Genomic DNA, 115,343 nt, shown 5'->3' on the forward strand with positions numbered 1-115,343 from the left:
TGGCAGCTAGAATTCTAGCTATAATTAACCATAGTACATTGGGGTAGTCAAGTAACTTGCTTAATAATGGAAAGATGAACTTTGCATGAGCTAAAGAAGAACGAAACCGACTTATGGTTGACCAAGAAAAAAGGTGGTTGCTCTGAAAGAATCTTCTTCTAGATAATTGTTCAATTGAATTTATAATTATACCAATTGAAGCAATTTTTGCAATGGCTAATAAAGTACTGTTTAGATCACTAAATAACATTGCCTTTTAAAATTGATGATTTGAACAAAAAGTCAGTAGTTGTAGCCTGTTCATCAATTGTTATTGAAAGCTCAAAAGTTTCTTCATGAATAACTTTCTCTTGAATTAAATAATTCGCAATAAGTCTAGAAGTCAATTCCGACTTTCTTTTAATCTTCTCATCATTGGTGTCGTTTATCGAAGCCAGAATAATTTGCCAAAGCCCATTTGACTCATGGAATTTAGGGGTCCATAATGGTCCAAAGAAAGATATATGTGGACGTATGTCAAACTTTTTCCATTCTAACCATGTCCCGTCCTGAGTTTTCTCTCTAATGAAGAGTTCTAAGCTTGGTAAGGGCTTAGAAAAAAGAGCCCATTGATTAATCGGGAATAGATAAGAAAAAATATTGAAGAACTTCGCCAAATCCCCATAATGGGCATTCGGAAATAGAATTCTTACTAAACTAAATGTAATCCAGAAAACCAGTATTGATAAAATAAAGGTTTCAATCATAGTTGCTTAGGTCATTTAATGTTGTTGAAACTTAAAATTAACTTATTAGGCTTATTTTTAACTATTCCTTTTATCTGTTTTTTTTAATTTAAGGGTATTTGAATTTTAGTAGAAGTTAGCTGACATCCATTCTTAAGAATTGCCCGAGCTCTTTCTCTTATGCTACCAATGAGAACATCAAACTAATATGCACTTTGGTCGTTCTCAACCTATTTTACGTGTTTGCATAGTCTCCGCTCATGTAGCCTGTGTTGCTTCATAATTTCTTGACACTTCTGTCTTACTTGATTCCATACATAATAGTAATAGACACTGTCTATTATAAAATGGCATAGCTCATTTTGACGAAAGTGGCTAGTGTATGGCTTGTTTAAAATAGCCAAGTTTTCCTACTACGGAATACTCTTGGTGGTCTATTTCACCAGTAACAATTGTGTTTCCTGTTCTGACCCATGCGTGAGACTCTAGCAAATTCATTTTATTTAGTCTAACACCAATATAGGTTGTGTGTGCTATAGATTTTAATCGTAATAACCAATGTGCACAAAGTGCTTGGATTAGGCAACTACTTTCCCAAGGTGTATTGTTGCTAACCCTAATTATTATTGTCTTTAGTCGGTTCACAAAGTTTATTTGATTACTTGATGAATCCAAAGGTGTTTCTTTATCAACTTGTCCAATCCAAGTAATGATTATTCGGAAAGGTATTATTAAAATACAAAGCCTACTAAAACCTAAGGTAATAAGAACAACTGCGTACAGTAATATGTCCTTTTTCCTTATGGAAATAAGTTTATGAAGTGAGATGGGTATCAAGTATTTAAAATTTGTGTTATTTATCTAGGTGTCTACTTTGTTTTAAGATTTATCCTTTTCATGGAAGTAAGGAAAATCTCTTCGGTTTATTGATTTTTGAAGAACCTTTTAAAGACTATCAAAAGTAGTCAAATCTAAATTTTTACCTTATTATTATTTATGAAGAAAACGGGTTTGTTTGCAGAATGTAGTTCTGAGTTGAAATTTTTTATCAGTTTGATAGAGCAACAAGAAAAAAAAAATACTGATGCAAAAATGGAAGGTATCAACTGTGATGACTTTATTAGCTTTTTATCTCGTCATCAGGTTATTAATTATATGTCGATCCTAATGCCAGTATTTAGGCCTAATATATCTGAGGCTGATTATAACAAAGTTTCAAGGTTAGTAGAGGGAGAAGTATTTAGGCAACTTGAGCTAACACACACTCTGGTTAATATAGTCAAATTAATATATAAAAGTCAGATAAACGTACTTTCTTTTAAAGGGCCTGTGCTATCATATGAACTATATGAATCCTATGGGTTAAAGTCATCTATTGACCTTGATTTATTAGTAAAGAAGGAGGATGTGGTAGCGGTTGAGGAATTACTTTTGAGTAGAGGTTATATGCCCGAGAAGCTGAGGCTTGGGAAGATGCCTCGGTTAGTTTGGAGACTTTTTAGGATCTTCAACTACCATGGAGGATATATTAATCTCAAAAAACGGCAAAAGATCGAGTTACATTGGAAATTTTTTGCGTCAGAAAGGGCTTTTCCAAAGAGTACTGAAGAGCAGTTTGAAACGCTAAAGCCTTGTGTGATTGCAGGGGAAACGATTTTTACTTTACCTAAAGAAGATCTTTTTATTTATTTGGCTATACATGGTTCGATACATCTTTGGGTAAGACTTAAGTGGCTACTGGATATAAGAGGGTTGCTTAATAAATATGGAAATGATATGGATTGGAAGTATGTTTTGAGAGAAAGCGACAGGGTAGATATGAGAAGAGCTATACTCCTTGCGGTCTATTTAAGCAATGTTTTTTTTGATACTATAATTCCTGTAGAGATGAAAGGGCAAAGCAATGATAAGAATTTGGAAAAACTAGTAAAGAGGTCTGTTCGGAATATTACAGGAGATTTTAGCCCAGGGAGTAGACTAAAGTATACCCAAGTGATTATGCTTGTTAAGGGCAGACCATTGGAAAACTTAAAAGGGTATACCACACTGTTTTTTTACTATTTTACTAGACCTTTAGTTCTCGGCTACAAGAAGGTTTTTAATTAATAACTCTTAAACTCTATCAAGGGGCGGTTAAACATTGAGAGTTTGTTCTATTATTTGTTTATAAAATAAGCCTTCGGTAGGGCGAGTGATAGAATTAATGCTTGTGGACGAAGCTAACTTTGTGCAGAAATTGAAATGCTCCTTTTGAAGGTCTATAACATCAATCATGAAATGGCGATAAGTATTATTGAGTAGAGCGATAACTTTGTCTACCCCTGTCAAAGACTCTATTTTCAGTTTATGAATCCGCGAGTCGACTGATAGGCAGTAGATTGCTTTTAATGCGGTTTTCTCTGAACAAAATTGATCACCAAGTTGAGCTTCAAATTTATTAACTATTGGTATATGGTTTAGTTTTGATTGATTCTTGTTTCCCACTATTCTTAATGTTTCAGGTGTTATTTTTATAATAGGAAATGATGGGACGACAAGAGGAGGCTGACTTGTTGATAATTCAATTAGAGATACATCATCGGATAAAATTGAATACCCTAAATCGTAACAAGCTGTCGCTATGGTAGACTTTCCAACTCCAGACACTCCAGCAAATATAATTGCTTCTTTGTCTTTTCTTATGGCACAACCATGAATAGCAAACTTGCCTCTCATCAATAGCCAAAGCCCCAATACTCCTTGTAGTAAAATTTGTTTAGTTACTTTGAGATTTAAATCATTTCTAGTTTCAATAAGAATTTGATTGTCCTGCTTAATCCATGCTTTAAGACCCACAGAATAATCCATTAATATGTTAGCTCTATTGCTCCATACCTTCAGTGTTTCATCGTGGTAAGAAAAGTAGCGGGTATTGTTGCCAAGCGAATCGGGTACTGAAAGGGTGTTAATTTCCACTTGTACATCTACTCTTTCTTTACATTGAGAGAGGTCAGGGATCGAAGGGAGTGCTTGGTTGGATTGTACTATGAACCCGTAAATTCTATAATGAAACTTGGTCATTTTGATAAAAAAATCCCTCGAAGTGAGAGCCTAATTAATTTTTATAAAGTTGTTTTCCCACATTTCAATTAAAAAGGAATTGACATGCTCAAAACACTCTTCCTCGCTGACATCATACTTAGCTTGTAATATTTTACATAAGTTTTCAATGCTGAGCTCTTCAGATAAAATATTCCAAATGTCACTAGCTATAGTGTCTAACTGAATATATCGATCAGTTTTTATGTCCATTATAATCACTTCATTGTCTATTATACTAAAAATAATCTCTGGATTTCTAGAGACAAGTTCTGTTTTGCTAATATGGATGCGTTGCATTTTTTTAGACGTTTAGTAAGGTGATTCTCAAAAATATGTAATGCAACTTTAAAGTTTGTTTTAATTCGGATAATGTTTGTTGATGTATTCTACGATTGTCTTCAATAGAAACACTAACAACCACAAAATTCAGATTATTCGGTAAAGTTAAGTAAAATTAGATGTTCACTAAAGTGCTTTTTATTTGAACTGGTTGCTATATGTAAGAAATTACTTAAAAATTGAGGCTTTGAATGAGGGTTTTCTTGAGTTTAAGTAATTCGGTACGGAATGCTTTTAAAGAACTTTATTGGGTATTTTTAAAGTGGCTTATAGCTGCTGAAAGAAACAAGGTAAATTAAACCAATTCATTATCAATCGCGTTGTCAAGGCATTCATGAAAGGATATCGATTTTCAAAATACATTCCGCAAAAAACGGCTGGGCAATCTGCCTTTGACAACCTACTGAATATCTTCTTACAGTTGATTAGTATTACTGGAGGTGATGCTGGTGAGGCACTCAGTTGGTTGACTAATTTGGATAAGCAATACAACATCACCAATGGTAATTATGGCATCGGTGATTTTATTGAAGACTTGAAAGATAAAGGCTATCTGACCGAGCAAAACGGAGATGGTAAGTTTCAGGTGACCGATAAAACGGGGCAGGAAATTAGAAAATCTTCTTTGGAAGAGATTTTCGGAAAGCTGAAAAAATCCGGGAAAGGGCAGCACAAAACTTCCTTTTCAGGAATTGGAGATGAAACGGGCACCGACAGACGCCCTTTCGAATTTGGTGATGCGCTTCAGCAAATTTCCATGACGGATTCTATTCGCAACGCACAAATCAACAACGGTTTCGGAGAGTTTAAGCTGACCGAAAATGATTTGGAGGTCATTGAGACAGAATACAAAACTCAGACCTCAACAGTGCTGATGATTGATATTTCCCATTCCATGATTTTGTATGGGGAAGACAGAATTACTCCGGCTAAAAAAGTGGCCATGGCCTTGGCCGAACTTATCAAAACCAAATACCCAAAAGACACACTTGATGTGATTGTATTTGGGAACGATGCTTGGCAGATTGAAATCAAGGATTTGCCTTACCTGCAAGTTGGGCCTTACCATACCAATACCATTGCTGGGCTAGAACTGGCCATGGATATTTTAAGAAGAAGGAAAAACGCCAACAAACAAATTTTTATGATTACAGACGGGAAACCCACCTGTATAAAAGTTGGAATTAAATATTACAAAAACGCTTTTGGGCTCGATCCAAAGATTTTTAATAAAACACTGAACTTGGCGAGTCAGTGCAAGAGATTACAAATTCCTATTACCACTTTTATGATTGCGTCAGATCCATATCTGAAGGAGTTTGTGAAGGAATTTACCGCAGCCAATAACGGCAATGCCTATTATAGTAGCCTTAAGGGCTTGGGGCACGTTATTTTTGAAGACTTTAAACGCAATCGAAGAAAACGATTTTAACATGAGCTATTACAAATTGACCTCTGATCAATTATTGAAGATAAATACCCTTGGCGCTTTGAAAAAGGCGGGCTATCAAAGTAAGTCTGTAAAGGACGAGCTTCGTGATAACCTCATTAAAAAACTGGTGAACAAAGAACCTACTTTTGAAGGCATTTGGGGTTATGAAGATACCGTAATTCCTGATGTGGAGCGCGCCATTCTTTCTAAGCATAACATGAATTTGTTGGGTTTAAGGGGGCAAGCTAAAACTAGAATTGCCCGCCAAATGACCTTGCTTTTGGATGAGTATGTTCCGGTAATCGAAGGTTCTGAATTGAATGATGATCCGTTGAACCCCATCACTAAATTTGGGCTAGAGAAAGTGCAGGAAATGGGAGATAAAACCCCTGTGACTTGGCTCCATCGCAGCGATCGTTATTCTGAAAAACTGGCTACGCCTGATGTGTCCATTGCGGATTTAATTGGCGATGTGGATCCGATCAAGGCTGCTTCTTTAAAGTTGCCTTATTCAGATGAGCGTGTGATCCATTACGGCATGGTGCCGAGGTCGCATAGAGGCATTTTTGTTATCAATGAATTGCCTGATTTGCAGGCTAGAATTCAGGTGGCGCTTTTCAATATTTTGCAAGAAGGCGATATCCAAATCAGAGGTTTCAAACTGAGACTCCCTTTAGATATTCAATTTGTGTTTACCGCAAACCCTGAAGATTATACGAATCGAGGTAGTATTGTAACTCCGTTGAAAGACCGTATCGATAGCCAGGTTATCACCCATTATCCAAAAACTTTGGAAATAGGAAAACAGATTACGGTGCAAGAGGCAGACATTAAGGAGGCGCAGAAAGAGAAAATTGTCTTGAATGAAATTGCGCAAGATCTTATTGAACAAGTGGCGATTGAAGCCCGAAATAGTGAGTATGTAGATGAGAAAAGTGGGGTTTCGGCACGACTGACGATTTCTGCTTACGAGAATTTATTGAGCGCTGCGGAAAGAAGGGCTTTAATGAATGGTGAAAACCAAACCTACGTTCGTATTTCCGACTTTGTAGGGGTAATTCCTGCCATTACCGGAAAGGTAGAATTAGTATATGAAGGCGAACAAGAAGGGCCTGGAATTGTAGCGCACAACTTGGTGGGCAAGGCCATTCGGACACAGTTTTTAGAATACTTTCCAAACCCAGACGAAAAGAAGAAGGACAAAGGAGAAAAAGCGGAAAACCCTTACAAAGCCATTATTAATTGGTTTGGAGAAGGATATACGATTGACTTACTGAATGACCTTTCAAATGAGGCTTATGAAAAAGCGCTGCTGGCAGTTCCCGGTTTATCGGATTTAGTAAAGAATAAGTACCCTAAAAAATCTAAACATGAACAACTGTTTCTTATGGAGTTTGTGCTTCACGGCTTGGCTGAATACAGCAAACTGAGCAAGGCTGCATTGGATACAGGCACCCGCTTTAAAGACTTACTCAGCAGCATGTTTTCCATTGATGATATGGAAGGCTTTGATGAAGATGAGCTGAGTTAAGCTTTAAGAAAAGATCAAACTAATTATAAAGGCTCTTCGGAGCCTTTTTTGGTGTTTGCCCATTGCAATCCAGTCAATAGAAGAGGTATCCGTTGTTTTCTTGGTATCCTGAGAAGACAAAGCCGCTTGGAAGTCTAAAAAATCCAGTGCACGAATGAGTGCCTCTTCTTTTGAAAGCGGCTTTCGATTATGAGTTGGTTTCTTATCCGCAAAACTGTTGTAAGTCAGTAACTTCGGCATAAATTAAAAGTACAAAAGCTTTTTGACTTGGCTAACTAAAACCTGCCTGAGTAAAAAACAATATAAGAAGCTGCCAGAGCTATCAATATTAACTCAATTAGAATTCTCAATTTTAAGTTTTTTGTAATTAAGCGAATCAGCAACCCTAAGGTCAGCGCGATTGATCCATAGAGAATAATCCCTATCATACCAACAACTCCCCACCCTTCCGCGTACGATAGTTCCGCCCAATTTATAAACAGGTTTATTAGCGCTCCTATCATTGTTATCCAACCCATAATTATAAGGGGTGTTAGATATTGTTTGACTTTTATCATTCAATCACAATATCAAAGCCATTCAACAATGCGAGCACCTCAGGATTAGAGAATTTTGCTTTTTTTAGGCGATTATCATTCGGGTTGAATTGGTAACCATAAGCTTCACGAAAATCGGTTTTGGATAAATTACAGTTCACGAAAGTGCTACCTACCAAATTTGAGCCTTTGAAAATGGCGGCAGATAAATCGGTGTCTATAAAATCACATTCTTTGATTTCACTATTTAAAAAACGGGTAGAAGGAATTTTCAACCCTTTAAAATAGCAATAACTGATTTGGCAATTTTCGAAAGAGAAAGACAGTAGCATTTTGCTGATCGGCTCGAAATCTATCCCGCTAAGTTTACAGCCCTTGAAGCTAATGTCATCCCATTTGGCACTCACCACTTTCACCGCAGTGAGGTTGCAGCTTTCGAAAGTACAGCCCTCAAACGAGCTACTTCTAAAATCTGCACCAGTTAAATCACAGTTAACAAAGTGGCATTCATCATAAAATTCACCATCAAACAAATGACCTTTAAAGTCTTCGTTCTTAAATGTGATTTCGCTGTGTTCTTTCATGGGGATGTTTTCTTTTCTATCGACAACTCAAGTGGATTTAATCGAAGAGAATTGTCTCTCTATTCAACTTGTCTTTTTGGATTAAAAGATGAGAGGCAAAAAAATCAATAAGGAAAGGATCAATCTCATCCTCGTTGTAAGTTTTTTGATCTCTTCGAACCATAACGTAGTTATCCTGCATAAACCTCTTTGAATACTCCCCAACCGTGCTAATATCAAGTACTTTTCCAGTTCTAAAGCTTATATAAAATCCGAGAATGGAAATTAGAATTCCTAATAATCCCATGTTGCCATTGAATGTCAAACTTATGCATGAGCCTATGAAAATTAATAGTAGAATTGAGGTAATAAAATGGGGAGGTCTTAAAATAGAAGTCTTTATACCCATGTAATTTTCTATTTGAATTAAGGTTTGCCTTCGGCTTTTGGTGGGGAAAATGAAATTTAAGTCTGAACTTGGGGTTATTGTATTCTCGTTTATTCCGGTGATTTTTGAAATCGCATCACGAACTTTATAAAAGGCCTGTTGTGAGGTACAACCACTGCCTTTTTCAAGTTTAATCTTATCCTTTATTGAGTCACACAGTTCTCCTAAAGTCCGAATATCTGCGAGTTCATTATCTTCAAAATGAATCTGAAATGATTGCTCGATTCGAATGATTAAATCTTCTAAATCCTCGGGGTCAATATTCATGTTCTCCATATCCGTTCGTTTTTGCTATAAGAAGAAATTGCGTACAGCAAACAAAACCTAACCTATTTACCTTTTCCTCAGCCAAGCGTCTCTTCTGGCTTTTGCCTTGGCGTCCGCGTTGGCGTCCATAGCGGTTGACCAAGCCTGGGCTTCTTCTAAAGTAAGTTTTGAAGTTTTTTCTTCGCCCCAAATTTTGCGGTACTTAATCTCAATAGTATCGCCCGGTTTGTGAGCGGCTATAATTTCGTTGATGTTAGAGTCATCAGTTAAAGTAGTACCTGCAATGTTCAAAATCACATCCTCTGATTCTACACCCGCTTTATAAATGGGCGAACCCACCGTGGCGTTACCCGTCAGTTGCCAGCCTCCTCTTTGCTTGCGTATGTTGCCGCCTATGCTTGTCCGACCTTCCGCTCGGTTAGTGTAGGTCACGCCCATTTTCTTGAACAAACTGGCGTAATCTGGCATTTGACTATCCAAAATGTATTTTCCGAAAAACTCATTGGCAAAGCTTTCTCCGGCATATTCAGCCATTCGGGCCTGTAAGTCGCGAACGGTGTAAGGAATTTCCGTTTTGCCGTGCTTCTGCCAAACGTATTTCATGTAATCATCTAAGTTTTTACCATTGTCCATAGTGCGTAAAGACATATCCAGAGCCAAGCCCAATACCGAACCATAAGTATAGTAAGAAATGAAAATATTGCTCAGGTTCGTGGGGTCAATGGAAGTGGCTGCATCAACAAATGGTGCTTGATAGCTCATTTCAATGGGGTTATGGAAACTTCTGCCCGGTGCGTTGATCACATAACCAACACTTCCGCCCAAACCATTTACATATTGTTCGGCCGAAATGCTTCCAGAACGCGCCTGCATTAAGGCAGTGTAATAACTGGTGAATCCTTCGGCAAACCACAATTCACCCGACATGTTAGCGTCTTCAAAACTGAAAGGCTCTAAAGATTTTGGGCGAATGCGTTCCACATTCCAGTTATGGAAAAACTCATGCGACATGGTGCCCATAGAGGTGGAGCCTAGCGGCCTTTCTACAGGCAATCCGCTCACCACATATGTTGAGTTTCGGTGCTCCATACCATCGCCACTAGCGTTGGGCATATAGCAAGAAAGGAAAGTGTACTGACCGAAATCATAAGTAGCCAATTCGCCAAAAACTGCTTTTTGCTGCATTACTATGCCCATGGTTTCTTCGAAATAAGCATCCACTTCTGCATCGGTTGTGCCGTCTTTATGCAAGGCCAAACGTATGGTTTGTCCATCTACATTTCTTTCTCTGAAATACAAATCGGCAATTTCAGTTGGGCTGTCCATTAAGTAATAAGTGTTGGGGGCGTAGAATGTATTATTGCCTAAATCCTTCAACTGAGTAGCTACTTTCCAGTTTCTGTCTTCCCTCACATTGAATTTTACTTTTACCGGACGTTGGTCTAAACCTCTGGCCCAAGCCAAAGTAGCAGGCATGTTGAGGTGGGCGTGGCTTTCATCAATGCCAGAATAAGTACCTCCAGCGCGATTGGCATAAAGCGTATATTCAAAGTTGACAGTGCCATTATGACCCGCAACATTCCACTGATAAGGGTTTTCTCTGGTGATAGGCAAAACCTTTCCATTGCCATCTGTAGCTTTTACGTTGTACACGTTTTTGGCAAACTCATGTATGGCATAACGGCCAGGAGAACTGCGGCTCATGCGCACTTCCAATACTTTGTTTTCTAAGTTGCTGAACTTGATTTTAATATTGGCCTCGTGGTGCACCGCATTATCAAACGAAAGTTCGTATTCGTTGTAGGTTTGGGCTTGTAGGCTGATGGCCAAGAAAGTGAAAAGTAAGATTGTTAGTTTTTTCATTTTTGAACTTAGTTTATGTTTAGCTCATAGCTAATTTTTGCATTAAAGTTTTCGCTGTATTGATAAACCGTGATTTCCCTTCTATCTTCTCCAATAATCTCTGAACGAATAAGTTTTCCCATGGGGTCAAATTCACTCTTCTCAGTATCGTAGAATTTATAAAGAAACGAACTGCTAATTAGACCATTTTTGAAGTTTTCAACGAACGAAGTGTCGCCATACTCATCTATCACAGTTGTCGCAATAAGTATATTAGCATCGTATTTATTAATCAAATTAATTGTATCTGGTTCTTTTCCTGACTCTATTATAACGTAGTAATCTACATTACCTAATGAATCATAATTGGTATACTGGTTGGTCTGAATCCTGCCAAAACTAGAGTCGTTGGTATAAGAAATCTGTAAATAGGGCCTCCTCTGGTCATCATAAATAATACTGTCTACAAACAAGCTTTCCCCTTTGTCTACAAAGGATAAGTTTTCTTTCTTACTTAATTCTCTTAAGTCATTGTAGGTATAGCTTATTCTTCTATTAAGTGTATCAAATCGATCAAAGATAGACGTGACCTTTTCCTTAGCTCCAATTTTATGAGTTACTCTTTTAATCCTTATTTGCTTTTCAGTCCCAGTATAATATGTTTCTTCTACCAAACTATCATTAGCGTCATACTCAAAATGAATTCTTCTGGCCTCTAGTGTTTCAACCACCTTGTTAGATTCGTAGAGTTGAGTCGTATAAATCTCTTCAGTTACCAATCCTTTATCGTTCCTGATAAACTCAGTTAACTCCACTTTGTATGTGCCGATTGATTTAGCCTCTTCTGGAATACTGGCTTCGTTATTACTTGAGCAACTGAAAAGGACAAATAGAAAAAGAAGGCCTAAATTTCTTAAAAGATTCATCAATGGTAATTATTCTGGACAAACCGCCCGAACATAAATTTCAATAAACTTATTGGTATTTACCAAGGTAAATACTCCAATGGTAGAGCAGGCAATAAGAAAAGAGGAAAATGAGTTTTGAGCCTTTGCACATCTCATAAAAAAACGCCCTACTTCTTAGAAAGCCTTATCATCGATAGTATCAAATGATACTATCACAAAATGCCAAACGATTACTTATAAACCGCCCTTACCTCCACCTCAATAAACATATTTGGGTTGACCAAAGTATAAACGCCAATAGTGGATCGGGCTACTTTGTTGGGGTTTTCTTGGGTTCCGAAGAACTCAGCATAAGCTTTAAACCAGCCATCGAAATCAGGTTTGTTGTCGTTTTCCGGGTCGGGCGCTACGTATACTTTCATGGCTACTACATCTTCTAAACCCAAACCTTCTTCGCCCAAATAATCCGCAATTCGCTTAAGGGTGCTCACGCTTTGTTCATAGGTGTTTCCAAATCGCTCGCGGTCGCCTTCGGGCTTGGTTTCGTCTTTTGGGTTGGCTACAATGCCACTGGCAAAATAGATGCTTTTTCCCGCAGGTACTTTTACTCCTTTTAGAATAGAAGAGCCTTCTCTTTCGAAGCGAACAACCTCCTCTGTGGAGTGCTCATTATCATCATCGTTGTCTTCGGTTTCACAAGAAGGAAGGACAGCTAGAATAATAAAGAGAAGTAAAAGGTGTTTAGCTTTTAGTGTCATTGGTTTAGATTTTAAGTTGAAGATACAAAAGTTAATATATGGTTCGAATTGGAGCCGCCTTAATTCCTATAATCTGACCTTAGGTAAAAAAACACCAGCCAGATCAGGCTTTCTGTATTATCTTAGAAAAAAATATTTATTCTAGAAGAAGGGAGAATGCGAAAGCAGTGAAGCATTGGATAGATATTTGCAGAGCCAAAAAGAGTTTTGATAAGGTGTTGGCTTGGTATTAATTGATCAACGGGAGCGCAAATATTGCTTCTTCCCAAAAAGAAGAGATAATTGGAAAGGAACATAATTGAAGAATTGGGCAGTTTAGCTTTGGCTACTCGCCTGAAAAACTTAAGCGAACGGTTGGCCAAAGATGTGGCCGCTATTTATAAAGAATCCGACTTCGATTTTGAACCCCGTTGGTTTGCTGTGGTGTATGCCCTAAAGAATGGGGAAGAGCTGGCAGTAACAGAGCTGGCAGCCAGTTTACAACAAACCCATCCTGCCGTAAATCAAGTCGCAAATATTTTAGTAAAGAAGAAGTTGGTGATAGAATCGAAAGATGATGCCGACCAAAGAAAGCGCCTTTTAAAGCTGAGTGATTCTGGAATGGAATTGGTAGGTAAAATGGAAGGCCTTTGGCTCAAAATTAAAAAGGCCAACGATCAGCTTTTAATCGATAGCAAGCAAAACTTCCTAGACGATATAAAGACCATAGAATCTGCATTAGATGAAAAATCCATGTATGACAGGGTGAAGTCGCTATTGTAATTCTTACCATATCAATTCGAACCGCTTAAAGCTCATAAAATCTTCTTTATTCTCGGAGTTTTCTGGATGGTTAATGGAAATGTAAAGACCATCTTTTCCAACAAATGAATTGTAGGGAGCCAGCTTTGCGTTTTTCCCGAAGTACGTTTCTCCAACTGGATTCAAGTCCTTATCCAATATTAGAATTGAAAAAGTTTTAGGGAATGACAAAAGCTGAGAGATATTGTCTCCCTCTTGTATTTCAACCGCTGGAAAGCAAAACCTGTAATATACCTCTCGGTATTGATCATAAATAATGTTTCCATAATGAGGTGTCACAATCGGATACATCCCTCTATCCTCTGGCGAACCATCTGTAGGGTAGCGGTCGATGCTTTTCTTAAAATATTTACTTTCTGCTAGTACAGGCGTGAGTTTTGAGTTTGGCGAATCTGAATAATAAACATTATGATCTCCAAAAAATGAATAAACAAACTTAGAGCCAGCGCTCATACTGAAACGGAAATAAGTCTTTTTGTCTCCCCAATATCCCTTCGGGAAAAAATGTGGAAGGGGAGTGGTTTGGCCAGAAGTAAGATCAATAGAATATGCTAAATGTGTAGAGGCCATTTGATCGTCTGAGAGTAAGTATGGATTCCCCATAAAACTAGTTTTCACTATTAGATTGCCGTTTGTTAATGCCGAGTTCGAGGGGAAAGCACTAGGTCTAAACGAGGCTTTGGTATAGCCCAATGGAGGTTCATATTTTAATCCTTCCACTGAACCTTTTAAAATGTTGGAAGTGTAAACTGAATTTTTGTTAGCAGGGAAAATAATGATACTGTCGAATCGAACAATATGAAAGGCTGAGATTTCTCCTACTCCCTTTGGTCCATCAATATCATAAGAGTGTTGGTAAACCAGTTTCTGCTCATTAAGGGAGTAAGCCTGAATTTCATTGGTTTGCTGATTTAGGGAAAACAACAAACCGTCCTCAGAATTATCGTGGTAGGCTAAGAAGCTACTGACATTTGAGGTACTATTATCTATGGGGAAGTTAATAGTTTCACTGGGGACTAAGCTTGCCTCAGGCTTGTCTTTTAGCTTGGAGTTTCCACAGCCGAAGATCAAAAAACTAAAGGCTATAATAGCGAGAGTGTAAAGGCTTTGTTTCGTTTTCATAAGGTGAATCTAATGTAAACTAAATTTGTAGTTTTATGTAAGGTTGAACAAACATTTCTGCTCTAGTATCGTGCAGCCTACTGTTCGTGAACGTTCATTTTTCAATGCTACTCTATCTGAATAATTTTTTAAGGTGTTGTTTAACAGTGGATTATATTGATGAATCGAATTAGGTATGTTTTTTGGTAAGCAGTTACGTATTAACTTAATAAACATGCCAAGAATCGTCATTTCTCTTCTTATAACTTTTTGTTCGGTTTGTTTACAAGCTCAATCATTTAACCGAACGGAAGTGGTTACTCAGCTTGCTCAAATCATGGATCGCAATTATGTATTTCCAGAGAAGGGAAAGGCCATGAGCGACCTGATTTTATCAAAACTGAAAAACGGAGAATACAAAGCCATTGAGTCCCCTGACGATTTAGCCAAACAGCTTGATGCCGATTTAAAGTCGGTGGCCAATGACAAGCATATTCGGGTAAGTTATAACCCTACACGTTTTGAGGCCATTCAGCAAGGTAGCCCGACAGGCGGCAGGCCAGCCCAAGGAAATTACGGCTTTGAAGAGGTAGATATTCTTGAGGGAAACATCGGTTATTTGGACCTAAGAGGTTTTTCTGACATCCGCTTTGCGGAAGAAGTAGCAAAGGCAGCAATGGATAAACTGATTCAGTCCGATGCTATAATCTTCGACCTAAGAAAAAACGGTGGAGGTTCTCCGTCCATGATCAGGTTTATTTCTAGCTACCTTTTTGGTGATAAACCTGTTCACTTAAATACTTTTTATTGGCGGCCGAGCGACAGGTATTCAGAAACCTGGACATCCCCAGACTTAGCGTCTGTTTATAAACCGAATGTGCCGGTTTATGTGCTCACCAGTAGTTACACTTTTTCGGCTGCAGAAGAGTTTACCTACAACTTAAAAAATTTAAAACGTGCCACCATTATTGGGGAAACCACTGGCGGAGGGGCGCATCCAGGTGGACCAATGCTGCTAACAGATGGTTTTATTGTCAATGTGCCTCAAGGCAGAGCCATTAATCCAATTACCAAAACCAACTGGGAAGGAGTGGGGGTGAAACCCAATATTGAAATCAAAGCTGATGCCGCTTTGGATAAGGCATTGGAGCTTATTAAAGCAAAGAATTAGGAAGTCAAGTTTTTAAGTATGATCAAGAACTACATCAAAATCGCATTCAGAAGTCTATTGAAAAGTAAGGCTACTTCTGTTATTAATGTACTAGGCCTTTCAATTGGTATGGCCTGTTGCATTGTTATTTTCTTATTCGTTCAGAATGAAATGTCTTATGACAGATTTCATTCTAAATCAGACAAAATATTTAGGGTGCTCACTATCGACAAGGCACTAGGGGTAAGTAATAGCTTGGTAGGTATTACACTTCCTGTTTTAGGTGCTTCTATGGAAGATAATTTTCCGGAGGTGGTGAATAGAGTAAGAATGCTGCCGCAAGGAAGGCAACTGATTACCTACGAGCAGCAAGGCTTCTATACCGATCATTTTGCTTATGCCGAGCCCTCTATCTTTGAAATGTTTGATTTTAAACTGGTAGACGGAGATGTAGAGAATGCTTTGAAAAACCCCAATACTGTGGTGGTAACTCAGAGTATGGCTCAGAAGACTTTTGGCTCAGATAATCCCATTGGAAAGCGAATTGATATTGGAGGTCAGCCGGGTTTGGAAGTGGTTGCGGTAATGAAAGATGTAACCGAAAACAGCCACCTTAATTTCGATGTGATTGTTTCTATGCAGCAGGCAGATACTACATCGGGCTTTGCGCAATTTCTCAATTCTTGGCGAAGCATCAGTATGGTTACTTATGTGGAGCTGGCCAATCCGGCCAGTGAAGAAAGTGTGGAGGAGAAAATGGAAACCTTGATTAGAGCGAATAATGTAGGAGAAAACTTCAGTGTTACACTACAACCACTAAAGGATGTCCATTTAAAATCGAGCGGAATTCTTTTCGAGAACTACAACTTGAATAAAACTGATGAAGGTTATGTATATACACTAGCAGCAGTTGGGCTTTTTGTAATGTTGATCGCGTCTTTCAACTTTATGAATTTATCTACGGCCAGATCGGCCAATAGGGCGATGGAAGTGGGGGTACGAAAAGTGTTTGGGGCAGTGAAAAAACAGCTCATCAATCAATTTATGGTAGAATCAGTTTTCCTTTGCCTTTTCTCCCTGTTCGTAGCCATAGGTTTAGTCGCAGCTTTAGGCTCTTTTGTCAATCTTCCGTTTAGTAATAACTTGGCCATTCACTTTATTTCTAACCCAGTCTGGGTTGTTGGGGCATTGGTTTTTACTGTAATTCTAGGCTTGTTTTCTGGGAGTTACCCAGCCTTTATGCTGTCTAGTTTCAGTCCAATTAGTATTCTTCGCGGTTCATTTAAAACCAGCGGAAAAGGAGTTTTACTAAGAAAATCCTTGGTGGTTTTTCAGTTTATGGTGTCCATAGTGATGATTATTGGAACTGCCATTGTTTATGACCAACTGCAACTTTTACGCAATGCCGACAAAGGTTTTGATACGGAGCAAATTCTCACTTTAGATGTAAGTCATCCAAGCCTGCAACCTTCCATTCAAGTGCTTAAAAATAAGCTAGAGCAAAACCCTTCCATTTTGGCCACGGCCGGAACCGCCTCTATGCCGGGAAGAACCTTTGGCCGAAGAGGTGTGCGGCCTGAGGGTGCTGCGCCAGATGATACCTGGATTGTTAGTGTGCTTAATTTCGATGAACATTTTGTGGACTTAATGGGAATGGAAATTGCCCAAGGAAGACTTTTCAATCGAGAAATAACTACAGATCAGCAACAGGCAGTAATGATTAATGAGGCCATGGCAAAGCAGCTGGGTTGGGAGAATCCTATTGGTAAAAAACTAACTTTTGGTCAAAACGAGTCTACCATTATTGGCGTAGTGAAGGATTTTCATTTCGCTTCACTTCGCTATCAAATAGAACCGCTGGCTATGTTTTACAGTCCTGATGGAGGAGGTAGTTTAGCCGTTAAATTGAATGCCGCGGATATAAGCAAAACAATGGCTTTTGTGCAATCTACTTGGGACGAAGTGTTTCCAAATAGCCCTTTGGAATATCGTTTTTTTGATGAAGAATTTGGTCAGCAATATCAGTCCGATGAAAAGTTCGGCACCTTAGTTTTTAGCTTTACTTGGCTCGCCATTTTTATTGCTTGCTTGGGTTTGTTTGGCCTTTCGGCTTTTACTGCACAACAAAAAATCAAGGAAATAGGAGTAAGAAAAGTGTTAGGAGCTTCTGTTTTGGGTATTGTTGTATTGCTTTCGAACCAGTTTACTAAGCTTATCATTCTTGCTGTGGTTTTGGCCAGCCCCTTGGCCTACTATATGATGGAATACTGGTTGAGTGATTTCGCCTATCGTGTAGAAATTAACTGGCTTTGGTTTTTAGCATCTGCCATCGTGGCATTGCTTATCGCTTTAGCTACGGTCACCTATCAATCCGTAAAAGCGGCAATGGTTAATCCTGCCAAATCATTGAGGTATGAATGAGTAGAATTTAGCAAACTTTAACATAACGGAGAGTAAGGGTCGTAACCTAAATGCTTAGAATTGGTTTAATTGTTGTTACCCAAAGAATGTGACCATCGGTAAAGACGAAAAGCGCTTATTTTCGTTAGATTTATATCCTTACCTCTATTTGGGTTTTTTGAGTTTGAAAAGCTTACTACGTATTATGAAATTGTTTAAAAAGTTGATTATCATACCTGCTCTCATACTATTGGGCAGCACCAATATTTACGCTTCCGATGCGGCTGATACTACAAAATATTTGCAGCCGAAAGCTGAGCACATCAAGGAAGCCATTATGGTTACGCAAATCCTTGATTATTTCCACTACCGAGATGTTGATTTAAATGACTCATTGTCATCTGTCATCCTTGATAATTTCATTGAATCACTAGATGCGAGTAAAAATTACTTTTTGGCTTCAGATATCAAGTCATTTCAAAAATACCGATTTGCCTTTGATGATGATTTGAAACGAGGAAATTTAGTGCCAGCATTCTACATTTTTAATATTTATAAGAAGCGTGTTGAAGAACGCTTAAAATATGCGTTGGCAGAGTCAAAAAAGAAATTTGATTTTACGAAAAACGAAGAGTTTGTTTTTGATAGAGAGAAGGCTCCGTACCCACAGTCACTTCAAGAGCAAGATGAGCTTTGGAGAAAAGTTGTAAAACATCAGGCTTTAAGTTTAAAGCTTAGCGGTTCTGATGATAAAAAGATTTCTGAAACGCTTGTTACGCGTTATGAGCGTTTCAAAAGCAATGTAGATAAATACAATAGCACAGATGTCTTCGAGATTTTAATGAACTCTGTAACCGAAGCCTTCGATCCACATACCAATTATTTTGGACCAAGAAGTGCCGAAGATTTTCAGCGTGAAAGCTCTAAAGCCATGGAAGGAATTGGAGCAACTTTGCAGCAAGATGATGATTTCACCAAGATTGTTGAGTTGCGCCCTGGTGGTCCGGCTTTCTTAAGTGGCCAAATCGATATTGACGATAGAGTAGTAGGTATAGCTCAAGGAGCCGATGGTGAAATGGTTGATGTTGTAGGCTGGAGGTCTGATGAAGTGGCAGGTCAAATTAGAGGGCCCAAAGGAACCTTGGTTAGAATTGAATTTTTACCTGCCGGTAGACCAATTGGTAGCCAAACCAAAATAGTAAATATTGTTCGAGATAAAATCAAGTACGATGAAGCCAAGGCGAAAAGCCAAGTGGTGCAGTATGAAGAAGGTGGTAAAACATACAACTTAGGTATAATTACCCTTCCCGATTTTTATTTGGATTCAGAAGGTCTTGAAGAAGGTGAAAAGGATTTTAGTAGTGCCACCAGTGACGTTAAAAAGTTAATCACTCAACTGCAAGAAGATGGGGTTGATGGCGTGATGCTTGACCTTAGAAATAATGGTGGAGGCTCTCTGCTTGAGGCCATAAGTTTATCAGGGCTGTTCTTGCCAGGTGGGCCAGTGGTTCAAATCAAATACGCCAACGGGCAAATTGCCAAAGAAGACGATAAAGAGAAAATGTTTTATTCGGGGCCATTGAGCGTAATGACCAACCGTTTTTCAGCTTCGGCTTCTGAGATTTTTGCTGGAGCATTGCAGGATTACAAAAGAGCGGTGATTGTTGGTGAGCAAACTTACGGAAAGGGTACAGTTCAAAACGTAAGAGGTTTGAATGATTTCTTAAGAGAACCGACTACCGATGAATTAGGCTTGATTAAATACACAATTGCCAAGTTCTATAGAGTATCGGGAAGTAGCACTCAACATTTAGGGGTTTCGCCAGATATTAGTCTACCGTCTGCTTTTAGTGCCGAAGAATTTGGCGAAAGTTCTAAGCCAAGTGCCCTACCTTGGGATAAAATTCCAGCAGCAAAGTTTACTCCTCTTGATTATGTAGACAATGATTTGATTGCTCAGCTGAGAAAATCGCATGAGAAAAGGTTAAAGACGGATCAGAGCTTAATTGATTACCAATATGATATTAATGAACTGAACAAAGCAAGAGCGAAAACTACAGTTTCATTAAACTATGAAGTGCGTAAGAAAGAAGCTGCAGACTTTGAAGCTAAAAGAGATGCTAGAGTGAAAATCGGAGACTCATTAAAAGAGCTAGGTTCAAGCAAAGGTGTGAAAAACCATGCTTTAGACGAATTGAAAGATCCTTTCTTAAAAGAGAGTATTATACTTCTGGCAGAACAGATTGCCGCCAAGAGAAGTAAAGGATAAGTAGAATAAACGATTTAAAATAAAAATGGCTGGACTTCAGAAGAGGTCCAGCCATTTTATTTTTCCCCAGATCAAAACCTAATTAGAGATTCGCGATCTGGATATAATTTTATTTAGCGTAGTTAACCGCTCTCATTTCGCGAATCACCGTCACCTTAATTTGTCCTGGGTATTGCATGTCTTTTTCGATTTTCTGCGAAATATCAAACGAAAGCTGACCAGCAGTAGTATCAGAAACCGAATCGGCATCTACTAAAACTCTAAGTTCTCTACCTGCTTGAATTGCGTAACATTTGTTTACACCATCAAAGTCTAGGGCGAGCGCCTCAAGGTCTTTTAATCGTTTGATGTACGATTCCATCACTTCTCTTCTAGCACCTGGGCGAGCTCCTGAAATGGCGTCACAAGCTTGAATAAGTGGAGAGATCATTGAAGTCATTTCGATTTCATCGTGGTGTGCTCCAATTGCATTACAAATTTCAGGATGCTCCTTATATTTTTGAGCCAATTCCATTCCTAATAATGCGTGAGGAATTTCTGGCTCTTCTGGCCATACTTTCCCAATATCATGAAGTAACCCTGCTCTTTTTGCACGCTTGGCGTTTAAGCCTAGCTCTGAAGCCATTGTGGCGCAAAGTCTGGCTACTTCTCTTGAATGTTGAAGTAGGTTTTGGCCATAAGAAGATCTGAATCTCATTCTACCAACTAATTTGATGAGCTCAGGGTGGAGGCCATGAATACCTAAGTCAATCACGGTTCTTTCGCCAATTTCTACAATTTCCTCCTCAATATTTTGTGTGGTTTTGGTAACGACTTCTTCAATCCTCGCTGGGTGAATTCTACCATCGGTAACTAGCCTATGTAATGAAAGTCGAGCGACTTCTCTTCTTACTGGATCGAAGCCAGAAATGATGATGGCTTCAGGCGTATCGTCAACAATGATTTCTACTCCAGTTGCCGCCTCTAGTGCGCGAATGTTCCTTCCTTCCCTACCAATGATTTTACCTTTAACATCATCGCTTTCTATATTGAAAATAGATACACAGTTTTCTACTGCGTGTTCTGTAGCTGTTCTTTGAATAGATTCAATGACAATCTTTTTTGCCTCTTTTGCGCCCGTAAGCTTGGCTTCATCAATAATATCTTTGATGAGTACTGATGCTTTCGATTCTGCTTCAACCTTTAAGGTTTCCATCAATTGTTCGCGGGCTTCGTCAGCTGAAAGTTGGGCTACTTTTTCAAGTGCTTTTACTTTTTCATCTACCTTCTTTTCAAGGTCTTCTTTTCGCTTTCTAACAATTTCTAGCTGTGCTTCTACATTCTCTTTGGTACTATCAACTTCAGCTTCTTTTCGCTTTAATTTTTCTAGTTGCGCATTGAGAGTAGCTTCTTTTTGTTTCAGCTTGTTTTCATTGCTAATGATTTGGTTTTTCTTACGATTAACCTCGTCTTCAAATTCAGATTTTAGCTGTAGGTACTTTTCTTTGGCCTCAAGAATTCTGTCTTTTTTGAGGGTTTCGGCTGTAAGTTCAGCCTCTTTCATTATTAATTTGCCTTTTTCTTCAAGTTCTTGGGCGGCCTTCTTGTTAACTTTTTGTAACAGAAGTCTCCCTATGAACACCCCTATAGCCAACGCTCCGATGGCCGTAATGAGGATTGTAACTGTTTCTCCCATATGTGAATCTATAGGTAGAATTGGAAGTGTATTGAAACGTATTCTAAAGCGATATTTAAGGAATTAGGAGAGGGCGGTTTTAATTATGTTTTCAAGTTGATCTAATTGGTCAGAGGTGGTAGAATCTATTGATGCTACTTCGCTTTCCACTTTCATCTTTGCGATTAAACTATCAAATGCAACCATTGCCAATAGATCTTCTTTATCATCTATGCCAAATTGGTCTCTGTAAGATCGTAATTTCTCATTTATAATCTTGCCTGCATTACGTACCCTTTGCTCCTCTTCAGGTTTAACTTTCATGGGGTACTCTCGGTCCCCAATTTTGATTTTTATTGATAGAATGTCTACCATATGATAATACTACTCACTTAAATGAGCAATACATTTATCTATTTCCTTAATGTACTCGTTTAACTTATGTTTCAACGCTGTAGACTCTTCCTTTTCTACGGTTGTGTTTGATACAATTTTAGTGATTTTATCCTGATTTTGAAAATCAGCAATTTGAGATCGAAGACTAACAATTTGTCCTTTTAGCTCAGTGTTTTGGTTTGCTAACGCTTTGTTCTCTTGCTTCAATGCTTCATGTTTATTCACCAGTTGCTTCAACTGTTGTTGTACATGATCTAAACGTTGAAAAAGCGATAATTCTGCCATTTTATTTTCTTATTACTGCCCCAAGCTCGCGCTCAAAACCTTGCATTAATCGGCTCATACATTTGTCAATCACCTTGTCGGTCAATGTCTTTTCTTGGTCTTGAAGATAGAAACTGATGGCGTAGGCTTTTTTGCCTGCGTCAATTTTATCGCCTTCATAAACATCAAAAACACTAATACGATTGACCAGTGATCGCTCAAGCTTTTCTGCTAACTTCCGAATGTCATCAAAATTTACGGCTTTATCAACAACTAATGATAAGTCTCTTTTTACCTCTGGGTATTTAGAGATGGGCTGGAAGGTAAATTCAGAAGATGATAGCTTTTGAATATAGTCCCAATCGAAATCAGCAAAGAAAACTTCGGTAGATACATCGGCTAACTTGGCAACTTCTGCATTTACCTTTCCAAGCTGCACGATTGGTTTTTTATTGGTAGAAATGCTTAGCCCATAACCGAATAAATCACTGTCAGTTTCTTGGCTTTCGATTTTATGTATACCAAACTTGGCCAATAACTTAAGCACAATGGCCGATAAATCATGGAAGTTAACCTTTCTGCTTGGCGCCAGCCAACTTTCAGGCGCGGAATTTCCTGTTATAAACAATGAAAGCCTAGAACGCTCTACATATTTTTCTTTGATGAAATGATAGGTGGTTCCGAACTCGAAAAGTTTTAGGTCACCGTTCTTACGTTTCACATTTCTATCAATAACCTCAAGGCCATGGAATAAAAGTGTTTGGCGCATTACGTTTAAATCTTCACTTAAATAGTTGAGAATTTTAACGTTTTCATTTTCGTCAATTGCTGCTGTTCCAGTTGAATAGCCATCTTTAGTAAGCGAGTTAGTGACTATTTCATGAAAACCAGCCCCTGCCAATAAACGAGAGGTTTCTTTTTTAATTCCGTCTGCATCTGTAGAAGGAAATTCCGATAGGAAAGTGCTGCTTAAATGGTCATCGATTTCAATATTGTTGTAACCATAAATTCTCAATACTTCTTCCACAATATCAGCTTCGCGCTGAACATCTACACGGTAGGGAGGAACAATGGCGGTAAATCCAGTTTCAGTTTCGTTCTGAATTTGAATATCTAGGCTTTCTAATATTGACTTGATTTTGTCATTACCTATTGCTTTTCCAATCAGTCGGTCAATGTTCGCAAACTTTACGTCTACTTTAAAATTCTCGATAAGTGTTGGGTAGAAGTCGGCAAGAGGTGATGAAATTTCGCCTCCGGCAAGCTCTTTAACAAGCAATGCAGCATATTTCAAAGCGTAAACGGTAATGTTAGGGTCAGTTCCACGCTCATAGCGGAAAGAAGCATCCGTTTTTAATTGATGCTTCTGAGCGCTTTTTCGAATGTAATCGGGAGAGAAATAAGCGCTCTCTAAAAATACATTTTTCGTAGTTTTTTTAACACCTGACTTGATGCCCCCAAATACCCCGGCAATACACATTCCGCCAGCTTCATTACAAATCATCAGGTCTGTATCGGCTAGTTTCCTTTCTTTCTCATCAAGGGTTGTGAATGATGTTCCTTCAGGAAGCGTTTTTACGGTTACTTTGTCGCCAACAATTTCATCTGCATCAAAGGCATGCATTGGCTGACCAAGGCTATGGAGTACAAAGTTGGTAATGTCAACCACGTTGTTCGTAGGCTTAATTCCAATGGCATTTAGTCTAGCCTTTAACCAATCAGGGGAATCAGTTACAGTAACTCCAGTAATGGTAAGGGAAGAATACCTTGGGCATGCTTCGGTATTTTCAACGGTTACCGGAACAACTCTTTTCTCATTATCTACTTTGAAGCTTTCAACTGATGGGAATGTAGCAGGTCTATTTAGTAGAGCTTTTAGGTCTCTGGCCACACCAATGTGTGAAGCACCATCGGCCCGGTTTGGTGTTAAACCAATTTCAAAAACGAAATCAGATTCTAAATTGAAATAATCAGCTGCGGGAGCTCCGTTTGGCAAATCTGTATCGAGTACTAAAATACCATCATGAGATTGGCCAAGGCCTATTTCATCTTCGGCACAAATCATCCCTTCAGAAACTTCTCCTCTAATTTTGGCCTTTTTTATTTGGAATGAATCGCCAGAACTTGGATAAAGAGTAGCGCCAACAGTTGCAACAATTACTTTTTGACCTGCTTTCACATTTGGAGCGCCACAGACAATAGGAGAAAGTTGCTCTTCACCAATGTCAACGGTAGTTACACTTAATTTATCTGCGTTGGGGTGTTTTGCACAAGTGATTACTTCACCTATTACCAAGCCTTTAAGGCCTCCTTTTACAGATTCTACTTCCTCCCAAGTTTCTACTTCTAATCCTGAGCCAGTTAAAAGTGCTGCAATTTCTTCTGCAGATTCAGTGATTTGAATATATTCTTTAAGCCAGTTAAGGGAAATCTTCATGCCGTTATTTTACTTGTTCCACCCAATTTAGGTGAAAGAGCAAAATTAATGATTTAAGCTTTCCAACAATGTGCTTAGTCGTTTTTGTAGAGCTTTTCGCCTGCTTTAATCGGAACTTTCAGCAAGTTTTCGGCAGGAGGGATGGGGCAGCTATATTCTGGGTTGAAATGGCAATAAGGATTATAGGCGGTATTGAAGTCTAAAACCACAGAATTTGTGCCGTTTTCCATCAAATCAATATATCTGCCACCTCCATAAGTTTCATCACCGCTGGTGTCATCTGCAAACATTAAAAACAGCCGGTTTGGGTTAATATCGTCCCAATCTTTGTAGAGCAATAGTCTTTGTGGTTTTCCTTCTAACTCAAACTCGGCATGAGCAAATGGAATGTATTTTTCTTGTTCGCCAGTAGTGGTAGTGATAAAGATTGGTACCTTCTTTTCGATTTCAACTAGTCGTGCCAAGATTTTATAATCTTCGTTTACTGGGTAGTAGTTCAACTTGGTGAAAGTTCTCTTGTCTTCTTCAAGTAAAGGAGAGCTAGAAGCCAGCATACGCTTGTCTTTGTCCTTTCTTTCTGTTTCAATACGTGCGATGTATTCTTTCGAACTTTCCCCGACAGTGAGAAAGTTAAATACGGTTACACCTAAAAGCAAAACGATCAAAATAACGAAAATAGTGCTCCTTTTCATGCTGTAAAGTAAGGTTGAAAAGGCTGAAACTCAAATGGAAAATTGATTTAAGTATGGGTTAAATTAAACTTTCGTCAGCGAAACTGAAATATCCATCATCTGTAAAAATGATATGGTCTAGAACAGGAATTTCTAGCAGATTTCCCGCGTTTTTCAATTTTTCAGTGAGTCGAATATCTGCTTGGCTAGGTTTTAGGTTGCCCGATGGGTGGTTGTGAACCAAGATGATTCCACTGGCCAAATCTTCCAATGCCTTTTTAAAAATTACTTTGGGGTCGGCTACTGTGCCTGAAACTCCGCCTAGGCTAATTACTCTTTTTTGAATTACCTCATTGTTTCTTTTGAGCATAACTACCCAAAACTGTTCAACCGGTTGGTCCATCAGCTCGGGTTTCATCAGCTCGTATACATCTCTTGAATTGGTAATCTTTAATTTCTTATCCGACTCAAATGATTTCCTCCTTCTACCTAATTCTAAGGCGCTCACAATAGAAATGGCTTTTGCTTCACCAATACCTTTGAATTGTTGAAGTTCAGTTACCGACTGTTTGGCTAATGTGTTGAGGTCGTGATTGGAGTGGGCGAGAATTTTTTTAGAGAGGTCTACAGCGCTTAATTCACGTGAGCCAGAGCCGATAAGAATGGCTATTAACTCAGCATCGGACAGGGCTGCCTTGCCTTTTAATAGTAGCTTTTCGCGTGGCCGGTCTTCTTCAGCCCATTTAAGAATATTCAGTCCTTTTTCCATTTATATTAGAATGGGAAGACTGAATATAATAAAAGTTGATGGATATTAAATATTGGACAACAAAAAAAACCGAACCCTGAAGAGTTCGGTTTCAAGTATCGTTAGCAATTAACTCTTAAAGGCTGTTTACCAGCTTGGTTAATTTTGATTTGTTATTGGCAGCTTTGTTCTTGTGGATGATATTGTTCTTTGCTAGTTTATCAACCATTGAAATAACTTTTTTCAATAACTCTTGAGCCTCAGACTTATCTGAAGTATCTCTCAATCTCTTGATGTAAGTACGAGTGGTTTTGTGCTGATAACGGTTTCTCAATCGTTTAGCCTCGTTCGAACGTATTCTTTTTAATGCAGACTTATGATTTGCCATGTATTTATTACTTACAATTTCTCAAATTCGGGACGCAAAGATAGGTCTTAAAATAATATTAACAAATACATGCTGTTAAAATTATTCTGAATAAATAGCTTTGCTTTCACCATTCTATTTACTTGAGGTTTTTTTGAGTTTGAATGTTTCAGTTCCAGATTTGCTGATAAAGCCCTTAGGTCTATCTGCTTCGGGGTCATCAGATAAAAGCATCATGATTTCATTTTTGCCGCTAAACTCGAAAATGCCCTTTATTCGAGAGAACTCTACATTGAACATGGTGAAAACAATGTCGATTTGGTGAGGAACAACATCCATGTTTAATTCATAACTAAGTCCAGCTGGAATATCTTCGATTTCAAAATTTTCACCTCCCATTACTTCATCACCCGAAATTATGGTGATAACATTGTTGTCTTCAAATGTTATCTCTACATCTTCAGCATCCCCCAAACTTGTTCCATTCCAAACACCTGTTATTCTAGGGTTTGTTGAGTTTTCAGGAGCACTATATGGTTTTGTCGTTTCAGTTGTTGGCTCTGGTTCTGCTATTTCTGGCTCTATTTCTGGCTCTATTTCTTGACGCCCTACACTTGTGATGTAATAGTCAGATTCCCAGTGTTTTCTGATTTCCTCCTTAGGAAAGCTCTCTGAGGTTATAAGTTGTTGGGATCTATTGTCGGTGTATTTTGAAAGAACTAATACCCATCGATCGTTTAGGTATTCTAGTTGAGTAATAGAGTAACCCAAGGCTAAGTTTTCTTCAATTTCTTCTGTTGGGAATGTTTCAGAAGTACGCCATCTCTGCAAGGTGATATCATCGGTTTTTGAGCCTACTAGCGCCCACTTTCCTTGACCATAAGCCAATTTAATAATGCTTCTTCCCTCATCCCAATACTCTTTAATTTTATCTTTTGGAAATTCAGTGGTTGTAGACCATTTTTGACCAGAGTGACTGCTGCCCTTAGACATAACCAAGGCCCAAACATCATTACCATAGGTTAACTCCGTAATAGCATATCCAGCATCCCATAATTCTGTTATTTCATCTTTTGGGAAATCTACGCGCGTTCTCCATGACTGTAAACTATAATCTGAGGTTTTGGATGATATAACAGTCCATAAATTGTTATTATAGCTTAGGCTAGATAAATAATAATCGTTGTCCCAATCATCGCTTATTTCTTCTTTAGGAAATTCAGTCCTTGTTTTCCATTTCTGAGCTGTAATGTTGCTACCATAGGTCATTACTAAATGATACTGGCCAAAACTTATGTTCGCAGTCAATACCAATATGGTTACAATGAGTATTAGAGATGAATTCTTACGCATTTCTTTTTATTGGGGAAGCCTAAATTTATTTATTCAAAACTGAAATTCCATATTTTATTGTCTGCAATGAATGCTGAATTAGGTTTAATTCTGAAAATCTGTATTAGAATCAGCCTTGATGAGTCTAGAAGTAATGTTCAGTTTACTGAAGAAAGCCTATTAGCTTAGCTCCTTTTGTAGGTATAAAACTTTGGCATGGAAATGGGAAGAGAGCTATAAATGCATTAATAAAATGGTCGACCCTTGTTGAAAATTTAAATATCAAGGTTATGAAAAGAGTAATACTGTTTGTAGGAATAATGGTGGTTGGGCTTTTTGCCGAAGGAGAGATACAGGCTCAGAGGCGAAGTAATGAAAGCCGTAACAACCGAGATAAGGGTAGAGTTGAAAAGCGTGATGACAATCGTGGCAGAAACGATAACCGCAAAAAAGTATACAGTTCTAGAGCAAAAAAGAATGGAAGAACTGAAACCGTTGTAAAGAAAGTGGTAGTCAGAAATAATGGTTATCGTTATTCAGATAATAGAAGAGATAATAGATGGAGAAGAGTCGATAATTCATATTATGACTATGACTTTAAAAACGGAAGGCGAAATGTGGTTTACAGAAATGCCGCACCTAGCAGCAGACATATATGGGTAAATGGTTATTGGGAATACAACAGAAGGCTCAGAAGAGATGTTTGGGTGCCAGGCCATTGGGCAGTTAGACGCGACTATCATAGATGGCAAGAAGGCCGCTACAGTGTTATAGGTGGTGTTCGAGTTTGGGTGCCTGGTGTGTGGATCAGGGTTTTCTAAAATTAGACATTGATAAATGAAAAGAGGCGCCATTGGCGCCTCTTACATTATACGTGAACATGTCTTTCTGCGTGATACGATGATCTGACCAATGCGCCAGATTCTACATATTTAATTCCCCGTTTTAAGCCTTCTTCTTTAAAGAACTCGAATTTATCAGGGTGAACGTATTCAATTACTTCGTGATGCATTTTGGTAGGCTGCAAGTACTGGCCTAAAGTCAAGATGTCTAGCTTTACTTCAGCCAAATCGTCCATTAGTCTGAAAACCTGTTCGTCAGTTTCGCCTAAACCTAACATAGCCCCTGACTTTGAGCGTTTTCCGTATTCCTTAATGCGTTTTAATTCTTCTAAGCTTCTAGCGTATTTGGCCTGTGGACGAACTCTTCTATAAAGTTCTTCAACAGTTTCCATGTTATGCGAAACTACTTCTTGACCTGCATCAATCATTCTATATAATGCATCCCAGTTTCCTTTTACATCAGGAATTAGCGTTTCTATGGTGGTTTCTGGGCTTAGTTTTTTCGTTTCTACTACCGTTTGGTACCAGATTTCAGCACCTCTGTCTTTAAGCTCATCTCGGTTTACCGAAGTAAGGACTGCATGCTTAACTCCCATCAGCTTAATAGCTTCAGCTACTCTTTTAGGCTCCTCGGTGTCATACTCTGGTGGGCGGCCCGTGGCTACTGCACAAAAAGAGCAACTTCTGGTACATACATTACCCAATATCATAAAGGTGGCCGTGCCGGCTCCCCAACATTCACCCATGTTTGGGCAATTGCCACTTTCGCAAATGGTATGAAGTTTATATTGATCAACCAGCTTGCGGACTTTAGCATACTCTTCTCCAATCGGGAGTTTTACACGCAACCAATCCGGTTTTTTTCTTCTGGTTTCTTTTTCTTTGGAAATTACTGGTAGTTCAATCATCCTTTTGTCCTCTGACTAACAATACCACAAAGGTAAGTCAAAGGTTCCAAAATGATATGAAAGTAGCTTATCTTCTTTTGCCAAAATAAACTGCAATAAATGCAGCAGAGTAAATACTCTTTCCTTCGGCCTCAGGAAGAATGTCGATTTTACGAGTAAAGGCCTCTATCACAAAACCTGCCTGAATACCAAAAACCCTATTTTTTGTGGAATTGGTCTCAAAGGTCATTGATGTTTTAAGATGAAGCCCTGGAACAATATTCGATTCAAAAAGCCCTTTTAATGGACTAGAGGTTCCGTTAATGTTATTTACCGAATGTATGTTTGGGTCATACTGTTCTTTTCTACCTCTATAATTTACATAGTACGGGGTTTCTAAGCCAATTGTAGGGCCTGCGGAAGCCATAGCAGAAACTCTTACGCCCTGTTGTGGTGATTTTTGGAAGAGCACTTTTTCTCTTCCGTAATAAGGACGAATAGAAATGAGATAATTAGATTTTCCAATAACGAAACTACTTCCTGTAATTGTGGTTTGTCGCGATTCTCTAGGGTGGCGAGTATTGGCCAACTCAATGCCATAGTGCGCTAAATTTTTCTTGTCAAATGAGTTTGAGTGCCTCCAAAACAAAGAGCTTATGAGGCCACTGTTAGAGGCATGTGAGCCACCAAAAACATTTTCAATTTCATAATTCTCGTCTTCGATCCTCGTGTCAAAGCCAAAGCCCGACTGACTAAAACCAGTGTTACAGATAAATAATAACAAGACGACTGTAAAAACTTTGACACTAATTTGCATACTTGGCGTTGTAGCTCTGTTTGAGATTGCTAAATTAACGAAAAAAAATACTGCTTAGTTTATGATTACTGTGAAATCAAAATATACGGGAAACCTAAGTACCGAAGCCGTTCATGTTAAATCTGGAAACGGTATTGTTACTGATGCACCTGTAGATAATAATGGAAAAGGAGAAGCATTTTCGCCTACTGACCTTGTGGCGGCTGCATTGGGTAGTTGTATGATGACCGTTATGGCCATTGCTGGAGAGCAAAAGGGTTTAAATATGGAAGGAATGAATGTGGAATCGACAAAAATAATGAGCGCGAACCCTCGTAGAATTTCTGAAATTAAAATGGATTTCTTTTGGGAGAATTGTACGTTGTCTGACAAAGACAGGGAGTGGATAAAGAACATTGGTTTGACATGCCCTGTTGCGCTAAGCTTGCGTGAAGACCTAAAACAATCTATCGAGTTTCATTTCTAAGTGGATACTGCATGCTTAGAAATAAAAATGCCTCATTGATTATCAGTGAGGCATTTTTTATGAATTGAAAACCGATTAACTCAGTTTCTTATATTTAATTCTGGTTGGTCCAGTATCTCCCAATCGTTTCTTACGGTTTTCTTCATATTCTGAATATCCACCTTCGAACCAATACACTTGAGAGTTACCTTCGAAAGCTAGAATGTGCGTACAGATTCTATCTAAGAACCACCTATCGTGAGAGATAATTACAGCGCAACCACCAAAGTTATCCAAACCTTCTTCCAATGCTCTTAGTGTATTTACATCAAGGTCGTTGGTAGGTTCATCGAGTAATAAGAGGTTAGCGCCTTGCTTAAGGGTTAGTGCCAAGTGCACTCGGTTTCTCTCTCCACCAGAAAGCTGGCCCACCTTTTTGTTTTGGTCTGTTCCGTTAAAATTGAATTTACTTACGTAGGCCCTAGAGTTCATTTCTTTTCCTCCGAGCGTAATCAATTCATTTCCTCCAGTAATTACTTCCCAAACCGATTTGTTAGGGTCAAGATTGTCGTGCTCTTGGTCAACATAGGCGATGTCTACCGTTGGTCCAACAATAAATTCCCCTTGGTCTGGCGTTTCTTTTCCAGTAATCATGTTGAATAGGGTGGTTTTACCAGCACCATTTGGTCCTATAATTCCAACAATACCGCCTTGAGGAAGTGAGAATTCCAGGTTCTCATATAGAAGCTTATCTCCGAAAGCCTTGGCTACATTATGTGCTTCAATCACTTTCGATCCTAACCTTTCTCCTGGCGGAATGTAAAGCTCCAACTTAGCTTCTTTTTCCTTACCCTCCTGACCTAGTAGTTTGTCATAAGCGCTCAAACGTGCCTTGGCTTTGGCCTGTCTTCCTTTAGGCGACATTCTTACCCACTCCAACTCGCGCTGTAAGGTTTTCTGTCTTTTCGATTCAGTTTTTTCTTCACCAGCTAAACGGGTTTGTTTTTGGTCTAGCCACGAAGAATAATTTCCTTTCCATGGAATGCCTTCGCCTCGGTCGAGTTCAAGAATCCATCCGGCTACGTTATCAAGGAAATAACGGTCGTGAGTAACGGCAATTACGGTTCCTTTATAGCGCTGTAAATATTGCTCAAGCCAATGCACAGATTCAGCATCCAAATGGTTGGTAGGCTCATCGAGTAATAATACATCAGGTTCTTGAATCAATAAGCGGCACAAGGCAACTCTTCTTTTTTCTCCCCCAGAAAGGTTTTTAATTGAAGCATCTGATGGAGGTGTTCTTAATGCATCCATTGCTCTTTCAAGTCTGCTGTCTAAATCCCAAGCGTTGATGTGATCTAGTTTCTCCTGAACTTTTCCTTGCTCTTCAATCAGCTTGTTCATTTTATCTGGATCATCGAGAATTTCAGGGTCAGCGAATTTGGCGTTGATCTCTTCAAACTTGTTCAGTAAATCAACAGTTTCTTTAGCGCCTTCTTCAACTACCTGCTTTACCGTTTTGTTGGGGTCGAGCTGAGGCTCTTGCTCTAGCATTCCCACACTATAACCTGGTGAGAAAACCACTTCGCCTTGGTATTCTGTGTCTACACCAGCAATAATGCGAAGTAGAGAGGATTTACCCGAACCGTTGAGTCCGAGCACACCAATCTTTGCTCCGTAGAAAAACGAGAGGTAGATATTTTTTAAGACTTGCTTTTGTGGGGGGTAAATCTTGTTGACCCCAGCCATTGAAAAAATAATTTTTTCGTCACTCATAGTCTGTATCGTTCTATTTTGGAGCAAATATGCTAAAAATTCTGCTTGGGAATTTCTCTCTTGGGTTATTTAGCTAATTTCGGGCAAAATTCAATCTTAGCGTTTTGGAAGAAAAAGAATACGGGTTTATCAAAGAAGGCAAGGTTTTCAGAAAAGCATTTCTCGATTATACAGATAAAGTGATTGGGGAAGTGAAAGAAACCGAAGAGGCCGCTATGCTTTATTATACGGAGCGATTTGCTTTAGCGCAGGCCAAAGTTAATGAGGTAGAGGGAAAAATTAATTCAACCGAAAACAAGGGTTCCTACCTAATGAAGGTACTTCACCTTAAAGAAACCTTGCATGACTTTGATGCCATTGGCGACTTTGAATCCCTTTATCAAAAATTGAATTTGTTGGAAGAGCAGCTAAATAGCTTTATTCAGCAAAACCGATTAAAGAATCTGGAAATAAAAACGGCACTGTTGGCTGAACTGGAAGAAGCAGTAAAAAGCAGCGAATGGAAATCGGCAACAGCGGAAGTAAAAGAGGTACAGCGCAGATGGATAAAAACTGGCGCAGTTGACGATGCTGAGAAGGAAAGAATAGAAGGGACATTTAAGGCATTACTTGATGGTTTTTTTGAGAGAAGGACTGCTTTTTATGCCGACCTCGAAAAAATGATGAAAGAAAAAGAAGCCAATTATCAGGATTTCTTAGAAGAAGCAAAAAAGATAAAAGAGATTGAAAGCTATTCTGTTTTGGTTGAAAAAATCAGAACGCTTAAAGAAGAATGGAAAGACTTAGGTAGAATCAAAGCTGATGTCCGCACCGATTTTTGGAATCAATTTCAAACGATAATCAAGGGAGCTTTAGCAAAAGCTAAAAAGGAGGGGAAGGCAAAAGGGAACACAGGCAATAAAAAAGAGAATCTAGAGAGTCGTTCTGCATTTTTGAAAGAGTTGGCTGTTTTGAATGAGAGTATTAGCCCAAAAGCCAATGTTAAATCACTTCGAGAGCAATGGAAAAGCTTTGGGCCAGTTGGAAAGGTAGAAATGGAAAAACTTCAGGCTGAGTTTCTGTTTTTGACAGACCAAATTGCTGAAAAGCAGTTCATAGAAAGCTTACTTCATAAGAAAATTAAGGGTAAGCAAAACGAAGCTGATAAAGAAAGACTTAGGCTAAAAATCATTTACGATTTACTCAACCGAGATAAAAATGAACTTTCCACATTTCAAGAGAATTTGGATAAGTTCAACACGAGTTCGGGGCTTGATAGGCTGATTGGCGGCAAGCTTGAACTCCAAGAAAGAAAGGTGAAAGTAAAAGAAGAGATTTTACGACAGGTTAAAGCTGGCGCATAGCTTTAAAAGTCAGGAGGTTGCGATTCTGAAACGACCTTTTTGTTAATAATAAAATAATTAGGCACATAGGTTTGATTTTTAGAGTTTAATTCATTCTTTTGCACGCCATTAAAAAAGATAAGAAATGTATTGGACACTTGAACTAGCTTCTTACTTGGAAGACGCCCCTTGGCCTGCGACTAAAGATGAATTGATTGACTTTTCAATCAGGTCTGGAGCCCCACTTGAGGTGGTTGAAAACCTCCAAGAATTAGAAGACGATGGTCAGCCTTATGAAAGTATCGAAGAGATATGGCCTGACTATCCAACAAAAGACGATTTCTTTTTTAACGAAGATGAATATTGAAAATCAACCCCGGTAATTCGGGGTTTTTTTTGCTTCATACTTTTTAGCCACTTGAAAAATTAGGTAGGCTTTTCCTTCTAGATGATAATCGCTGAGATTACGATTGATAATTCTTATATTTCTAGTCGGTCAGTAAAACCCACATGGGTTCGACCGCACTATTTTTTGAAATAAAAAGAAATTGAATGAATCTAAACCTAAAGTCTAAGGAACAACGAACTTATGATGCCATAGTGGTTGGGTCTGGTGTAAGTGGAGGTTGGGCTGCAAAAGAACTCAGTGAAAAAGGCCTTAAAACTGTTGTAATAGAACGTGGCCGAAAAATTGAACACATTAAGGACTATCACACTGCCAATATGGATACTTGGGATCTTCCCAACCGCGGTAGAACCAATCCAGAAATTATTGAGAAGGATTACCCTAAACAAGATAGGACAGGTTATACTACCAATGTAGCCCATCGTCATTTTTTTGTCAAAGATTCAGAACACCCATACCAAGAAGAAAACACGCGTTTCGACTGGATGAGAGGCTACCACTTGGGTGGGCGGTCTATTACTTGGGGGCGCCAAAGTTACCGCTTGAGCGATATAGATTTTGAAGCCAATATTAAAGATGGCTTTGGGGTAGATTGGCCAGTTCGGTACAAAGACATTAAGCCTTGGTATGATTATGTAGAACGTTATATTGGTGTGAGTGGTGAGAAACGTGGGTTTAAGCAATTGCCTGATGGAGAGTTTCTTCCCCCAATGGAAATGAACTGTGTGGAAAAAGATTTCCAGAAAGCGGTAGAAAGCAAATGGAACAACCGCTGGGTTACAGTAGGCCGAACAGCACATCTTACTGAAGCGCTAAACGTTAATCAGCCCGACCATAAGAACCCAGGAGCTAGGAGCCAATGTTTGATGCGAAACCGCTGTATGCGCGGTTGTCCGTATGGAGGTTATTTTTCTAGCCTTTCGTCTACTTTGCCTGCTGGTGTGGCTTCAGGAAACCTCACTGTAATTACCGATCAAATTGTGAGCGAGGTGATTTATGATGATAAAACCGGAAAAGCCACTGGAGTTAGGGTTATTGACCAAAACACTAAGGAGCAAACAGAATTTTATGCGAAAGTCATTTTTTTATGTGCTTCGGCCATTGCTTCGGCTGCTATTTTAATGCAATCTAAAAGTGAGCGTTTCCCGAACGGGCTGGGTAACGATAGTGGCGAATTAGGGCATAATATTATGGACCACCACCTTGGAGTTGGTGCAAGTGCAACGGTAGAAGGATACGAAGATAAATATTACAAAGGCAGAAGGCCGAATGGGCTTTATATTCCTCGGTTTAGAAATTTGGGAGGAAGTTCTGATGTTAAAAACTTCGTTAGGGGCTATGGGTATCAAGGCAGTGCTTCTCGCCAAGGTTGGGGCAGAAACATTGCTGAAATGAACAATAAAAGAGTTGGAGGAGCAGTAAAAGATGCTTGGATGACGCCAGGAGGCTGGACGATTGGCTTTATGGGTTTTGGCGAAACGCTTCCGCAGCATAAAAACCATATGAGATTAGATTATGAAAACCTCGATGCTTGGGGTTTACCACAAGTGATTTTTGATGCTGGTAATTTTCATGAAAACGAATACGAAATGCGAAAAGACATGGCGGCCTCAGGCGCTGAAATGTTAGAAGCAGCAGGCTTTAAAAATGTAAGCACCTATGACAACGGGCCAAATATGGGCTTGGGGATTCATGAAATGGGAACAGCAAGAATGGGGCACGACCCTAAAACTTCGGTACTGAATAAGTGGAATCAGATTCATGCGTGTAAGAACGTTTTCGTAACGGATGGCTCTTTCATGACCTCATCGGCATGTCATAATCCATCACTAGGCTATATGGCCTTTTCGGCTAGGGCTGCCAATTACGCTGCAGATCAAATTCAAAAAGGAAATTTATAAACCATGGAAAGAAGAGAAGCATTAAAAAACTTAGGATTCGGATCGATGGCTTTGTTTACCTCTACGGTTTTCTTTGGCGCATTGCAGGGTTGTTCTTCTGCCGTTGAGCTAGATTGGAAACCGGTGTACCTAAGCCCCGAAGAGGCAAGCCAATTGGGGAAGATTTGTGAAGGAATTATGCCCAAAACGAGTACACCAGGAGCTATTGAAGCCGGAGTGCCAAGTCATTTGGATTCAGCTTTAGCCAATATTTACAGAAACCGTGAAGCGGAATATTTCAAGAGAGGACTCAATGTTTTTGTGGCTAATTTTAACGCAAATCAGGAGGTGAGTTTTGTTAAGGCAACCACCGAACAAATGACGGAGGCTATTAATAGCTACTTTGACAAGTATGAGGCTGACAAGGATATTCTGAGAAACTACCGCGCTGAATTCAGAAAGGAAGGAGAGAAAGACGATGTTTTTGTTGAAACCTATTTTGTGACCAACGTGGTAGATTCTACTATTTGGAGTTATTTTTCTTCAGAATTAGTAGGGAAAGAAGTGATGGCATATGACCCTATTCCTGGTAAATATGAAGGCTGTATTCCTTACGAACCCGGTCAAAAGGCTTGGTCGAATGTTTAAGAGTTTAATTCCGCTCTTTTAGGGCGGAATTTTTTATTCAATTAAAGCTCAATCACCTCGTTTTGAATCGCCCATTTTACAAGGCCGACTGAGTTTTTAAGCTCTAACTTCAGCATAATATTTCCTCGGTGACTTTCTACGGTGTGGGTGCTGATGGATAGTTCGTCTGCAATTTCTGCAGTGGTTTTTTCTTGGCAGATCAGTTGAATAATCTGGATTTCACGCTTAGTGAGTAAGTCTTTTTTTGAAAAACTGCTCGATGATTTTTTATTATCCGCATCAAAAAAGGTAGACATCAACATAGGATCGAAGAAATTTCTTCCCTGCATTACTTCCGATATAGCTGTTAGAATATTGGCTTTACTCGAATTTTTGAGTAGAAAACCAAAGGCTCCGTTTTTGATCATTCGCTTGGCCAGCCTAGGGTTGTCGTGCATGCTCAAGGCAATTACCCTAATGTTTGGGTAGTTTTTGCTCAGGTATGCCGTGCATTCCAAACCGTCCATTTCAGGCATGTTGATGTCCATCAATATTAAATCAACAGGCTGAGATTCTACTTTAGAAATCACTTCTTTTCCGTTCGATGCCCCTCCTATAAATTCAAGGTGTTCGGTAGTGCTAATGATGGCCTCTAAGCCATCAATAATTACTTGATGATCGTCTGCTACTAAGATTTTAATTTTATCCATGTTGTAACGGAATATTTATTTTGAAGCTTACCCCATTTCCTTCTGTACTATCAAATGTGAGCTTCCCTTTCAAAATGTCAATTCGAGAAGCGATGCTCTTGAGTCCAAGTCCATTCTTAATTTTGGTTTTGTCAAAGCCAACTCCATTGTCTTGGTACTCAATAATATATTCATCTTTGATTTTTTTCATTTCAATTTGAATGCTAGAAGCTTGTGCGTACTTAAGAGTGTTGTTTACTAGCTCTTGAATTACTCGATAAATGAGTACTTCACTAGACTCTTCGAAATCGCCTACTTCATAACTTAACTTTTCTTGAATTTCAATTTGAGATGAAGCCGTTACATTGTCAAAAAGATCGAGCATGGCTTCTTCTAAGCCTAATTTGCTTAAGCTGGCAGGAACCATATTGTGCGAAATTCTGCGTACTTCCGAACAGGCATTATCAATTTGACCTAGTGAATTTTGAAATGCATTTTTGTCTTCTACATTATCTTCAAAGTTACTCAAACGCATTTTTATACTTGTAAGCAGAACACCGATTCCATCATGTAAATCTTTGGCCACACGCTTTCTTTCATTTTCTTCACCCAAAACCATTGCTCTTAAGTTTTCTAACTTTTTGCGTTGAATTGTTCTTGAAAAAAGGAGGTAACTAATAATCAGAAGCATGATTAAAGCGATGGTAATTCCTCCAAAAATTTTAGCCCTTTGTGTTGCCCAAATGGCTGTTTCTTCTGCTTCATCCAGCTGTTTATCGGTTCTGTAATCTTCAGTGATTTTGGCTACTGATTCTGTTCTTTGTTTTGCTAAAAAACCTACTACGGTGTCGTACCGTAATTTTTGATACGCCAAGGCATTTTTATAATCTTCCAGCCCTTCGTATGCTTTAGAAAGCTGTGAGTAGGCGGCCATGTATTTCTGCCAATCTCCGTTTGAAGCTAACAGCTTAATGTTATTTTCCAATAAAGGAATGGCTTCAGAAAATCGTTGCTCATTAATCATGGCTTGAGCAATGGAGTTTGCCGTGTTGATTTGAGAAACTACCTGATTGGTTTGGTCATAAATGGTTTTGGCCTTAAGAAGAAAATATATGGAGCTATCATTTTGCTTCAATATGTTATAGGCCGTGCCCATCATATAGTTTAGGTTTGCCTGAAAATTGATATCGCTTTTCTGGTTTAATAGCGCGAAACTCTTTCTGTAATTATCGACTGCTTCTCTGCTTTTTCCGGTTCTGAATAAGAAGTTTCCCAAAGAGTAGTGAGATTTATAAAGTTCAGAGGCTAGTCTGTTTTCTTCCCTAATTTTTTTAGCCCGATTGATAAAATCGAGTGATTGGTCGTTTTCTCTAAGCGTTAGGTAAACTCCACCAATATTGTCTAAAATATCGGCCTCTAACCTTATATGTTCCGGTTTTCCTTCTAGTATTCTCAATAAGCCAGTATAAATCAAAACAGCACTGTCATACTGGCTAGTAACCGTAAAAAATCTGCCTTTTACTTTTTCGAAATGAATTCTGTCTACTTCAGAAAGCGATGTTTTATCTACCTGTTGTAGAAAGTAAAGTGCAGAATCGGTATTGGTTAGTGTAAATATTTCAGCCAATTCAATGGCTGTACTCGGCTGCTTATTTTGGGTATAATTTTCCTTTAGGCTGTCGGTTTTTTGCGATTGGCCAAAAGAAAGGAAGGGTGTAATCACCATTAAAGCGATTACACCTATGAATATCCTATTTACAAATCTAGACATTAGGCTGTTGGTGGAGGGGGAATGTTAACATCGCACTCTTCTGTAAAGAATTCAGGCGTAAATGCCATTGAAACACCATTAGCCAAAGGTAATCGGTTATCTCTATTGGCTAAGTTGTATTTTACTTTATCCGATTCGCTAATGTTCATCTTAAACTTAAGGGTTTCACGCCCAAGCTTTACGTTGAAGTAATAGGTTGTTCTGATTACGGAATAACCTACTTCTTCCTTAAAATTTGATTTGAAAGTTAGAGTAGAATTAGGTGGCATTTCATCAAAAACATGTCCATTCTCATAGCCATCTTGACTAAATACATCTAGATTTTTGAAGATGTATAAAAAGTGCATTGGAACATAAACTTCACCACCAATTACAGGTCTGTTTGGGGCGAAAATAATAAAAGGCATATGGGTGATAACATCTTTGGGCAAATCCTTGAATGTTTCCATTTCGTAGCCCATTGGAATTTTAGGTATTTTCTCAGCTTTCATGTTGTATGGTTTTGGTTGATTTTCAGTGTTTTAGAGAGTTGTTTTGCCAGAAAATATGCCAGTATGCTTGGTATACTCACCGACTAAAAACATTCTTGAACCCAATATAAACTTCGTCTAGCGGAAAACCACTAGTTTTTTTTTCAGTCTAAAACCTTGATAGAACCGGGCGGTGGTTTGATGTACTTTGAAATACTAAATCAGAGACCATGCACCACCTAGAACTACGATTGGATTTCACGGCCAGGGAATTCGAGATTATTAACCTTTTGGCTGAGGGAAATAGCGCTAAAGAAATTGCTGATGAATTATTTGTGTCGGTTGATACCGTTAAAACTCACAGGAAAAATATTCTGAGGAAATCGGAAGCAAGAAACACCACCGATTTGGTAGTGAGGTGTATTAGAAGGGGAATTATACGATAATAATATTATGACTGAGTCTCAATCGATTTTTACGGGAAAGAAAACCAATACTGCCAATGGATCGAAAGAGTTGCGAAAACAACTTGCCCCGTTCGGAAATATTATAAAGACGGTTAACGCCAATTTTGAACTGTTTTTATTAATAACAGTGCTTGTCTCAATCTTGGTGACTTCAATTTTTTAAGAAAACTATTCTTAGTAGTGTGAGAATAGGGAGCCGAGGTGTTTGACAGGACATCCTCAACCAATCAATCAGAGGGCATTTTCTACCGAAGATGCCCTCACTTTTTTATAGCTCCCTCAGCCAAATATTTCTGAACCTTACAGGGTTTCCGTGGTCTTGCAGAATAATAGCGCCATCGCCATGGGCTGGGTTTTTAGGAAAACCAATGTATTCTGTAGTGCCCAAAAGCCTTTGGTGGTTTTGGATTACGACTCCATTATGGATAACGGTTACATATCCGTCTGCTACTTTTATTCCGTCTTTATTAAATTGTGGGGCTTTATAAATGATGTCATAAACATTCCATTCACCTGGAGCTGCAGTAGCATTTACCAAGGGAATACTTTGCTTGTAAATAGAACCAGCCTGTCCATTCGAATAGGTTTTGCTCACATAACTATCAAGAATTTGAACTTCGTAGCGTTCCTGTAAAAAAACACCAGAATTCCCTCTTCCTTGGCCTTCACCTACTATTTCAGTAGGGGCACTCCACTCTAGGTGTAATTGAATATCACCAAACGTCTTTTTGGTCATAATGTCACCAGCGCCCCTTGCTACTTCCATGTAACCGTTTTCTACTTTCCATCCTGCTGGTTTATCTTCGTTGCGAGATTTCCATGCATTGAGGTTTGAGCCATCAAAAAGCACAATGGCATCGGAAGGGGCACCTCCATTTTTTGCAGGGTTCACTTTTTGAGGAACGGGTTCCCACACTTCTGTGGCTTTTGGGTCGGTGATTTGCGCAGAAGCCGACACTTGTGTCAGTAAAAAGATAATCACTGCAAGGGCATGTGTTCCTACAAATGCTTTGGTAATCCATTTTTGAGAAAAAGCCAAAATAGGATAAGGAGCGTTGGTTTGGGTTCTTTTCATGTTAGTCTAGACCTAATAGTTTTTTAAATTCTTCATTGCTAATTCCAGCATCAGCAAAATCATCAAAGTTTTTTTCTGTGGCTTCAATAATAAATTGATCAATGTATTGAGCACCTTCTCTTGCGCCCTGCTCAGGCGATTTTATGCAGCATTCCCATTCTAATACTGCCCAGCCATCATAGCCGTGTTGAGTTAGTTTTGAGAAAATGCTTTGGAAATCTACTTGTCCATCGCCAATCGAACGGAACCGTCCTGGTCGTTCTCGCCAATCTTGATAACCGCCATAAACTCCCGATTTTCCTGTTGGGTTAAACTCGGCATCTTTTACATGGAACATACCAATGAACTCATGGTAATGGTCGATGTAAGTCAAGTAATCTAATTGCTGAAGCACAAAATGGGAAGGGTCGTAAAGCATTTTAACACGATTGTGTTTGCCAGTAGCCTCATAAAACATTTCGAAGCTAATACCATCATGAAGGTCTTCTCCTGCATGTACTTCATAGCAAAGATCGACTCCGTTTTCATCAAAATGATTTAAGATTGGAAGCCATCGGTTGGCTAATTCAGTAAACCCTTTTTCAATCAAACCTTCTGGGCGTTGTGGCCAATTATAAAAATAGGGCCAAAGCAAAGCGCCTGAAAACGAAGCATGAACTTTTAAGCCCAAATTTTTAGAAGCGACAGCCGCCTTTTTCACTTGATCAATCGCCCAAACATTTCGTTGTTTGGCGTTCATTCCTTTTGGGGCAAAACCCTTAAAAAGTTCTTCGTAAGCAGGGTGAACAGCCACTAATTGTCCTTGCAAGTGGGTAGAGAGTTCACTGACTTCTAAACCATGATTCGCCAAAGTGCCTTTCAGTTCATCGCAATAGGTTTTGCTTTCGGCTGCTTTGTCAAGGTCAATTAAGCGTGCATCCCAAGTAGGAATTTGAACGGCTTTATAACCCAAATCACTCGCCCATTTCGCAATGCTATCTAATGAATTGAAAGGGGCATTATCGTCTGCAAACTGCGCCAAAAAAATGGCGGGTCCTTTAATTGTTTTCATGCTCATCCACTATTTCTGTCCAAATATTTCCGTTTTGGGTAGATTCCAAAACCGCTTCTATAAACTTCATACCTCTTACGCCATCATGAATCGTAGGGAAAGCACCTTTTTGATATGCCTCAGCTCGAATGGCTTTTGCCGCTCCGTTGTAAATATTGGCCATAGAATCGAAAATCCCTTCTGGGTGGCCAGGCGCCATTTTTGTGCTTTCTTTGGCGAAATCACTATTATAAACATGACCCGGTTTGAAAACCTGAACGGGCTTGTCTTCTTGTAAGAAATAAAGAAAGTTCGGGTTTTCTTGTTCCCATTTTAACGCTCCTTTTCTACCATAAACCGCAATTTTGAGGTTGTTTTCTTCTCCCGTAGCAATTTGACTAGCCCTTACCATTCCTCTAACGCCATTTTCAAAACGCAATAAAGCTGTTCCGTCAATATCTAAAGGGTTGTCGTTGTAGAGTGTGCTTAAGTCGGAAAGCACTTTGGTGGTTTTCAAACCTGTAGTGTACTCAATCATGTTAAAGGCATGCACGCCAATATCGCCCATACAGCAACTTTGGCCAGCTTTTTCGGGGTCTAATCGCCAAACGCTTTTGCGCTTTTCTTTATCGTGAATCACAGGGTTGATCCAGCCTTGGTAATATTGCGCATCTACTTTTTGAATGTCGCCAATCATGCCTTCAGCAATCATGGTTTTCATTTGGCGCACCATAGGGTAGCCTGTATAGGTATGCGTTAGGGCAAAAACTGCTTTGTGTTTGTTGACCAACTGCTCTAGCTCAATGGCTTCCGCAGCAGTGTTGGTGACTGGTTTTTCGCAAATAACGTGAAAGCCCGCTTGAATTAATTGCTTGGCCATAGTATAGTGAAGGAAGTTGGGCGTGACAATCACAACCGCTTCAATTCTGTCAGACTTTGGTAAGGCGTTTTCACCCGCAATAAAGTCGTCAATATTTGCATAGCACCTTGACAAATCAAGCCCTAAGGTTTTGGCAAAATCCAGTGACTTATGATGGTCTCTTTCGAAAGCGCCTCCAGCCAGAATGAAATTTTCACCCATAGCAGCCGCTATTCGATGCGTAAGGCCAATAAAAGAGCTACTGCCGCCCCCAATCATGCCTAGTTTGATTTTGTTTTGGTTCATTTTTCTTCGTAGTGTATTTCTTCGTTTTTGAAAGTGGCCGCAAAAATTAAGAATACCAATACGGCAAAGCCTGCTGGTAATAGCCAGATATTCTTCCACTCATGCACATCGCCAACGGTATAGAATTGAGAAATTTGGCCCGCTACCCAAAATCCGATGAGCATACCAACGCCATAAGTAGCCAAGGTAATAAGGCCTTGTGCTGAACTCTTGAATTTCTCTCCTGCTTTTGAATCGGTATAAATTTGACCTGAAACGAAGAAGAAATCGTAGCAAATACCATGTAGTGCAATTCCAGTAATCAGCATGAAAACAAGCTCGTCTGAGTTACCAAAAGCAAACAATACATAGCGTAGCGCCCAAGCTAACATTCCGAAAAGTAAGGTCTTTTTGATGCCGTATTTTTTAAGGAAAATCGGAAGCAAGAGCATAAATAATACTTCTGAAATTTGGCCAATGGTCATTTTTCCAGTTGGGTTACTTACTCCAATTTCGGCCAGAAACGGATTGGCGTTTTGATAGTAGAAGGCCAGTGGAATACAGATAAGAACAGATGAAAAGAAGAATACTGCGAAGTTCTTATTCGTTAAAAGCTTAAGGGCATCTAGCCCGAGAATTTCTTTTAGAGTTATTTTCTCACCTTTTTCTACACGCGGAGGCGTTTTAGGTAATGTAAAACTGAATACTCCCAAAATGGCCGATGCGATTGCCGTCATCAGAAAAGTGTTTTTCAACATACCTTCAGCAATTGCTTCTTGAGAATCCCAAGAAAACACAAAGCTAATTACGAGTCCAGCTAAAACCCACCCAATTGTTCCCCAAACTCTAATTCTAGAGAATTGCTTTGAAGGGTCGGTCATAGTTCTAAAGGCCACTGAGTTTACCAAAGCCAATGTGGGCATATATAACACCATATAACCGAGCACATAAGGATAGAATACTTCGAATTCGGTCGTTTCTGCCATTAAATACATCAATACGGCTCCTGCTAAGTGTAATAGGCCTAGAATTTTTTCCGCATTAAAATACCGGTCTGCTATTAAACCGATAATGAAAGGAGCTATGATTGCCCCCCAAGATTGAGTTGAAAAGGCTTGGGCAATTTGGCCATCTGTGGCATTAATATTATTGCCTAAAAAAGTGCCAAGGGTAACAAACCAGCCGCCCCAAATAAAAAATTGTAGAAACATCATAACGCTGAGGCGTGTGGTGATGCCAGAATTGCTTGTATTCATAGTTGGTAAATTAGATTGAGTAGTACAAGGTATTAATCTTTCGATAAATCTTTAATGCTCACTTTCCTGAATTGAATAGGGTGACTTTCGCTTTGTAGCGCGATATAACCCTTGGTCAGTGGTGTGTCATTTATTTTTGCTTCTGGTTTAAAGCCAGTTACCATTCCATCGCCTACAATGGGCTTTGAGTATTGAATGACCGTGTCGCCTTCCACAATATGCGCAATGTATTCATCCCCCATCACCAGCAAGTCAATGCTAACCCATTGGTCGCCATCAAATGTGGGGCCTTCAATGGTTTGGCAATGTCGGGTAATCAGTTTGCCGCCCATTTCTACATGAGTACCAGGAGTGCAAAGGTTGCCGGTTGGACGAGGGCCGTTGCCTAAGCCGCCTAAAAACTGAGCTTCTAAAGAAATCGGGAAGTCCTGATTCAGGCCCATACTTTCGGCAGATTGAGAGTGCAGCATTACACCGCTGTTTCTGGTGGCCCAACCTTCTCCGCCATTGGCTTGCTCACCAATAAATCGGTATTCGATATGTAATAAATACTTTGAAAATGGCTTTTCATAGAACAGTACGCCATACCGATTATTAAAAGTATCATATTCATCGTAGGCCACGGTAATCATTCCGTCCTCTATTCTAAAAGTATTTCCGAAATTGTCTCCAGCCTCGTAACCTCGGATTTTGGGTGTCCAGCCTGTTAAATCTTTACCGTTGAATAACTCTATCCATTCTTCTTCTTCTTTTTGGCAAGAAGATGCGATGACAATAATGGCGAGTATAAGTGTTAGTTGAAGGTGCTTCACATCGAAAAAATTAAGCCAATAAGTTAATGATTTTCTACACCAATTCAACTGAATATTATGCGTTCAGAATGGCGTTTGCCATAATTAAATCTTCAGCAGTGGTGATTTTGATGTTCTTATAGTCCCCCTCAATCAAATTGATTTTTTCACCCATGTGTTCTAATACTGAGGCATCATCGGTAAATGTGTGGTTTTCTTTTACTTCGAAAGCCTTTTTAATCAGTTGAATCTGAAAAGTTTGAGGGGTTTGAATAAGCTGGAATTGGCTTCTATCGACAACCTTATTGTTTTCACCTTCAATAAATCGAATGGAGTCTTTCAGCGGAACACTGGTTACGGCATTTCCTTTATCTGCGGCTACTTTGAAAGATTCTTTAATGATTTCAGTGGAAACAAAAGGTCGGACACCATCATGAATCGCTACCAAGCCATTACCGTGAATGGCGTTGAGCCCATTTTTTACAGATTGAAATCGGCTATTGCCACCATTTACAATTTGATGCTTAATAGTGAATTTATGCTTTTCGCAAAGCCCTCTCCAAAATGGTATTTGAATTTCGGGCAGAACCAAAATCAACTTTAAACTTGCAAAGGCCGCAATGTAAGCCTCAATGGTGTGCATCAGAATGGGCTTGCCACCAATATCAATAAACTGCTTAGGAATATCAGACTTCATTCGGGTACCACTACCCCCAGCTACTATGATGGCGTATTTTTGCATGAACGAAATTTACGAAAAATCAATCATTATTGGCATTCAGTTATAATCTGAACTAGTAATCAATTTTCGATGAAATTAGTATTCTTTTTAAAGGATTGAATGTCAGTAACTTAAATCCTAATTTGAAATTTCTCGAAAAAAATATTGAGATAAAGGGTGATATTTGGGTGTTTAAATCATTAATAGGTGTAATCAATAGATGTTTTATTTTTAAAAATATCTAAAACACTTTCACCTAATCCTTAATGAAGTTGCTGGATTTGTTCAGTAAGACTATGCATAAATCGCTTTTCTGTAGGAGCAAATGTGTACTTCATTCATTTTGTCAAAAAGAACTCCCTTGTTAGAAGTTTAAATGATTTTTCCGAAAGAAATATTAGAAAACACATCACAGGCCTTTAACTATAAGAACCAAGTAAGGAGTAACGTGATATTTATACTTGCTTCTTTCATCATTATAGCAGGGTTGGGAGCAACTCCTTTTTTGAAAACAGATATTTATGTCTCGGCCAATGGGATTATTAAACCGAATAAGGAAAGAAGAAATCTGGTCGCACCAGTAACTGGTTTTCTTGAAACTTATAACTTAAAGGATAACCAAGAAGTACTAGCGGGTGATACACTATTAAAGTTGGATAACTCAAGAGTAACAGAACAAATTCAGAAGATAGAAGCAGAAAAGCGAATTGTAGAGGACAATTTGGCGGATCTAAACTATTTGATTTTTGCTAAAGAAGTTGACAGGAATAAGTTACAACTTCCCACCAATAGAACTAACTATTTGAAATTTGAGCAGAAATTAAGAGAGTTGGATTTGCGTATGGCTCAGTCGACTACAATTCTCGATCGACAGGAAAGGCTGTTTGATGAAGGAGTTATTTCGATTGCAGAGTATCAAAAAGTGACTTTTGAAAACAATCTGCTTCAAAATGAAAAGGAGTTGTTGATAAAAGACCAGAGGTACTTTTGGGAAAGTGAAAGAAAAAGTGAGACTCAAAAAATATTGGAGTTTGAAAGTTCCGCCACAGCCCTAAAGCGCAACTTGAATGAATATTTCTTATTAGCTCCCATATCGGGCACTCTTTTTAATGTAAAAGGATTTGAAGTCAGTGGTTATATCAATGCAGGGGAAGTTGTCGCAGAAATCTCTCCCTCAACTGACCTCATTGTTGAGACTTATATATCTCCAAGTGATATAGGCTTAATTACGCTTGGGGCTGGCGCAAAGTATCAGATTGATGCCTACAACTATAACAATTGGGGTCTCGCTTCAGGCAATATCATTGAAATTAGCAATGACCTAGAAGTAATTAACAATGCACCTGTTTTTAAAGTGCGCAGCAGCCTTGATCAATCACAACTCAGTTTACGTAATGGCTTTGTAGGGGATTTAAAAAAGGGGCTAACCCTTAGGGCGAGATACCATATAACCGAGAGATCTTTATTTGATCTGCTATATGACAAAGTTGATGACTGGTTGAATCCAGCGCAGAATAATACTCCAAATCAAAATCTTAGTAAAAATGGCCTCTATTAAAGTAAAGCAACATGACATTACGGACTGTGGGGCTGCATGTTTAGCTTCAATAGCGGCACACTATGACAAGGGTTTGCCAATTTCAAAGATTAGGCAAATGGCAGGTACCGATAAGAAAGGTACTAATGTGCTTGGAATGGTTGAGGCAGCTGAAAAGTTGGGATTTGAGGCAAAGGGAGTTAGAGGAGAATTTGATAGTTTGTTTAAAATTCCTTTGCCAACCATTGCTCATGTAATAGTCAAAGAAGTATTGCATCATTTTGTGGTGATTTATAAGGTTGACAAATCTCATATTACCGTGATGGATCCAGGAACGGGGCAACTAGAGAAAAGAACGCACGCTGAATTCAAAAAAGAATGGACAGGAGTATTGGTTCTTTTAATGCCTAATGAAGATACCTTTATAGCATCTAACGAAAAAGTCTCTGTTTATAAAAGAATGTGGTTCCTTTTAAAGCCACATAAATCAGTTCTTTTTCAAGCGTTTATAGGTGCCATAGTCTATACCTTATTGGGGTTATCTACTTCCATTTACATTCAAAAAATCACAGATTTTGTTTTAGTAGACGGTAATACAAACCTGCTCAATCTATTAAGCATTATTATGGTTGTGCTTCTGGTCGCTCAAGTTTTATTGGGCGTTTATAAAGATCTTTTTCTCTTAAGAACAGGACAACAAATTGATGCTAGACTGATACTTGGTTATTATAAACACTTACTCAAGCTACCTCAACAGTTTTTTGATACCATGCGTGTTGGTGAAATAGTATCGAGAATTGGTGATGCGGTTAAAATCAGGGCTTTTATCAATGAAGTGTCTCTTTCGCTGACTGTTAATGTGCTCATTGTTATCTTCTCTTTCGGCCTCATGTTTTCCTATCACTGGAAGTTGGCCATGATTATGCTGGCAATTGTTCCTTTTTACTTGATCATCTATTTTATCACCAATAGGCTGAATAAAAAGGTAGAACGAAAAGTGATGGAAAAAGCGGCTGATTTGGAAAGCCAATTGGTGGAAAGCCTAAATTCAGTGGGTACAATTAAGCGTTTTGGGCTTGAAGGCTTTGCGAATGTTAAAACAGAGACACGTTTTATTGATTTACTCAAAACAGGATATAAGTCTGCTTTGAATGGAATGTTTACCGGGACAAGTACAAGCCTAATCTCCCGAACCTTCACTATAATTTTACTTTGGTCAGGCTCTTACTTTGTTATTGACAGAAGTATTACTCCAGGGGAACTTCTTTCTTTCTACGCCATTATAGGTTATTTCACTGGGCCAGTATCATCGCTAGTAGGGGCAAATAAAACAATACAAAATGCTTTAATAGCGGCAGATAGGCTTTTTGAAATTATGGACTTAGAACGAGAAGAAACGGAAAATAAAGTAAAATTGACTAGGGAGAATATTGGAGATATTAAGTTTTCCAATGTTAATTTCAGGTACGGAACTCGGGTTCAGGTGTTCGAGGATTTCAATTTGTTGTTAAGTAGAGGAGAAATTACTGCTATTGTAGGCGAAAGCGGTTCAGGAAAGTCTACGCTGGCCTCCTTGCTTCAAAACATATATCCATTGAACAGCGGTAGCGTTGTTATTGGACAGTTAAACCTGAAATATATTGACAACGCAAGCTTAAGGGCTTTGGTGGGGGTTGTGCCTCAGAAAATTGATCTGTTTGCTGGAAATGTAATTGAGAATATTGCGGTGGGTCAGTTTGAACCAGACATGGAGCGAATACTTGAGATTTGCGAGTCCATTGGTATTCTTGAGTTTGTGGAGGCCTTGCCTAACGGCTTTCATACCTACTTAGGAGAAAATGGAGCTACTCTTTCTGGAGGGCAAAAACAGAGGATAGCCATTGCTAGGGCGCTTTATCAAAAACCTGAAATTCTTATTTTCGATGAAGCTACCTCCTCATTGGACACAGCTTCCGAAAGTTATATTCAAATGACTATTGAAAGGCTAAGAACAGAGAACAAGACAATTATAATCATTGCACACAGATTAAGTACTGTGGTAAATGCCGATAAGATAATTGTTATGGAAAAAGGGCAGGTAATTGAAGAGGGTTCTCACTTTAAGCTCTTCGAAAAGAAAGGCAAGTATTATGATTTGTGGAGGCAGCAAATGCCAGAAGCTTTTAATAAAATAAGTGCATAAAAATTAGAGTGTTATGACAGGTCTGATTAAAAAATTCGAAATGGTTGAAAGGGTACATCACTTAATTAGAAAGAGGGCCACAGGTACACCGGAGGAACTTGCAGAAAAATTGGGGGTTTCTCAGGCCACCGTTTTTAGAATTATTGAAGGAATGAAATCATTAGATGCTCCAGTGGTTTACGATTTTTCTATACGAAGCTATTATTACGAATATCCAGTTGAATTCAATTATGGTTTTAAATCAGACAAGGATTGGGGTGAAATCAATGGAGGTTTAGTTGTCAGTTCAAATTTTTTTAAAAATAATTTCCGACTCTCATTTTTTGAGAGTGCTATGTTTTAATCTTATAACGGTAATGAAAACGTGCACTAATTAGTTACTGGTAAATAAGTGTTTAACAATTAAATTTTTGAAAATGAAAAATTTAGAAAGATTTGAACCTATGGAACTAGGAGTTCAAGAGATGAGCCAAATTAATGGAGGAGGTTGGGGGTCAGTGTGGAAGGCAGTTAAGTGGTTTGCTGAAGTGTCGGGTCTGGCAGACATGGCTAATGACTTTGTTGATGGCTTGAAGGAAGGGCTGAAAGAATCAGCAGAGGATGATATACGTCCTCTAGGTAATAACTAATATTTATTTTAGTTGAAATTTTTAAAAAAAACAAAACGATGAGAGATTTAAATAAATCGGAGATGAAGTCAATAAATGGCGGGGGCATCCTCAGTTCATTTGGGAAGTTTGTAGGTAAAGTATTGGGCAATATGATGGAAGCCTATGGAGATGCTTATAATAGACACATTGAATATGGAGGATCACATGGCTCAATGAGGGGTTAATATTTAGGCAAGAGTTTTTTAGCTCTTGCCTAAACTGTTTTTTAGGGTTACTTATTTAGAGGGCAAGATGCTGTAAATCAATTATTTATATTTTAATCAAATTTAGAGTTAGAGCCCATAAAAATAAGTGCAGGCTGCTTTAAAAGGGGTTCAGCTTTTTGTTCTGCGATTTAAGTAAGTAATCCTACTGTTTTTTTAAACTAGGTAATAGCATAAACAAAATGATATATAAACTTCAGAAAAATTTAGAAAATAAAAGCTTGGCAAACGTAGTTTTTATCTTTTGTGCTATTCAATTAGTAGTAATTATTTTTCTTTCTGTTGTTGTTTCGAATGTTGATCCTAGCTTAACGGAAATAGATTGGTTAAATGATCTAAGTTTGTTTGATATATTTTTGCTTAGTGTTATAGTAGTTCCGTTAGTTGAGACTTGTATTTTTCAATTCTTCATTATTGAAAGTACTTTTCTTTTTATAGAAAATAGCTCATGGGCTGAGAAAATTGCTTTGATTTTGTCATCCATATTATTTGGTCTTTCTCATTATTACAATATCTACTACATTGTAATAATGATATTCATCGGACTATTCTATTGTTGGATCTACATCTTTATTAGAAATTGGAAGTCAAGAAAAAGCGCTTTTTGGTCATTGACTCTTATCCATGCTACCAATAATCTATTCGCTTTTATTGTAGATGATGTCCTAAAACTTTCTTGATTTTGTAGAATTTAATTTTAAAAATAGTAAAAAAATCAATTCTAAATTATATTTTAATGATTATTTACAGCATAAAAAAATTAGAAAATGACCTTCAGGCTAGAACTTTATCGCAAAAACATGTTTTTATTTACTTTATTGTTCGAGTAGTTTTGATTGGGCTTGGGTCCTTAAATTTTTCTGGAGATGAATTGATAGACCCATGGATGACAAACTTGGCTGTTTTACTTGAGTTAATGATTACAGTTGGTTTTACTTTGCATTTGTTTAATCTCTGTAAGGAGGCCAATCAAGCAGAGAGGTTTTGGGAATATTATTTTAGCATAGGATTTGTTATTGGCGTTAGGCTGTTGGTAATTGGATTAATCTTAATAATACCAGTTTCAGTCTTTATACTGCTTTTAATTCCAGATTTTATGAATGATTTTGGTTATATATTCGAGTTAGGTTTTACGGCAATAGTTCTTTTTGTTTATTATCTCATGTTTATTAATTCTCTTAACCGTGTTTTAGAAGATACTCCCGTTGACTAATGATATGAAAAATAAATTAGTAGCAGAATCTGAGATTCAGTTTTTACTAGGAATGTTAATGGTTCTCGGTGCCGTTATTTTATTTACTGGAGGTTAGAAATTGGGTGTATTATTTATTCAAAGCCTTGGTTAGTTGGCCATGCATGCCGAATAGTCTTTTCTGTTTGGTTTGCTGGTTCAATATCAATATCATATAGCCTTTGAGGGATTTTCATGGGTTTTATTTGACAATGGTTGTTGACTTTGGTGAGAGAACTTGTGAAGTTAGAAAACAGCAGATTAAACTAAACTCGACATATGAAGAAGAAATACTTAATGAAAGTGTTAATCCTTGTTTTGATAACACCAATAGTTTTATTAGGTCGATATTTAAACGAAGTATATCTTCCTAATTATACCGATGAATGGTTAAGTCCGTTGATGGCTGAAGCGACTTCTGAATTTATTAAAGTGATTGCCGTTATTCTGTTGATTCAGTTATTCAGAAAAAGACCAACGGTCAAATCACTCAAATTAGATATTCTTCTAGTTGGGATTTTTTATGGTATTCTTGAGCTGATAAGCTTGTTTTCTACTAGGTGGTTTGGCACGTTCGATATTATGGATATTGTAGCTTATTCACTGGCGACAGGTTTCATGTATTTGGTGGTAAGCATATTCTTTAGGAAAACGAGTAGCTCTAGCGAGGCAGTATTCCCTTAATCCAGTGCTAGTAGTTAGGAGAATAAAGGTTGTGGTTTTGTAATTGAGGTGAAAAGAGGCAAGGTGGTTCTAACGCTTAGTGTTCTGACCGACTTGTCTCTAGGTTATTAATAAGTTTCTGTGATTCGAAGTATTGGTGCTTTGGAGTCTCTTTAAAAAATCAGTATGTCATTTCTGCTAATTCTTTTATTTTTCAGTAGTGCTTTATCGGGCATTTCACCTGTTGTATTTTCTCAAAACTTTGATGACAAGATGGTTTTTGTTGAGGGCAATGATTCCATCAACTCCTTCTACATGGACAAGTATGAGACTACCATGGCTGAATTTCAGCAATTTGTTGAAAGGACAGGGTATAAAACAGTGAGCGAAGTCTTAGACTCAGGTAAAGTTTATAACCCCTATGCTAAAATGGTACAAGGGGTTAACTGGCGTCATGATATTTATGGTAGAAGGATTCCACTAGAAAGGTATGGAGAATTACCTGTAACCAGATTGTCTTTAAAAGATGCTAAAGCCTATGCAGAATGGGCGGGGAAACGAATACCCACTAAAGAAGAATGGCTGTATGCAGCGAAAGGTGGTTCAAAAAGTGAATCATTCAAGTATCCCGGTGGTAATAACGCTCGTCAAGTAGGCTGGTTTGATGGAAATTCTCGTGAGACACTGATGCCGATAGGTCAGAAGATACCGAATGAATTAGGGTTATATGATATGGGCGGAAATGTAACGGAAATGGCGCTCGAACCTGACGGAAGCGGGGTGAATGGACTAGGTGGGGCTTTCTTTTTAGACAAAGATTACTTTGAAATGGAGTTTATTCATAATGGATTTTATACGTCTAAAAAGTTTTTCGACAAATCGGCCTTACCTTTTGCAGGTATTCGTTTGGTTTCAAAGGAGCAGAAATGATTAGATTGAGGTTTGATAAAAATAATACCCTACTTGCCTTAACTACATTGTTGGCTATCATTGGGTGTTCTCCGGAAAAGAATACAGATTATTCTAACAATGCCACATTGATAGCTGTAAATAAAACTCAGTCAGAGCAAATGAGCTTGAGTACTTTGAGTGATTCAATTAGTTACGTGCTGTTGGATACTCCTCAGGAGTTAGCCATTGGGCAGATTGATAGAGTCTTATTAACTCAAAAACGGTTTTTCGTATTAGACCGTGAGATTGCGTCTGCGTTGTTTGTGTTTGATCTGAATGGTAAGCTTATTTTTGATATTCAAGAAGGGATAGGAGGGCCAGGTGAAGTGCTGGAGTTTTCGGATTTTGATGTAAGTGCTCAAGCTCAAGAGTTATATATTTTGGATAATAATAGTAAGGATATCAAAGTGTTTGATTTTGCAGGTGAGCTAATTAACAGAATCAGATTGCCTTTTTTTGCAGCTTCTATTAACGTGCTTGGAAATGATATAGCCGTATTTCGAAACAATCAATACGTTAAAGGAGGTGATGCGAATAATAATCAAGTTGTAGTTTTCTCTAAAGAGGGAGAGATGCTGAGGGCCTTCTTGCCATTGAGCGCAGAAAATGACTACTTATCATTTCACGGTTCATTCCGACCTTTTCAATCCACAGGCAGCAGTTGGATTTTTAGCCAAGCCTTAAACGATACAATCTATGAAATTTCTGGTTCTACCGTTACCTCAAAATATGTAATGGACTTTGGTGATAAGTCCTTGGGTAACATTGAAGGCGGCTTCTTTGGTGTTAATGATTTTCTAAGGTCTGAGCAGAGAATGGAAAGCCAGTATTTGATGGGGGATACCTTCGAGAATGACGATTATCTCATGTCGTTATTTTATGCCGGAAAGACATACAAATATGTTTTTTACGATAAGCTTACACAGAAAACTAGTGTAGTTACTAAAATTGACAATGACTTAGATTATGTGCCTTATTTGCATACTAAGTTTGCCAATAATAGTTTGATGATTGCTGATCTTCCAGCAGAGTTATTATTGTCTCTGAATGAACAAATAGAAGAGCTTACGAAAAAAACTAAAAAGATAAAGGAGCTAATAAGCAATCCTGTTTTTGAAAAGGAAAACCCAATACTCATGTTAGTACATCTTAAAAAATGGGGAAATACTAACGAAGCTGTCTTTAAATAAACTTGCATTATGATCTCAGATAAAAAACTTCGCCAGTTACTTTTAGAGAAAAGGCAGAAGGGCAAATGGCCTTTGCAATTGGTAGTATTTACTCTTGTTTTTGCTTTGGTGTTTGGTGTCGTAGAATATGCTTTCTACGGTTTTACTATGGAAGGTCACACCATTGATGAGTTACTGACAACCATGGGTAAGGGAGCAGTAGTGGCTTTTCTAATGACAATTATTCGCTTTGGCAGAACCAACTACCAGCTTAATAAATATAAAGTTGAGTTGGACGCCTTTGAAAAACAGCAATCAGAAATTGATAAGCTCTTCTAAAACCAAAAAGCCTTCCCTAGTATAATACCAGAGAAGGCTTTTGTCTAAAACCTAAAGTCTACAAAATCAGATAATCAACATGGCATCGCCATAGCTGAAGAATCTATACCCTTCTTTTTGAGCTACTTTGTAGGCGTTCATTGTTTTTTCATACCCTCCAAAAGCGGCTGCCTGCATTAGCAAAGTAGATTCTGGTAAATGGAAGTTTGTAATCAAAGCGTTACAGATTTTAAATTCATATTCAGGAAAAATGAATTTGTCTGTCCAAGCTTCGTTGGCTTTCAATCGGCCACCAGCAGAAACAGACGATTCTAAAGCACGCATAGATGTTGTTCCTACAGAACATACCCTTTTCTTATTGTCTAAAGCCTTGTTTACCGCATCGGCTGTAGATTGAAGGATAGTATAGTTTTCAGAATCCATTTTGTGTTTGGTAAGGTCTTCAACATCAACCTGACGGAAAGTGCCTAAACCAATATGGAGTGTTATTGAAGCAATGTCAACACCTTTAATTTCTAAGCGCTTCATTACTTGTTTTGTAAAGTGCAAGCCTGCTACTGGAGCCGCTACCGCACCTATATTCTTAGCATATATTGTCTGAAAACGCTCTCTGTCTTCAGGTTCTGTTTCTCTCGGAATAGTTCTAGGAAGCGGTGTTTCGCCTAAAGTGTCGATGGTTTTGTAAAACTCTTCATCTGTTCCATCAAAAAGGAAACGAATTGTTCTACCTCTCGAAGTGGTGTTGTCGATTACTTCGGCCACTAATTCGCCCTCGCCAAAATAGAGTTTATTACCTACTCGTATTTTTCTAGCAGGATCTACAAGAACATCCCATAGGTGCATTTCTTGATTAAGCTCTCTAAGCAAGAAAACCTCAATTTTAGCCCCTGTTTTTTCTTTTTGGCCATAAAGACGAGCAGGAAAAACTTTGGTGTCGTTGTTCACCAGCACATCACCTTCGTCAAAATAGTCCACAATATCCTTGAACATCTTGTGCTCAATCTCTCCCGTATCGCGGTGCAAAACCATTAATTTTGATTCGTCTCTGTTTTCGGTAGGATACTTTGCAATCTTATCTTCAGAAAGATCGAATTTAAATGCTGATAACTTCATTCTTTATATACTAGCGTTAATTGCGTTTTTTCAAATAGCTGGCAAAGATAATAATAAATGGCTGAGTGTCATAGGTGAGGACTGTATATAATTACGTAACCGTATATACGACCGAGAAGCAACTAGCTCTTTTTGCTTTTGCTCAAATAGGTCTGGCCATTCAGGCGCACAAATGTCCGATCACTAACAAGAATGATCTTTTTAACCAAAATGCGTTGATAGCTGTTTACTTTTTTCGATTCTTTGCGTTTGTTAAGAAAAACAGAAGTCACTCATTTAAAATAAGCAACACGTGGGAATGTTTTTAAAGCTGCTTGGGGAAAGCATTAGGTTTGCTTGGCAAGTACTGTCGACCAACTTACTTAGAACAATGCTCTCTCTATTGGGGGTCACTATTGGTATCATGCTCATTATTGCGGTGTTTACAGTAGTAGATTCTCTAGAGAAAAATATTAAGGACAGTTTCTCCTTTTTGGGTTCGAATGTAGTGAGTGTAGATAAAATGAGTTTTGTGGAACGTGACCCTAACGTTCCGTTCTATGTCTATTTTAGAAGACCATCAAACACTTATGATGAGTTCGAGTTTTTAAAATCAAATTTAAAGAACGCGAGCCATGTTACCTTTTATGGTACACGAAGTAGCACCATGAAATATAAGAGTAGCAGTATCAATGGGATTAGCATCTTTGGAATTAGCAACGAATACAAGGATGTATATGAAGTTGATATTCTAAATGGACGCTATTTTACTTCTCAGGAGATTGAAGGAGGGCGGAATGTAACTATTATCGGAGATGAAGTGGCAAAATCACTATTCCCTTATGAATCTCCAATTGGTAAGAGCATTACCACTCGCGGTCAGAAATTGGTGGTAATTGGTGTATTGGCCAAGGAAGGGAAAAGCCTTTTGGGTACGCCTAGTAGCGATGAAAGAATTTACATTCCTTATAAAATGTTTACTAAAATGTTTTACGTGGGTAGGTTTGGAGTGAGCCCAACAATTGCTGCGAAGGGTTATGTAGAAGATATTGGCTTAGTTGAACTTCAGAATGAAATGGAGGGAATGCTAAGAAAAGTAAGAGGTTTAAAGCCGAAAGAAGAATCTAATTTTGCGTTAAACAGGCCGGAAGCCATTGCCGATGCTATCGGTCAAGTATTTGATATTGTGGGGTATGCCGGCTGGATTATCGGTGGTTTCTCAATTTTGGTAGGAGGCTTTGGTATTATGAATATTATGTTTGTTTCCGTGCAAGAACGAACCAAAATAATTGGTATTCAGAAGTCATTGGGAGCAAAGAACTATTTTATCCTTTTTCAATTTCTGTTTGAAGCCATTTTCCTCTGTCTGATTGGAGGGGTCACGGGGGTTTTAATTGTCTACCTGCTCACCTTTATTCCAACTGGCGGATTGGAAATTGCTCTAAGCTTTAAAAACATACTGCTTGGCGTAGTGGTGTCGTCTGTTATTGGTGTGGTGTCTGGTATTGTGCCATCTGCTAAAGCAGCTAGATTAGACCCTGTAGAAGCAATGAGGGCTAGTTAACTTCCTGAAAATTGAGATATAAAAAAGGCCGAATTGCAAGATGCAGTTCGGCCTTTTTACTTTTAGTTTTCTGATGTTATTTTTTTGCTGGAGCAGTTTCCTCTATATCTTCACCATTGATTCTGGCTTTAATTTTTCTTTCAAGCTCGTCCATTAACTCCGGATTATCCTCAATTAAGGCTTTAACAGAGTCACGGCCTTGGCCAAGTTTTTCTCCATTATAAGAGAACCAAGAGCCTGCCTTTTTCACAATCTCCATTTCTACGCCTATGTCGATAATCTCACCAGCCTTAGAAATTCCTTGGCCGTACATGATATCGAATTCTACTACCTTAAACGGAGGCGCTACTTTGTTCTTCACTACCTTAACCCTCGTTCTGTTTCCCAGAATATTATCGGCACTTTCTTTAATCTGCCCAATTCTTCTAATATCAAGTCTTACAGAAGCATAGAATTTAAGCGCGTTACCACCCGTAGTCGTTTCTGGGTTTCCAAACATTACTCCAATTTTCTCTCTTAATTGGTTAATGAAAATACAGCAACAGCCTGTTTTGTTAATTGCTCCCGTTAGCTTTCGCAATGCTTGAGACATCAATCTGGCTTGTAGCCCCATTTTGCTATCGCCCATTTCGCCTTCAAGTTCTGCCTTAGGAACCAAAGCGGCCACAGAATCGATAACAATGATATCTATAGCGCCAGAACGAATAAGGTGCTCAGCAATTTCTAAAGCTTGCTCTCCATTGTCTGGCTGCGAAATCAGTAGGTTTTCAGTGTCAATGCCCAGCTTTTCAGCATAAGCTTTGTCAAAGGCATGTTCCGCGTCAATAAAAGCCGCAAGTCCTCCTTTCTTTTGTGCTTCTGCAATGCAGTGCATTGAAAGTGTAGTTTTACCAGACGATTCTGGGCCATATACTTCAACTACTCTACCACGAGGAATTCCTCCAATGCCAAGGGCTATATCTAGCCCCAACGAACCAGTTGAAATAGAAGGTAAATCAACCACTTTTTCATCACTCAGTTTCATTACAGCACCCTTCCCGTATGATTTCTCGAGTTTATCTATGGTTAACTGTAATGCTTTTAATTTTTCAGACTTATCACTCATTATTGATTGGGTATTTTGTTCAGAATAGTTTGTGAAGATAGTGGGAATGCTTTCAATTCACAACCCAACTTTTTAATAAATAAGGCTTATTTTCGTATGATTATTTGGTATGAAGAAGTGGCTAAAAAGGATTGGTTTAGGAGTGATCGCATTGATCATCGTTTTTTGTGTATGGAATTTTCAGTTGATCAGATATGGCTTATTTCAATTGAAAGGCCAATTACATGTAGTAAATAACACTGTTCCGCTCGATGAATTTATTGAAAATCCACAAACCCCTGACTCCCTTAGGCAGAAGGCACTTTTGGTAAATCAAATTAGGTCTTTCGCTTTCGATTCCCTTGGAATCAATTACTCAGAAAACTATACTGAAATATTCGACCAGCAAGGAAAGGCGTCTATGTATGTGGTTACCGCTTGCGCCCCTTACAGTTTCACACCTAAAACATGGAAGTTCCCAATTGTAGGTAGTTTTCCCTATAAGGGCTTTTTCGACCGACAAAAAGCAGTGGACTTGGCCAATGAAATTAAAGCGAAAGATAGTTTAGATGTTGGTGTGAGAACTGCAGGAGGTTGGTCAACCTTGGGCTGGTTTAAAGATCCCATTCTTTCAAACATGTTAAATCGATCGGAAGGTGATTTGGCCAGTTTATTAATTCATGAACTTACACATGGTACTTTGTTCGTGAAAGACTCGGTTACTTTTAATGAAAACTTAGCCTCGTTTATTGGTGATAGAGGTGCAATAATGTATCTCAGCTCAAAATATGGAAAGAACTCTCCTGAGGTAAGTCAATATCAAAGTGAAATTGCAGACGAAGAACTCTTCAAAGCATATATTCTAAAGGCTGCAAAAGCGCTTGACTCTCTTTACACTTCCATGAAAGAGTTGCCGATTTCTGAGAAAAAAGTGCTTAAGAAAAATAAAATTGATCAGATTAGAACCAACTTTGATACACTGGGTTTTAAATCGGAAGTATATAAAGGCTTTTTCGAGACATATGTGCCTAATAACACCTTTTTCATGTCTTATTTAAGGTATAATTCGCAGCAACAAGTGTTGCAAGACGAATTAAATTTGAAGCACAAGGGTGATTTAAAACGTTATCTTGAGTACCTTAAATCAAAGTATCCTTCACTGTAATTAGAGTTTTTGGTATGGCCTTTGTCAAAGAGAGTATAAAATATATAATGAAGCACTTTCTATTAATACTTTTCTTAACCACTTTTTCTTTACAGTTAGCCGCCCAGGGGTATCCCTTGGCTAAAGAAAAGCCCTTTAATTCGGGTGAAGAAATCGAATTAAAAGCAACAGTTGGCTTTATAAAAGCAGCAGAGGCGCAGCTAAAAGTGAGTGACATAATTTATACAATGAAGGGCAGGCCAACTTTCAAAATAGATGTATTTGCGAATACATCGGGTATTTTTGATTTCTTTTCTCCCGTGCGCGATAATTGGGGCACTTACTTCGATACCGCCCGTTTCGTACCGCATCAATTCTACCGCTATATTTCTGAAGGCCGATTCCGTAAAAACGAGATTCTTTATTTCGATCAGAGTGATAAAAAAGTGACCGTTGCTAAGCTTGAGAAAGAGAGCAGGCAGCTCAAAGAAAAAATTGAGCACGATATGACCACTGATGAAATGCAAGACATGGTGAGTGGTTACTATTATTTACGGATGATTGATTTTGATAAAATCAAAGTAGGGGAAATTATTACCATAAACACGTTTTTTGATGACAAGGAAAAACCTTTTAGCATTAAATTTATGGGTAGAGAAGTGGTGAAAACCAAACTAGGAAAAGTAAATGCCTTGATCCTTGTTCCCATAATGAAAAAGGATGGACTGTTTGAAGAAGATAACACTTTGAAGGTTTGGCTGTCGGATGACTATAATAAAATCCCATTAAAGTTTCAGGCCAAAATATTCGTTGGCTATTTAGAAGTAGACGTAAAGAGTGTAAAGAACCTGCGACATCCTTTGTCAATTGTTCAGTAAATCTGCTTTTTTTGAGATTGGGCTCTTTTTTTTTAGATATATTTGCTCATATCGAACTGAGGTAAATACTAATTTTTGAATTATGGGTGCTAAGCAAAACCACCGAGTGCTTGTGGTAGACGATGATCCGGATATCCTTGAACTACTTAAATACAACCTTGTAAAAGAGGGCTACGAAGTAAAAGTAGCTGAAGATGGCAAAAAAGGAGTGCAAATAGCAAAAACATTTCAGCCAGAATTGGTTTTGTTAGACATTATGATGCCCAACCAAGATGGAGTTGAAACTTGTCGACAAATTAGAGAGTTACCAGAAATGGTAAATGCTCATATTACTTTTTTGACAGCTAGGGCAGAGGAGTATTCTGAAGTAGCGGCATTTGATGCAGGCGCTGACGATTACATTACCAAGCCAATTAAGCCTCGTGCTTTAATGAGCCGTATTAGCGCTCATTTTAGAAAGGAGAAAAAAGGGAAGTCTATTCCAAAAGTTTCTATTGGTGATCTTACAATCGATAAAACCAGTTACACAGTAACTATATTAGACAATCAATTTACCCTTCCAAAAAAGGAATTCGAATTGCTCTATTTCCTTGCTCAAAATCCAAACAAAGTTTTCAGTCGTGATGATTTATTGCAGAACATTTGGGGAACCGATGTTTATGTATTGGCCAGAACGGTAGATGTACACATTAGAAAGGTGCGCGAGAAAATTGGAGATGGTTATATCACTACTGTTAAAGGGGTGGGTTATAAGTTTGAATCTAATTAAAAATGCTTTTTAACTCTAAGGCAGTTGCATTGCTTTTGGCTTTCGTTGTGGGGCTTATTACCACAGCGTTTCTGTCTTTAGTTTCCGGAACACCAGTTCAGGCGCTCATTATTGGGGGCCTGATTTCTTTTGCAGCCACCTATATTTTTGCCTACATAACTTTTGAGTTTTTGGTTTTTAGAGAAATCAGTAAAATTTATGAGGTGCTCAATAAAATCCGTAAGAAAAACTTTTCCTTTATTGAAGACGAAGAAGAGCGCAAGTATCTTAATCCGCTAAAAAGAATAAACCAAGAGATTTATACTTATGCTGCGGGTCGTCAGCGCGAAATTGAAGAACTGAAAAAAGTTGAGGCATTTAGAAGAGAATTTTTGGCAGATGTAAGTCACGAACTGAAGACTCCAGTATTTGCTGCCCAAGGTTTTGTTCATACGCTTTTGGATGGCGCCATTGACGACAGCAAAGTAAGAATTAAGTTCTTGAAAAGGGCTGCAAAAAGCCTAGACAGCCTAGATGCGCTGATACACGACCTGCTAACACTCTCTCAAATTGAACTGGGTGAAACTAAAATGCACTTTGAGCATTTCGATATTGTTGAAATGGCCAATGAGGTTTTAGATCAGTTTGAAAACAAAGTAGAAAGGAAGGGCCTGTACATTGGTTTCGATCAAGAATACAACCATCCGATTTTCGTATATGCCGATTCTGAAAAGATTTACCGTGTACTGACCAACTTAGTGTCGAATGCCAATAAATACACAGATGAGGGCGACATAATCCTTGGTTTTACAGTTTCTTCGGGCGGTCATGTAACCGTATCGGTAAAAGATACTGGAATGGGGATTCCACCAGAAGATTTAGGCAGAGTGTTTGAGCGCTTTTTTAGGGTAGAAAAGAGTCGATCTAAAGGAAGAAAAGGCGGTACAGGGTTAGGTTTGGCCATTGTGAAACACATTATGGAAGCCCACAATTCTAAGGTATCGGTGATTAGTACCTTTGGTAAGGGTTCTACATTCAGTTTTAAATTACCTTTGTCGAAAGAAGAAGACTTAGATTCGACAGATGATGACGAATTCGAGTCTGAGGATTAATTCCATTATTCAGACTTTACCCATCCATGAAAATTAAATTTGAAGATTTAATCTGCTACGAAAACGATCATTTTTTGGTAATTAATAAGCCAGCACATATGGCTTCACTTGATGATCGGAATGACCCAAAGAATGTTCAAAAGCTTGCTAAGGACTATTCAGAACACCTTTCTGTTTGCCATAGACTAGATAAAGATACTTCTGGATGCTTGCTGCTGGCCAAAGGTGCAGAAGCATACCGGCATGCTTCTATTCAATTTGAGAAAAGAAACATCAATAAGATTTACCATGCTTTTGTAGATGGACTTACAGAGTTCAGGGAAGAGCGAGTAGCGTTATCTATTTTACCTTTAGATAAAGGAATTGTGGTGATTAATAAAGAAAAGGGAAAGGAAGCGGAAACCTATTTTACCACGCTTGAAAATTTCAAATCAAATTCACTGATTGAGTGTAGGCCTATTACTGGTAGAATGCACCAAATCAGAATACATTTAGCCACCTTGAAGGCGCCAATTATTAATGACGAAATGTATGGTGGAAAGCCGTTGTACCTTTCGCAGCTCAAGAAAAAATTCAACTTAAAAAGGGAAGAGGAAGAAAGGCCAATTATACAGCGTTTCGCGCTTCATGCTTACGCACTCTCTTTCAATAATTTTTCTGAACAAATTACCGTCAAAGCAGATTATCCTAAGGATATGCAGGTGTTATACAAACAGCTGAAGAAATACAGGTAATAGATTATTATGAAATCAGGTTTTTTTGCTTTCCTTCTTTTAGGATTAAGTTTTTCTATTCAACTCCTCGGTCAAACTCAAACAACACTTCAGGGCTACGTTTATTCAGCTAAAGACCAACAGCCTTTAGTTGGGGCAACGGTGAGTTTAGCGGAAACTAGTTTGGGTGCGGTTACGGACGCCAATGGTTTTTTTAAAATAGAAAAAGTACCTACACAAACCTATAAAGTGGAGGCTCGGTTTGTGGGGTTTCAACCTCAGGTTAAATTCAATGTGATTGTCCGTTCTGCTGGTAATGCCGAATTGATTTTTCAACTCGAAGAGATTCAAGATGAATTGGGCGAAGTAGTGGTTACAGCAAGCCCGTTTCCTTCAAGAATAGAAAATCCAAACTCGATTCAGAATTTATCTAGGGAAGAGATAGCTACATACCCTGGTGGTAATAACGATATAGCCAAAGTAGTTCAGTCTTTACCGGGTGTTTCTGGTTCGGTAGGTTTCCGGAACGATATTATTATTAGAGGAGGCGCACCTAGCGAAAACGTCTATTATTTAGATGGGGTTGAGATTCCCAATATCAATCATTTTGCTACCCAAGGTAGTGCTGGCGGACCAGTGGGCTTGCTCAATGTGTCGTTTATAGAAGATGTAACACTGAGTACTAGCTCGTTCTCTGCCAAGTATGACAATGCTCTTTCTGGAGTCTTACAATTCAATCAGCGTAACGGAAACTCGCGAAACAGAAACCTTAATTTTAGACTTGGCGCTAGCGAAGCCGCATTAACTTTTGAAGGGCCATTGGTACTGCCAAAAGAAGATGAGCAAGCGAAAACTACCTTTATTATTTCTGCGAGAAGATCTTACCTGCAATTCCTTTTCAAATTAATAGACCTTCCGTTTTTACCCGATTACTGGGATTACCAATACAAGGTCGATCATAAAATTGATAACAAGAATGAAATATCATTGATAGGCGTTGGTTCCATTGATGATTTCAGCGTAAATATTCCAGATGATATTACTGAAGAACAGCGTGCTACTTTAGATCAAATTGCAATCATCAAACAATGGACTTCAACTTTGGGGTTTAGCTGGAAACACAAGATGAATAATGGTTTTTTAAGAACCACACTAAGCGCAAATGTATTGAACAATGATTTTGTGAGGTATCAAGATAATATCAACGAAACGGGCTTATTGTTCAGTAATAACTCTAGAGAAACCGAACAAAAACTAAGGGTTGAAGCCACCAAGTTTTTAGGGGATTGGTCTTTGTCTTATGGCTTGAACGTTCAAAAGTCGGCTTATGAAAACACTACTTTTGACAACGATAATGGGCTTAGTTTTAACTCTGAGATTGACTTCTTTAAGTATGGACTTTTTGTGCAAGCTGCTAAAGCATTCTTCAACAATAAGTTAGAAGCCTCATTTGGAATTAGAAATGATGCTGATTCGTTTACCGATAATGGCTTTAACAACATCGCCCATCTTTCGCCTCGACTTTCCTTAGCTTATCGTTTGTCAGAAAAAATCACATTGAACGCTGCCACTGGGCGCTATTTTAAAATCCCTCCATATACCATTTTGGGTTTCCAGAATAATGCAGGTGAGTTTGTGAATCAAGATGCTGATTACATTCAAACAGACCATTATGTATTGGGTTTGGAGTATTTACCAAGGCTATCTACCCGATTTACCATTGAAGGGTTCTACAAGCGCTATTCGAATTATCCTGTATCCATCAGAGATGGAGTTTCTTTGGCTAATTTGGGCGGTGACTTTGAGGTGTTTGGGAGTGAAAATATTTCTAGCATCGGGAAGGGACGTGCTTATGGTGCGGAGTTTTTATATCAGCAAAAGCTGAACAAACGATTCTACGGCATTTTGGCTTATACCCTGTTTTGGAGTGAATATACTGACTTGAATGATACGGGTTATCGGCCGGCATTATGGGATAACCGTCATTTATTGACCTTTACTGGTGGTTATAAGCTTAATAACAATTGGGAATTAGGAATCCGAAATCGTTTTTTGGGTAGAGCGCCTTTTGTGCATGTAGATATAGAAGCAACGGAAGATTCATATCCCACTATTATAAACGATTACGATAGGCTTGGCAATGATCGTCTAAGGGCTTACAACTCTTTGGATGTAAGGATTGATAAGAAATGGAATTACAGTAAATGGTCTTTGAATTTGTTTATTGAAGTAACCAATCTGTTGGGAAGTAGATTGCCTCAATCTCCTCAATATGGTCTTGATTTAGACGATAACGGTGAAGTGATAATGCCGCGAAACCTGATTGAAATTCCCGATACCAATAATGGTTCTACAATTCCAACTTTTGGCGTGGTCATAGATTTTTAAACTACTTTATAGGGTTACTTAAATCGAAGGATTAAAAGGGCTTGATTTAAAAAGCATTTCGACTCGACTTATAGCCACTTTTTTATGCTTAACTTTATTTCTGGGTTACTACCGTAAGTAATTAAAAATGGTAGAGCAATTTACTAGCATAGTATGCTATTTGGAATACAGTACGGTTTCATTTTCACACTGCTCCTTCGCCCATCTACATTTGCTTATTTTATTGAGGCTATTTTTTGAAATATTTCTTAGAGCCTAACTCACTGATTTATCAGGAGTAATACGTAATACGATATTTTTTTTTTTAAAATAATTCATTTTCAAGGGTGACTTTTCAGTGTTTAAATCATATATAAGTATAGGGCATGGTCAATGTTCCGCTGTGATCAGGTACTTAAATCCTATTTTTTTATACTCAGAACAACAAAAAGTCTTATGAAAAAGCACCTTTATTTAACCATCTTACTAATTACAGCCATTGGCTTGGGATTACTAGGCTGTTCCGAAGAAGATATCTTCGAGAAAAACGCGCCTCAAGAAATTAACAGTATCATCTCACAGTTTTCTCCAGAAACTTTTAGCAAGGTTGTTTCAAGTGATTATAAAGTGGACTGGAATGTATCAGCTCCACTTGAATACTCCGAAGAACTTGGTTTGGACTACTATGAGTTTGAAATCAATCTTCCTGAAAATCAAGTGTTGGCAACAAATAAACTTTATGACACAAAGCAATCATTACTTGCGGTCAAAAAAGAGAGCGGGCAATTTGATTTCTATGTGGCCAAGTATTTTATGGACCAATGGAAATCAGAAGGAAAATCGGTCAAAGATGTTTCCTTTTCCAGGATGGAGAGCTTTTCAGGGCTTCTCAATGTGTTAGACAATAACAACCAAATGGTCTATGCCAAAAGAATGGACAATGGCAGGGTACTGGGCGTCCCTGTCTGCCTCAACAGTGATTTCAACGATGTTAACATTGAAACTCGAATGGAAGTAGATTGCGAAGAAGTAGCCATTTATCATTATATTGACCGTTACCATATTGAACAAGGGATACCTGTCCGTAAATATTCCGACTTGGTGGGCATATCTTATGAAAGGACTTGCTCTGTCAACTATTATCCAGAATTGAACTTGGAGGGAGGTGTGCCAGGCACATACTATTCCCAAAATGGTGGTGGTTCTTATGCTGGTTGTAATGACCCGCTTCGTGGGTGTTTGTTTAAAATAGAATTGGAACTGGAAGAAGAAATTATTTTAGATCCAACTTTTGTGAACACAAAGGCGGAATGTGTGTATAACAAATTGTTGAACCTTAGTGGAGGTTTCAAAAGCGCAATTCAAAAATTTGACGGGGAGTTTCCAGTTGCTCATTTGAGGTTTTCTGTAAGGAATGACTTAGGGTCGAGTGTAGCAGCAAGAACATACCTGCCAGTTGGAAATACAGATACCCCTGATTACGTGATAACGATTGGGTTTAATAATAATACTTCGCAAGCTGGACTAAATTTTAGGCCAACTTTGTTATCTGCTAAAACAATGGCTCACGAGATAATTCATGCTGAAATGTACCGAAAACTTTTATCTCTAATCAAAAAGGGAAATATTCAGGGCGTGACTCAAACCGAACTTAATCAGCTTATGGCTAATGGGGATTATCCTGGGATATATGATTATTATAGAAGGTATGGAAAAGGATGGCAACATGAACAAATGGCTGCTCATTACGTTCAAACGATAGCGGATATTACAAAAGAGTTTGATAATGCATCACAGCTGGATCAGTTTTATAATGATCTGGCTTGGGAAGGCTTGAAAGGAACTCAGGCTTGGTACAACCTTCTTCCATCAGATACAATTAGAATAACTGATACAGTAAATAATTATATTATAACAAACCACAATGATGTATGTCAATAAGAAGTTATGCCTATTAATTTGGCTTTGTCTTGTAAGTTTAGCGTCCATTGGGCAGACTAAGAAAGTTAACAAGGCAATAAATTTAAGTTTTAAGATCAATGACAATTATAAAACCTCGACCCCACCTGGTTTTGTGGGAGATTCCATTGACTATTTTGAAAAAATAGACATCGGAAATAGAGAAATTACCTTTAGGATTTTTACGGAAGAATTTAAAACGGAGCTCTCAGATAAAGGCGTGGAAACCTTAACATCAATAGATGTCCTAAAGGTTAATTTTCATTCACTCGAACAAATGTTTAAAGATTGGGAAGTGTCTGATAAAGTGTTACGTAGTGACGTATACGAACAAATTTATCTCTATGAGTTTCTTTCAGAGAATAAAATTCGTAGATATAAAGTTTACTGGGCAGGTGGTTATGAAAATTAGTGCATAGCATTAATTTTCAGTAAACTATACTAAGATATGAGGTGATTTGGTTAGAAGAAATTGAATGACAATAAATTGGGAGCCTTATATCAAATCAATTTATTTATAGAGAGAATAAATAAGTGGCTCTATTACTTTAACCCAATAATATAGATTTCAAACTTGGGATTGGTGAGGTTTACTTTTTTTCTTCTAGCAATCTTCATGGTATATCCCGTGAGCATTAGTATGCCTGCTGTTGTTGTAGTGCTGCGGTCAAGAGAGAATTTTTGACCGTCTACAACGGTATGATTGAACAAATCAATGGCCATTAGTCCAATTCCTACGGTAGGTAATAATGTTTCAGATGCGCCTAGAAATTTTGAGCGATTAGATTCAGCACCTCTTACATCAATCTCTGTAATTTGGCTTGTATGAAGAATATTGTTCTCTAAAACTAAAGTGCTGTCTGCAAATTCCGTAATTCGGTCGGTAAAGAATACATCTTGACCCTTCTGTTTATACACAATTTTAGAGCCTACAAAGTACTCGTATTTACGCATCGAACCTTTCTTTCTCACTACAAGGTAGGTTTGAGAAAAGGCTGCCTCAGACAGAAGTAAAAGGCATATTATAAGGAATGGCCATTTTGCTTTCATAGGCCTGCAATTAAAGAAAAAAACTGGTTAAGGAATGTTAAATTAAACCTTTAGCATCCAATTAAATTTATCTTCTGCCTTACCTGTTTTAATTCTATCTAGTTCGAAAAGCACTTTGTTTGAAAACTCTCTTTCTTCGATTGGCCCCAAGTCATAAACTTCATCTTCGAAACCAATGCGGGCTATATGAGCAATAGTAGCAGCAGTACCCACGCCAAAAGCTTCTTGAAGAGTGCCGTTTTTAGCTGCCTCAACCACTTCTTTTACAGAAACTTTGCGCTCTTCCACTTTCATGCCCCAATCACGCGCTAGTGTCAATACACTGTCTCTAGTAATTCCTTTAAGAATAGTGCCGCTGGCTGGCGCAGTAATAATTGTATTGTCAATAATGAACATTACGTTCATGGTACCTGATTCTTCAATGTACTCGTGCGTTTCGGCATCCGTCCAAATCAGCTGATCAAAACCTTGAGCTTTGGCTAGTTTAGCAGGATAAAGGCTGGCCGCATAGTTTCCACCTGCTTTAGCAAAGCCAGTTCCACCAGGCATAGCTCTAGAAAATTTCGTTTCAATTTTTACATTGACAGGGGCGGAATAATAAGCTCCTACCGGGCAAGTAATAATCATAAACTTGAAGGTGTCAGAAGGTCTGATTCCTATATATTCGTCTGTTGCGAAAATGAAAGGACGAATGTATAAAGAAGTGCCAGGTACAGATGGTACCCACTGGCTGTCAAGTTTAATTAACGTTGTTAAAGCTTCCATAAAAAGCTCTTCGGGCAATTCAGGAATACACATTCTTTCTGCAGAAATATTCAACCTTTTGGCATTGGCCTCTGGTCTGAAAAGCAATACTTCACCAGCGTCATTTTTGTAAGCTTTCATGCCTTCAAAAACTGTAATGGCATAGTGCAAAGTGTTGTTTGCCGGGCTTATTGAAATATTTTGGTATGGTACAATCCTGAAGTTTTTCCATTCCCCGTCTCTGTAGTCCGCTTCAAACATATGGTCAGAATAAATCTTCGCAAATGGGATATTGTGAACGTCAAGAGTGCCAATATTTGATTGGTTTACCTTGTTTATCGAAATATCAATTGTATCTATCATGTACCGATGGGTTAAGGGGAAATGAGTTCAAATTTAAGAAACTTCAGGGTTTGAACAAATAAGATCAAACCGTGAAATATTCTAAAAGAAGAGGAGTTAATACTGAGTGAAGAAATAATATTTTGAAATAAAAATTTATTCAGAATATTGTTTTTGCTTACTGTAACTTTTGTTGGTGAGAAGTCTGTGGTTTTAATATTTTCCAAAATGGAAAGCCGACACATTTAAATGGTAAATACTTACTTAATTTTCCTAGGTTCCCACTTTACTTCTTCAATACCAAGCTCTTGTGCCATTTTTCTTCCCAACATAAAAAAGAAATCTGAAAGGCGATTAAGGTACTGAATCACTAAACCGTCCACGGGTGATTCGTCATTTAGGGCAATGCAAATGCGCTCGGTTCTTCGGCATACGCAACGAGCCACATGGGCAAATGAAACGGAGGGATGACCACCTGGAAGAATGAAATTTTTTAACGGCTCAAGATGTTTTTCCATCTCATCCATTTCTTTTTCAAGCAACTCAATGTCTGAAGGAAGAAGATCGGGTTTTACCACTTTGTCTTTTCCTGGTTCTGTGGCCAGTTCGGCTCCAAGAGTGAAAAGTCTATCTTGAATTTCTTTAAGTAGATCCAGTCTCTTTTCATTCACGGGCTGATCTCTTAGTACACCCAAGAAAGAGTTTAGTTCGTCTACCGTTCCGTAAGCTTCGATTCGGAGATGTGCCTTAGAAACACGAGCACCACCCAATAATGAGGTGGTGCCTGAATCTCCTGTTTTTGTATAAATTTTCACAATTCAATTAATGTGTTGCGGCTTCTGCTGCTGCCTTAGCGGCTGCTTCTTTAATAGGATTACCCCTTGTAGGATTTTCGTTGATAGTGTCGGTTTCAACTAAGCCATCTCGCATTCTAATAATTCTGTGAGAATATTGAGCAATATCATCTTCGTGTGTTACCATGATAATGGTGTTGCCTTTGTCGTGTAGGTTGGCAAACAAGTCCATAATGTCATAAGAAGTCTTGGTATCCAAGTTACCTGTTGGCTCATCGGCCAAAAGGATCGAAGGGTTATTTACCAATGCTCTTGCAATTGCAACTCTTTGACGTTGACCCCCTGAAAGTTCGTTAGGTCTGTGATGGGCTCTTTCGGCTAATCCAACACCGTCTAGAGCAGCTAATGCTTTTTCTTCTCTTTCTGCTTTGCTATAGCCAGCATAAATTAAAGGAAGTGCAACGTTTTCTAATGAACTAGCACGTGGTAATAGGTTGAATGTTTGGAAAACGAAACCAATTTCTTTGTTTCGAACTTCTGCCAATTCATTTTCGGTCATGTCACTAACGTCCATTCCGTTCAGAACATAGCGTCCACCAGAAGGTGTATCAAGACAGCCGATCATGTTCATCAAAGTTGATTTACCAGAACCAGACGGCCCCATGAAAGAAACATACTCTCCTTGCTTAATTTCAATGGTTACCGATTTTAGGGCGCGAATAGTTTCGCTTCCCATTTGGTAGATTCTAGATAAATCTGTTGTACTGATTACTGTTTTCATATTCGTATGACGGATGTATGTTCAATAAAGTTTAAATCAAGACTAAAAAAATAATCAAAAGTTTAATCCCGACTCAATATCTGTTGGGAATCAACAAACAAAACAACGCAATCTAGAGCGGCTAACAATATTTATTCCTTGAGCGGATACTCAAATGGATTGAAGGGTTTATTGGCGAGTCATTTTCAGTCGTTTAGGCTTAAAGCTCTTTGCTGAATTTGCTTTTCCTTTTGCTCAAATTGATTTTTAATCCTTTCAAACTCCACTTCCTTTGTAAATGTTGATAGCGTTTCTAAAGCAGATTTACCAAAAAATGGGAGACCTACCTCTAAGGTTTGATAAATGTAGGCTTCATATAAAAGCACACTTCTTTTGTTAACGGAAATGGCTTTTTGAAGTAATTCATAAATTTCTAGGGGAGTGGTAGAATCCATAATTCTAAGTGAGTCAACTGCCTTTAAAGTGCCTTCCTCATTAAAGCTGTTCTCACGGGCTATGTCCAATAAGAGGGCTTTTCTTTCTTCCTGGTTCAAGTTTTCTCTTTCACTCTCATATGTTTTCCATTTTTGCAGAAGGCCAGAAGAGGGTTGATCAACGGTTTTTGCTAGAAAATCTGAATAGGTAGTAGCAATAATATTTCTGTCGAAATTATAGGATTGAGCTTCGCCCAAAAACACGAAGCTGAGTTCATAAGCGCCCTGTTGGTATGCCCAAATGGCTTTCATGTAACTGTAAAGCCCAGTATTTTGGCCATAGGAAGCAATGAGTTCATCCAGTAAATTAAAAGTTTCATTCACTCTACCTGAGTTATAAAGTTGAATTACCTTCCCTAGCATGAGGTAATCCTTTATGGCTATGTTTCTTGGATAGGCAATGTATCTATCGAAAGTCTCGATAAGTTCTTTGTTGCTCGTTTTTGAGTTGAGCGCAGCGTTATACAAATAGTAAAGTTCATCAAGTAGTAAGAAAGAGTCGGTTGGTACTTTTAGCTTTAATTCAGGCTGAATATTTACAGCATTTGCAAACGCTTGTCGATTGGTAAGTGTATGAAGATCTTCAAAATGAGCTGTGCTTTGCAAAACCGAATCAATATCAAGGTTATTCTTGATGGATAAATCTAAAGCCAGAAAATTACTGGTGATTTCGGGAGTAGGTTTGTTTTGATATGCCTTTTCCAACAATAATAAAGCTGTATCCAAATGGCCGAACTCATAATGTGCTATGGCTAGGTTGTTAAGAACTCTTTGGTCATTGAGCCCGTTTTCTATCTCTTTTAAGGAAAGTAATTTATTGAAGAGTTGGTCTTGATCAGAATAAAACCTGCCCAAGCCTAATGCTGGTTTATGGTTTTCACTTCTTAAAATAGCTTCTTTAAATCTTTTAGTGGCTTGAGCAGGATTTCCGTTGGCTTTTTCAATCATGGCCAAGCCATAGTTTGCCCTAACCCCATAGTAATCATAGAATAACGATTGCTTGTAGTATTGTTCAGCCAATAAATCATTTTCCACTTTTTCGGCCAGTGCTCCTAAAGTATTGTATTGGCCTGCTTTGATTTGGTAATAGGGACGATAGTTTAAGTAGAATAATACCCCAATCAGAAAGAAAATAACCCCTAATCTAGCTGTCAATAATGGAGCTCTTTCGCCTCTAAAAAAGGATTTCCAGGCGGGAGCATTTGCCAATAAAGCAGGGGTGAAATTCATGAAGCAATACACATAGTACACCACAGCGAAAGCTAAGTGTGAAGCTACAATTGTCATTTTAATGGCCACTGTCAACGAGTCGTTAGCAGTGATTTCAGCATAGGCTATTACCGCCAATGAGATGGCTGCCAAGGCAGGGTAAAGCAATTTCTTAATCAGTAGAATTGGAATTTGTGATTCTACAACCGCTAGCTTGGTTTGTAAAACAAAATACCCTGAGATTACGGAGATGAAAAGAATTGTATAAGGGTTAATCAGGATTATATTTAATGAAATCTGACCCGTAAGGTTCAAGAATAACAAGGTAAGCACGAGGATATATACAGCGCCAATCACTAAGAAATGGATTAATGCGTTTTTGCCGGAAGGTGCGTTTTGTGTGGCAACCTTAAAGAGGTAGAAAAAGTTGTCTCCAGCCACAAAGAAAATGAACAATGCAGCTAATATAAGCGGAGCAAGTATGCCATAAGAAAACCAAACTAGCGTAGGGCTTGGTACAGGTGAAATAAGAGCGGCTGCAAGGGTAAAACTACTTATAAGAATGAGAGTAGAAATTAGCCTTGTTGCAAAACCAATATTGGTTTTAATGCTTTGGAAATAGTAGCTCAAGAGCAAAAAGCCTCCAATAAAGGCGTATCCGAAGTACTGATTGCCTATGGCCAGCTCGTCTAAGCCAAAGTTAATAGATATAAATACCAAAATGCCTGCGCAGACCAAGTACCAGAAGCGCTCCAAATAGGTAATGGTTACTGTACTAATTACAAAACCAATAAGTGTTAAGGCAAAAAGTAAATATTCAGGCCATTCTAGAAAAAGGTAACGTCCCGTTTTAAATTGCTGCCAAATTAAGATTTGATCAAGCTCAAAACCCATTGGCTTTCCGTTAATCGAAAAGTACTCTAAAAACAGGGGTGATTTAACGTATTCTGTATCGGTAATCCATGGTAAAACCAAGCTATCGCCTATAAAAAAAGTAGAAAGCAGCAGTAATCCGGCAATGGTTACAGTAGCCCAATTAAAAAGGCTAAAATACTTAATAAGAAGGTGGCTCTTTTGATTTTCCAAGGGTGCTATTTTAACACTTTTGGTACTTTGAAAAACTTAGAATCTTTCACCGCAGCATTTTTTAGCGCCTGTTCCTGACTCATACTGATTTCCGCTTTGTCTTTCCTAAAAACGTTTACTTCTTCTGTCATATGAGTTAAGGGTTCAACGCCTTCAGTGTCTAGTTCATCCAGTTTCCCTACCCAAGTTAGTATTTCGCTCATGTCATTCAAAAGCTGAGTTTCTTCCTCGGGCTTAATGTTGAGTCGGGCTAAATGAGCTACTTGGTGTAATGTTTTTTTATCTACCTGCATGGTGTGTCAGTTTCAGTTCTTCATCTATTATCGAACGTACTTTCGCCATTAAATCGTGCACTGCAAAATCATCAGTGCCTGTTGGCCAAATGGGTTTGTGCACTTTAAGCGAAATGGTACCTCTGTGCATGATTAAGGGTTTTTTGTCAGGTAAAAGTAGATGATTGTTGTGAATTGTTACCGGTACAACTGGGATTTGTTCTTCCACAGCAATTTTAAAACTGCCCTCTTTAAAACGAGCCAATTCAGGCGGGTTTTTGCTTAAAATTCCACCTTCGGGAAAAAAGGTGATACTATAATCATTCGCAACGGCTTCCTTACATTTTACCCAGCTTGCATGTCGATCTCTTAAACTATTACGATCTACCAAAATATGTAGCTTGCTGTACATATAGCCCCATAATGGAATTTTTCTCAATGAGCTTTTACCGATAAATTTAAAGTTATGGTTAATAAGCCCCATGGTTGGTATATCCAGAAAAGAGAAGTGGTTGGCACAAAAGATATAGCGTTGCTTTCGGCTCAGTTTTTCTTCGTAAACAATTTTAGACCGGTTTAAAAAGAGAAAGAAGAAGAGTATTCTGGCCCAAACGTGGTTGAGAAAACCAGCAGTTTTTTCCAATGGTTTTACAAAAATAGCCAGCAGAAAAAAGGGTAGTAAGACAATGAAAACCAATGCAAAAATAACTAGGCCGTAAGCAGAATAAATTTTGAGTAGTGTTTTCATCGCGTTTAAGCTGCGAAGATAAAATAAAATGAGTTGCTGCTAAGGTAAATACTGTTAAGATTAAAGGAATGGCTGAGGATTGAATGATGAGAGGCGCATAGAGGTTAATTATCATTCTTTAATTTTTTGAGCGGAGCACTCTTAAGCAAAGATTGCATTTGTGTGATGTCCATTTTATTCAGTTGTATCAATCGATCGCTTTGGGATAAGCCTTGGCTTATAAATACTGCATTCATACTTTCCATATTGCTTAATACCACCAGCTGCTCAATGGTGGCTTCGTCCCTTATGTTTCCTTCCGCAGTTGGGTTTTCGGTTCGCCACTGCTTAGCTGTTTTGCCGAAGAGTGCCATGTTTAAAATATCGGCTTCACTAGCATATACCAAGTTAATTTGGCTTTTTGTTAATTCTGATGGCAGTAGATTTGCCTTTATAGCATCGGTATGAATTACATAATTGACCTTGGCTAAGGTGCGCTGTAAGTTCCAATCAAGCTTTAGTCGGTCGTTTTCATCGGCCTTTAGGCGTTGAAACTCTTTTATTAAGTATATCTTGAATTCTGCAGAAATCCACATTCCAAATTCAAAAGCAATATCTGAATGTGCAAATGAGCCACCATATCTTCCAGCAGTTGCCTTTAAGCCAATTGCATTGGTTTTTTCAACCCATTCTTTTACGCTTAATCTATAGCTATTTAAACCTGCTTTACTTTTAATTATGTCGAATTCGCCATAATTAAAATTGGGGTTGTAAACACTCTCCCAAACGCCTAAAAATTCTATCGTATTTCTGTTTCGTAGCCAGTCGGAAATAAAGTAATCCCCATCCTTGGCTTTTAACATGTCTGTGAGCGAAATGTATTTATGACCATTCTAGTCTAATATATTTATTGCTATCCCCTTTACTTCTAGAGTTCTTTCTTGCTCATCTCTCCTTATTGGTTTTATGAATACCAGTATAAGTTAAATAGACTTCAATTTTAATACAATTCCTGTTCTGAGTTTCTAGAGGTAAATAGAAAGGTGAGGTTTTCGTCAGAGCGAAGTCAAACTAATAACAATCTAGCTTAATCTGCTTTCGGTTTTGGTAAAAGCTTAGGCTTTGATTATTATTCTTTTGGCAAATTTGATCAAGTACTTGCGTCACTCCTTTTTGCATGGTAATGGAGCCGCAAATCATAATTGTACCATTGTCTTTCAACGTTTGGGCAATAAATGGAGCATCTTTTTCTATGAGGCTTTGCACGTAAATTTTATCACAGCAACGGGAGTAGGCAGGCTTGAATGTTGTCAACTGATTGTCGGCCAAGGCGCCTTCAATGGTTTCTTTATAAATGTCGAATGAGTTGCCTGTTCGTCCCCCCCAATACAGATGAATTTCGTGTGCTCTGCCGTTACGGTTGATCATGCCTAAGAAAGGCGCAATACCAGTTCCGTTACTGATCATGATGGTACGCTTCGCCTTTTTAGGGAAATGAAAGGCTTTGTTTTGAAGCAGAAAGCCTTCGAGTGAATCGCCAATTTTTAATTCGTGCAAAAGTGTGGAACATAAACCGAGTTCATGCTTTTTTACACTGAGTAGGAGATTACCGTCTTTTGATTTTCCCAATGAATACAGACGCTCACGAGTACTGTTTTCAGGGTAAATGGCCAGTAAATCTCCCGACTCAAATTTCTTATTTCCTTCTTGCTTTAGCTCTATAAGTGCAGTGTTATCTTCCACATTAGAAGAAATGGCACGGTTGACGACTGTGAATTTCTGTGTCTTTTTTCGGGCAATAAGGTTGTCTGGTTTGGGCAATTCAATGGTTAGCCCTACTTTTTTGCCCCAAGGATTTATCCAGCTACTAAAAGCTTCAAAGGACTGATTGTTGACCGTATGTACTTCCAGCAATTGAGTGCTTAAAGGGTGTTTTCTTAGTAAATCATCAGTATCAAAAGCAAATTTGCAAAACTCTGGGTAGGCCAATGACCCAAAACCCACTACGGAAAAAGTGAAGTCATTTTTTGGTCTAAAATCTTTAATAAAAAGTTTCTTGAATTGAGCAGCATTGCTTGGCGCTTCGCCTTGGCCATAAGTTGCCGTAATCACCACCAAGTGCTCCATTTTCTTGAAATGGCTCAGTTTGTTCATGTCGGTGAGGTAAGAAGTTTGTTTGGCAGCTAGTAGTTGATCGTGCAGTAACTTGGCATACTTGCGCGTGGTTCCTCCTTCGGAACCTACAAGAATTACATACTTACACTGATCTTTGGGATAAGGGTTTTTGATTTTGGCGGCCCTTCTTTTTAGGGTAATGGCAAAGCCAGAATAAATAAAGAATGGCAATGTTAAGCTAGCCAAACCAAGAACAACAGACCATAGAATTGTTCCTTGACCAGTGTGAAGCATCATGGCCAATTCAGAAAACAAGGCCACAAAAGGGTAGGGCTGCTCACTTAACGCTTCACCCGTGAATTGATTCACGATAACTTCTTTTTTCTTCAGCTTTAAGAGGAAGTAATCTTCCACATCATCACTAAACGGAAATTCAATTGACCTGAAATTCTCTAAGGTGTTTTGATTGAAAACTTCGAAGTCGGCTGTGCTAATTTTTGGGCTGGCTTCAATGGCGTCATAATCTACAGCATGACTTATGTTTTCTTCGGGAATAATAGAAAACCTAAGCAGCGATAAGTAAGTACCCGAAAGCGAAATAACGATTAATGGGATAAGCGCCAGCCTACCTAAAATTGTATGATAATCATGGAGAAAACTGGTTTTTACCAGCTTGTTAAAGAACTGTTTAATTCCGCCTTGGCGTCTCAAAATTAAGGCTACACCCGAAGTTGCCATTAAGAAAAGTAGGAAAGAAGCTAGTCCAATAAAGAACCTACCAATGGTGCCTAGAAAGAGAGAGCGATGGAGGCTGGTAGCGAAATTAAAAATGGTTGCCTTCTCCTTTAACTCACCAATTTTTTCTCCGGTAAAAGGGTCGATGTAGAAGTTCTTGCTACCATTTTCACCAATCACAGAGGCTGTGATAAAACCATTTTTATCTGACGAAATGCTGAGCACTTCTTCGTATTTCCCATCTATATTACTGAGCAATTCGGCAATAGTAAGCTCAGAAGCCCCGCTGGGTTGGTAAGGTTGCGCCTTTTCAATTATAGGTTTGAAGGCCAAAATTACCCCGGTAATGGAAGCGATAAGAAGGAATAATGATGAAGATATAGCCAAAACAAGGTGGCTATATCTCCAAAAAGAAATGGTCATAAAGACTTTTGGATATTAATTTGGGATGATACGTACGTAACGGATGTACCCTTTTCCCTCGATTTTACTATTTACGCTTTCTGCATTTAAGCTCAATTCAGCATCGGTGACATGGTATTCCTGATTTTCCACAGCCGACTCAAACCTAATTTTATAGCCTGCATCAATTTTGGTTTCGTCAATCTCGAAAGCCAAAACTTGACGTTCTCCATTACCAATACTTGCGCCAGTAATGCCGTCTAGTTTTTCATTTTTCCCTGAAGAAAAAGCCCACCAGTTTTTAATGTCGCTGTACCATTCGCTATCATCGCCTTGAACGTATAAAGTGCGTTCGTACTCGCCTTCTGGGTTCATTAATGAAATCGCTACATAAGCGTCTTCTCCAGTGTAGTTAATCATTTGAACCAAGCATTTGTATTTCACGCTGCCAATGTCAGAGGTGAAAGCCATAGCTAAAACTGACCCTGCAATCAATAATATCTTTGTTCCGAATTGCTGTATGTTCAACATCTTATTTCGCTTTTAAGAATCCTAAATCCACCTTGTTGTTGGCTAGCTTTTCATTTTCCTGAGCTAAATCAAAAGCTGTTTCTTCAAACTCGGTAGTGCTGCTTTTGTCTGCTCCGATTGAGATTAGGTATTTCAAAATTTCATCGTCAGCAGCTTTCATTGCAGCAAGGTGTAAAACAGTTGCTCCTTCATTGTTTTTTGCGTTGACATCAATTTTCAAAGCATGTACCTTTTTCAATAAATCCAAGTCGTTTTTGTCAATGGCTAAATGGAAAAGTGTGCTTTTATCGCCCTGTTTTTTGCTAAGGTCAAGTCCTTTTGCCTGAAGTGATTTTAATTTTTTGTCAAAGTCAGCACTGTTGTTTTTGCTGTATGCACCAATCAAGTATTGGCCTAAGCTGTTGCCTTTCTCATCGGTTACTTTCACATCAGCACCTTTAGCAAGTAGGTAATCTACCACTTCAGCATTATTGCGCATTACCGCCATTGTCAAAGCTGATTGGCCTTCTTTATTCACATGGTTAATGTCTTTAGTTTTTTCTGCCAAGAAAGTTACCATTTCTAAGCTGTTTCTGCCTGCCGCGTTGATTAAAGGTGTGTTTCCGTTTGAATCCGCATCATTCACGTTCAAACCTTTACTTAAGAAGTAATTGTAAACGTCAAGGTTGGTATTTGATGCAGCGATTCTGTGTAAAGCAGAAACGCCTTCGTTTGTTTTTACTGCGGGGTTTAAGCCTAAGCTTTCAAGGTATTTGAAGTATTCCACCGTGTTTTCTCGGTTACTGCTCGCTATCAAAATGGCGTTTTCGCCTGTCACTTTGTTCTCACCGTATTTTACACCACGATCAACCAATTCTTCCAATAAATCGATGTTTCCGCTACGGGCTGCATAGTTGAACAAGCCGTTTCCATTTTTATCTAGCTCGTTCAGATCAAAACCTCTCAATTGGAAATAATCCAACATGCCATAGTTGGTCAAACGAGGGATAAGAATGTGAAGGATGTTCTTTCCTTCGGCTGTCTTCTGGTTTTTTAAATCCACTCCATTGGCTTCAAAGAAATCATAGATTTCTGGTGACTGCTGGCCGCCCGCAGCTGCAAATTGAGCTACTGTGTAGCCGTGTGAATCTCGGAGGTCTGTTTTTGCGCCTTGCGCCATTAGGTATTCCATTACCTCGATGTTGGCGCGAGAAGCTGCCCAGAAAATGTAGGTTCTTGAATCGTGCGTTCTCTTGTTTACAGAGTTGCCTTGCTCCACCAAGAACTGCACTGTTGAAAGTGGGTTGTTGTTCAGAATAGCATAAGTGGTGGCATCAAAACCACCGCTATTGGCTTGAAGTACGGAGTGACCTTTGGCCATATCAGCTTTAATGGCTTCTATGCTTGGTTTGGCCGCCCAGTATTTCGATTGAATAAATGGATTGTCGCCTTGCGCAGCGGCAAAGTTTAAACTTACCATAAACAGCATGGCTAAGGCAAAGGCTTTTGTTTTATTAAGGATTCTCATGGGGCTATTATATGTTGTAGTAGAAGAAAGCGGGCTTTCTTCTCTCAGTTCTTATTTAGACTTATTACAAATAGAATGCAAATATAGAGTCCAGAGTTTATGAACCAAGGGGGAAATGCAGCATAATTAAAATTTCACTAGTACTAGTGATTGGAGGTGTTGAGTCTTAAGAAATCACTCTCCAAACCACAAGTCCTTCGCTTTCCACATGGCGGGGTTGCGGTTTTCTTTTTTCCAAATTACCGATAGGGTAGTGCGTTGCGGAATGTTCTTCAACTCAATAAACTTTACATTTAAATCAAAGCCATATTGTAATGAAGTGGGTATGATAGCCACACCAAGCCCACGTTCTACCAATTTAAAAATGGTTTGGGCATGCACTGATTTATGCGATACGGTAGGAGTAAAACCTTGATCTTCGCAAATACTCATAATCATATCATAATAAAGCGGACTGTATTCGCTGGAGAAAAGAATGAAATGCTCGTCTGCCAATTGAGCTACATTCTTAAATTGCTTTTCGTTCATAAGGTGTTTTTTGGGCAGTACGATAGAAAAAGTATCTTCTAAAACGGGGTGCATATGAAACTCTTCAGGCACTCTGGAGAGCCGTACAAAACCAAAATCAAGCTCACCCTTTTCCAGTTTTTCTACCTGAACCTTATTCGACATTTCTTCCAAATTCACCTTTACCTCAGGCAATTGGGCATTCATTTTCACCATTAAGTCGGGCACTACGTTCTGCATAGCCGAGCCTATAAATCCGATTCTAATTTCACCTTGCTCGCCTGAATCAATTCGCTTTAACTCCTTTTTAACCCGTGCTAAATGGTTGTTTATAAATAGAGTTTCGTGCATTAAATGTTCGCCAGCAGTGGTTAAGCTTACTTTTCGTTTGGTGCGTTCAAATAACTTCACACCCAAAACTTCTTCCATTTGGCTAATCTGTCTGCTCAAACCGGGCTGAGAGATGAACAGTCTTTCTGCCGCCTTTCTGTAATTAAGTTCTTCGGCTACCGCCATAAAATACTTAAGGTGCCTAAATTCCAACTGATAACTCATAGTTATTAAGTATTGATAAAATTGGTATTTATAATTATTAAAAGTAAGACTTACTTTCGTATTAGAAAACAGGTTTCTCATACGCCCCTAAGGATCTCCTATTTTACATTGCTCTAAACTACTAGCTGTGTAGATTCCTTAGCGGGTTTTTTTGTTTAACACACATCATTCATGGAAAGAGGAATATTTTTATACGGTGAAGAACACTTGACCGTAGGCAAGGCGCTTGCCATTTGTGCTGGAGAAATTGCTGGAGATTTGAGTGTAGAAGCCAGGGCCAAGGTGGTAAAAAGTCAGCAGACCGTTGAAGAAATTGTAGCCAAGGGAAAGGCCGTTTATGGAATCAATACTGGGTTTGGCCCGCTTTGTACCACCCTTATTTCCGAAGAGAAAACAAGGCTGTTGCAAGAAAATATTCTCAAAAGCCACAGTGTGGGCGTTGGCGAATCGGTGCCAGATGACATCTCAAAACTGATGCTCATTCTTAAAATGAATTCCCTAGCACAAGGTTATTCTGGTATTGCCGAAACTACCTTGGATCGCATCAAATGGCATATTGATAATGATATTATTCCAGTAGTGCCTAGTCAAGGTTCTGTAGGAGCTTCTGGAGATTTGGCTCCATTGTCTCACCTCTTCCTTCCCTTAATTGGTTTGGGGGAAGTTATGGAGAACGGAAAAAAGTATGATACACTTAGTGTCTTACACAAGCATGGTTTAGCGCCATTAGAATTGGGTCCAAAAGAAGGCTTGGCACTGATTAATGGCACGCAATTTATTTTGGCCTATGCGGTGAAAGTCGTTGATAGACTTCATAATTGCCTCGACCATGCCGATTTGATTGGCGCCATGATGGTAGAAGCGCTGTTAGGTTCTTCGAAACCATTCAGACCAGAATTGCATGAATTGCGTCCGTTTAAAGGAAACCAACATGTGGCCGCTCGAATGACGGCTTTGCTTAGCGATTCCGAAGTAATGACTTCACACGCTAACTGCACTAGGGTGCAAGACCCTTATTCTTTGCGCTGTATTCCACAGGTACATGGGGCTTCGCGAAATGCTTGGTTGCATTTGAAAGAGTTAGTTGAAATTGAACTCAATTCAGTTACTGATAATCCTGTTATTTTCGATGTAGACTTGACCATTAGTGGAGGTAATTTCCACGGTCAGCCTTTGGCCATGGCTTTAGATTACGCCTGTTTGGCTGCTTCGGAAATCGGTAATATTTCCGACCGAAGGATTTACCTTTCCCTTGAAGGGACAGTAGATAATGTGCCGAAATTGCTGATGAAGGAAACAGGTATCAATTCAGGTTTTATGATTCCGCAGTACACCACAGCCGCTTTGGCGAGTGAAAACAAAGGCTTGTGTTTCCCTGCGAGTGCCGACAGTATTCCAACTTCATTAGGTCAAGAGGACCACGTAAGTATGGGCTCTATTGGAGGAAGAAAGGCCTACCAAGTGATAGGAAATGTAGAAAAAATATTGGGCATCGAACTGCTTTGTGCTGCGCAGGCACTTGACTTTCATCGTCCCTTAAAATCAAGTAAAATTATTGGAGAAATGCACGACTTGGTCATAAAGCAAGTGACGCATGCCACGGTAGACAGGGTTTTCGCTCTAGACATAGAAAAAACCATCAACATAGTGAAAGAGGGAGCATTACTTTCTGTCGTTCGCCAAGAAGAAAATTATAGTACACTCAAAACTAACCATCATGAATTATTCGAAGTTTATTGAGCAATACGCCAACCATCCGCATTATAAAGCACCAACTGGCAATCAGCTTCATGCTAAATCGTGGCAAACCGAAGCACCATTGCGTATGCTTTTGAATAACTTAGATGCTGATGTGGCTGAAGACCCTTCAAAATTGGTGGTCTATGGTGGAAATGGCCAAGCAGCCAGAAACCCGGAAGCACTGAAAAAAATTATTGAATGCCTTTTGAAACTAGAAGACGACCAAAGTCTTTTGGTGCAGTCGGGAAAGGCGGTTGGTATTATCCCAACACATCCTCAAGCGCCACGCGTGCTGATTGCGAATAGCAATTTGGTGCCAGAATGGGCCAATTGGGAGCATTTCAATGAATTGAAAGAACGCGGCCTGATGATGTATGGTCAAATGACGGCTGGAAGCTGGATTTACATCGGAAGCCAAGGAATTCTTCAAGGCACCTATGAAACATTTGTGGCCTGTGGCATCAAGCATTTTCAAGGTGATTTGAAACATAAGCTGGTGGTTACTGGTGGTTTAGGTGGAATGGGGGGCGCTCAGCCTTTGGCCGCTACTTTAGCCGGAGCCACCTTCTTGGGGGTTGACAAAGACCCGGTTCGAATTAAAAAACGTTTGGATACACGCTACATCGATAAAATGACCGATTCTTATGAAGAAGCCAGAGATTGGGCTTTGGATGCCAAGGAAAAGGGAGAAGCCATTTCCATCGGTTTGGTAGGCGATATTGGTGATGTGCTCGAAAAACTTTTAGCCGATAATGTGATTCCTGAGATTCTTACGGATCAAACTTCTGCCCACGACCCGATCAACGGCTATATCCCTAATGGATATACCTTGGAAGAAGCCGATAAACTGAGAGCTGAAGATTCTAAAACCTACAAAGCAAAGTCGTTGAAGAGTATGGCCAGGCACGTTGGTTTTATGCTAGAAATGCAAAAACGAGGTTCCATTACCTTCGATTATGGAAATAATTTGCGTGAATTTGCTCGTCAGGGTGGAGAGGCCAATGCCTTCGATTTCCCGGGTTTTGTCCCAGCTTATATTCGTCCTTTGTTCTGTGAAGGAAAAGGCCCGTTCCGTTGGGCTGCGCTTTCTGGCGACCCGGAAGATATTTATACCACCGACCAAGCGTTGATGGAAGCATTTCCAGAAAATCATCATTTGATCAATTGGTTGAAGCAAGCCAGAGAGCGAGTAGCCTTCCAAGGTTTGCCATGTAGAATCTGCTGGTTGGGCTTGGGCGAGCGTAAAAAAGCAGGGCTTATTTTCAATGAATTGGTAAGAACAGGAAAAGTAAAAGCGCCAATCGTTATAGGTCGCGATCACTTGGATTGTGGCTCTGTGGCTTCGCCTAACCGCGAAACCGAAGGTATGTTAGATGGTAGTGATGCGGTGTCGGATTGGACATTGCTGAACCTAATGGGCAACACTAGTGGAGGTGCTACTTGGGTATCTTTCCATCATGGTGGAGGCGTTGGAATGGGCTATTCGCAACATGCAGGTATGGTAGTTTTGGCCGATGGCACCGCGCGTGCAGAAAAATGTTTGGAGCGCGTGCTTCACATTGATCCTGCAATGGGCGTTATTCGTCATGCAGATGCAGGCTATGACCTCGCTCAAGAAAAAAGCGATGAGTTTGGTTTGACACTTTAACTGTCACGTGAACAAATAGGGTTTGTCAAAACCTTTTCATCCTGAGCCTTTTGGGCGAAGGAACTAAGAGCTAAAAGTAGCTATTTTTAGACCCTTCGTTCCTCAGGGAAAGAAAATAACTTATAGGGAATTTGAACATAGAATCGATAAATATGGAGTGTTACTTTTTAAGAGTGACTCAAACTCAAATCGATTCGTATCTAATTGTTTAACAATGAACACCTACAAACTAATCGGTCCATTTAAGCAGGTTTTGCCCATGACGGGCTTGCCTTTGAGTGGTGCTTTAAAAGACGAACAACTGAATGTTTTGGAGGATAAAGTCGGAATTCTTCTGCAAGGAGAAACCATTGCCAAAACTGGAGATTTCGATACGCTTTTAAACGAATCCAAAATTATTGGTGCCGAAGTGGTGGAACTCGATGGTGATTTTGTGGCCTTGCCGGGCTTTATCGATTCGCATACCCACATCTGCTCTTCGGGCAGCCGAGCACGTGATTATGCTTTTCGAAACTCAGGAAAAACCTATTTAGAAATGGCCGAGCTTGGTGGTGGAATTTGGTACACCGTAACCCAAACGCGAAATGCTTCGCAAAAAGAATTGGAGGCTGGAATTGCCGAACGAGCCAGTCGCCATTTGTCGGAAGGAGTCACTACCATTGAAACCAAAAGCGGCTATGGACTTACTGTGGATGAAGAGTTGAAAATGCTTCGCGCCATTCAAGCTGTCAATGAAAAGCACGCTGCCGATTTAGTATCTACATGCTTGGCGGCCCATATGCATCCGAAGGATTTTGAAGGCTCGAAAACGGAATATTTGGAATTAATTAGCTCACAATTATTTCCAATTTTGAAGGAAGAAAAATTGGCCAATCGCATCGATATCTTTGTGGAATCGGGCGCTTTTTCACCCCAAGAAGCAAAGCCTTATTTAGAAAAAGCCAAAGCAATGGGCTTTTCGATCACCATTCATGCCGATCAGTTTTCAACGGGTGGAAGTCAATTGGCGGTAGAAGCAGGGGCAGTAAGTGCTGATCATTTAGAGGCCAGTACAGATAAAGAAGTTGAAATATTAGCCAAGAGCAACACGATTGCCACCGCACTTCCTGGTGCTACTTTGGGTTTGGGTTGTGCCTATACGCCTGCCCGTAAATTATTGAATGCCGGTGTCTGTTTAGCCATTGCCAGCGATTGGAACCCCGGTTCGGCTCCTATGGGCGATCTGCTTATGCAAGCTGCGGTATTGGGTTCAGCAGAAAAGCTCTCTAATGCTGAAGTGTTGGCAGGTATTACTGTTCGCGCGGCAGCGGCTTTAGAATTAACTGATCGAGGAACTTTAGCGGAAGGAGCTTTGGCTGATTTGGCGATTTTTCCTTGTAATAATTATCAAGAAATTCTTTATCAACAAGGCAAGCTAAAACCTGCAATGGTTTATAAAAGAGGTCAAAAAATCTGAACCCATGAACGCACTGAAGCCCGCAGACCTGTCGCTTTGGAAAGGCCGAAAAGATGAAAATCTTGGACGACCTAACTATTGGTATGAAATGGTGAAAGTGTCTTCGTTGGAGACGTTAAAACCTTCTGCCAATAAGCAATTGGCCATTTTAGGCTATGCGGTAGATGAAGGGGTAAAGCGGAATCAGGGAAGGGTTGGAGCGATTGATGGCCCAGATGCCATCCGTAAAATGCTTGCCATTCTTCCAAACCATTTTCAGCAACTAACTGATATTCTAGATTTTGGAAATGTAGTTTGCACTGACGAAGATTTAGACGCAACGCACAGCCACTTAAGTAAGGCTGTAAGTCAGTTGTTGAGCCAAGGTGTATTTCCAATTTTATTGGGCGGGGGCCATGATATTGCTTATGCGCATTATACCGGAATTCGTCAGTTTTTAGATGGGCAGGAGAAGAGCCAAACCATCGGAATTATTAATATCGATGCACACTTCGACCTAAGAAGTAATAAAAACGGCAATACTTCTGGAACGCCCTTTTTTCAAATCGCACAAGATTGTAAGGCCAAAAATCAGGCATTCGAATATTGCTGTTTAGGTATTCAGCGGTCTGCAAATACGCAAACGCTTTTCAATACGGCAGATGAATTGGGAGTTACCTATTTAGAGAATACAGAATACACCATCGAACATTGGAGCGAAGTAAAAAGCTGCTTGAATGGCTTTCTTCAAAAGGTAGATAAGGTCTATTTGACGATCGACTTGGATGGTTTTTCATCGGCTTATGCGCCCGGAGTGAGTGCCCCTTCTCCAATGGGATTCTCGCCTGATATTGTACTGAAAACACTCGATGTATTGATTGAATCTCAAAAACTGATCAGTGTAGATTTAGCCGAATTGAGTCCAAAGTATGACCAAGATAACGCTACTGCAAGATTGGCAGCTAGGTTGGTGCATTATATGGTTTCTCGTTGAGGCTTAACGCTGATTTTCTAAAGAAATCTCCAAGGGTAGAATCCATTTAGCGTTACCGAAAAATGGTTTTTCCTGCGCTGCTAAATCTACATTCGGATCGATAATGTACTGGTAGGCTCTTCCGTTAAGCGAAGCCAAAGCTTGTGCGTAAACTTCAACATCTACGCCCATTCGGCCATATTCCTCTTTCAAAAACTTAGCAAACTTCCAGATCATTTGTGGGTTTCCGTCCATTTTTCGCTCCTGCCAATTTTGTAGGTAACCTCCAATATTGACTTCAATGAGCTCATCAGTAGCTTTGTTTTTTACCATAAACTCGGTTCTCCCATCTTTGCTTCTCAATTTCATGTGCCAAGCATATTTATGACCCTCCTCTGTCCAATGTACGTTTCCCTTAATAAGTAAATGGCGCATGGGTAGAAAAATCTGAATAGCGAAGAAAATTCCCAACCCGTATAAAATTACCTTCTGGTATTTTTGGTTAGGGGTAAAGTCATTGGTTTCCTGAGTTTCATCGCCTTTGAATCCGATTTTCTGAATAAGCTTTCTTGGCCAATTGGGGCTAAAGTATAAGCTTGTAGCGGCAATCATAAACCATGGAAAAATACCGATTTCGAAGAGTTCTACATTCATTAAATGGAAGAGGCAAATGGCAATAAAGCCAATTAATCGGGTGCGTTTGAATAGTAGAACAGGTACAACTGCTAAATCTAGTAATAGGCCAGAATATGACATTATCATGACCATCCAATGCTCTGTAAAGTATTGGCCAATGATGGGGAAGTTAAGATCGCCTAAAAGCCAATCTTTGAGTGGATAGCCTCGAAGCCAGTCAGCATTAATCTTGGCAATACCACCAAAGAAGTACGGAATACCTACCGTAAGTCGGATCAACCAAAGGTTCCAACTGGCATTGTAGGGGCTTTTTATACCCTTAAAAATTTTATAATCAATAGAAAAGCTACGGTGGGCTGGAATAAAAATGAGAATAAAACTGACGATAATAACCAAATAGAAATGGTTGAGGTAACGTGCCTGCTCTAAAAGAAAAGTATAAGTAAAGAGCAAGAAGAACAGAACGGTGCTGATTCTATACAGAAAGCCTATGGTGATGAAAATGGCCAATGCACCCAAAACATACCAAAGTATATACATTCCATTTTCAGACAATGGACTTAGATTGAATGGGGTGTAAGCGAAGTTGAAATAAGGAGTGACCCAATAGCGATCAATCCAATTGTACTTGAAATAACGAGTTACCTCCCAAAACATAATGCCTCCAAACATTATTCTGAAAAGCACAATCGAAGCATTGTCAATGGGCGAGAAAAGGTTTTTTAATTTGCCTTTCCCAAGTATTTCAGATATTTCTCCTTTACAAATTTGCATTGAATAAGATTGGATTGTACTCGTGGAGCAAATCCTAGAATATGTTTTGGAACTCTAAAATACAGAAGCTTTTCTAATTCACCCATTTAACCATCGCTTTCTAACATTCTGGACGGAAACGTGTTTCTATTACATTATCTGATTTTTTATGATGGGAATAAAAACATGGTGGAAATTACTGAAGCAGGCATTTAAAGGCTGGAACGAGGACGAAGCTTTTCGTCAAAGTGCAATTGTGGCTTACTACTCAATTTTTTCTCTGCCGGGGCTTCTGATATTGCTAATCTCCATTGGAGGGGCTGTGTATGGTCAGGAGGCTGTTCAGGGTCGTTTGGTGAATGAAATTTCTGGAATGATTGGTTATGAAGCTGCACAGAGCATTGAAAATATGGTGGTCAGTTCTTACAGGAGCGACTCAGGTTTTATTATGCGAGCTGTGGGAATTGGTATTTTACTATTTGGTGCTACTACGGTTTTCTTTCAATTGCAAAAGTCGCTCAACAATATTTGGCGTGTTGAACAAAAGCCTGGGAGTGGAATTAAGAGGCTTATTTTCGATCGCGCCTATTCCTTAGGACTTATTTTGGCCATTGGTTTCTTACTGTTAATATCGCTAGTGATCTCTGCTGTATTGGCTGCCATTAGCGAATGGATGAGTCGTCAATTTCCGGAATACTTACTTGTGTTGGTGAAAGTGACAGATTTTGCCATTACACTTGGGATGGCCACCATACTTTTTGCCTTGGTGTTTAAGGTATTGCCTGATGTGAGTGTGAACTGGAAAAGTGTTTGGTCTGGTGCGTTTTTTACGGCCATATTATTCATTATCGGTAAGTTCGTTTTGAGCTTTTATTTTGGTCAGGCCGAACCAGCTTCATCTTATGGAGCAGCAGGGAGTGTCGTTCTTATCATGCTTTGGATTAACTATACTTGCTTAATTATGTTTTTTGGAGCCGAGTTTACCCAAGCTTTTGCCGAACACAAAGGTTATAGGTTTAAACCTGCCGAGCATGCCAGGTGGAAAGCGCGGTACGAGAAAGATAAAGAGAAGTCTGGCGATTAAAAGTTTAGACCACTTTTAATAAATAGTCCTGAATCATTTGGAGCGTTTCCGTTTTACGCTCATGCATGGCCATATGAGCGGTTTCTGGTAAAATGTAACCGTCAACATTTACTCGTTCTTCAATATGCTTTTCGGCTATTTCTAAAGGAACACGATCATCGTTGGCTCCACCAATAAATAAAGTTTGAAACGGAAGGCTTTTCCAAAGCTCAAACCTGTCTTTTCTTATCTTCATGGCTTCGGTGTAAGCGATAATGGTGTCTAAGGAACTTTGTAAACCGATTGAAGTGGCTAAATCGATTTCTTCCTTTAGCTCCTCTTTTCTTTTTGAATAAAAAAGTGACGGAATAAAGGGGCCAATGAATTTTGAAAGCGGATGCTTTTTCAGAAATAAAATGGATTTATTTCTTCTGTGCTTCGCTTCTTCATCATCGGCCAGAGCGGTAGAGTTGAACAAGCCTAGTCCTTGAATAAGGTTAGGATGTCTTTCAGCCAAAGCCAAGGCCACATATCCACCCAATGAATGACCAATAACTACGCATTTTTCCACCTTGATTTCAGATAGAAAACCAGCTAATTCATCAGCGACTTCCTCTAAAGTAATGCCTTTGTTCGGTAACGTAGATTCTCCAAAACCGGGTAAATCGGGGCAAATGATTTGAAAGTGTTCTGTTAGCTTATTGGCATAAGGAAACCACATGGATTTGTTTTCGCAAAAACCATGAATGAGAATAACCGGAAAATCTTCGCCTTGAATTGTTGCCTTAATTGCTGGCATGAACTGTTTTAGCAAGCTTAACACCCATCATTTCGCGCACAGCATTGGCAATTCCTGCCTCATCAAAATCACATTCGGCATGTAATTGCTCTTGAGTTCCATGTTCTATTATGGCATCTGGAATACCCAAACGCTTAATTTGAGCACTGTAGTTATTGTCGGCCATAAACTCTAAAATGGCACTACCAAAACCACCAACTAAACAACCATCCTCTACAGTTACTACTTTCTTGAAGTTTCTGAAAATGTCGTGAAGTAATTCTTCGTCTAAAGGTTTTACAAAACGCATGTCGTAATGCGCTGGATCTAAACCTTCGTTGCTCAACATTTCTCTTACTTTATAAACGTAATTACCAATGTGGCCAATTGTAAGTATCGCTATGTCTTTCCCATCGGCAATTTTTCTACCTGTACCAATGGTAACTTTCTCCATTTTGGTACGCCATTCAGGCATTACACCTTGGCCTCTTGGGTAACGAATAGTAAAAGCTTCGCCTTCTCTAGGAAGTTGAGAAGTGTACATTAAGTTTCTTAATTCTGCCTCATTCATTGGGGCAGCCACAATCATATTTGGAATGCAGCGCATGTAGGCGATGTCATAAGCGCCATGGTGAGTTGGGCCATCGGCACCTGCAAAGCCCGCCCTGTCTAAAAAGAAGTTTACAGGTAAATTTTGAATGCAGACATCATGAATTACCTGATCGTAAGCGCGCTGCATAAACGAGCTGTAAATGTTACAGAAAGGAATAAGCCCTTGAGTGGCTAGCCCTGCTGAAAAAGTAACAGCATGTTGCTCTGCAATTCCTACATCAAAAGCCCTGTCTGGCATGGCTTTCATCATAATATTCATCGAAGAACCAGAAGGCATGGCAGGCGTTATGCCCATGATTTTGTCGTTCTTTTCAGCGAGTTCCACCAAAGTATGACCGAAAACATCTTGATATTTAGGTGCTTCGGGCTTATCGCTAACTTTTTTGAAAACTTCTCCTGTTACTTTATCAAACTTGCCCGGTGCATGCCATGTAGTGGCATTACCTTCTTCGGCAGGTTTGTAGCCTTTTCCTTTTACGGTTACACAATGTAAAATTTTTGGACCTGGAATTTTCATCAGGTCGGTCATAACACTGGTTAGGTGATGAACATCGTGGCCATCTACTGGGCCAAAATACCTAAGGTTGAGCGACTCAAAAAGATTACTTTGCTTTAAAAGCATGCTCTTCATCGAGTTTTCAACCTTAGAAATAATCTCTTGTGCACTTTTTCCGAACTTGGAGAACTTACTTAGTAACCTCCAAACGTCATCTTTTACCTTATTATAAGTTTGTGAAGTCGTTACATCCGTCAAGTAATCTTTTAAAGCCCCAACATTAGGATCTATAGACATGCAGTTATCATTGAGGATAATAAGCAGGTTGCTATTAGAAACCCCAGCGTGGTTCATGGCTTCAAAGGCAAGGCCTCCTGTCATGGCGCCATCGCCAATTACAGCAATATGATGACGGTTATCTTTTTTGTATTGGTTGGCCATGGCCATACCCAAAGCGGCAGAAATAGAAGTAGAAGAGTGGCCTACTCCAAAAGCATCATACTCACTTTCTTTTCTTTTTGGGAAGCCCGAAAGGCCTTTATAAATTCGGTTTGATTGGAAAGAATCTCTTCTTCCGGTTAATATTTTATGTCCGTATGCTTGATGCCCAACATCCCAAATGAGCTGGTCTGTAGGTGTGTTAAACACATAATGAAGTGCTACAGTAAGCTCTACTACACCCAATGAAGCACCAAAATGGCCTCCGTAAACAGATACGTTGTCAATAATAAATTGTCTTAATTCATCACAAACCTGAACAAGGTCAGCTTGATCTAATTTTTTAAGATCATCAGGTGAATCAATTTTACTAAGCAGCTTTCCCGGTTGTATCAGCATTTGATTTTGGACTAAATGAATTGAGAACTTAAATACGCACGAATTGTTTGAGCCGGATTTTTTTGAAGGAACAAAATTAGAAAATATTTTGAGTTAGTCGGCTTCATTCTCCTAATCCTTATATATTTGGTTCATAACAATTAAGAATCTTTGAGTTTCGAAATAAAACTACCGCTTTTTGAGGGTCCATTCGATCTTTTACTCTTCTTTATTCAGAGGGATGAGTTGGATATTAACGACATCCCGATCAACAAGATAACCAAAGATTTTTTGGATTACCTCCATCATTTAGAACAATTGAATGTGGAGGTGGCGAGCGAGTTTATTTTAGTGGCGGCTACTTTAATGCGTATTAAGGTGAAAATGCTTTTACCACGCCCTGTATTAGATGAAGAAGGGAATGAGGTTGACCCTAGAGATGAATTGGTTCGGCATTTACTTGAGTACAAAAAGTATAAGTCTGTGGTGGAAAGTCTTGCCCAAATGGAGAATGACCGCATGCAGATGGAATCGCGAGGCAATGTTTTGCGTGAGCTCAAAAAGTTATCGGAAGGCAATAATGTTGAATCCGAAATGCAACACTTGGACCTCTATAAACTACTTAAGGTTTTTCAGAAAGTAGTGAGTCGCTATGAGGTAGAGCAAAACAAACCAAAGCATGAGGTAATTCAATATCCTTATACCATTTCATCGCAGCGAGACTTTATTATGGCTAAGCTTAGTGAAACTCCTCGAATTTCATTTGTCGAACTCATTCAGCTAGAACCTAACAAAATCGCGGTAATTTTTAACTTTCTATCCATCTTAGATTTACTCCAAATGAGAGAAATCACTATGCATTTGGGTGAAGGCTTCAACAATTTTTGGATTGAAAAGGTTGAAGAAGAGTTGGTAGAAAAATAATGGAAGTAGACTCAAAAAAAGCGCTTCGTACTTTAAATCCTAAAAATGTCTGGCTTCCAGTAATTATAGGTTTGGCTATTGTGGTTTTTATCGCACTGCGCGATGATAAACTCAATGACGAATCTTTGCAGTCCATGTTAAGGATATCTGTTTTGGCCATTGTTTTGGCTTTTCTTTTTCTAATTTCTAAAGACCTTTTAAATACAGCCCGAGTAAAGTTAGTAGGGGGAGAATCGTTTACAGCAAAGGATGCACTTCGTATTGTTTTTCTCTGGGAATTTGCCGTGGCAGTTGTTCCTCCACTTATCGGGCCCATTGCTGTGGTGGTTTATATCATTCATAAACATGGTGTAGATGTAGGTAGAGCTTTGGCTTTTGCCTTGCTCTTGGCTATGATGGATAACATCTTTTTTCTTACCGCTTCTCCTATTGCTTTACTCTTAACTAATGGTGCTGCCTTGCCGCAGTCCGAGCTGATTCAAAATGAATTGGGGGGAAGCCTGTCGTATTTCTTTTACCTAAGTTATGGCCTCATTGCTTTTTACATATCGTTTAAAATTTCGGCTTTACTTCTATTTCCTTCGGTAGTAAAAAATCTTTTACAACGAATTTCTAGGTGGTCATTTTTGAAAAAGTGGGGAGAACGTTTATCGAATAGAGCCGATGAACTTTATGAGGTATCAAAAGAATTAAGGGGTAAATCTGTTGCCTTTTGGCTAAAATTAATTGGGCTCACTTATGCCATTTGGATTGTTAAGTTTGGAGTATTAAATATGCTTGTGGTGGGCTTTGTTCCTATTAGTATAGATGAACATTTTATGCTTCTGAGCCGACATCTGATTATGTGGTTGGTGATGCTTGTTTCGCCAACGCCTGGCAGCGCGGGAACAGCCGAGTACATTTTTCCTGCTTTTTTCGAGGATTTTTTAGGTGAATACACCTTTGTGGCTAGCTTGATTTGGCGCCTGATCAGTTTTTATCCTTATCTAATTATTGGTGCTTTGATTTTGCCCGGCTGGATAAAGAAGTTGGTGGTAAAAACGAAATAAAAAAAGCGGCCATTAGCCGCTTTCTTATTCTTTATAAGGAAGGTAATCCTTAGAATCTTTCGAATTGAGAGAAGAAGAAGCTTCCTTCAATTGCTGCGTTTTCATCAGAATCTGAACCGTGTACTGCGTTGGCAGAAATTGATGTTGCATATTTTTTTCTGATAGTACCCTCTTCTGCATCGGCAGGGTTGGTTGCGCCTATTAGCTTTCTGAAATCGGCAACGGCATTATCTTTTTCAAGAATAGCAGCTACGATTGGCCCAGAAGACATGTATTCGCAAAGCTCACCATAGAAAGGTCTTTCACTGTGTACTTCGTAAAATTTACCAGCGATTTCAGCGCTTAATTTTACATATTTCATTGCTACGATTTTGAAGCCAGCTTCTTCAATCATATTCAAAATTCCACCAATGTTACCTGCTTCTACAGCGTCAGGCTTAACCATTGTAAACGTTCTGTTTGTTGCCATTCTAATTATGTGCTTGTTGTATTTTCTTAATTTGGCTGCAAAAATAGAAGATTAATTCGGATGCTCTAACCTGATTCTTAATATTTTAACTTATTTAACAATAGGTTAATCACTGTTAAATCATTGTTTTAGAAGCTTATTCTTATCAACTTTGCCGGCTGACTGATATACTGCTTTGGCAGTATTTGTTGTTAATGGGAGATATAAATTCTTTAATCAAACAGCTGAATACCCCGAATAAAATTGTGATTACTACACATCACAAGCCTGATGCCGATGCTTTAGGTTCTTCTTTGGGGATGGCTAACTACCTTATTAAAAAGGGACACAACGTTAAGGTGATCACGCCAAGTGACTACCCGGGATTCTTGAATTGGATGAAAGGGAACGATAACGTTTTGGTTTATTCTGATGAGAATTCAGAGCAAGTTCAACGCTTTATTAACGAGGCTGATACTATAATCACACTCGATTTTTCTGTTTTACACAGAATTAACGAAATGGGTGAAATGGTTAGGAATGCTAAAGCCTTTAAAGTAAACGTAGATCACCACCTAGAGCCAGAAGATTTTGCAGACTACAGACTGTGGAACACTAAAGCGGCTTCGACCTGCGAACTTTGTTTTGAGTTAATTGTGATGTTGGGCGATAAGGCCTTGATTGATAAGGATATTGCAGAGTGTCTTTATGCGGGAATAATGACTGATACTGGCGGTTTTCGTCACCCAAATACCACGCAAAATGTTCATGAAGTGGTGGCTGAATTGATAGGCATTGGAGCCGATAACGCCAAAATTGCTAAAGAAATTTATGACACCAACTCTCTTAACAGACTTAAATTTTTAGGTTTCGCACTAAGTCAAAAACTTGAGATTCTCCCTGAATTTCATACGGCCTACTTTGCCATTACAAATGATGAACTCAACCGGTTTGAATCGAAAACTGGAGATACTGAAGGTTTAGTGAATTATGCCCTTTCTCTTGAAGGAATTGTTTTGGCGGTTTTGTTTAAAGATAGTGGTGACGGCATAAAAATGTCATTCCGATCAATAGGTGAGTTTCCTGCCAACGAAATTGCTTCTAAATATTTTAATGGAGGAGGCCATAGAAATGCAGCTGGAGGTAAAACCGAAGGAACACTTGAAGAAACGGTAGATAAATTCAAGTCGATTTTGAAAGATTACAAACCTTTGCTAGATAGCGAAAGGAAAAAATAACCACTTAATTGAGGTAAAACACAAGGATAAAATTAGATATGAATAGGATGAATAAATACATTGTGGTAATGATTGCCCTTATTGGGTTCTCTGGCTGTAAGCCTGAGGTGAAGTTTATTGAGTCAGAGCCGGGTGTTCAGTACAGGTTAGTTGACGAACGAGATGGGAAAAAATTGGGCCCCAATCAAGCCATGTTGTTAGACCTTAATAGTGTTTATAAAGATTCTGTAGTAATTAACCCTAAACCAGTTGGGGGCTTCTTTATCAACCCAGTTACGGGTGTCCCTCCTATGTTGGGTAAAATTCTTCAGCCTTTGGGCGAAGGAGATAGTGTGCAAATCAAGTTTGATTTAGCACAATACTCAATGTTAACAGGTATGCCTATTACTCCAGATTTAGATACTGCCGAATCTGTCTTCATGAATATTAGAGTGCTTGAAATTAATGATGAACAAGCTTTTGTTGAGCGAGCGCAGACCGAAATTGAAAGAGAAAGTGCAAAACAGTTAGAGAAAGACAAAGCAATAATTGAAGAGTACCTAGCAGAAAATAACTTGACAGCCGAAAGTACTGAAGAAGGCCTTTACTATATTATTAAAAAGGAGGGTAACGGACCTAAACCACAAGCGGGTCAAACGGTTTCGATTGACTATGTAGTTCAATTATTGGATGGAACGTATATTGATACAAGCCATAAATCCGTTGCAGAAGAGCATGATTTTTACAACCCTCAAAGAGAGCCTTACGAGCCATATACATTTCCTTTAGGGCAAAAAGCCGTAATTGCGGGATGGGATGTAGGTATTCCTTATTTGAATAAAGGTGCAAGTGCCATTTTCTTTGTTCCTTCGGGATTGGCCTATGGTCCAGAATCAAGACCTGGTAGCCCAATTCCTCCAAATGGAATTTTGATGTTTGAGGTTGAGTTGGTTGACATTAAGAATTAAAAAATAAACTGATGAAAACGATTAGAATTTTCTTGGTGTTGGGCATTGTAGCCTTGGCTTTTAGCGCGTGTAAGCCAGAAGAGGTTTTCGATACAGAAGAGCAATTTGTTAGAGATACTGTTTTAATTAAGCAGTATTTAGCTGATAATAATCTTGAGGCAGAAGTAGATGAAAGCGGTATTCGCTATATAATTACCGAACAAGGAACAGGTGAGAATGCCAAATTTGGATCAACTGTATTGGTAAAGTATACTGGCTACTTATTGGACGGTACCACATTCGACACCAATGTTGGTGGTGCAGATTCTTTTGATTTTGTGATTGGTCAAGGTTCTGTAGTGCAAGGCTGGGATATTGCTTTTAAGCTATTTAATAAAGGAACTGAAGCTACTATATTTATTCCATCAAAATATGGTTATGGTAATGTTGGAAACTTGTTCATTCCTGCTAATTCAGTATTAATCTTTGAGGTACGTGTAGTAGATATATTGGGCAACGATTAAGGTTTTGTTGTCGAAGAATTTGTAAACGGGGTCGCTTTTCTAAAGGCGCCCCGTTTTTATTTGTAGTGCTTAACTCTTCTTGAAATAGAGTTTCATAAGTTCATTACTCATTGGGCGTTTCCAGCGCATTTCGCTATTACTAACTTCTATTTCCCAATTTGTACGGGTGCTTTTTTCATCGCTGATTAATGTAAGGGTAGGTGAGTGAGCATCCATTTGCCAAATGCCTGTTTCTACTAAGGCTCCTTCTTTATCAAGCTTTTTGTAGCGTCTGTCCCAACCGAAGCTGTAAGTAGTTTTCTCAAGCAAATATTCAGAAATTACTTTGCCAGTAGCTGGGTCTATGCCATTGGCAATTGTAATCTCCCAACTACCGACAATCATGTCCCAAGCCGCCATTGGTTTTTACTCACTTTTACCAGGCTTATGTTCACTTTATTTTCTTCTTCAATTCTCTGCAAAGTCATTTTTTCACCCTGAAATGAAATATTAAAAGGACCGTAAGGGTCAATTCCCGCTTCGGTTGATTGTAATAAAGTGTTCTGCTGGTCATCGTAAACCCAACTGCCCAAATCGTTTTGAAGCCAGCCATTTCCTGAGGTGTAGGTGCCATCTGCTTCAAACAAAATCCATTTGGCGGTTGGGCTTAGGTTTTTGTCGTTCACCAAAACCTTTTCAATTACCCATAATCCTGTAATAGGCGGAGGCGTGAATGAAATATTACCTGTTTTCTCATTTACAATTTGTGAGACATTTTGTGCATTGCATGGCCTAATAAGAATAACAGATAGAAGCAGAATCAATAAATATTTCATTAGTGCCAAGAGTAAATAGATGTATAAGTGAAATTAGAGGATTTGCCTTGTCCTTCAAAATCCATTTCATGCCTTTAAATTTTCTTATCTTCGTTTTCAAATTAAAAGAATATGAAAAGAAAGAATATAGCACTTTTCGCTTTGTTGGCCATGGGCTTTTGGGCTTGTCAATCGGGAGAAAATGTAACTGAAGAAAAAGTATTTATCGATACGCTGACCATTGATCGGCATTTGAGTGTATTGGCTTCGGATGATTTTATGGGCAGAAAACCTTTCACCGAAGGAGAAGAAAAAACGATTCACTACTTAGAGTCAGAGCTAAAAGCGATGGGCTTGAAACCCGGAAATGGTAATAGTTATTTTCAGGAAGTGCCTTTGGTGGAGATTACAGGAACGCAATCGCCAACCATGACCGTAACAGGGCAAGGAAAAGCAATGAGTTTCGAAACGGGTAACGATGTAGTAATCTATACCGAAAGGGTAGAGGAAGAAGTTTCTGTTAAGGATTCTGAACTGGTATACGCAGGTTTTGGTATTGTGGCACCTGAATATGGATGGAATGATTATGAAGGGATAGACGTAAAAGGGAAAACGGTAGTCGTTTTGGTAAATGACCCTGGCTTTGGGTCGGGCGATAGCACCTTCTTTAAAGGGGACCAAATGACTTACTATGGCCGATGGACATACAAATATGAAGAGGCAGCCCGACAAGGAGCGGCTGGGGTTCTGATTGTGCACGAAACCGTTCCGGCTGGTTATCCATGGTTGGTGGTTCAAAGTTCTTGGACAGGTGCAAAGCTAAATTTAGACGATGCCAATCCGCCCTATAAATGTGCCATTCAAGGATGGATTACTAGAAATACAGCAGTTCAATTGTTTCAAGCCGCTGGAATTAAAGATTACTCAGGAATTGCGAAAACAAAAGGTTTTAAACCACTGGCCTTGGGTTTGAAAGCCTCAATGAGTGTTCAGAATGAAATTAAAAGAGATATGTCGCATAATGTGGTGGCCATGCTTGAAGGAACAAAACGCCCTGATGAATATGTGATTTATTCTGCCCACTGGGATCATTTGGGGGTAGGGGAGCCAGTAGATGGCGATTCTATTTATAATGGCGCCCACGATAATGCCAGTGGAACTGTAGGCTTGCTTACTATAGCCGAAACTTTTGCTAAAATGGAAACTAAGCCTGAACGATCTGTGGTATTTTTATTTGTAACGGCAGAAGAACAAGGTTTACTGGGTTCAGCGTATTATGCTCAGAACCCGCTTTTCCCAGCCAATCAAAGTGTAGCAAACATTAATATTGATGGACTTCCGGCCTATGGCGAAATGAAGGATTTGACTATAACAGGCTATGGACAATCGGAACTAGATAATTACGCAAAGGCCGAAGCTGACAAGCAGGGGCGTTATGTAATCCCCGATCCTGACCCAGCAAAAGGTTATTTCTTCCGTTCCGATCATTTTAATTTTGCAAAAATTGGTATTCCGGCCTTGTATGCTTCGGGTTCTTATGAGTCGAAAGAAAAGGGAGTGGAGTTTATTGAAAAGAAAACGCAAGAGTATTTAGATATTCGATACCACCAGCAAGCCGACAATTATTTGCCTGAAGAGTGGGATTTGAAAGGAATTGCCCAAGATGCTGTGCTACTGTTTAATGTTGGCAATAAGTTGGCGAATGAGACTTACTTTCCTAAGTGGAATGAAGGGTCGGAGTTTAAAGCGAAACGAGATGAGGATATGAGTTTGAAAAAGAAGTAATTCCTTTTTCACAGTAAAAGCAAAGGCCGATTGATTATTCAGTCGGCCTTTGTTTTTGCTTTATTTTTTCACTTCTAGCAATTCAATTTTAAACTTTAAGTTGGAGTTAGGAGGAATTCGAGTTGACCCTATATTCTGGTAGGCATACACTGAAGGAATAAAGAAAGTGCCACTGCCGCCCTCTGTTAGTATTTGGGTAGAAATATCGAAACCTAAAATAACCATGCCTCGGCCAGCTATAAAGCCAAAACGTTCATAAGTTCTGTTTGGGTTGAAAATACCATTGTTTGTGGCTACTTGTTCCAGATTGGTGTCTACAAGGGTGCCATCTAAAAGGTAGAGTTCATAATTAACATAGACAGTATCGTCTAGGGCTACTGTTTTTCCATTCCCCTCTGTATCGATAATGTATCTTATATCCGTTTCGTGAATTTGAACGGTTAAATTATTGGTAGTAATATAGCTATCGATTGTAGCAAGATCGATTGGCAATTGTACATTGGGGTCGTATGAGGGACCAAAATCATCTGAACAAGATTGCGTTATGGCCATTATAGCAAGTGCTCCCAGCAAAATTTTTATTCCTTTCATAATTCGGTTATTTGCTCAATTCGAGCGGTCATTAATTTCTTGTGTTCTCTAAGGCTATTAGACCCCTAATTGAAATCAGAGGTTGGAATAGCACTTGTTAAAAACGCACAAATATATTGGAAGCAAACAAATAAGAGGAGCTTATACTGTTTTAACTTTTTTAGTAAGAAAAACTGGTAAGCATACAAATACCGCTATGGTAGAAAACATAAGTCCACCGATGGTGCCAATGGCCAATGAAAACCAAAATGCCTCATTTTCTCCTTCAAGTAAAAAAGGAATTAACCCAAAACAAGTAGAAAGTATAGTGAGCATAATGGGCTGTGCTTTACCCATTACTGCCCTTAATACTGCTCTGTTGTATTTTTTCAACTTGGTGTTATTAAGGTCATTTACAATGAAAATGGCCGCATTTACTACCAAGCCCCCAAGCATTACAAAGGCAGCGTAACCTCCTTGATCAAACGAGAAGTCAAACAGAGAGAAAATGAGAAATAGACCAATAAAGGAAATAGGGATAGTGACAATAATGTAGAAAGGCTGTTTTAGGTTTTCAAACAGAATAGCGCAAATTATAAAAATACCAATGATCAAATAGCCTAACAAGCCATATTGTCTAGCTTGTTTATCGAAACGAAAATAATTGTCTTGAGTGTCAATTTGATAGCCAACAGGCATTATTAGTTTCATTTCTTCAATCATCTTATCGCGGTATTCAGCGCCAAATTTTGAAGAGCCTAGATATTTAAATCCAAGTTTTCGCAAATATTGTCGGTCTTCTTTATGGATTTCATTCGCACTTTCTTCAAAAACCATGTTTGCATAGTCATTAATTTTAACAAGTCTATTAGTATCTATTGGTAGTGCTTCTTCCATTAGGTCATATTTAGAAAAGTTTTCTGCATTCAATGCCCTTATGAATATAGGGGTAAGCTCATTGTTCAAGTTAGCCATAGCCTCTGATCTGTCGGGTAATGTGTAGTCTGTAAGTACATTGGTAACAGCTCCTCTATTAATGCCTGCCTTGGCCATGCGGTCTACATCAAGGTATAGTACATATTCATTCCCTTTTACCGAACCATAACTATATCCAATTTGCTCGTTGGTTTTTACCTCTTGTATCCTTTTATGATCTTCTAGTTTTTTGGCCAAGATGTCAGCCTGGGCACTTAATTCATCATAGTTATAACCGCGCATTCTAATACCAAACTCTTGGTTTTCACCTCTTTCACCTCCAATATTGAAGCCTTGCCCTACACCTGAAATTACCCATTGTACTCCTGTTAAATCCACCGATCGGGCTTGCAAGCGCCCTTTGAGTTGATAAGGCAAAGCGGAAAACTCATATTCTGGTTCAAAGGTAATTTGTACGGTACCAGTTCTATTATTTACCCGTGTAATGTATTTATCTACACCTTTTACGCCATCTACGAACTCTTCCACCTTGTTGATAACATAGTTAGCATCTTCCAATGTTGTACCTGTAGGCAAAGTAGCTCTTACTGTGAGTAGGGTTTGGCTCACATCTCTATAATAATAGCCTTGATACACTTCGGTGGCAAATTTCCTCATGGCTCCACCTAGAATTTTGTCAGTAATCGGACGGATATCATCTTGGTATTTGTCGCTACCAATGGTTTTGTTATACCATTCATGACCTTCCCACTGGATAGGCATTTTGAAAACAGGTAAACCGAAAGCTAGAATTACAATTACGATAAAAGCTTTTCTGTACCGAACCATAAAGTCAATGGATTTGGTGTAGCCTCTAAACCATTTTACTTTTCTGCGGAGTTGACGGATGCTATATAACCTGTTTTTCTCCATATCTTTTTTAAATAAAAGCTGATAAAGGGCAGGAGTGAAAAATAAGGCAATGAGTAGAGAGACGGCCAAATTGATAGCTACCACTATCGAAAAATCAGAAAGGTTTCTTCGGTCTTCTTCTGGTAAAAGCAGTACCATTAAAAGGGCCATAATTGTAGTTAGCGAAGCCGCTAAAAGTGCTACAAAAATGCCTCGGTTTTTCTTACGGTACATATGATCCATCATTACAATGGCATTATCTACTATCAATCCAAAAGAAATGGTGAGCCCGGCAATTGAATACATATGGAGCTCAACATCAAGAATATATATAATTATAGCTGTAATACATAGGTTGACGGCAATGCCCATAAAAAGGGTGACTAAGTACCTAGGATTACGATTAATGAGGAAAATGAATACTAAAAGGATAATGATGGAAAGAGAGGTTCTTTTGTAGATTTTGTCCATCTCTTCATTTAAAAACTCGGTGTCGTCTTGTTCTAAGAAGATACTTAAATCGCTTTGCATGGAAGCTTGTAGCTCTTCAATTCGATCACGAATTTGCTTAGCCAATACAATTTTATTTACGCCTTCCCGAGCATAAATCTGTAGGTTAATTGCATTGCGGCCGTTAATTCTGGTGTAACTTCTTGCTTCTTGTTCTTCTATATACACCTTGGCTACATCTTTTAAGTAAAGTTCTTTGCCTTCAATATTGCTGATAACGGCTTGTTCCAAATCTTCTAAACTAGAAAGTTCAGACGAGCTTCTGAAGTAGAACTGCTGACCTGCTGGGTTTTTGATCATTCCAGGGTAATTTCTGTCTTGAAAAAGCCTTAAGCTGTTTACAATATCGCTTTTCGAAAGACCGTACCTCATTAATAGCAGGGGGTCAAAATCAACTGTTATTTGTAATTCGTTGGCGCCTGTTAACTCTGTGCGTTGAATTTCATTTATAGCAGCAAGCGGCTTTAGGATGTACTCATCTACATCCTTTTTGATTTTGTAAGAGGCATATGGGCCGTTGATGGAATAGAGCAATATCGGAGACTCAGTTTTGTTCTGTGTTTCTCCACCTCGCTGTTCCACCCTAGGGTAACTCATGGTTTCAGGTAACTTCTTGTAGAGGTTCCGAATCAGTGAATTGATCTCAAACTTACGGAACTCCATATCTTCTCCTTTGTCAAAAGATAATTCGATGCTTCCGCTATTGTCTCTAGAAACACTGGTGACCTTGTTTACCCCTTCAATTTGAGAAATGGCGTTTTCAAGTGGTGAAGTAGCCAAACGTTCTACGATGTCTGGTGATGAATTTGGCAAACTATAAGAGATAGTAATAGCCGGCTTTGTATAGCGTGGTGTGAAATTAACATTCAGCTTTGGGATAAAAGCGATGCCGATCATCGCTAGAACCACAAATACTATTACCATTCGAAAAGGTCGCTTCATCTTGAAAAATAATAAGCTCTTAGATATTCAACTTTAAATAAGTCTTTATTGGGTTGAAATGAAAATAAAAAACATGATAAATTTAATAAATTTTTAATTAAGGCAAATACAGTCTACTATAAAATTAGGTGTATGACTTTTATTTTAGTTATAACTGCTATATTTGGTTTGAACCAATAGTAGTACTGTATGATGCTGAAACTTATATCAAAATTATTGGCAACTAGTTTTATGCTAATGTGCATACTATCCTGTAATTCGGTTAAAGATGAAAGCATCATTGTTTTTGGTGAATTAGAACAAGAAGAGTTTAGTGCTTTTTTATCGAGTACAGAACTCGAAGTTATTCCTTTGGCTACTGATGAGATGGTGATTGGTGGTTTCAGCATGGCGAGAAGTACCGATAATGAATACTTTGTCTTTTCTGGTCAAGAAGGTAAAGTACACCGTTTTGGTAGTTCAGGTAATTTTATAAATACCATTGGCCAAATAGGAGATGGCCCCACAGAATACAGAAGCCCAGCGGGTTTTGTGCTCTCTAACGATACTTTGGTAATACTTACATATAAGAAAGGTTCATCCTTATTTTATTATTCAAAACAAGGCGATTTTCTTAAATCCATGGATTTTGAAGAAAGCAGTTATGTGTCTTTTGAGTTGACGGACTACGGTTACGTGTTTTCTACAGGAGCCAATAAAGTGTTTGAGAATAAGCACAACTTACATAGCCGGAATTTTAAAGGCGAATTGATCAGTAAGTTCTATCCTATTGTTGACAGAGCCATGTTTTCTACAGGAGCTAATAATTTCGGTAGAGGAGAAAATGGCAGTCTTTACTTCGAGCCATTTAATAATCAGGTATATAAAGTTGAAAAGGATAGCTTGATGCCTACCTATGAATTCGATTTTGGTGATTTCAACCTAAAAGAGAATGCCTTTGATAGCGAGGATCCTTTTGAGAATTTTGAAAGGATTATGAATAATGGTATGGCCTTTATTCTGGCCTATTCTGAATCAGAAAACTATGCCTACTTCAATATAATGCTTCAGAAAAAAACTGATAAGCCTAAAGCATTTCATTTATTGTTGAATAAGAAAACAGGCAAATCTAAGCTAATCAAGAGTTTGGAAGAAACTGCTCCGGCCTTTCAGTTTATGGATGGAGATCGTTTGCTTTTTCTTTTTCATGCGGGTGACATACTAAATTTAGAGAAGGAAAATCCTGGGCTTTTTGGAAAACATCAACAGGTGATCGACAATATTAAATCAGACGACAATCCAATAATCGTAATTGCTAAAATTGATTTCTGATGAAAAAAAGCATGCCCTTGTTTTTTGTAATTGTTGCCTTGATCTTGTCCTGCTCTTCAGGTCCAAGAAAGCTTGTGCTCCCAAAACTGCCTGTGGTTTCTATTCAACCCGAGGCCGAAAATGAAAAGTCTCCTTTCGAGCTCACTCGAAATACATATGTGGCTTACATTTATAAGAAGTGGCAAAAAGATAGACTTTATCAAATCGAGTTGGCAGTGGCTGATTGCATTAAGAAGAATATGGATTACCTTATTTATGTAGAAGCTGACACAGAAACTGAGGTAAAACAGTGGTTGACAGAGTTAGACTACAAATATTCGGTAGTTGTAGATAAGGAATCTCTTTTTAGAGAAGCCAATGGAGAATCTGTAGAAGGATATAATGGCTATATTATAAATAAGGACAGAGATATATTGGGGAGTCCGAGAATTCAATATCGCCAATAAGATTATGGTTAGTTTGAGTAAATACTAAGTAGAATTTTGTAGGTAATTAGGCTTAAGTCGATCTCTATTTGGAATTAATTTTTACCAGAAACTTAAATAACTAGTCAATTAGTTTTTTGAAATCATATTTTAGCATTATTTTGGACTATTATGAAAAGATTTTTTTTGATATCGACCTGTTTTCTATTGTGTTTAGCTTGTAAAGACCAAACCGTAAAGGTTGAAGAGGTAGACCAAGAAGCCTTAAGAAAACAAGTGCAACCTACTGAGGTAAAAGTAGCAACAGCAGAATACAGACCTTTCGAATTTTTAGTAAGTGCTACTGGTACTATCGAGTCCGACTATGAACTGGAAATTATTTTTGAAACCAGCGGATATTTAAAAGAGCTCAATATTGAAAACGGACAAAGGGTTAAAAAAGGGCAGGTCATTGGTCAATTGCAAAACGATAAAGAAAAATTTGCCCTAGAAAAAGCTCAGGTAGCCTTTGATAAAGCGTATCTAAATTACCGTAATGACTCGATTGCAAGAGGTAGCAATATTAACAAGGATGTTACCAATACTTTTGAATTGAACTCTGGAATGAAGGGAGCTAGAATTGATCTACGAGAAGCCCAAATCAATTTAGAGAACACCATTATTAAGGCACCTTCTGACGGTGTGATTGTTGATTTAGAAACAAAGGAGGGAAGTCTTGTTTCGGCAGGAAAAGTACTTTGTTCAATTTACAATGATAAAAGCCTTACACTTACCGCCAAGGTTTTAGAGCCCGACTTTGGTTATATAAAACGTGGCCTTGTAGCAGACGTTTATCCGCTAGCCCGAAGAGATCAATCTTTTTTGGCCACTGTAAATGAGATCAACCCAAGGGTGAATGAAGAAGGAATGGTTCAGATAGAATTAAAATTGAACCAATCAGAAGGACTTTTGCCAGGCATGAGTGCTAGCGCAATTATACGTGTACCTCAAGAATTGCACATTATTGTACCGAGAGAAGCGGTAGTGATTAAGCAAGGGAAGCCAGTTATTTTTACTGTAGTAAATGGAATGTCTCAGTGGAAATATGTAGAGATAGGACTTGATAACGGAACGGATGTAGAAGTGCTAGACGGCCTTAAAGAAGGCGACCAAGTGGTACTGACCAACAATATTCAATTAGCGCACGATGCTAAAGTTAGCATTGCCGAAGAAGACCTCACCAACTCTAACCAGTAAGCAATGGTTAAATTTCTGATCAATCGACCTGTTGCGGTATTCCTCAGCTTTATAGGTATTTTATTTTTTAGCTTTTTAGCTTTACAAAGGTTGCCGGTTTCTTTATTGCCCAATATAGAGGTGCCTGCTATTATAGTTAAGGTAAACTACCCTAATAACCCGCCTAGCATTATTGAGAATAGCATCCTCAGCCCAATCCGCACTTCGCTAAACACGCTAAATAACCTAAAGTCGGTTGAAAGTATTGCTAATAGTGAAACTGGAATGCTCAAATTACAATTTGAGTTTGGCACTAGAATGGACTTGGCCTACATCGAGATCAATGAAAAGATTGATAGGCTTCAGGAAAATCTGCCGCGTGATATGGATAGGCCGCAAGTGGTACGAATCAATACTTCAGACATTCCAATTGCTAGAATTCAGGTAATTCCTAAAGAAGGAAGTGACTACACACAAACATCAGAACTAACCGACCGAGTTTTAAAGAAAAGAATAGAACAAATCAGTGGAGTGTCCATTGTAGACGTAAATGGTTTTCAAGGTCAGTTTATAAGCATTACCCCAGATTTAGACAAGATAAGAGCCCTTGGTCTTTCTGAACAACAAATTGATCAGGTTTTACAGGGAGCCAATCGCGATTTAGGTAGACTTTCGGTAAAGGATGGTCAGTATCGATATTTTGTCCGAATTGCTAACCGCTTAGACAATATTGATGAGATTGAACAACTTCCAATTATCAATAGAGAAGGTGATGTAATTAAGCTAAGTGCAATTGCTGAAGTTAAGTTTCAGTCCGATAAAAGGCAGGGCTATCACTTGAGCAATCAAGAAGAGGGCTTGGTGGTAACGGTGCATAAGCAGGCCAAGGCCAAAATGACGGAATTGACACCATTGCTTTATGAAGCAGTGGAGGAGTTTAAAAAGGATTATCCGCAAACTAACTTTGAACTTACTCAAGATCAATCAATTTTGCTTAATGCTGGAATCGATAACTTAAAAACCAGCCTTATCTATGGGGGCATCTTCGCCTTTGCTGTACTTTTTCTTTTTATGGGAAATGTGCGCATGCCAATTATGATGGGAATTACACTTCCTATTTCACTTCTGATAAGCTTTTTATTCTTCTATGCTTTTGGTCTTTCTGTAAACATTATTTCACTAAGTGGTTTAGCGCTTGGTTTAGGAATGCTGATCGATAACTCAATTATTGTGATCGACAACATTACTAGAAAAAGGAAAGATGGGCTGGATATAGTGGAAGCCTGTGTGCAAGGGGTAAATGAAGTAATGACCCCGCTCATTAGTTCTGTATTGACCACATTGGCAGTATTCGTTCCCTTAGTTTTCCTTAATGGACTCTCGGGTGCGTTGTTTTATGATCAAGCACTTTCCGTAGCTATCATTCTAGGCACATCTTTAATGGTGGCTTTCGTGCTATTGCCTTTGCTTTATCGTAAGTTTTTTGAAAACCTGAAAAGACCTATTAAGGAAGATAGTCTGATTTTTAAAGGAATTCTGAAATTGTACAAAGCCATTTTTAGTGTGGTTTGGCGATTTAAAACCATAAGCCTTATTCTACTGATTGCTTTGATTCCTTTGGCTTATTTTATGATTATTGGCGCTCATAAAGAGGGCTTGCCAGCCATTGAGAAAACAGAAACTTTGGTAACTATTCAATGGAACGAACCCCTTGATGCTGAAGAAAATAAAAGAAGGGTGTTAGACCTCATAGCTAAAACAGCTGGTTCTACCCCAAGCGAATCAGATATTGGGTTGAAACAATTTTTATTGGCGGAACAGAGTAATTCTATTGAAAGTGCTGAAGTGTATTTCAAGTCCGAGTCTACCGAAGCTAAATTAGATTTAGAGCAAAAGCTGACGGCTTTTTTAACGAATAATTATAGAAATGCTTCATTCCAGGTAGAGGATGCTCCAAACGCTTTCGATCAAATTTTTAGCTCAGATCAAAAATTCTTTATTGTAAAATGGAAGCAGCTTTCTGGTAATCAACGCCTTGACGAAGGAATGCTTGCTAAGCTTGAAAACGATGTGGCAGAAATTGTAAATGAGCCACCGCGCCCAGGGAATGGTTTTCAGTTTGGTGAGTCTATGGAAGCCGTGATTGATAATAAAGCTTTGTCTTTTTATGGTATTTCAGAAAACGCCATGAAAGATGCGCTTTCAAAAGCATTAGATGGTTATATGGTTACTGAAATCAGACGTTTTGGTGAGGTGACACCCATTTGGATTCAACGCGGATCAGAGGATTTTAGAAGTAAGCTAAATGGCATATCCGTACAAGGAAGAAGAAATCAATCGTATCCGCTTTCGAGCTTTGTTAAATTCGAATACATTAAAGACATCAAAGCTGTAACCGCTGATAAAACGGGAATTTATCAGAGTTTAGAATGGGAAAACCTTGATGACGCTTCTATAGAAAAACTACAAGCGCAATTGCCGGCAAAGGCAGCTCAATACGGTCTGTCTGTCGATTTTGATGGCGCTTATTTTCAAGGGCGTGAAAACCTTCAGCAGTTGATTTTCATTTTAATGATCTCTGTACTTCTGCTCTATTTCATTTTGGCCGCTCAGTTCGAATCATTAGTTCAGCCTTTAATTGTCATTTTCACTTTACCGCTTGGGGTGTCAGGTGCGCTTTTGGTATTAATGATTTCTGGAGGAACGCTCAATGTAATGTCGGCCATTGGTATAATTGTAATGCTAGGAATTATGGTGAACGATGCCATTCTAAAAATTGATACCATAAACAGGTTAAGGGAAGAATTTTCGTTGAGTGATTCTACAAATACCAAACGCCAAATATTACAGAATGCCATAGCAAAAACTGGTCAAATAAGGCTCAAACCTATATTAATGACCTCGATTACAACCATTTTAGCATTATTGCCAGTTGTCTTTTCAAGCGGAATTGGTGCAGACTTGCAAAGACCGCTAGTTTACACGGTTATAGGCGGTTTGACCATAGGTACTTTTACCGCTCTGTTTTTTGTTCCGTTGTCTTACTGGGTAATTAGTAAGAAAAGGGATTGAATTTTCGGTAAAAGCAGATGGGCATTGAACAGCGTTTTTATAACAAATGCTTTAATGCTACCCACTTTTATTCGGTACTAATTTTTGAGTTAGAACATTACTTTCCAGTTCCTTCAATCCATGACCATCAATTGCAGGGTAAAACATTGCTAATTTTAAGTTGTAACCTATCCAATATTTAGCGTTTTGCTTTTATCTATCTAGGAATTCAAAGTTTGTAAAAAGACAGATATGGCCGATCATGGAAAATTGTACCCATCTAACACAACCTATTCAGGGTCAGGGGTGTCTTGATTGTTGAACAACAGATACCAGTAAGTAATTAATTAATAGAGCCCTCATAAATATACTTGCAATTGATCTTATATCTTTTATATATTTGACGGCACTATTCTGAATTTTGATTATTTGAACTATAAATGTTAAAATACAAATAGCTGTCATTTCTTTTTTTCTTACATTATGATTCGACTTTCTCTTATAACCCTCCTTATACTTATTCAAATTAAGGTGTATGGACAACAATACAACCTAAAGGATTTTAACCTAGAAGGAGATATTAACACGTGGTACAGTGCACGTTTCGATTCGGTAAATATTAAACCGATGACAGGAGTGCTCGCAAGCTTGGCTTCACAAAGGCCAAAGGTCAATGCTTTTTTTACAGAGAATACGCTGGACTGGATGAAGGCCAGCATTATGTATGATAATCAGCGCTACGATAATGTTCGCATTAAGTATGATATAGAGCAGCAGCTTGCTTACATCTCGCACCCTTTGAATAAGCAAACCATTACCCTAGATCAACAACTGGTTAATTGGTTTAGAACTCCTGCCGGAATATTCAAACCAAAGAATGAAGCAACAGGCTACTACCTGATAATCTTTGAGGGAGAACAGCTTTCACTAGTTAAAGAAAGCTCCAAACGGCTGGTTATCCAAAATCGTGAGTTTGACTATGCACGTACGGATGAACTCTTTTTATTGACAAATAATGAGAAGGTGCGCATCAAGAATAGAAAGTCTTATCTAAAACAATTCCCAACACACAAAAAGGAAATAAAAAAGTTTATGCGATCTCAAGAATCTCGTGAAATAAATAGAATGGGTAAGGAAAGTTTCCTGATCCACTTGGCTAAGTACTGTGATAACCTTTCTATCCAATGAGAAAAATAATCGCAATTAGCTTATTGGTTCTAAGTCTCAATGGCTTTGCCCAGCAAAATCAACCAACCTTTTCTGGAACATATGAAAGCGCTCCGTTTGAAAAGGTTGTTTTAGATATGGAAGCCAGCTTGGCTTATACTTTTTTCTATAAAAAGGAGTGGATTGATTCACTACAGTTTACGGGCGTATTTAATCAAACACCTTTAGAGGCTGCACTAAACAAGCTTGTTGAAAACACTCCTTTAAGGTTTTACCTAGATGGGGAAAAAGTGTATTTAACTAACGGAATTACCATTATTACTACTCCTGAAATTGTAAGTAATGTGTTAGCTCAAGCGAATAAACGTAAAGAAGAACCGAAGGTAGACGAAGCGAAAGAGCTTCTTTTTACCAAAGAGTTTAAGGGCGAAACGCAGAACAGCAAAGACCTAGAAAATTATGTTTTTGAAGTGGGAAGTAGAGCGCAGTTTAAAGCGGGAAGTAATTCAACGCTGGTGGGGTATATTAAAGACAATATGACTGGAGAGCCAGTAGAGGGAGCTCTTGTATATACATCCGATGGTAATAAGGGATCTATTTCTGGTAAAGATGGCTTTTATTCTTTGAATATCCCGAATGGAAAACATGAGCTGCAAGTGCAGTTCACTGGAATGAAGCGAGCCAGAAGAAATATTATTCTCTTTTCAGATGGCCAGCTGAATATCGGGATGGATGTAGATGTAATTGCTTTAAATGAGGTAGTTGTAGAAGCCAATAGAGGAGCCAATATTGAGCGATTAACTACAGGGGTTGAACGACTCAATGTTGAACAATCTAGAACAGTACCTGTGGTTTTGGGTGAAAAAGATATTTTAAAAGTTGCCACTACTTTTGCAGGTATTCAAACCGTAGGAGAAGGCGCTGCAGGGTTTAATGTTAGGGGAGGAAAATCTGATCAGAACCTATTCCTTTTCGAAGGCGCTACAGTATATAATGCATCACACTTTATGGGCTTCTTTTCAGTATTCAACTCTGACGCCCTTCAGGGAATGGAAATTTTCAAAAGTGGTATTCCTGCCAGTCGTGGAGGAAGGTTGTCATCAGTTTTTGAAATCACAGCCAAAACAGCCAATAAAGAAAAACTTGTTGTGGAAGGCGGGGTGTCACCAATTACCTCTAGAGTAACGGCTGAAATTCCTATTATAGAAGGTAAATCGTCTCTTTTGGCCAGTGGAAGGGTTACCTATTCTGATTGGATTCTTCAGAGTGTAGCCCATTCTGATTTCAAAGGCAACAAGGTTTCTTTCAGTGATTTTATTGTTAAATACGATCATGAAATCAATCAAGAAAACAAATTGTCACTTTCGGCTTACCTGAGTAAGGATGACTTCCGATTAAGTTCTGATACACTGTTTTCATTCTCTGATTTCTCTTATATCAATGAAATGGCTTCCGCTAAATGGCTACACAGAGTAAACGAAACTATGGATGCTTCTCTAATAGCTACATACAGCAAATATGAGTATGACTTCGAGTCAACTCAGCTGGTGAAAAATGCTTTTGGACAAGATTTTGGAATAAAAGAGTATGGAGCAAAACTTGATATTAATAAGGATTTGCAGGCTGCTCACCAGCTCAATTTTGGATTGGAAGCAAAAAGATATGACATCAATCCAGGCACTAAGTCCCCCATTGGCCAAGAGTCTATTGCCGCTACCGTTAAACTAAGTCCAGAACAAGGAATTGAAGGAGGGCTTTATGTTTCTGATAAGCACGAAATCAATGAAAAGCTGAGTTTTAATTATGGTCTTCGATATAGCTTTTTCACATATTTAGGCCCAGGAGTTACCAGCCTTTATTTAGAAAATGCTCCAAAAAATGCCGATACCCAGACTGGTCAGACAATCCATGGAAAAGGTGATTTTATAAAAACTTATCAAGGCCCTGAATTACGATTGGCCGCAAGGTATATGTTAGGCGATAGTCGTTCTGTAAAGCTCAGTTACGATAAAAGCAGACAGTACCTGCATGCGCTATCTAACAGCTCATCTTTGTCGCCAACTGATATTTGGAGGCTTTCAAACAGTTACATAAAACCTCAAACTGGCGATCAAATATCGCTCGGCTATTATGAAGACTTTTTAAATAGTGAACTAGAAACTTCACTTGAATTATATGCGAAGAAATTAGATAACCTGCTCGATTTTAAAACAGGAGCTGATTTTCTGCTAAATGACAGAATTGAATCTATTGCGCTTCAAGGTCCTGGAAAATCATACGGTTTAGAACTGTCTTTGAAGAAATCAACAGGTCGATTGAACGGTTGGTTTAACTATTCATATGCACGTACTTTTATAAAGCTAGATGGAGAGTTTGATGAGGAAACGGTCAATAACGGAAAGTTCTTCCCTACCAATTACGATAAACCACACACTATCAATTTGGTGAGTAACTATGAAATTACATCAAGGTTTACTGTATCGTATAACCTTGCTTACAGCACAGGCCGACCTATTACTTTCCCTACAGGACTTTATAAACTGAACGGGGTTGAAATTTTAAACTATTCCAATAGGAATGAATACCGAATTCCAGACTATTTCAGAATGGATTTGGGCTTTACCTTAAAATGGGGGCATAGAATAACTAAAGGGGCTCACTCTTTCTGGTCTGTCTCAATTTATAATCTCGTTGGTAGGAAAAACCCATTCTCTCTTTACTTCGATTTAGAAGATGGGGTAGTAAAAGGATACAAACTATCTGTATTTGGCTCGCCAATCCCGACCATCTCTTACAACTTTAAATTCTGATGGGGATGAAAATAACTCACATAAGAACAAACCGATTTTTGGCTATAATTACGCTGTTTTTTGTAGCAATTATAAATGCTTTAGCTCAAACCGAAAATGTAAGAGAGCGAGTGTTTATCGATGTTAATACTCACGATTTACTTGTAGGAGAAACCCTTCAGTATTCAACTTTCTGTTTAAGTAATACAACAAACAAACCTTCGGCTCTTAGTAAATACCTTTATGTTGAATTAATAGGTGAAGGAGGAGTTGTTTTTCAACGAAAACACCAGCTAGAAAATGGAAAAGCCAGCGGGGAATTTTTCATTCCATCTAATATAGAAACCGGTAAATACTACCTTGTGGCTTACACTCGCTGGATGCGAAACTTCGATGATGTAACCCAAGCTCCACTTATATTCATAAACCCATATAAAGGGCATACAAATGCAGATGTTTTAACTGAAGACGTAACGGTAGAATTTAATACGGTTTCGGGTGTTTTAATAGCAAATACTGCCAATAATGTGGTTTTTAAAGTGAGCCAAGGCAATAAACCGTTGATAAGGAAAGGCCGAGTAATTAGCGAAGATGGAAAGCAAATAGTAGATATTAATAGCGATGCCAATGGCTTTGGTGCTTTTGAAATTACCCCTGAAAAGGGAAAGTCCTACCAAATGCTTATTGAAAACCCTGAAGGAGGTTTTAAATTCTTTGACCTACCTTCTGCTACGGACACAGGTGTGGGGCTAAATATTTTGCATACCAATGCTGAAATTGAATTGAAGCCGTATGGTGATGTGAAAGGTGGTAGGCTTTACATTGAGCATCAAGGAAACGTAGTTTTAGAGCGCGATGTACAGAGCACCTACCCAATTAGAATAAAAAGAACAGAATTACCTTATGATGTTTTAAGGGTTTCTTTTAAAGATAACCAAGGAAAGTTAAGCTATTTGGTGCCTTTGTTCAATACAAAACTTGGTTTAGAAACATCACCAACTATTCTTGAAACCCGATCGCCAGCC

Annotated in this window: 106 protein-coding genes (2 of these 106 cut by a window edge); 52 read left to right on the plus strand and 54 right to left on the minus strand. The window is 38.8% G+C overall.

Annotated elements, in window-relative coordinates:
• The 3 genes from AWW67_RS05415 to AWW67_RS05425 all read right to left on the minus strand — a co-directional run.
• Positions 1 to 250, minus strand: the start of a protein-coding gene (locus AWW67_RS05415) for an HTTM domain-containing protein (protein WP_062300602.1). Its footprint begins 575 nt before the window's first position; only the first 250 of its 825 coding nucleotides appear in the window; its start codon is at positions 248 to 250; the stop codon falls past the left edge of the window.
• On the minus strand, positions 240 to 746 hold the full coding sequence (locus tag AWW67_RS05420) for a hypothetical protein (protein ID WP_062300603.1): 507 nt from the start codon (positions 744 to 746) through the stop codon (positions 240 to 242). Before AWW67_RS05420 ends, AWW67_RS05415 begins: the two co-directional genes overlap by 11 nt.
• Positions 747 to 1,100: 354 nt before the next feature.
• On the minus strand, positions 1,101 to 1,562 hold the full coding sequence (locus tag AWW67_RS05425) for a lasso peptide biosynthesis B2 protein (protein WP_062300604.1): 462 nt from the start codon (positions 1,560 to 1,562) through the stop codon (positions 1,101 to 1,103).
• 159 nt (positions 1,563 to 1,721) lie between these two features.
• Between AWW67_RS05425 and AWW67_RS05430 the strand changes: the two genes are divergently transcribed.
• Positions 1,722 to 2,831 (plus strand): nucleotidyltransferase domain-containing protein, encoded by a 1,110-nt coding sequence (locus AWW67_RS05430; protein WP_062300605.1) that lies wholly within the window; start codon positions 1,722 to 1,724, stop codon positions 2,829 to 2,831.
• A 27-nt stretch (positions 2,832 to 2,858) separates the two neighbouring features.
• On the opposite strand, the gene AWW67_RS05435 is transcribed toward AWW67_RS05430, so the two are convergent.
• Positions 2,859 to 3,785, minus strand: a complete 927-nt coding sequence (locus AWW67_RS05435; protein WP_062300606.1) for a phosphoenolpyruvate carboxykinase (ATP) — start codon at positions 3,783 to 3,785, stop codon at positions 2,859 to 2,861.
• Positions 3,786 to 3,815: 30 nt separating this feature from the next.
• Positions 3,816 to 4,103, minus strand: coding sequence for a PqqD family peptide modification chaperone (locus AWW67_RS05440; RefSeq protein WP_062300607.1), 288 nt, complete (start codon positions 4,101 to 4,103; stop codon positions 3,816 to 3,818).
• Positions 4,104 to 4,479: 376 nt separating this feature from the next.
• Between AWW67_RS05440 and AWW67_RS05445 the strand changes: the two genes are divergently transcribed.
• Complete coding sequence (locus AWW67_RS05445) at positions 4,480 to 5,577, plus strand: vWA domain-containing protein (protein ID WP_062300608.1); 1,098 nt, start codon at positions 4,480 to 4,482, stop codon at positions 5,575 to 5,577.
• A gap of 1 nt (position 5,578) precedes the next feature.
• Entirely contained in the window at positions 5,579 to 7,108 is a 1,530-nt protein-coding gene (locus AWW67_RS05450; RefSeq protein ID WP_062300609.1) for a P-loop NTPase family protein, read from the plus strand.
• Positions 7,109 to 7,111: 3 nt separating this feature from the next.
• Here AWW67_RS05450 and AWW67_RS05455 read toward each other — a convergent pair whose 3' ends face one another.
• The 6 genes from AWW67_RS05455 to AWW67_RS05485 form a co-directional block, all read right to left on the minus strand.
• Positions 7,112 to 7,348: a hypothetical protein gene (locus AWW67_RS05455; protein ID WP_062300610.1), complete on the minus strand. Its 237-nt coding sequence runs from the start codon at positions 7,346 to 7,348 to the stop codon at positions 7,112 to 7,114.
• Positions 7,349 to 7,661: 313 nt separating this feature from the next.
• The gene (locus AWW67_RS05465) at positions 7,662 to 8,228 is read right to left on the minus strand and encodes a pentapeptide repeat-containing protein (protein ID WP_053223544.1); all 567 of its coding nucleotides are present in this window, start codon (positions 8,226 to 8,228) and stop codon (positions 7,662 to 7,664) included.
• A 37-nt stretch (positions 8,229 to 8,265) separates the two neighbouring features.
• Complete coding sequence (locus AWW67_RS05470; RefSeq protein ID WP_062300612.1) at positions 8,266 to 8,931, minus strand: acyl carrier protein; 666 nt, start codon at positions 8,929 to 8,931, stop codon at positions 8,266 to 8,268.
• Between the two features lie 57 nt (positions 8,932 to 8,988).
• On the minus strand, positions 8,989 to 10,785 hold the full coding sequence (locus tag AWW67_RS05475; RefSeq protein ID WP_062300613.1) for a M61 family metallopeptidase: 1,797 nt from the start codon (positions 10,783 to 10,785) through the stop codon (positions 8,989 to 8,991).
• A gap of 8 nt (positions 10,786 to 10,793) precedes the next feature.
• Positions 10,794 to 11,690: a hypothetical protein gene (locus AWW67_RS05480; RefSeq protein ID WP_062300614.1), complete on the minus strand. Its 897-nt coding sequence runs from the start codon at positions 11,688 to 11,690 to the stop codon at positions 10,794 to 10,796.
• Positions 11,691 to 11,902: 212 nt separating this feature from the next.
• A complete protein-coding gene (locus AWW67_RS05485; RefSeq protein WP_062300615.1) occupies positions 11,903 to 12,430 on the minus strand; it encodes a RidA family protein in 528 nt (175 codons plus the stop codon).
• A 282-nt stretch (positions 12,431 to 12,712) separates the two neighbouring features.
• Between AWW67_RS05485 and AWW67_RS05490 the strand changes: the two genes are divergently transcribed.
• Complete coding sequence (locus AWW67_RS05490) at positions 12,713 to 13,192, plus strand: MarR family winged helix-turn-helix transcriptional regulator (protein ID WP_053223548.1); 480 nt, start codon at positions 12,713 to 12,715, stop codon at positions 13,190 to 13,192.
• A gap of 3 nt (positions 13,193 to 13,195) precedes the next feature.
• Here the strand turns inward: AWW67_RS05490 and AWW67_RS05495 are convergent, their stop codons facing one another.
• Positions 13,196 to 14,353, minus strand: a complete 1,158-nt coding sequence (locus AWW67_RS05495) for a DUF4221 family protein (protein WP_062300616.1) — start codon at positions 14,351 to 14,353, stop codon at positions 13,196 to 13,198.
• 214 nt (positions 14,354 to 14,567) lie between these two features.
• On the opposite strand from AWW67_RS05495, the gene AWW67_RS05500 reads away from it, so the two are divergent.
• The 3 genes from AWW67_RS05500 to AWW67_RS05510 all read left to right on the plus strand — a co-directional run bounded on the left by AWW67_RS05500 (position 14,568) and on the right by AWW67_RS05510 (position 20,151).
• Complete coding sequence (locus AWW67_RS05500; protein ID WP_062300617.1) at positions 14,568 to 15,503, plus strand: S41 family peptidase; 936 nt, start codon at positions 14,568 to 14,570, stop codon at positions 15,501 to 15,503.
• A gap of 18 nt (positions 15,504 to 15,521) precedes the next feature.
• Positions 15,522 to 17,903, plus strand: a complete 2,382-nt coding sequence (locus AWW67_RS05505; protein ID WP_062300618.1) for an ABC transporter permease — start codon at positions 15,522 to 15,524, stop codon at positions 17,901 to 17,903.
• Between the two features lie 184 nt (positions 17,904 to 18,087).
• A complete protein-coding gene (locus tag AWW67_RS05510; protein WP_071387064.1) occupies positions 18,088 to 20,151 on the plus strand; it encodes a carboxy terminal-processing peptidase in 2,064 nt (687 codons plus the stop codon).
• 109 nt (positions 20,152 to 20,260) lie between these two features.
• On the opposite strand, the gene rny is transcribed toward AWW67_RS05510, so the two are convergent.
• The 8 genes from rny to AWW67_RS05550 form a co-directional block, all read right to left on the minus strand.
• Positions 20,261 to 21,826, minus strand: a complete 1,566-nt coding sequence (gene rny / locus AWW67_RS05515; RefSeq protein ID WP_062300620.1) for a ribonuclease Y — start codon at positions 21,824 to 21,826, stop codon at positions 20,261 to 20,263.
• Between the two features lie 63 nt (positions 21,827 to 21,889).
• Positions 21,890 to 22,129, minus strand: a complete 240-nt coding sequence (locus AWW67_RS05520) for a cell division protein ZapA (RefSeq protein ID WP_245620799.1) — start codon at positions 22,127 to 22,129, stop codon at positions 21,890 to 21,892.
• A 60-nt stretch (positions 22,130 to 22,189) separates the two neighbouring features.
• A complete protein-coding gene (locus AWW67_RS05525; protein WP_053223555.1) occupies positions 22,190 to 22,486 on the minus strand; it encodes a hypothetical protein in 297 nt (98 codons plus the stop codon).
• Between the two features lies 1 nt (position 22,487).
• Positions 22,488 to 24,902 carry a phenylalanine--tRNA ligase subunit beta gene (pheT, locus tag AWW67_RS05530; protein ID WP_062300621.1) on the minus strand — a complete coding sequence of 805 codons (2,415 nt, stop codon included), beginning with the start codon at positions 24,900 to 24,902 and terminating at the stop codon, positions 22,488 to 22,490.
• A gap of 74 nt (positions 24,903 to 24,976) precedes the next feature.
• Positions 24,977 to 25,594 (minus strand): DUF1684 domain-containing protein, encoded by a 618-nt coding sequence (locus AWW67_RS05535; RefSeq protein WP_053223557.1) that lies wholly within the window; start codon positions 25,592 to 25,594, stop codon positions 24,977 to 24,979.
• Between the two features lie 58 nt (positions 25,595 to 25,652).
• Entirely contained in the window at positions 25,653 to 26,342 is a 690-nt protein-coding gene (gene radC / locus AWW67_RS05540) for a RadC family protein (RefSeq protein WP_053223558.1), read from the minus strand.
• A gap of 115 nt (positions 26,343 to 26,457) precedes the next feature.
• A complete protein-coding gene (gene rpsT, locus AWW67_RS05545) occupies positions 26,458 to 26,709 on the minus strand; it encodes a 30S ribosomal protein S20 (RefSeq protein ID WP_053223559.1) in 252 nt (83 codons plus the stop codon).
• Positions 26,710 to 26,823: 114 nt separating this feature from the next.
• Positions 26,824 to 28,041 (minus strand): DUF7477 domain-containing protein, encoded by a 1,218-nt coding sequence (locus AWW67_RS05550; protein WP_141655385.1) that lies wholly within the window; start codon positions 28,039 to 28,041, stop codon positions 26,824 to 26,826.
• Between the two features lie 269 nt (positions 28,042 to 28,310).
• On the opposite strand from AWW67_RS05550, the gene AWW67_RS05555 reads away from it, so the two are divergent.
• Positions 28,311 to 28,841 (plus strand): YXWGXW repeat-containing protein, encoded by a 531-nt coding sequence (locus AWW67_RS05555; RefSeq protein WP_062300623.1) that lies wholly within the window; start codon positions 28,311 to 28,313, stop codon positions 28,839 to 28,841.
• A 47-nt stretch (positions 28,842 to 28,888) separates the two neighbouring features.
• Here the strand turns inward: AWW67_RS05555 and lipA are convergent, their stop codons facing one another.
• Positions 28,889 to 29,770, minus strand: a complete 882-nt coding sequence (gene lipA / locus AWW67_RS05560) for a lipoyl synthase (RefSeq protein ID WP_053223562.1) — start codon at positions 29,768 to 29,770, stop codon at positions 28,889 to 28,891.
• 67 nt (positions 29,771 to 29,837) lie between these two features.
• Positions 29,838 to 30,566, minus strand: a complete 729-nt coding sequence (locus AWW67_RS05565; protein ID WP_053223563.1) for a hypothetical protein — start codon at positions 30,564 to 30,566, stop codon at positions 29,838 to 29,840.
• Between the two features lie 61 nt (positions 30,567 to 30,627).
• On the opposite strand from AWW67_RS05565, the gene AWW67_RS05570 reads away from it, so the two are divergent.
• Complete coding sequence (locus AWW67_RS05570) at positions 30,628 to 31,032, plus strand: OsmC family protein (protein WP_053223564.1); 405 nt, start codon at positions 30,628 to 30,630, stop codon at positions 31,030 to 31,032.
• A gap of 75 nt (positions 31,033 to 31,107) precedes the next feature.
• Here the strand turns inward: AWW67_RS05570 and ettA are convergent, their stop codons facing one another.
• On the minus strand, positions 31,108 to 32,787 hold the full coding sequence (ettA, locus tag AWW67_RS05575; protein WP_062300624.1) for an energy-dependent translational throttle protein EttA: 1,680 nt from the start codon (positions 32,785 to 32,787) through the stop codon (positions 31,108 to 31,110).
• 104 nt (positions 32,788 to 32,891) lie between these two features.
• On the opposite strand from ettA, the gene AWW67_RS05580 reads away from it, so the two are divergent.
• The 4 genes from AWW67_RS05580 to AWW67_RS05595 all read left to right on the plus strand — a co-directional run bounded on the left by AWW67_RS05580 (position 32,892) and on the right by AWW67_RS05595 (position 37,043).
• Positions 32,892 to 34,130 carry a DUF349 domain-containing protein gene (locus tag AWW67_RS05580; protein ID WP_062300625.1) on the plus strand — a complete coding sequence of 413 codons (1,239 nt, stop codon included), beginning with the start codon at positions 32,892 to 32,894 and terminating at the stop codon, positions 34,128 to 34,130.
• Between the two features lie 124 nt (positions 34,131 to 34,254).
• Positions 34,255 to 34,476 carry a DUF2795 domain-containing protein gene (locus tag AWW67_RS05585; protein WP_015329640.1) on the plus strand — a complete coding sequence of 74 codons (222 nt, stop codon included), beginning with the start codon at positions 34,255 to 34,257 and terminating at the stop codon, positions 34,474 to 34,476.
• Between the two features lie 185 nt (positions 34,477 to 34,661).
• Positions 34,662 to 36,416, plus strand: coding sequence for a GMC family oxidoreductase N-terminal domain-containing protein (locus AWW67_RS05590; protein ID WP_062300626.1), 1,755 nt, complete (start codon positions 34,662 to 34,664; stop codon positions 36,414 to 36,416).
• Between the two features lie 3 nt (positions 36,417 to 36,419).
• Positions 36,420 to 37,043 (plus strand): gluconate 2-dehydrogenase subunit 3 family protein, encoded by a 624-nt coding sequence (locus tag AWW67_RS05595; protein WP_062300627.1) that lies wholly within the window; start codon positions 36,420 to 36,422, stop codon positions 37,041 to 37,043.
• Positions 37,044 to 37,084: 41 nt separating this feature from the next.
• Here the strand turns inward: AWW67_RS05595 and AWW67_RS05600 are convergent, their stop codons facing one another.
• The 3 genes from AWW67_RS05600 to AWW67_RS05610 are packed head-to-tail and all read right to left on the minus strand — an operon-like array spanning position 37,085 to position 39,973.
• Positions 37,085 to 37,732 (minus strand): response regulator, encoded by a 648-nt coding sequence (locus AWW67_RS05600; protein WP_062300628.1) that lies wholly within the window; start codon positions 37,730 to 37,732, stop codon positions 37,085 to 37,087.
• Positions 37,725 to 39,482 carry a tetratricopeptide repeat-containing sensor histidine kinase gene (locus tag AWW67_RS05605; protein WP_082793986.1) on the minus strand — a complete coding sequence of 586 codons (1,758 nt, stop codon included), beginning with the start codon at positions 39,480 to 39,482 and terminating at the stop codon, positions 37,725 to 37,727. The genes AWW67_RS05600 and AWW67_RS05605 overlap by 8 nt, the downstream gene beginning before the upstream one ends.
• Entirely contained in the window at positions 39,482 to 39,973 is a 492-nt protein-coding gene (locus AWW67_RS05610; protein WP_062300630.1) for a hypothetical protein, read from the minus strand. The genes AWW67_RS05605 and AWW67_RS05610 overlap by 1 nt, the downstream gene beginning before the upstream one ends.
• 209 nt (positions 39,974 to 40,182) lie before the next feature.
• Between AWW67_RS05610 and AWW67_RS05615 the strand changes: the two genes are divergently transcribed.
• Positions 40,183 to 40,398: a response regulator transcription factor gene (locus AWW67_RS05615; RefSeq protein ID WP_062300631.1), complete on the plus strand. Its 216-nt coding sequence runs from the start codon at positions 40,183 to 40,185 to the stop codon at positions 40,396 to 40,398.
• 289 nt (positions 40,399 to 40,687) lie between these two features.
• On the opposite strand, the gene AWW67_RS05620 is transcribed toward AWW67_RS05615, so the two are convergent.
• From AWW67_RS05620 to AWW67_RS05645, 6 genes are read right to left on the minus strand one after another with little or no spacing between them, the layout of a single operon-like run.
• Positions 40,688 to 41,494 (minus strand): 3-keto-disaccharide hydrolase, encoded by an 807-nt coding sequence (locus AWW67_RS05620; protein ID WP_082793987.1) that lies wholly within the window; start codon positions 41,492 to 41,494, stop codon positions 40,688 to 40,690.
• A 1-nt stretch (position 41,495) separates the two neighbouring features.
• The gene (locus AWW67_RS05625) at positions 41,496 to 42,545 is read right to left on the minus strand and encodes a sugar phosphate isomerase/epimerase family protein (RefSeq protein WP_062300632.1); all 1,050 of its coding nucleotides are present in this window, start codon (positions 42,543 to 42,545) and stop codon (positions 41,496 to 41,498) included.
• Complete coding sequence (locus tag AWW67_RS05630; RefSeq protein WP_062300633.1) at positions 42,532 to 43,689, minus strand: Gfo/Idh/MocA family protein; 1,158 nt, start codon at positions 43,687 to 43,689, stop codon at positions 42,532 to 42,534. The genes AWW67_RS05625 and AWW67_RS05630 overlap by 14 nt, the downstream gene beginning before the upstream one ends.
• Positions 43,686 to 44,924, minus strand: a complete 1,239-nt coding sequence (locus AWW67_RS05635; protein ID WP_062300634.1) for a nucleoside permease — start codon at positions 44,922 to 44,924, stop codon at positions 43,686 to 43,688. The genes AWW67_RS05630 and AWW67_RS05635 overlap by 4 nt, the downstream gene beginning before the upstream one ends.
• Before the next feature lie 32 nt (positions 44,925 to 44,956).
• Entirely contained in the window at positions 44,957 to 45,736 is a 780-nt protein-coding gene (locus AWW67_RS05640) for a 3-keto-disaccharide hydrolase (protein WP_062300722.1), read from the minus strand.
• A gap of 55 nt (positions 45,737 to 45,791) precedes the next feature.
• Positions 45,792 to 46,457, minus strand: a complete 666-nt coding sequence (locus tag AWW67_RS05645) for a 2-C-methyl-D-erythritol 4-phosphate cytidylyltransferase (RefSeq protein ID WP_062300635.1) — start codon at positions 46,455 to 46,457, stop codon at positions 45,792 to 45,794.
• A 355-nt stretch (positions 46,458 to 46,812) separates the two neighbouring features.
• On the opposite strand from AWW67_RS05645, the gene AWW67_RS05650 reads away from it, so the two are divergent.
• The 11 genes from AWW67_RS05650 to AWW67_RS05695 all read left to right on the plus strand — a co-directional run bounded on the left by AWW67_RS05650 (position 46,813) and on the right by AWW67_RS05695 (position 55,382).
• Positions 46,813 to 47,994 (plus strand): HlyD family secretion protein, encoded by a 1,182-nt coding sequence (locus AWW67_RS05650; RefSeq protein ID WP_062300636.1) that lies wholly within the window; start codon positions 46,813 to 46,815, stop codon positions 47,992 to 47,994.
• Complete coding sequence (locus AWW67_RS05655) at positions 47,981 to 50,155, plus strand: peptidase domain-containing ABC transporter (RefSeq protein ID WP_062300637.1); 2,175 nt, start codon at positions 47,981 to 47,983, stop codon at positions 50,153 to 50,155. Before AWW67_RS05650 ends, AWW67_RS05655 begins: the two co-directional genes overlap by 14 nt.
• A gap of 13 nt (positions 50,156 to 50,168) precedes the next feature.
• Positions 50,169 to 50,498: a helix-turn-helix domain-containing protein gene (locus AWW67_RS05660; RefSeq protein WP_062300638.1), complete on the plus strand. Its 330-nt coding sequence runs from the start codon at positions 50,169 to 50,171 to the stop codon at positions 50,496 to 50,498.
• 73 nt (positions 50,499 to 50,571) lie between these two features.
• Entirely contained in the window at positions 50,572 to 50,784 is a 213-nt protein-coding gene (locus AWW67_RS05665) for a hypothetical protein (RefSeq protein ID WP_062300639.1), read from the plus strand.
• 62 nt (positions 50,785 to 50,846) lie between these two features.
• A complete protein-coding gene (locus tag AWW67_RS18970) occupies positions 50,847 to 50,990 on the plus strand; it encodes a hypothetical protein (protein ID WP_176699999.1) in 144 nt (47 codons plus the stop codon).
• 221 nt (positions 50,991 to 51,211) lie between these two features.
• Positions 51,212 to 51,709: a CPBP family intramembrane glutamic endopeptidase gene (locus AWW67_RS19265; RefSeq protein WP_062300640.1), complete on the plus strand. Its 498-nt coding sequence runs from the start codon at positions 51,212 to 51,214 to the stop codon at positions 51,707 to 51,709.
• A gap of 56 nt (positions 51,710 to 51,765) precedes the next feature.
• Positions 51,766 to 52,242, plus strand: a complete 477-nt coding sequence (locus AWW67_RS05675; protein WP_062300641.1) for a hypothetical protein — start codon at positions 51,766 to 51,768, stop codon at positions 52,240 to 52,242.
• 297 nt (positions 52,243 to 52,539) lie between these two features.
• Positions 52,540 to 52,944: a hypothetical protein gene (locus AWW67_RS05680; RefSeq protein ID WP_062300642.1), complete on the plus strand. Its 405-nt coding sequence runs from the start codon at positions 52,540 to 52,542 to the stop codon at positions 52,942 to 52,944.
• A 165-nt stretch (positions 52,945 to 53,109) separates the two neighbouring features.
• Positions 53,110 to 53,853: an SUMF1/EgtB/PvdO family nonheme iron enzyme gene (locus AWW67_RS05685; protein WP_062300643.1), complete on the plus strand. Its 744-nt coding sequence runs from the start codon at positions 53,110 to 53,112 to the stop codon at positions 53,851 to 53,853.
• Entirely contained in the window at positions 53,850 to 55,064 is a 1,215-nt protein-coding gene (locus AWW67_RS05690) for a DUF4934 domain-containing protein (RefSeq protein ID WP_062300644.1), read from the plus strand. Before AWW67_RS05685 ends, AWW67_RS05690 begins: the two co-directional genes overlap by 4 nt.
• A gap of 9 nt (positions 55,065 to 55,073) precedes the next feature.
• A complete protein-coding gene (locus AWW67_RS05695; RefSeq protein WP_062300645.1) occupies positions 55,074 to 55,382 on the plus strand; it encodes a hypothetical protein in 309 nt (102 codons plus the stop codon).
• Between the two features lie 66 nt (positions 55,383 to 55,448).
• Here the strand turns inward: AWW67_RS05695 and queA are convergent, their stop codons facing one another.
• Positions 55,449 to 56,495, minus strand: coding sequence for a tRNA preQ1(34) S-adenosylmethionine ribosyltransferase-isomerase QueA (gene queA / locus AWW67_RS05700; protein WP_053223578.1), 1,047 nt, complete (start codon positions 56,493 to 56,495; stop codon positions 55,449 to 55,451).
• Positions 56,496 to 56,793: 298 nt separating this feature from the next.
• Between queA and AWW67_RS05705 the strand changes: the two genes are divergently transcribed.
• Complete coding sequence (locus AWW67_RS05705; RefSeq protein WP_053223579.1) at positions 56,794 to 58,038, plus strand: ABC transporter permease; 1,245 nt, start codon at positions 56,794 to 56,796, stop codon at positions 58,036 to 58,038.
• Between the two features lie 76 nt (positions 58,039 to 58,114).
• Here AWW67_RS05705 and recA read toward each other — a convergent pair whose 3' ends face one another.
• Positions 58,115 to 59,143: a recombinase RecA gene (gene recA, locus AWW67_RS05710; protein ID WP_062300646.1), complete on the minus strand. Its 1,029-nt coding sequence runs from the start codon at positions 59,141 to 59,143 to the stop codon at positions 58,115 to 58,117.
• 109 nt (positions 59,144 to 59,252) lie between these two features.
• On the opposite strand from recA, the gene AWW67_RS05715 reads away from it, so the two are divergent.
• The 8 genes from AWW67_RS05715 to AWW67_RS05750 all read left to right on the plus strand — a co-directional run bounded on the left by AWW67_RS05715 (position 59,253) and on the right by AWW67_RS05750 (position 68,455).
• Positions 59,253 to 60,287 (plus strand): aminopeptidase, encoded by a 1,035-nt coding sequence (locus AWW67_RS05715; RefSeq protein ID WP_062300647.1) that lies wholly within the window; start codon positions 59,253 to 59,255, stop codon positions 60,285 to 60,287.
• A 47-nt stretch (positions 60,288 to 60,334) separates the two neighbouring features.
• A complete protein-coding gene (locus AWW67_RS05720) occupies positions 60,335 to 61,144 on the plus strand; it encodes a DUF3108 domain-containing protein (RefSeq protein WP_053223582.1) in 810 nt (269 codons plus the stop codon).
• 82 nt (positions 61,145 to 61,226) lie between these two features.
• Positions 61,227 to 61,913: a response regulator transcription factor gene (locus tag AWW67_RS05725; RefSeq protein ID WP_053223583.1), complete on the plus strand. Its 687-nt coding sequence runs from the start codon at positions 61,227 to 61,229 to the stop codon at positions 61,911 to 61,913.
• Between the two features lie 2 nt (positions 61,914 to 61,915).
• Entirely contained in the window at positions 61,916 to 63,004 is a 1,089-nt protein-coding gene (locus tag AWW67_RS05730) for a sensor histidine kinase (protein WP_053223584.1), read from the plus strand.
• 26 nt (positions 63,005 to 63,030) lie between these two features.
• Entirely contained in the window at positions 63,031 to 63,738 is a 708-nt protein-coding gene (locus AWW67_RS05735; protein ID WP_053223585.1) for an RluA family pseudouridine synthase, read from the plus strand.
• Between the two features lie 9 nt (positions 63,739 to 63,747).
• The gene (locus tag AWW67_RS05740; RefSeq protein WP_062300648.1) at positions 63,748 to 66,105 is read left to right on the plus strand and encodes a TonB-dependent receptor; all 2,358 of its coding nucleotides are present in this window, start codon (positions 63,748 to 63,750) and stop codon (positions 66,103 to 66,105) included.
• A gap of 435 nt (positions 66,106 to 66,540) precedes the next feature.
• Positions 66,541 to 68,025: a hypothetical protein gene (locus AWW67_RS05745; RefSeq protein WP_062300649.1), complete on the plus strand. Its 1,485-nt coding sequence runs from the start codon at positions 66,541 to 66,543 to the stop codon at positions 68,023 to 68,025.
• Positions 68,026 to 68,158: 133 nt separating this feature from the next.
• Positions 68,159 to 68,455 (plus strand): hypothetical protein, encoded by a 297-nt coding sequence (locus AWW67_RS05750; RefSeq protein ID WP_141655386.1) that lies wholly within the window; start codon positions 68,159 to 68,161, stop codon positions 68,453 to 68,455.
• 131 nt (positions 68,456 to 68,586) lie between these two features.
• Here AWW67_RS05750 and AWW67_RS05755 read toward each other — a convergent pair whose 3' ends face one another.
• From AWW67_RS05755 to AWW67_RS05815, 12 genes are all read right to left on the minus strand, one after another.
• The gene (locus AWW67_RS05755; protein ID WP_062300651.1) at positions 68,587 to 69,093 is read right to left on the minus strand and encodes a hypothetical protein; all 507 of its coding nucleotides are present in this window, start codon (positions 69,091 to 69,093) and stop codon (positions 68,587 to 68,589) included.
• A gap of 42 nt (positions 69,094 to 69,135) precedes the next feature.
• Entirely contained in the window at positions 69,136 to 70,200 is a 1,065-nt protein-coding gene (locus tag AWW67_RS05760) for a branched-chain amino acid aminotransferase (RefSeq protein ID WP_062300652.1), read from the minus strand.
• A gap of 239 nt (positions 70,201 to 70,439) precedes the next feature.
• The gene (locus AWW67_RS05770; RefSeq protein ID WP_062300654.1) at positions 70,440 to 70,994 is read right to left on the minus strand and encodes a cob(I)yrinic acid a,c-diamide adenosyltransferase; all 555 of its coding nucleotides are present in this window, start codon (positions 70,992 to 70,994) and stop codon (positions 70,440 to 70,442) included.
• Positions 70,995 to 71,001: 7 nt separating this feature from the next.
• Complete coding sequence (locus AWW67_RS05775; protein WP_062300655.1) at positions 71,002 to 71,754, minus strand: ABC transporter ATP-binding protein; 753 nt, start codon at positions 71,752 to 71,754, stop codon at positions 71,002 to 71,004.
• Between the two features lie 185 nt (positions 71,755 to 71,939).
• Complete coding sequence (locus tag AWW67_RS05780) at positions 71,940 to 74,522, minus strand: tetratricopeptide repeat protein (RefSeq protein ID WP_062300656.1); 2,583 nt, start codon at positions 74,520 to 74,522, stop codon at positions 71,940 to 71,942.
• A 5-nt stretch (positions 74,523 to 74,527) separates the two neighbouring features.
• A complete protein-coding gene (gatC, locus tag AWW67_RS05785) occupies positions 74,528 to 74,815 on the minus strand; it encodes an Asp-tRNA(Asn)/Glu-tRNA(Gln) amidotransferase subunit GatC (RefSeq protein ID WP_053223593.1) in 288 nt (95 codons plus the stop codon).
• Positions 74,802 to 75,542 carry a lysophospholipid acyltransferase family protein gene (locus AWW67_RS05790; protein ID WP_062300657.1) on the minus strand — a complete coding sequence of 247 codons (741 nt, stop codon included), beginning with the start codon at positions 75,540 to 75,542 and terminating at the stop codon, positions 74,802 to 74,804. The genes gatC and AWW67_RS05790 overlap by 14 nt, the downstream gene beginning before the upstream one ends.
• Positions 75,543 to 75,646: 104 nt before the next feature.
• A complete protein-coding gene (locus AWW67_RS05795; RefSeq protein WP_260311340.1) occupies positions 75,647 to 76,399 on the minus strand; it encodes a KilA-N domain-containing protein in 753 nt (250 codons plus the stop codon).
• Between the two features lie 193 nt (positions 76,400 to 76,592).
• Positions 76,593 to 78,794: a PepSY domain-containing protein gene (locus tag AWW67_RS05800; RefSeq protein ID WP_062300658.1), complete on the minus strand. Its 2,202-nt coding sequence runs from the start codon at positions 78,792 to 78,794 to the stop codon at positions 76,593 to 76,595.
• Between the two features lie 15 nt (positions 78,795 to 78,809).
• Positions 78,810 to 79,304, minus strand: coding sequence for a DUF2271 domain-containing protein (locus AWW67_RS05805; protein ID WP_062300659.1), 495 nt, complete (start codon positions 79,302 to 79,304; stop codon positions 78,810 to 78,812).
• A 1-nt stretch (position 79,305) separates the two neighbouring features.
• A complete protein-coding gene (locus AWW67_RS05810) occupies positions 79,306 to 80,811 on the minus strand; it encodes an ankyrin repeat domain-containing protein (protein ID WP_062300660.1) in 1,506 nt (501 codons plus the stop codon).
• A gap of 174 nt (positions 80,812 to 80,985) precedes the next feature.
• A complete protein-coding gene (locus AWW67_RS05815) occupies positions 80,986 to 81,873 on the minus strand; it encodes a LysR family transcriptional regulator (RefSeq protein WP_062300661.1) in 888 nt (295 codons plus the stop codon).
• A gap of 171 nt (positions 81,874 to 82,044) precedes the next feature.
• Between AWW67_RS05815 and hutH the strand changes: the two genes are divergently transcribed.
• The 4 genes from hutH (at position 82,045) to hutG (ending at position 87,690) form a co-directional block, all read left to right on the plus strand.
• Positions 82,045 to 83,613, plus strand: a complete 1,569-nt coding sequence (gene hutH, locus AWW67_RS05820; RefSeq protein ID WP_062300662.1) for a histidine ammonia-lyase — start codon at positions 82,045 to 82,047, stop codon at positions 83,611 to 83,613.
• On the plus strand, positions 83,591 to 85,261 hold the full coding sequence (gene hutU, locus AWW67_RS05825; protein ID WP_062300663.1) for a urocanate hydratase: 1,671 nt from the start codon (positions 83,591 to 83,593) through the stop codon (positions 85,259 to 85,261). Before hutH ends, hutU begins: the two co-directional genes overlap by 23 nt.
• 214 nt (positions 85,262 to 85,475) lie before the next feature.
• The gene (gene hutI / locus AWW67_RS05830; protein WP_062300664.1) at positions 85,476 to 86,717 is read left to right on the plus strand and encodes an imidazolonepropionase; all 1,242 of its coding nucleotides are present in this window, start codon (positions 85,476 to 85,478) and stop codon (positions 86,715 to 86,717) included.
• A gap of 4 nt (positions 86,718 to 86,721) precedes the next feature.
• Complete coding sequence (hutG, locus tag AWW67_RS05835; RefSeq protein ID WP_062300665.1) at positions 86,722 to 87,690, plus strand: formimidoylglutamase; 969 nt, start codon at positions 86,722 to 86,724, stop codon at positions 87,688 to 87,690.
• Between the two features lie 3 nt (positions 87,691 to 87,693).
• Here the strand turns inward: hutG and AWW67_RS05840 are convergent, their stop codons facing one another.
• On the minus strand, positions 87,694 to 89,079 hold the full coding sequence (locus tag AWW67_RS05840; protein ID WP_062300666.1) for an HTTM domain-containing protein: 1,386 nt from the start codon (positions 89,077 to 89,079) through the stop codon (positions 87,694 to 87,696).
• Positions 89,080 to 89,227: 148 nt separating this feature from the next.
• Here AWW67_RS05840 and AWW67_RS05845 point away from each other — a divergent pair, with 148 nt between their 5' ends.
• On the plus strand, positions 89,228 to 90,142 hold the full coding sequence (locus AWW67_RS05845; protein ID WP_053223606.1) for a YihY/virulence factor BrkB family protein: 915 nt from the start codon (positions 89,228 to 89,230) through the stop codon (positions 90,140 to 90,142).
• 4 nt (positions 90,143 to 90,146) lie between these two features.
• Here the strand turns inward: AWW67_RS05845 and AWW67_RS05850 are convergent, their stop codons facing one another.
• Together AWW67_RS05850 and dxs are read right to left on the minus strand one after the other, a co-directional pair.
• Positions 90,147 to 90,920: an alpha/beta fold hydrolase gene (locus AWW67_RS05850; protein ID WP_062300667.1), complete on the minus strand. Its 774-nt coding sequence runs from the start codon at positions 90,918 to 90,920 to the stop codon at positions 90,147 to 90,149.
• Positions 90,907 to 92,844: a 1-deoxy-D-xylulose-5-phosphate synthase gene (gene dxs, locus AWW67_RS05855; protein ID WP_062300668.1), complete on the minus strand. Its 1,938-nt coding sequence runs from the start codon at positions 92,842 to 92,844 to the stop codon at positions 90,907 to 90,909. The genes AWW67_RS05850 and dxs overlap by 14 nt, the downstream gene beginning before the upstream one ends.
• Positions 92,845 to 92,994: 150 nt before the next feature.
• On the opposite strand from dxs, the gene AWW67_RS05860 reads away from it, so the two are divergent.
• Together AWW67_RS05860 and AWW67_RS05865 are read left to right on the plus strand one after the other, a co-directional pair.
• On the plus strand, positions 92,995 to 93,747 hold the full coding sequence (locus tag AWW67_RS05860; RefSeq protein ID WP_062300669.1) for a segregation and condensation protein A: 753 nt from the start codon (positions 92,995 to 92,997) through the stop codon (positions 93,745 to 93,747).
• Positions 93,747 to 94,796, plus strand: coding sequence for a lysylphosphatidylglycerol synthase transmembrane domain-containing protein (locus AWW67_RS05865; protein ID WP_062300670.1), 1,050 nt, complete (start codon positions 93,747 to 93,749; stop codon positions 94,794 to 94,796). The genes AWW67_RS05860 and AWW67_RS05865 overlap by 1 nt, the downstream gene beginning before the upstream one ends.
• A gap of 49 nt (positions 94,797 to 94,845) precedes the next feature.
• On the opposite strand, the gene AWW67_RS05870 is transcribed toward AWW67_RS05865, so the two are convergent.
• The gene (locus AWW67_RS05870; protein ID WP_053223610.1) at positions 94,846 to 95,265 is read right to left on the minus strand and encodes a nucleoside-diphosphate kinase; all 420 of its coding nucleotides are present in this window, start codon (positions 95,263 to 95,265) and stop codon (positions 94,846 to 94,848) included.
• Positions 95,266 to 95,459: 194 nt separating this feature from the next.
• Between AWW67_RS05870 and AWW67_RS05875 the strand changes: the two genes are divergently transcribed.
• From AWW67_RS05875 to AWW67_RS05885, 3 genes are read left to right on the plus strand one after another with little or no spacing between them, the layout of a single operon-like run.
• Complete coding sequence (locus tag AWW67_RS05875; RefSeq protein WP_053223611.1) at positions 95,460 to 96,482, plus strand: DHH family phosphoesterase; 1,023 nt, start codon at positions 95,460 to 95,462, stop codon at positions 96,480 to 96,482.
• Between the two features lie 47 nt (positions 96,483 to 96,529).
• On the plus strand, positions 96,530 to 97,429 hold the full coding sequence (locus AWW67_RS05880; protein ID WP_062300671.1) for an FKBP-type peptidyl-prolyl cis-trans isomerase: 900 nt from the start codon (positions 96,530 to 96,532) through the stop codon (positions 97,427 to 97,429).
• 11 nt (positions 97,430 to 97,440) lie between these two features.
• The gene (locus tag AWW67_RS05885; protein ID WP_062300672.1) at positions 97,441 to 97,932 is read left to right on the plus strand and encodes an FKBP-type peptidyl-prolyl cis-trans isomerase; all 492 of its coding nucleotides are present in this window, start codon (positions 97,441 to 97,443) and stop codon (positions 97,930 to 97,932) included.
• A 69-nt stretch (positions 97,933 to 98,001) separates the two neighbouring features.
• Here AWW67_RS05885 and AWW67_RS05890 read toward each other — a convergent pair whose 3' ends face one another.
• The gene (locus AWW67_RS05890; RefSeq protein ID WP_141655387.1) at positions 98,002 to 98,331 is read right to left on the minus strand and encodes a hypothetical protein; all 330 of its coding nucleotides are present in this window, start codon (positions 98,329 to 98,331) and stop codon (positions 98,002 to 98,004) included.
• The gene (locus tag AWW67_RS05895; RefSeq protein WP_062300674.1) at positions 98,313 to 98,747 is read right to left on the minus strand and encodes a hypothetical protein; all 435 of its coding nucleotides are present in this window, start codon (positions 98,745 to 98,747) and stop codon (positions 98,313 to 98,315) included. The genes AWW67_RS05890 and AWW67_RS05895 overlap by 19 nt, the downstream gene beginning before the upstream one ends.
• Positions 98,748 to 98,858: 111 nt before the next feature.
• Here AWW67_RS05895 and AWW67_RS05900 point away from each other — a divergent pair, with 111 nt between their 5' ends.
• On the plus strand, positions 98,859 to 100,511 hold the full coding sequence (locus AWW67_RS05900) for a M28 family metallopeptidase (protein ID WP_062300675.1): 1,653 nt from the start codon (positions 98,859 to 98,861) through the stop codon (positions 100,509 to 100,511).
• Between the two features lie 60 nt (positions 100,512 to 100,571).
• On the opposite strand, the gene AWW67_RS05905 is transcribed toward AWW67_RS05900, so the two are convergent.
• Positions 100,572 to 101,102, minus strand: a complete 531-nt coding sequence (locus tag AWW67_RS05905) for an FKBP-type peptidyl-prolyl cis-trans isomerase (RefSeq protein WP_062300676.1) — start codon at positions 101,100 to 101,102, stop codon at positions 100,572 to 100,574.
• A gap of 141 nt (positions 101,103 to 101,243) precedes the next feature.
• Positions 101,244 to 104,360, minus strand: coding sequence for an efflux RND transporter permease subunit (locus AWW67_RS05910; RefSeq protein WP_062300677.1), 3,117 nt, complete (start codon positions 104,358 to 104,360; stop codon positions 101,244 to 101,246).
• A 237-nt stretch (positions 104,361 to 104,597) separates the two neighbouring features.
• Here AWW67_RS05910 and AWW67_RS05915 point away from each other — a divergent pair, with 237 nt between their 5' ends.
• From AWW67_RS05915 to AWW67_RS05945, 7 genes are all read left to right on the plus strand, one after another.
• On the plus strand, positions 104,598 to 105,671 hold the full coding sequence (locus tag AWW67_RS05915) for a DUF4934 domain-containing protein (protein ID WP_176700000.1): 1,074 nt from the start codon (positions 104,598 to 104,600) through the stop codon (positions 105,669 to 105,671).
• On the plus strand, positions 105,671 to 106,117 hold the full coding sequence (locus AWW67_RS05920; RefSeq protein ID WP_062300679.1) for a hypothetical protein: 447 nt from the start codon (positions 105,671 to 105,673) through the stop codon (positions 106,115 to 106,117). The genes AWW67_RS05915 and AWW67_RS05920 overlap by 1 nt, the downstream gene beginning before the upstream one ends.
• Before the next feature lie 150 nt (positions 106,118 to 106,267).
• On the plus strand, positions 106,268 to 107,332 hold the full coding sequence (locus AWW67_RS05925; protein WP_071387059.1) for an efflux RND transporter periplasmic adaptor subunit: 1,065 nt from the start codon (positions 106,268 to 106,270) through the stop codon (positions 107,330 to 107,332).
• Between the two features lie 3 nt (positions 107,333 to 107,335).
• A complete protein-coding gene (locus AWW67_RS05930; protein WP_062300680.1) occupies positions 107,336 to 110,383 on the plus strand; it encodes an efflux RND transporter permease subunit in 3,048 nt (1,015 codons plus the stop codon).
• Between the two features lie 462 nt (positions 110,384 to 110,845).
• The gene (locus AWW67_RS05935; protein ID WP_062300681.1) at positions 110,846 to 111,550 is read left to right on the plus strand and encodes a hypothetical protein; all 705 of its coding nucleotides are present in this window, start codon (positions 110,846 to 110,848) and stop codon (positions 111,548 to 111,550) included.
• Positions 111,547 to 114,339, plus strand: coding sequence for a TonB-dependent receptor (locus tag AWW67_RS05940; protein WP_062300682.1), 2,793 nt, complete (start codon positions 111,547 to 111,549; stop codon positions 114,337 to 114,339). Before AWW67_RS05935 ends, AWW67_RS05940 begins: the two co-directional genes overlap by 4 nt.
• Positions 114,340 to 114,344: 5 nt before the next feature.
• Positions 114,345 to 115,343, plus strand: partial view of a hypothetical protein gene (locus AWW67_RS05945; RefSeq protein ID WP_141655388.1) — the beginning only. The gene runs 1,224 nt beyond the window's last position; the window shows 999 of its 2,223 coding nt (coding positions 1–999); its start codon is at positions 114,345 to 114,347; its stop codon lies beyond the right edge, outside the window.

This window comes from Roseivirga seohaensis, from assembly GCF_001592945.1.
GTDB classification, from domain to species: Bacteria; Bacteroidota; Bacteroidia; order Cytophagales; family Cyclobacteriaceae; genus Roseivirga; species Roseivirga seohaensis.

Coding starts and splice junctions, on each gene's coding strand:
- AWW67_RS05695 (WP_062300645.1), top strand. CDS start 55,074: ATGATCTCAGATAAAAAACTTCGCCAGTTACTTTTAGAGAAAAGGCAG.
- AWW67_RS05850 (WP_062300667.1), bottom strand. CDS start 90,920: ATGCCAGCAATTAAGGCAACAATTCAAGGCGAAGATTTTCCGGTTATT.
- AWW67_RS05510 (WP_071387064.1), top strand. CDS start 18,088: ATGAAATTGTTTAAAAAGTTGATTATCATACCTGCTCTCATACTATTG.
- dxs (WP_062300668.1), bottom strand. CDS start 92,844: ATGCTGATACAACCGGGAAAGCTGCTTAGTAAAATTGATTCACCTGAT.
- AWW67_RS05620 (WP_082793987.1), bottom strand. CDS start 41,494: ATGAAAAGAACCCAAACCAACGCTCCTTATCCTATTTTGGCTTTTTCT.
- hutH (WP_062300662.1), top strand. CDS start 82,045: ATGGAAAGAGGAATATTTTTATACGGTGAAGAACACTTGACCGTAGGC.
- AWW67_RS05480 (WP_062300614.1), bottom strand. CDS start 11,690: ATGAATCTTTTAAGAAATTTAGGCCTTCTTTTTCTATTTGTCCTTTTC.
- AWW67_RS05880 (WP_062300671.1), top strand. CDS start 96,530: ATGAATAAATACATTGTGGTAATGATTGCCCTTATTGGGTTCTCTGGC.
- AWW67_RS05685 (WP_062300643.1), top strand. CDS start 53,110: ATGTCATTTCTGCTAATTCTTTTATTTTTCAGTAGTGCTTTATCGGGC.
- AWW67_RS05625 (WP_062300632.1), bottom strand. CDS start 42,545: ATGAAAACAATTAAAGGACCCGCCATTTTTTTGGCGCAGTTTGCAGAC.
- AWW67_RS05775 (WP_062300655.1), bottom strand. CDS start 71,754: ATGAAAACAGTAATCAGTACAACAGATTTATCTAGAATCTACCAAATG.
- AWW67_RS05555 (WP_062300623.1), top strand. CDS start 28,311: ATGAAAAGAGTAATACTGTTTGTAGGAATAATGGTGGTTGGGCTTTTT.
- AWW67_RS05435 (WP_062300606.1), bottom strand. CDS start 3,785: ATGACCAAGTTTCATTATAGAATTTACGGGTTCATAGTACAATCCAAC.
- recA (WP_062300646.1), bottom strand. CDS start 59,143: ATGAGTGATAAGTCTGAAAAATTAAAAGCATTACAGTTAACCATAGAT.
- AWW67_RS05655 (WP_062300637.1), top strand. CDS start 47,981: ATGGCCTCTATTAAAGTAAAGCAACATGACATTACGGACTGTGGGGCT.
- AWW67_RS05845 (WP_053223606.1), top strand. CDS start 89,228: ATGATGGGAATAAAAACATGGTGGAAATTACTGAAGCAGGCATTTAAA.
- AWW67_RS05800 (WP_062300658.1), bottom strand. CDS start 78,794: ATGACCATTTCTTTTTGGAGATATAGCCACCTTGTTTTGGCTATATCT.
- hutG (WP_062300665.1), top strand. CDS start 86,722: ATGAACGCACTGAAGCCCGCAGACCTGTCGCTTTGGAAAGGCCGAAAA.
- pheT (WP_062300621.1), bottom strand. CDS start 24,902: ATGAAGATTTCCCTTAACTGGCTTAAAGAATATATTCAAATCACTGAA.
- AWW67_RS05810 (WP_062300660.1), bottom strand. CDS start 80,811: ATGAGAATCCTTAATAAAACAAAAGCCTTTGCCTTAGCCATGCTGTTT.
- hutU (WP_062300663.1), top strand. CDS start 83,591: ATGAATTATTCGAAGTTTATTGAGCAATACGCCAACCATCCGCATTAT.
- AWW67_RS05455 (WP_062300610.1), bottom strand. CDS start 7,348: ATGCCGAAGTTACTGACTTACAACAGTTTTGCGGATAAGAAACCAACT.
- AWW67_RS05940 (WP_062300682.1), top strand. CDS start 111,547: ATGAGAAAAATAATCGCAATTAGCTTATTGGTTCTAAGTCTCAATGGC.
- AWW67_RS05420 (WP_062300603.1), bottom strand. CDS start 746: ATGATTGAAACCTTTATTTTATCAATACTGGTTTTCTGGATTACATTT.
- AWW67_RS05505 (WP_062300618.1), top strand. CDS start 15,522: ATGATCAAGAACTACATCAAAATCGCATTCAGAAGTCTATTGAAAAGT.
- AWW67_RS05720 (WP_053223582.1), top strand. CDS start 60,335: ATGAAGCACTTTCTATTAATACTTTTCTTAACCACTTTTTCTTTACAG.
- rpsT (WP_053223559.1), bottom strand. CDS start 26,709: ATGGCAAATCATAAGTCTGCATTAAAAAGAATACGTTCGAACGAGGCT.
- AWW67_RS18970 (WP_176699999.1), top strand. CDS start 50,847: ATGAAGTCAATAAATGGCGGGGGCATCCTCAGTTCATTTGGGAAGTTT.
- AWW67_RS05900 (WP_062300675.1), top strand. CDS start 98,859: ATGAAAAGAAAGAATATAGCACTTTTCGCTTTGTTGGCCATGGGCTTT.
- AWW67_RS05680 (WP_062300642.1), top strand. CDS start 52,540: ATGAAGAAGAAATACTTAATGAAAGTGTTAATCCTTGTTTTGATAACA.
- AWW67_RS05745 (WP_062300649.1), top strand. CDS start 66,541: ATGAAAAAGCACCTTTATTTAACCATCTTACTAATTACAGCCATTGGC.
- AWW67_RS05815 (WP_062300661.1), bottom strand. CDS start 81,873: ATGAGTTATCAGTTGGAATTTAGGCACCTTAAGTATTTTATGGCGGTA.
- AWW67_RS05675 (WP_062300641.1), top strand. CDS start 51,766: ATGATTATTTACAGCATAAAAAAATTAGAAAATGACCTTCAGGCTAGA.
- AWW67_RS05440 (WP_062300607.1), bottom strand. CDS start 4,103: ATGCAACGCATCCATATTAGCAAAACAGAACTTGTCTCTAGAAATCCA.
- AWW67_RS05665 (WP_062300639.1), top strand. CDS start 50,572: ATGAAAAATTTAGAAAGATTTGAACCTATGGAACTAGGAGTTCAAGAG.
- AWW67_RS05925 (WP_071387059.1), top strand. CDS start 106,268: ATGAAAAGATTTTTTTTGATATCGACCTGTTTTCTATTGTGTTTAGCT.
- AWW67_RS05475 (WP_062300613.1), bottom strand. CDS start 10,785: ATGAAAAAACTAACAATCTTACTTTTCACTTTCTTGGCCATCAGCCTA.
- AWW67_RS05535 (WP_053223557.1), bottom strand. CDS start 25,594: ATGAAAAGGAGCACTATTTTCGTTATTTTGATCGTTTTGCTTTTAGGT.
- AWW67_RS05915 (WP_176700000.1), top strand. CDS start 104,598: ATGTGCATACTATCCTGTAATTCGGTTAAAGATGAAAGCATCATTGTT.
- rny (WP_062300620.1), bottom strand. CDS start 21,826: ATGGGAGAAACAGTTACAATCCTCATTACGGCCATCGGAGCGTTGGCT.
- AWW67_RS05760 (WP_062300652.1), bottom strand. CDS start 70,200: ATGATAGATACAATTGATATTTCGATAAACAAGGTAAACCAATCAAAT.
- AWW67_RS05635 (WP_062300634.1), bottom strand. CDS start 44,924: ATGAATACAAGCAATTCTGGCATCACCACACGCCTCAGCGTTATGATG.
- AWW67_RS05495 (WP_062300616.1), bottom strand. CDS start 14,353: ATGAAAACGAAACAAAGCCTTTACACTCTCGCTATTATAGCCTTTAGT.
- AWW67_RS05910 (WP_062300677.1), bottom strand. CDS start 104,360: ATGAAGCGACCTTTTCGAATGGTAATAGTATTTGTGGTTCTAGCGATG.
- gatC (WP_053223593.1), bottom strand. CDS start 74,815: ATGCAGGTAGATAAAAAAACATTACACCAAGTAGCTCATTTAGCCCGA.
- AWW67_RS05525 (WP_053223555.1), bottom strand. CDS start 22,486: ATGGCAGAATTATCGCTTTTTCAACGTTTAGATCATGTACAACAACAG.
- AWW67_RS05755 (WP_062300651.1), bottom strand. CDS start 69,093: ATGAAAGCAAAATGGCCATTCCTTATAATATGCCTTTTACTTCTGTCT.
- AWW67_RS05450 (WP_062300609.1), top strand. CDS start 5,579: ATGAGCTATTACAAATTGACCTCTGATCAATTATTGAAGATAAATACC.
- AWW67_RS05465 (WP_053223544.1), bottom strand. CDS start 8,228: ATGAAAGAACACAGCGAAATCACATTTAAGAACGAAGACTTTAAAGGT.
- AWW67_RS05610 (WP_062300630.1), bottom strand. CDS start 39,973: ATGAAAGCTGAGAAAATACCTAAAATTCCAATGGGCTACGAAATGGAA.
- AWW67_RS05840 (WP_062300666.1), bottom strand. CDS start 89,079: ATGCAAATTTGTAAAGGAGAAATATCTGAAATACTTGGGAAAGGCAAA.
- AWW67_RS05740 (WP_062300648.1), top strand. CDS start 63,748: ATGAAATCAGGTTTTTTTGCTTTCCTTCTTTTAGGATTAAGTTTTTCT.
- hutI (WP_062300664.1), top strand. CDS start 85,476: ATGAACACCTACAAACTAATCGGTCCATTTAAGCAGGTTTTGCCCATG.
- queA (WP_053223578.1), bottom strand. CDS start 56,495: ATGAAGTTATCAGCATTTAAATTCGATCTTTCTGAAGATAAGATTGCA.
- AWW67_RS05895 (WP_062300674.1), bottom strand. CDS start 98,747: ATGAAATATTTATTGATTCTGCTTCTATCTGTTATTCTTATTAGGCCA.
- AWW67_RS05930 (WP_062300680.1), top strand. CDS start 107,336: ATGGTTAAATTTCTGATCAATCGACCTGTTGCGGTATTCCTCAGCTTT.
- AWW67_RS05705 (WP_053223579.1), top strand. CDS start 56,794: ATGTTTTTAAAGCTGCTTGGGGAAAGCATTAGGTTTGCTTGGCAAGTA.
- AWW67_RS05875 (WP_053223611.1), top strand. CDS start 95,460: ATGGGAGATATAAATTCTTTAATCAAACAGCTGAATACCCCGAATAAA.
- AWW67_RS05595 (WP_062300627.1), top strand. CDS start 36,420: ATGGAAAGAAGAGAAGCATTAAAAAACTTAGGATTCGGATCGATGGCT.
- AWW67_RS05715 (WP_062300647.1), top strand. CDS start 59,253: ATGAAGAAGTGGCTAAAAAGGATTGGTTTAGGAGTGATCGCATTGATC.
- lipA (WP_053223562.1), bottom strand. CDS start 29,770: ATGATTGAACTACCAGTAATTTCCAAAGAAAAAGAAACCAGAAGAAAA.
- AWW67_RS05445 (WP_062300608.1), top strand. CDS start 4,480: ATGAAAGGATATCGATTTTCAAAATACATTCCGCAAAAAACGGCTGGG.
- radC (WP_053223558.1), bottom strand. CDS start 26,342: ATGGAAAAAGGACTGAATATTCTTAAATGGGCTGAAGAAGACCGGCCA.
- AWW67_RS05890 (WP_141655387.1), bottom strand. CDS start 98,331: ATGGCGGCTTGGGACATGATTGTCGGTAGTTGGGAGATTACAATTGCC.
- AWW67_RS05520 (WP_245620799.1), bottom strand. CDS start 22,129: ATGAAAGTTAAACCTGAAGAGGAGCAAAGGGTACGTAATGCAGGCAAG.
- AWW67_RS05805 (WP_062300659.1), bottom strand. CDS start 79,304: ATGTTGAACATACAGCAATTCGGAACAAAGATATTATTGATTGCAGGG.
- AWW67_RS05470 (WP_062300612.1), bottom strand. CDS start 8,931: ATGGAGAACATGAATATTGACCCCGAGGATTTAGAAGATTTAATCATT.
- AWW67_RS05920 (WP_062300679.1), top strand. CDS start 105,671: ATGAAAAAAAGCATGCCCTTGTTTTTTGTAATTGTTGCCTTGATCTTG.
- AWW67_RS05585 (WP_015329640.1), top strand. CDS start 34,255: ATGTATTGGACACTTGAACTAGCTTCTTACTTGGAAGACGCCCCTTGG.
- AWW67_RS05430 (WP_062300605.1), top strand. CDS start 1,722: ATGAAGAAAACGGGTTTGTTTGCAGAATGTAGTTCTGAGTTGAAATTT.
- AWW67_RS05565 (WP_053223563.1), bottom strand. CDS start 30,566: ATGCAAATTAGTGTCAAAGTTTTTACAGTCGTCTTGTTATTATTTATC.
- AWW67_RS05730 (WP_053223584.1), top strand. CDS start 61,916: ATGCTTTTTAACTCTAAGGCAGTTGCATTGCTTTTGGCTTTCGTTGTG.
- AWW67_RS05660 (WP_062300638.1), top strand. CDS start 50,169: ATGACAGGTCTGATTAAAAAATTCGAAATGGTTGAAAGGGTACATCAC.
- AWW67_RS19265 (WP_062300640.1), top strand. CDS start 51,212: ATGATATATAAACTTCAGAAAAATTTAGAAAATAAAAGCTTGGCAAAC.
- AWW67_RS05735 (WP_053223585.1), top strand. CDS start 63,031: ATGAAAATTAAATTTGAAGATTTAATCTGCTACGAAAACGATCATTTT.
- AWW67_RS05550 (WP_141655385.1), bottom strand. CDS start 28,041: ATGCGTAAGAATTCATCTCTAATACTCATTGTAACCATATTGGTATTG.
- AWW67_RS05500 (WP_062300617.1), top strand. CDS start 14,568: ATGCCAAGAATCGTCATTTCTCTTCTTATAACTTTTTGTTCGGTTTGT.
- AWW67_RS05590 (WP_062300626.1), top strand. CDS start 34,662: ATGAATCTAAACCTAAAGTCTAAGGAACAACGAACTTATGATGCCATA.
- AWW67_RS05885 (WP_062300672.1), top strand. CDS start 97,441: ATGAAAACGATTAGAATTTTCTTGGTGTTGGGCATTGTAGCCTTGGCT.
- AWW67_RS05485 (WP_062300615.1), bottom strand. CDS start 12,430: ATGACACTAAAAGCTAAACACCTTTTACTTCTCTTTATTATTCTAGCT.
- AWW67_RS05600 (WP_062300628.1), bottom strand. CDS start 37,732: ATGGATAAAATTAAAATCTTAGTAGCAGACGATCATCAAGTAATTATT.
- AWW67_RS05725 (WP_053223583.1), top strand. CDS start 61,227: ATGGGTGCTAAGCAAAACCACCGAGTGCTTGTGGTAGACGATGATCCG.
- AWW67_RS05870 (WP_053223610.1), bottom strand. CDS start 95,265: ATGGCAACAAACAGAACGTTTACAATGGTTAAGCCTGACGCTGTAGAA.
- AWW67_RS05630 (WP_062300633.1), bottom strand. CDS start 43,689: ATGAACCAAAACAAAATCAAACTAGGCATGATTGGGGGCGGCAGTAGC.
- AWW67_RS05790 (WP_062300657.1), bottom strand. CDS start 75,542: ATGAAAACACTACTCAAAATTTATTCTGCTTACGGCCTAGTTATTTTT.
- AWW67_RS05615 (WP_062300631.1), top strand. CDS start 40,183: ATGCACCACCTAGAACTACGATTGGATTTCACGGCCAGGGAATTCGAG.
- AWW67_RS05650 (WP_062300636.1), top strand. CDS start 46,813: ATGATTTTTCCGAAAGAAATATTAGAAAACACATCACAGGCCTTTAAC.
- AWW67_RS05605 (WP_082793986.1), bottom strand. CDS start 39,482: ATGTCTAGATTTGTAAATAGGATATTCATAGGTGTAATCGCTTTAATG.
- AWW67_RS05905 (WP_062300676.1), bottom strand. CDS start 101,102: ATGAAAGGAATAAAAATTTTGCTGGGAGCACTTGCTATAATGGCCATA.
- AWW67_RS05645 (WP_062300635.1), bottom strand. CDS start 46,457: ATGCAAAAATACGCCATCATAGTAGCTGGGGGTAGTGGTACCCGAATG.
- ettA (WP_062300624.1), bottom strand. CDS start 32,787: ATGAGTGACGAAAAAATTATTTTTTCAATGGCTGGGGTCAACAAGATT.
- AWW67_RS05690 (WP_062300644.1), top strand. CDS start 53,850: ATGATTAGATTGAGGTTTGATAAAAATAATACCCTACTTGCCTTAACT.
- AWW67_RS05570 (WP_053223564.1), top strand. CDS start 30,628: ATGATTACTGTGAAATCAAAATATACGGGAAACCTAAGTACCGAAGCC.
- AWW67_RS05935 (WP_062300681.1), top strand. CDS start 110,846: ATGATTCGACTTTCTCTTATAACCCTCCTTATACTTATTCAAATTAAG.
- AWW67_RS05865 (WP_062300670.1), top strand. CDS start 93,747: ATGGAAGTAGACTCAAAAAAAGCGCTTCGTACTTTAAATCCTAAAAAT.